Source organism: Brevibacillus sp. AG162, from assembly GCF_006715575.1.
Classification (GTDB): domain Bacteria; phylum Bacillota; class Bacilli; order Brevibacillales; family Brevibacillaceae; genus Brevibacillus; species Brevibacillus brevis.
Genome location: NZ_VFNO01000001.1, coordinates 55609 through 170951, shown reverse-complemented (window position 1 = coordinate 170951; position 115343 = coordinate 55609). Strand labels below are relative to the sequence as shown.

Sequence of the window (115343 nt, the reverse complement as noted above, 5' to 3'; positions counted from 1 at the left end):
AGGCATTTCTTCTCTTCCGATTTGAAGGGTGTAGGCTGTATTCGCTACATCGATATGCCGGTTCTTATGCAAATAACCAATCCAGCGATGAATGTACGCTTGCAATCTCTCTTTCGTTTTGGCCGAAAAAACAAACAGCTGAGGTTCTGAATCATTTACACTGCTTGGTGAAATTCGGTTGTATTCCTCAACGATAAGATGGGCATTCACTCCACCACCGCCAAAGCTGGTAATGCCTGCTCGTCGGGGGACTGTCTGCCCATCTACTGTGACCTGCTTCCATTCCGATACCTCTCGCTGCAATTGAAACGGGAGTTGATCAAAATGAATATTCGGATTCCATTCGTCAGGAATCAGGGTTGGAACCAGCGTCTGATGCTGTAAGGACAATATCACTTTCATCAGCTGCGACACGCCGGAAGCCGATTCACAATGCCCAATATTCGGTTTGACCGAACCGAGTCGATAATCCCCATCTGCTCCTTGACGGTTGTGGAAAGCTTTCGTGACCGCTGTCATTTCCACGGCATCGACTATATCTGACCCATAGGCAGAAGCTTCCAGATAACTAATGGTTCGAGGGTCCAGTCCGCTTTCTTCCAACGCCTCTCCAATCACATCTGCAATGGGGTTGGGGCTTGGTGTCATGTAGCTATTGGCTTTGCCCTTATGATTGACAGCAGTTCCACGTATCACGGCATAGATATAGTCTCCATCCCGCTCTGCCTGATCGTAATCCTTGAGAACAACAGCACCCACACCCTCTCCAGGCACAAAACCTATTCCGCCCTTCCCAAAGGCAGCACTGTCAGATGTATGGGAGATGAGCTGTCCCACAGTCAGACCAAAGTAGGTAAGCGGATGGGTGTACAGATTCACTCCACCAGCAATCGCCATGCTTCCCTTCCCGTTTCGGATGTATTCACATGCTTCATGTATCGCTACTAATGCTGAGGAACACATCGTATCGATCGGGATACTCGGACCCTGCAAGTTTAGATAGTACGAAGCCCGATTTACCATCGATGAATACGAGGTTGTCGGAAAGTGATGAGTGGTTTCCGTGCTGTACAAATGAAATCCTTGTTTCGTAATGCCACCAAATACCCCTGTTCGCTTGCGCAGCTCCGTAGACATCTTCGATGAGGCATAGCCTGCATCTTCTAACGCCTTCCAACACTCTTCTAAATACAGCCGCTCTTGGGGGTCTATGTTTTCCGCTTCTCGCGGAGTCATCTGAAAAAATAACGGATCAAACTGATCAAATTCCTCTAAGAAAGCACCCCATTTACTATAGCTTTTTCCTTGGGAAATGGCTTCCTCCCGATTTGGATGATAATACTCTGTCCAATCCCAACGCTCGGCTGGAATTTCTGAAATAGACTTTTTACCCTGTACTAAATTCTCCCAAAACTCGTCCAAGGTGTTCGCTTGAGCAAAGCGCCCACTCATGCCAATAATCGCTATTTTACCGGAGGACGCGGGCTTGGACGCCGTCATTTGCGAATGAGCAGATGACGCAAATGCTCTTGTTTTTCTTGGATTTTGTTTCCCTTCGGTTTTCGGCAATGGGGCAACCTCAACATGATCTTCCGTTCGATTTGGCTCCTGCTTGTGATTATCCAATCCTGTGAGCGAAATCAGCGCTTCTCTTTGTGTCTCTAGTAAATGCTCGACTAAATCCTCTACCGTCTGATATTCAAAAAACAAAGTACCGCTGATGGTTTCGCCGAAAATTTTCCGAAATTGATTGATCAGTTGTACAGATAAAATGGAATCCATACCATATGCCTCTAAAGGTTCGGAGGCATCCAATCGATTACTCGGCATTTTTAGCGTTTCAGCGATCAGCTGTTTGATGTATTTCGTACTTTTTTCGCGCAGTACATCCTGAATTGCCCTTCCTTCAGGAGCGGAAGGTATTTCCACTCTCTTTGCTTTTGATTGTTCAGCATGTACGCTCGGCTTAGGTTTAGGCTGTTTTATTTGCTGTTGGCGAATCACGCCGTCGCTTTCGGTAACAATAATCTGCTGTCCCATCGCGTGCGCCTCTTCTGTCGGGAAAAAGACCGACTGAAACCCTTCTTCCTCCAATACTCTCTGCCACGTTGACGAAGATAACCCAGGGCAGCCTGAAAGGCGCAGCTCTGGGTCTTCGTATAACCACCATCCCTCCAGCAAACCAAAGGTAAGATGGAGGAAGAGGGTGTTTTTACTCATTTCATTTAGTAAAAGCAAGCCGTTCTTCTTTAGAACGGCTTTCGCATTACGTACGGTTTGGCGAATATTTTTGGTGGCGTGCAGGACATTTGCTGCAATGACAATATCATAGCCGCCCAGATCAATTCCTTGTCCCGTCAACGGCTCTTCTACGTTAAAAATCTGATAGGTCAAATAAGGATTGCTTGGACTATACTCTTTTTCTGCATGCATGAAAAAGGCTTTGGAGAGGTCAGTGTAGCAATATTCCTGGATCTGCTCTTGATACGCCTTTAGTTTTTGGAAAACGACGGCACTCGTTCCTCCCGTACCTGCACCAATCTCGAGAATGCGAATTCGGGCCGCAGAATCTTGGTTCAGCCGTTCCTCAACAAAAGCAACCACTGTATCAGCAAGCACTTCATTGAAGTAGTCGGAAACCGAGTTATTTTTGTAGACCTTCTCGACTAATGCCATCGACGAATTGGGAAAGATGACCTCCGTGGCCCGCACTTTTCCAGTAAGAATTTGTGGTAAAGCACGCAGGGTTGCCTCGACTAGCTTGACTTGCGCATTCGTATCCGCATTTTTTAGCCAGACTTCTTTTTCTAGCTCCCATTCCTGCCAGACAGCAGCACTAGAAACGGAAGCAGTATCGATCACGGTAGATGTTGCGCTATCGTAAACGAGATAATCATTCCGGGCCAAAACAGAAGCCGTTTCTTCGAGCCACATGTCATATAAGTCAAGCAGACCGCCTTGTCTTTTGAGATCGCTGAGCGCTTGATTCTTTTCCGTAAAGCAGCCAAGCGACTGCATTTGACCCCACAGTAACTTTAAGAGAAGCTCGTCCATTTTGTTCATTCTAGGCACTCCTTCGGCTTACACGTATAGAACCGGTTTGTCCTGTTCTCTTGCTGATTGAGATTTCAGGGTGGTATTGACTAGAAATTCAGTGATGTGCTTAAGCGTTGGATAGTCCATCATCACAGCAGGTGTCAGTTCAAGCTGGTACTTCTGATTAATTTTGGTAGAAAACTCGGTGAGCTTGACTGGGTCGAATCCGTACTCCTTTAGTTCAATATCCGTATCGATTTCTTCGCTTTCTACCTTCAGGATTAGAGAGGCGAGTTGAATGATCGTTGCTTGTACGTCATCAAACAAGCTGTCCGTATCCATTTCTGATGCAAAATAGGCTGCTTTGGGCAAATCCTTTACTTTTAATTTGTTTTTAATGCTTGCCATGCTGGAGGAAATTTTGTTTGAAACGACTGCAACAGATTCACTTGTATTGATTCCGTCCATCTCGAGTGGCTTGGTCGTTTTCATCAGCGCCACTTGATTCATCGGACCAGATAACAAGGCTTCCAATGCCTCCATCCCTTCTGAAGGTTCAATCGAGCCAATGCCGATCTGTTCCATTCGTTCCTGATAGCCTTTGGACGCAACGATTCCAACACTGCCCCAATATCCCCAGTTCATTACTTTCACCGCACACGTCCATTCCTTGGCAAGCTGATGGGCGAAAGCATCTTTAAAGGCGCAGCCTGAAGCATAATTGCTTTGTCCAGGCGATTTCGTAAACGAGTTAATCGAGGAGAAAAACAGGACGAAATCCAATGGCTCCTCACCAAACACTTGGCTCATCCGAACACTTATTTCTACTTTTGGTACAAGTCCAGCTCGGAAGGTCGTCTCGTCCATATTCGCCAGACTTCTATCAAGGAGAACAATGGCGGAATGAATCACCCCGTTAATCTTGCCAAATCGCTTCTTGCTCTCTTCGTAAGCAGATTGCAGCGACTCGCGATCCGTAGCATCGGCTTTGATGTAGAGCGGTGCAGGTCCTAGGGCAGCAAGTTGATTTATTTTGTTCTGAATCGACTCATCTTTGTTGCGGCGACCGATCCAAATGATTTGTGCTTGATAGGTGCGGATCATGTATTCGCTCCACGCTTGTCCAATACCGCCCGCGCCTCCAATCACAACATAGACTCCATGTTGCTTATAAACCGTTTGACTGATAGAAGGACTCTGCACGGGCATCAGCTGTTGGCGATACCACGCGTGTCCACGATATGCCCAAGCGTTTCCATGAGCGTCGGCAGGCAAAGCAACAATATCACGAAGCGGCCACTCGGCATGCGCCTCCAAATCGACGAGTCGTACCTTCCAGTTCGGATATTCCTTCGCCATCGATCCGATCAATCCGTGGATGCTGGCATGCGTTGGACGGACCGTATCTTTTTTGGAGATAGCCTGCGCCTGAACAGTAATGATCGTCCAGCCCAAGTCTCTCGTCTGATACCCCAACGCAAGCAAAGCCTTGATCAAGCGGAAAACTTGAATAACGCCCCGTTCCTGCTCGATCATCAAGGACTCCTCTTTTACGGATTCCACAGAGCTGTCAGGAGCCACCCACATAATATGATCGATCACACCCTGCTCTTCCAGCTTTCTTGTGATTACCTCGATAGAATCCTTTGACTGAAGCGGCAAAACAGCAGCTTGAGGGTAATGACGTTGAAGGAGACTTCTGTCCCCTTCTTCGGCGCAAACGATGACTACCTTATCACTTGTTGCTGGAATGACTTCCCCTTTTTCTACAGACACGGCGTTCCATACTGGAGTGAGCATCGTGGTTCCCATCAGTGAGGGAGTAGAAGTCACTGTTTCCTGGGTCTCTCTCACCGTTACACCCAGTTTTTCACTTCCAACTGCAAAACCTTTCATCCTCACGCCTATTCTGCCTGTCTCATCACATAAATCGATATCTACTTTAGCTGTCTCCGCCTCCGCTTTATCACTGGATCGAATGAGAGCATACATCACAGCAGGATGATTCTCGAAGATCTCCAGCTCTTCAAGCGTAAAACTACCATCTGGTTGGATGGAGCTGATGCTGTCAGATGATGTAGCCTCCGTGATGAGATAACGAGATGACTGCATCAGAGACTCCAGCAGGCTTGGATGGAGAACGAATTGTTCTGCTGTCTCCATGGCAATCGAAGGCAAGGAGAGTTTTACCAGAACTTGTCCCCGCGCCCTGTATACTTGGTCAATCCCTTGAAAATTCGGATGATCATCCATTCCACGTTCTTTTAACAGCTCGTAGCATTGTCGGGCAGTAAGCATCTCGCTGCTCTCGGCTTGCAAGGCAGGCAGATCCAAAATTGGTGCTTCAACAAGCGAAGTGAATTCGACCATACCTTGGCTATGTACAGACTTGGTATCATCTTCATTCGATTCGCTGTAGATTTCATAAGCAAGCACGCCAGTGTCCTTTGGATAGATACCTAGATGTACGTGAACCAGATCATCGCCCACAAATAGTGGATGATCTGTCGCAACATGGGTCATTCGAATTCCAGATAAACTCCTCTCTCTATCTCCTGCTGCCTGTTTCACTGCCGCCCGTGCCATTTCCAGATAAGCAGTGAGTGGAAAGAAGCGCTGCCCGTTTCCAAGAGGGTCAGCCAAGAACGGCTCTTGCCCTGTGAAACTTGAACTGTATCTCAGTTCATAGAGGTCAGAGGTGTTCTTGTGAAGCAATGGATGGAGGATATCCCCTCTAATCGAAGATGCTTCGGGCATACCTGTTGCCATTGGCTTTTGAACGTCTATCCAGTAACGCTCCTTGGCAAAAGGATAGGTAGGCAAACTGATGCGACGCGGCTTTTCGTTACTATATAACTTATTCCAATCAAAAGAGACGCCTTTGACCCAAAGGTTCATCAGTTTTGCATATTTCCCCTTGGCAATCCATGTCTCCACGGTTTTCTTCATATCTTCATCAGCAAAAAGAGCTACCGTGTCATGGTTGCGTTTCACTCGCCCACGATACAGCTCGGCAATGTTCTCTGCGCCTTCTGCAAAATGCGTTAGCTTTTCCGCGAGCTCACCCACTGATCTGACGATAACAGCCAAGCGTTCTTCCAGCGCTTCCCGCCCTACTTGAAGCGTAAAGGCGATATCACCCAAATGGGCATCGGAGAATGCTTCTTCTGTGATCGCCTTCAATAATCGATTCACTTGAGCGAACAGCCTCTCTTCGTTCTTCGCTGAGAGCACGATGATTTTAGGCTGCTGTGGCTGAATGCTGCTCTCGGGCTGTCTATCCTTTTCGTGATACTCTTCGATGACGATATGGACATTAGCTCCACCCGCCCCGAATGACGATAGCCCCGCGATTCTCGGATACTCCTTGGTTACTCCGTTGCTTTCAATGATGGGTCGTTTCCATTCTGCCAGCTTTTGTTGAACTTCAAAGGGGGTATCACTGAAATCAATGTTTGGATTCATTACCTCAGCGTGCAAGGATGGTGCGATTTGACCATATTTCATCTGAAGCAGTATTTTGGTCAAGCCTGCAATTCCTGCCGCGCTCTCCGTATGTCCAATGTTCGACTTGGCCGAGCCGATGGCGCAGAATTGTTTGTCTTTCGTATATTGTCCAAATGCGCGAGTCAGTCCCGCAATTTCGATTGGATCGCCCAAAGCGGTACCTGTACCGTGCGCTTCGATATAACTGACGGCACGAGCATCCACTCCCGCCCGCTGCAATGCCTCGTGGATTACCTGCGACTGCGCGATGGGGTTTGGTACGGTATATCCATTTGTTTTGCCGCCTGCATTGAGCATGCTTCCCTTGATCACGCCGTATATGTGGTCTCCGTCGGCAATCGCCTTTTGCAGAGGCTTCAATACGATAGCTCCCACACCTTCTCCATCTACAAAGCCATCCGCTTGATCGCCAAACGACTTGCAGCGGTCACCAGCAGATAGCATAGTCGCTCCCGACAGTCGAATATAGTGAAACGGATCGACAATGAAATTGACCCCGCCAGCAATGGCACATTCACTTGTACCGCTGTACAGGCTTTCCAAGGCTAAATGAATCGCCGTCAAAGAAGAGGAGCACGCCGTATCCACTGCCAGACTTGGTCCTTGGAAATTGAACAAGTAGGAAAGACGATTCGCAATCGACCAGTAGCTCGTTCCTGCTGGATAATTTCCGTTCATGACACCAACAAACACACCAATTTTTCTGCTTTCTCCTAAAGTGGCAGGAGTGTAGCCCGCATCTTCCATACTGGCGTATGCCGTTTGTAAAAATAAGCGCTCCTGAGGGTCCATCTGCTCCGCTTCGTTAGGCGAAATTTGGAAAAATAGCGGGTCGAATTTATCCATATCCTCGATAAAACCGCCCCATTTGGTGTACATGTATCCTCTTTTTCCTTTTTCTTCGCTGAAATATTCTTGCCAATTCCAACGATCCTTCGGCACTTCCGTGATGCAATTCTTCCCTTCTTTCAGGCGAGACCAAAACTCCCAGACATCCTCCGCTTGCGGATAACGACCTGCAAGACCAATGATCGCGACATCCTGTCTGGACGGCGCTGTTTGTTTTTCCGCTTCCGTATCAAGAACTTGCAGGAAACGGCGGGACTTTGCCTTTCGAAATGTCGACCCGGCTTGCTCTCTGGTTGGCTTTGCAGAAGCTGCTGCGTTGGTTATTTGCTTTTGAACAGGCTGCTGTTCATCTATTCCTACTAATGCAAACAATTCATCCGCTTGTGTTGTCATGAAATGCTCGACCAGCGCATCGATCGTTTGATATTCAAAAAAGAGCGTCGTGCTGATCTGATGCAATTTTTTTCGTAAGACATTCGTCATTTGCACAATCATAATCGAATCAATGCCATACTCCTCGAGGGCGGCAGAAGAATCGATCTGGTCGAATGGAATTTTCAGTGTTTCTCCGACCAATTGCTTGAAATAGGCTATGCTTTTCTCCCGAAGCATATCCTCTGTGCTTGTTCCTCTGTCTGCATTTGAAGGAATAGGTAGAGGAGAAGCTGAGGTCCCCATTGATTTCTGCTGTTGTTTGGACTTGCGGACAACACCGTCACTTTCAGCAATCATCAACTGTGGATAGGAGACAACTCGGTAGCCCTCATCTCTCAATACTTTCTGCCAAGCTTCCAGAGGTAGTGAAAGACCTGCTGCGAGGTCTTTCCCTACGTTTTGATCGGTCATCTCTTTTACTAGAAGCAGGCCATTCCTTTTTAAGAGATTCTTGCAGTTACGCAGGGTTTGGCGAATTTGCTGAGCGGTGTGCAGTTTATCAGCTGTGAGAATCAGGTCGTAATCACCAGCATTCATTCCTTGTTCACCTAACGCTGCTTCTGGATCAAAAACTTGGAAGCTCACAAAAGATTGATAGGCATGTAATTTTTGTAAAATCAAGGAACTGGCAGATTCTGTACCTGCTCCGATTTCGAGAATCCGGATTCGCGCTGATGGATCCTGCTTCAATCTCTCCTTGATAAAGGCAGCCACCACATCAGGAAGCCCTTCATTTTCATGGGCGGACAACTGTAGCAAGGAAGGATAACGTTCAGAGTGAATATCCACCCATTCCTCTACCTTCATCCCTTCAATGACAATAGGCTTTGTGATCTTCATGAAAGCAACTTGATCCATGGCTCCTGCGAGAAGTGTCTCTATCGCTTGCATTGCTTCTGGAGGCTGAATAAGGCCAATGCCGATTTGCTCCAAACGACGATACGTTTCTACCATCTCTTGATGAGACTCTTCCACTTGCCCACTGCTCCAATATCCCCAATTGATCAGTTTCACCGCACATGGCCATGCTTGGGTCAATTGATAAGCATAGGCATCCTTAAAGGTACATCCAGCCGCGTAGTTGCTTTGCTTCGGAGCTTTTGTAACTGCCATGAGCGATGAGAAGAATAAGACAAAATCCAAAGGCTCCTTCTCAAGCACCAAAGCGATGTTCACACTCACATCAACCTTAGACGAAAGCACTGCTCGGAAACCTTCCTCTTGCATCGTTTCCAAGCTTTCCTCAACCAAGACCATGGCAGAATGTACAACTCCGTCAATCCGTGTATACGTTTGCTTTATCTGTTCATAAGCTTGTTGCAAAGCGTTCTGCTGCGTTGCATCCGCTGCTATATAGTCTGGTGCTGGTCCAAAAGCGGCAAGCCTGTTAATCTTCGCTTGAATCTCTTCATTTTTTTGACGACGACCCATCCATATGATCTGGGATTGATAGGTACGAATCATATATTCGCTCCATGCTTCACCGATGCCACCAGCACCGCCGATCACCAAATAAATGCCACCCTGCTTCATACGTGTCTGATTGATCGGAGGATGGTCGACGGTAAGCAACTGCTGGCGATACCATTCACCCTGGCGATAAACCCACGGACGCCCCTGACGATCTCTTGGCATCCTCAACATATCATCCAATGGCCATTCAGATTCGTCCTCTACATCCATGAGTCGAATCTTCCAGTTTGGATATTCCTTTGCCATCGAACCTATTAACCCATGAATACTCGCGTGGCAAGGATTCACAACATCTGTCTTACGAATGGGCTGGGATTGAACCGTGATGACACTCCACCCCAACTCCTTACTTCCGTATCCCAAGCGAAGCAAGGCTTTAATCGTTCGGAAGCATAGAATCACTCCCTGATCTTGCCCTGCGATTAATCGATGCTCCGCCAAGGAATCTATCGCATCAAAAGGAGCGATCCACACCATATGATCAATGGAATCAAGCTCTTCCAGTCGCTGTACGATTTCCTCAATCGTATTCTCAGCCTGAATGGACAACACTTTTGCTCGTGGATAGTGTTGCTGAATGGCGCTCGCATTCTCTGCATTTCCGCCCACAATGACAACCTGCTCATCAGCAGCAGGGAAAAGCTCCCCCTTCTCAAGTGGAGTCACATCCCACACAGCGGACAGCATGAGATTCCCCACCGAAGGCTCCAGTAAGGTTGCGGAGGCATCGCTGCTTGAAGAAACGTGGCTCGCTGGCTTCCCGTCCTCCAGCACTCGCATGGAATATCCCTTTATTCGTACACAAACAGTTCCTTTTTCATCGCACAAATCAATATCCAGCTTCTGCACCTTGTCAGCTGCGCTGCTGTTGGCACTGTAGCGAACGTACGCCCACATCGAGGAGGTGCACTTGTCGTGAATTTCGACTTCCTCCATGGCAAAAGGCAAGGAGGGCTTGCGGCTGGAATGATCATCCGCTGATGGTGTATCTTCCCCGACCATCATGAGCCCGATAGATGCCTGCAATGCAGAATCCATTAGGCTTGGATGCAGGACAAAAGAGTTCTCCATTTCGGAGACGGAGGCTGGCATGGACAGCTTGGCTAATACTTTGCCCTTCCCTACATACAAGGTGTCAATTCCTTGATGTGCCGAACCATAATCCATTCCTATTGAATGAAAAATGCTGTAGCATTGTTCGGATGAAAACTCACGTTGACTGCACTCTGCTTGTAAGGACGGCAGATTCAACACATGTTTCTCAGCAACAGAATGAAGCATGACGCTGCCCTGACTGTGTACGACAGGTTCTGCATCCATAGCCTCCCACTCGCTATAGATTTCAAAAGTAATCTCACCATTCTCTTCAGGAACAAGACCGATATGTATCTGTGCAGGTTGGTCACCTACAACCACTGGCCGTGTCCAAACCACGTTTTTGAGTTGAATCTTGGCTGGTTCTTCTGTCAAGGCAGCCGTTGCTTGCTCTGCTGCTGCTCTCGCCATCTCCAGATAGGCAACTCCCGGCAAGATTCTCTGATTCTTCACAACATGATCTGATAGGAAAAACTCCTGACCTGTAAATGTCGAACTGAACCTCTGTTCAGAAAAGTCAGAAGTATTCCGCTGCAATAGTGGATGAATCGCAGTTTCGCTCGTGAATGGAGTGTCTGTCTTGCCGCTTACAGATTTATTTTTGCTCTCTGGAATCCAATAACGCTTCTTCGCAAATGGGTACGTCGGCAGGGAAACACGTCTAGGTTTGTGATTCAGGTAAAGCTGCTCCCAATCCATTTCATAGCCTGTCACCCATAATTCAGCCATTTTTCTGATGTTGCCTTCTGCAATCCAGCTTTGGATAAGCTGTTGAGAGTCGTTGTTCGGCTTCAAGCTTCCTTCCCAACAATGATCGATCGTATTCTCGCCTTTCGAATAAGCTTCCAATTTTCCGATCAGCTCTGGTATATTCTCGACGACAAAGGCTACTCGTTCTTTCATCCCTTCTCGTCCAACTTGCAGGGTATACGCCACATTTTCCAGATCGAGTTGCGTTTCTGGATCAGCAAAAGACAAAACTTCTACCTCTATATCATCTCGATGGTTATCCATGAGAGAAGCGATAACAGAAGCAATGGAGCTGCTTTGATCGAACTCCTTGATATCTAACTGAATTTGCAGCTCCTCTTGCATTTTTTGCTTGAGCTGTGTGAGTTGAACGAGGTCTACTCCGTATTCATGCCACTCTTGTTCGATCTCAATGCTGCTTTCTGCCACATGAATAATACTGGATAAAATATTGCGAAGCTTCTTCTCCAGCATTTCTTGAAGCTGATTTCGCTTCTCTTCCGCGCTTGGTTGAGGGGGATTGTCAGTTGATGCCCCTTTTAGAAACTCCGCTACTTTTCGCGCATAAACTTGTAATCGTTCCTTATTTTTGGCAGATAGCGGAATCATCACTGGGTTATTTCTATCACCAATGGCTTGCGCTTTCGGCTTTGTTTCATCTGGGATGTATTCTTCCAAAATAATATGGGCATTGGACCCCGAAGCTCCAAACGAGCTTACCCCTGCTCGTCTCGGAACGGTGACTTCTTGGCCGTTTTCTATGATCACCGATTTCCATTCTTCTGTTTGTTGCTGTACATAAAAGGGTGATTGCGCAAAGTCAATAAACGGATTTAGTTCCTTGGCATGTAAGGAAGCAACGAGCGTTTTATGGTGAAGCTGAAGAACAGCTTTTTGCAGACCGCTGATACCCGCGGCAGATTCTGCATGCCCGATATTTGATTTCACCGAGCCAATTGCGCAAAACTGCTGATCCTCTGTATATTGACGAAACGCTTTCACCAATCCTTGAATTTCTATCGGATCGCCTAAAGAAGTTCCAGTCCCGTGCGCCTCTACATAACGAATCGTTCGCGCGTCCACACCGCTCTTTTCCAGGCATGCTGTAATCACTTCTGCCTGAGCAACAGGGCTTGGTACGGATGGCCCGCTCACCGATCCGACGTGGTTCACACTGCTTCCTTTTACCACGGCATAAATATGATCTCCATCCTCAATCGCTTTGCGCAATGGCTTCAACACGACCGTACCGACGCCTTCTCCAGAAACATACCCATCGCCATCCTTGCCAAAGGTATGACAATAGCCATCACTCGAGTGCATATCCATCATGCCGTATGACAAATATTTGCCAGGATGCAAGGATAAATTGACGCCCCCCGCCAATGCTACCTCACATTCACCGCGCTTGATGCTCTCCAGCGCCAAATGAACAGCCGTCAGCGAGGATGAGCATACCGTGTCAATCGCCATGCTCGGACCATGAAAATTGCAGAAATACGAAACGCGATTAGCAATCGGTGCATAGTTCAAGGATAGCGGGAACATTTCTCCCCGAGACATCGCTTCCGCTCCGATGAGGGAATAATCCTTGTGCATCACGCCAACAAAGACACCAACCTGCCGCCTGTTACTGCTCCCCCGCGGCGGAACAATCGTCTTCGGCGTATAACCCGCATCTTCCATCGCTTCCCAGCATGTTTCCAAAAACAAACGCTCCTGGGGGTCCATCGTTTCTGCTTCCCGCGGCGATATTCTGAAAAAGGGAGAATCAAAGCAATCAGGGTCTTCAATAAACCCTCCCCATCTCGACATCTGCTTCCCAGATGGGGATTTGAGTTCTCCAAACTGCTGCCAATCCCAGCGAGATTTCGGGACTTCTTTGATGCAGTCTTTGCCCTCTTTTAAATTCATCCAGAATTCATGGAGATTTCTTGCCTCTGGATAACGCCCTGCCATCCCAATGATCGCAATTTCTTCATCGGCATTCGCTGCATGACTCTCAGAGGTTGCTGATGAATCTACGACCCTGGCAGGTTGCGGCAGCTCTTGTCTGCCTTCCTGTTTCATCGAATCAAGCCCACTGAATATGGAAGCATGATTCTCAGCAAGATAGGCGGCCAACTCAGCGATATTCGTATATTCAAACAATAAAGTAGGAGCCAGCGGCGTTCCTACTTTCTCTTCGACAGCCTTCACAACTTCCAACAAGCCCGGTGAATTAAGCCCCATTTCATAGTAACCAATCTGCGTATCAATCAACGCGGCGGGAACTTGTAATCGAGCTGCCAGCAGTTGTTGTAAAAACGTTTGTGCTTTACTCACTAAGGCAGATTGCGATTCATTCGCCTCTTGAACAGCTCCTTTTGACAGAGATACCGTTTGCTTCGATAGTTGGATCTCCGCTCGAAGCTGAGGTACTTCTTTTTTATTGGGATTGATCAGACCAGGATCACGAACTAACTTGCCCGCAAAATTTTGCAAATGTGCTATTTTTCTACCTGATCGATCAAAGAACTCCATCGTCATATACATCAGTTCATTTTTTCGTTGAATGGATGAAGTTTGTACTCTCGCAAAGCAATGCTGCTGTAATAGAGCTGTGGCACGAAAAGATTCATAAAAAAGCGGCAAAAATAGCCGTTGTTCTTCTTGGACTACCGAGGTGAACAATACCATCGAGCCGATCGCAGACCCATCGACCAGTGTCGGGTGAAACATGAACCCTTCCGCACTGGGAAGGGCATGTTTACCGAGTGAAATCTCCATTACCGCCGCTGAATCTGTTTCGTAAATCGTACCTTCTGCCTTCATAAAACCTGTGTGCACCAGTTCCTGACGGCGGCATTGCTCATACACGTCATGCAGATTGACCTTTTTGTTTGCCTCCTGCTCTAGCATGGGAAGATCCAACGTTTCATCGAACTGCTCAGAAGTATGGTGATGCATTTCAGCAGTGACATACAGCTTTTTCTCCGAGTCTACAATGCCGTTGCGCTGTGTCTGACCCTCCATCCGAATCTGCCACTGTCCTGCTTTGCTTTGCGTGCACCAAATGCTCAGCATGACATCATAATCTTGTCCCACCATGATCGGATGATAGATCGTTAGATTACGAAGCTCAAGCTCGCTGTAATCATGACCATTTTCTCGAAACATTTGATACAACAGATCAATATGGGCTAATCCGGGCAACAGCTCCTGACCGTGCGCTTTATGATTTTTGAGGATTGGATGGTTGATCGTTATGAGAAACTGATCATGCACTTTTATCCCTCCACTATTTGTCGCTTCCAAATACTGGTCGTACGATTTGGTTTCTGGCTCAGAAATGTCATTGTTTTTGTTGAACGACCTGCCTCTTCACGGTAGACGTCAAATCGGTTTAACGTCGGAGGTGCAATCGAATGTCGTTTGTTCGGACGTGAGACTGCCTCCTCCCAGGATTGTAAAACGACGTTGGCGTTGGTTCCCCCATCTGCAAAACAATTAATCGCTGCTATTCTGGGCAAATCGTTCCATTCAGAAAGCTGTCGCTGAAAATAAAAAGGCGTTGACTCCATATGGAAATGGGTCATCGGCTCTTGCCCAGACAGGAACGGAACCAATTGTTGGTGTTTTTGCATCAGCACGACTTTTATCAAACTGGCAATCCCTTCTGCACATAATGGATGACCAATATTGGGTTTGATCGATCCCAATCCGCAAGCGGCCGTATGAGATGAGCGATAGACAGACTGAATGGCTTTTAGCTCAAGCAAATCTGTAACCTCTGAACCCGAGCCATTCGCTTCGATATAGCTGATTTGTTCCGGCTTCACGCCAGCTTTAGCCAGTGCTGACTGCATAACCTCTTTTTGGGCTTGCAAATTCGGAGTGGCAGGACCTGCCGTTCGTCCGTCATTGTTGACCGCTACTCCCTTGATGACGGCATGTATTTCATCACCATCAGCCAGTGCTTGCGCCACGGTCTTCAATAGAACCATTCCTACGCCTTCTCCCAATACGAGTCCGCCCGCACGCTTGTCAAAAATATGGAAGGCTGGCTCTTCGCTTAAAATTCCTCTTTGATGGAACATCCGATGCGCTTCATCACCACTTAACACATTAACCCCGCCTACGATAGCAGCCTCAATCTCTCCACTGCGAAGGGAATGAATCGCCATATTCATCCCGACCAGCGCCGAAGAGCATGCGGTATCGATGACCATACTAGGACCTCTAAGATCGAAGTACTGGGAAATATTTGTGGCCAAATAGTTTTGTCCCACGGTCATAATCGGGTTTTGTGTTTGATGAAGACGATCTTCGCTTGGGCGGTGATTACTTCTTGCCCCGATGTAGACGCCTACCGCTTTTCCCTTGATTTCCTTCGGTGTGTATCCTGCCTGATGCCATAGATGAAGACTTTCCTCCAATACCAATAAGGCTTGCGGGTCCATGGCCTTGGCATCTTCTTTTGCTATCAGGAAGTAAGAAGGATCAAAAGCAGTAATGTTGTCCAGAAGTCCTGCATGATAGGAATTTTCATAACCCCAGCGTTCCTTGGGTACAGCACCAATGGCTGAACGGCCCTCCGCTAACAACTTCCAATATTCTTCGACGTTACGCGCACCCGGAAAACGGCAAGAGAGCCCCACTACTGCAATGTCAGATGGATTTACCTCCCGATATTGGGTAGCCTGATTGCTCACCAACTGGCTTTTTACAGTTTCACGACTGATAGGCTGACTCTTCGGATGGTCGTTCATTTTAGGAAAAGTCAGCACGAGATCGTCAGCGATGGAATCGCCGTGATTGCTGGTCAGCCATTCTGCAAGTGTTTCGATGGTGGGATATTCATATAAAATCGTCGGGTCCAAGTCCTTGCCCAGCCATTTACTGATCTCATTCATGACTTGAGCCAGTAGCACCGAATCGATCCCATAGTCTGGAAACTCTTTGTCTATCTCCAATCTGGCAGGATCTATTTTCAACTCCTTCGCAAACAGCTCAATCAATCTTGTTTGCGCTGTCTTCACAAGATCCACCAAGTTTTGCGTCGGCTTGTCTGCTGTTGGACGATGAGACGACAGGTTCGCAGCAGAAACTTCTTGCTTTTTGTGTCGCATCAGCTGATGGGGTTCCCACAGCTCTTCGTTAATGGCTGCCGGGAAAACAACCGGACCAATCTTTTTCAAAAGAATGTGATCCAGTAATCGCAGTCCTTGCTCGTCAGTGATGTGTACGAGTCCTGTTTGTTGATAGGCTTTGGTCGTGACTGCACCGATTCCCGTTTCCTTCCAGCTCGGCCATTGAATGCTAATGATCGGGCAAGAATCAGCATGTGCTTCTGCAAAATAATCCATATAGGCATTGGCTAACGCATAATCACTCTGACCCGCAGCCAAGGATGGAATGATTGCCGAAACAGATGAAAAGAGAACGAAAAATTGTAAAGGCTCGTCCTTGCAGATTTGGTATAGCGTATGCAGCCCAGCCACTTTCGGTTGTACGACCTGCTGAATGCCATCCGTCGATTTCCGAATAAACGCAGGATTTTGATCATCGCTAAAACCAGCGCAATGAATCACCCCGCCAATCGGACCCATCGTCTGTTTCAATTCGTCCAAATGCCGTTGCCAAGCCTCTTCATCGGTTAAGGATACAGCTAAGACTCGAACCTGTACGCCTTGCGCTTCCAAAGCTTGTATCGCCTGAATTTTCTTTGCTACGGGAGTACCTTGCTGCTGATAGGCTTCCCATTGCTCGCGCGGCGGCAGACTTTCTCGCCCTGTGAGCACCAGTTTTTTGACACCATAGCGCTCTACAAAATGCTTGGCACATAAATACCCAAGCCCTCGTGTACCGCCAGTGATCAATAGAACATCGTTCTCAGGGAAAACAAGCGCTGGCTCCTGACTGTCTGTTACCAGCTCTTCCTGAAGATAAGCACTATAACGCCCACCTGATCGATAGCAAACCTCTGTTTCCTGATCATCAATGAGAAACTCTGCTGCAATCTGTTGCGCAAGTTGTTCTTCATCAGCCAATGGATCTAGATCCACATGGCGTGATTGCAGATGCTTATATTCACTTTGCAGCATACGGTACAAACCAACACGTGAGGCGCCCGCCAAATTGACAGAGTCATTCTCGAAAGACTCCAAGCCTCTTGTCACACCCAATAGCTTCAAGCCTTCCTTATGACCATTCTCAATAAGTTGTTGCAGCCATGGAATCCAAGCCAGCAAATCGGTCTGCTGATATCCACAACCGACCAAATCTACGATGCCATCATAGTTTTTCCACTCCGTCTCATCCTGATGGAATCGTGATTCGAGCTCGTTCAGCTCTAGGATTTCACTCTGAGCGAAATGGTTGGACAGTTGAATCGCCAATTGCTTCGTTTCATCCGTTGTGAAAATACCAATCGTTCGATGAGCTACCTTGGTTGGCATCGCTGGGCAAGCCTTCCATTGCTTTTTCACGATGCGCATGTCTGGCTGAGCAGGGATCTCCTCATAGGTGGATAGGGATGTTGCACCTGTAAATGACGTATAACCACCTGGCACCCAATACACTTCTCTGCTAAATGGATAGGTTGGAAGACTAATCCGTCGGGGCTTCCTCTCCCCATACAAGCTGTTCCAATCAATGTTCAGCCCTTTCACCCAAACGTCCAGCAATTTGCCGTATTTTCCTTTGTTCATCCAGGAATCAATCATTTGCGGCATATCATCATCTGCTGCAAAGATGGCCAAGGTCTCTTTATGACGTTTTACCTGTCCGTGATATAGGTCCTCAATGTCCTTCTGTCTTCCTATGAATTGCTTCAATTTCTCTTCAAGTTCAGTCATCGAGCCCGCGATCACAGCCAAACGTTCTTCCATCGCTTCTCGTCCCACTTGAAGGGTATACGCCATTTCAGCTAAATCCGCATCGGACAATCCCTGTTCTTCAATGGCTCTGAGCAGTCGTTGTACCCGTTCATGAAGCTGTTCTTCATTCTTAGCCGATAAGAGGATCAATGCAGGATTTTTCGGACTTGCCATTACCGTAGGCTGCTCTTGCCTTTTGGGAATATATTCTTCAATCACTACATGGGCATTCGATCCACCCGCTCCAAAACTGCTCACACCTGCACGTCGTGGAACTTCCCGTCCGTCAATGACAGGGCGTTTCCACTCCGCCAGCTCTTGCTGAACAACAAACGGCGTCACGCTGAAATCTATATTCGGATTGAGCACTTCAGCATGCAGGGATGGTGCTAATTGTCCATGCTTGAGCTGCAATAAGACCTTTGTCACCCCAGCAATGCCCGCTGCACTCTCACAATGCCCGATATTCGACTTCGCCGATCCAATGGCACAAAACTGTTTGTCATTTGTATACGCTTGGAAAGCCTTCGTTAAGCCCGTCATTTCAATGGGATCGCCTAAAGAGGTCCCCGTACCGTGTGCTTCCAGATAGCTGATCGTCCGCGGATCGATTCCGGCTTTTTGGAAAGCACGTCCAATAACCCGAGCTTGGGCATTCGGGCTAGGTACATTGTATCCATTCGTTTTTCCTCCATGGTTAACGGCGGTTCCTTTTATCACACCATAAATTTGATCTCCATCGGCAATCGCTTTCGCCAGAGGCTTGAGCAGGACTGCCCCAACCCCCTCGCCAGGTACATACCCGTCACCGCCGATGCCAAAGCTCTCGCAACGTCCCTTGCTGGATGCGAATTTGCCTTGTCCAAGCATCAAGTATTTATTAGGGTGAATCGATACATTAACACCACCTGCAATCGCAGCCTCACATTCCCCTTGCTGTAGACTTTGGCAAGCCAAATGAATGGTTGTCAGGGAAGAAGAACACATGGTATCTACCGCCATGCTAGGTCCATGGAAGTTGCAGAAATAAGAAACCCGATTCGCAATGGAGGCTGGACTTCCTGCCAGCGCCATCGGTCTGCCAAGCATCGTTTCTTGGGCTCCGTAGAGCTGGTATTCTTCGTACATGACTCCGACATAAACCCCGACATTACCGCCCAGGCCCATGCCAGGTGTCGAGCCGAGAGATTCACGAGTATACCCGGCATCCTCTAACGTTTCATAGACGCATTCCAAGAACAAGCGCTCTTGCGGGTCCATGATTTCAGCCTCTCTTGGTGTGATATTGAAAAATAACGGGTCAAATTGATCAACACCGTCCAGGAATCCTCCCCACTTGCTGTAGGTTTTTCCTTGCTTTTTCTTATCTGCATCAAAAAACAGGCTGTGATCCCAACGCTCTTCGGGAATTTCTGTGACACAATCCTTGCCATCACGCAGGTTACGCCAGAACTCATTCATATTTCTAGCTTTCGGATAACGACCGGAAACCCCAATAATCGCAATGTCTAAGGCGTCGTTTGCTGGTTTGGTTTCTCTCGTCGTTTCTATCAATGCGTTGCCTCTGCTCCTGCGGTTGTTGATGATCGGTTTTGGTGTTGCTGCAACCATCGTTTGTGCAACGCTCGCCTTTTTAACAGGGGATGCCGCTGGTGCTTCTTTCTCATCCAAACCAAAGATACTCATCATTTGATCCGGGTGCGATGCTAGGAAGTATTTTGCAATTTCTTCGATGGTTTGATATTCGAAAAATAATGTTTTCGACAACGAACCAAACGTTTTTTCTAATTCATTCGTTAATTGCATGACCATAATCGAGTCAATTCCGTACTTTTCCAACAAGGCGTCTGCTTCGATCCGGTCTATTGGCAGCTTGATGACGGAAGAGACAAGCTTTTTGAAATAATAAATCGCTTTTTCCTTTGGCAAATGATGACTTGATGGTTGTATGACGGTAGAAGCTTTGACGTCTTGTTCTGTTGTCTTCGGTCTACCCACCACGGCTGCGCGGAGGCGTTGTAAATCTCCTTCCATTACCATCACCTGATCTTTTCGAGAAGCTACGGCTTCGTAAAAAGCGCGAATACCCGTCGCGGTCTGCAAAGCGATCATTCCTACACTTTGTTTCACCATCTCCTCAACCGCTTCATCTACTTGCATCCCGCCCTCTTTCCAGAGCGGCCAGTTGATGGAGACTGTTTGACCCTGACGTTGCTTTGCCTGCACCCGTTCATTTCGATCTTTCGCATAGCCATCCATAAAGGCATTCGCGCAAGCATAGTCTGCCTGACCAACATTTCCTATACTTCCTGCTATCGAAGAAAAAAGGACGAAGAAATCGAGAGGCTGATCTTTACTTGCCTCATCCAAATTCGTGAGACCGGCAACTTTTGGCGCTACCACTTGGTTCCATTCTTCTGTCGTTTTCTTGAGGATGAAGTTATCTCGCACGATACCCGCGCTATGGATGATGCCGTGAAGACCTCCGAATTCCTGTTGAATACTTTGGAAGAGCTGGAGTACTTCCTGCTTGTCCGTCACATCAACTTGACGGTAGACAACCCTTGCCCCTGACTTTTGCAAATCATGAAGCATCGCTTGTTTATCTTCTGGCAAAGGAGAACGTCCTGTGAGAATTAAGGTTGCCTGTTTCGCTTGACTCACGATTTCCCTTGCGAAAATCAACCCTAAACCGCCTGCTCCACCCGTAATCAGATAGGTTCCTTGATCTTTCCACGGAATGGTCACCTCATCATGCAATGGCTTGGTTTCGCACCAGCCCAGTACATAACGTTTGCCCGCTTGATAGCGAATTCGGTCATCCATAGGATGGCAGGCATTCTCTTGCAGCTTGTTTACGATTTCAGCTGCTTGTTCACCTGGGTTTATTTCAATGAATTGGCCGATTAGATTTGGATTCTCCTGCTGAGCTGTTTTCAGCAAGCCAGAAAGTCCGCTTAGGTATGCCTGCTCCGCTTTGTCGGGAACGACGACCTGCAACAGCACCTTGCCATGTATCTTTTGTTGGACAATGCTTTGGATTTCCAAAAATAATTGGGAAGCATAGGTCTCGAACCTCTCCGCAATGCCATCCTGTTGGGATTGCAAAGGAATCAAGCGCACTTCGTTCATCTGTGCTGATATGCTTGCAAGCGACGATTCAAAGCCTTCCGCAATCATCACGATATGCTGTGCATAGGCAGGAGTCTCTGTCTCCTGAGTACCTGTTTGTTCCTTCCAGCATGGATGAACCATCAGTATTCCTTGTCTCTCTGTAGCTTCGAAGTCTACCGCTTTACCGTCCAGCTTACGAGACGAAAATCGCTTCATTCTGACACAAACATTTCCGTGCTCGTCACATAAGTCAATATCCAGCTTCTGCACATGATCAGATGCGTTGCTGCCATCACTGTAGCGAATATACGCCCACATCTGCGGCGTGCATGGATTGAAGATTTCCAGCTCATCCAGCGCAAAAGGCAAGATTGGCTTTAGTGAATCAAGATGATCGGAGAGACTCCAGTCATCTGCCCCCATAAATAAACCAATCGCAGCCTGCAAAGCAGAATCCATCATACTTGGATGCAGTACAAACTGTTCTTCTGTCCCCAAAACAGCGAAAGGTATGGACAGCTTTGCCAACACCTGCTCCGTACCCTTATGCACTTGCTCAATTCCTTGCAGCGCTGGACCATACTGGATTCCCATTGCTTTATAAATCTCATAGCATTGGCTGCCACTCAAAATACGATGGCTGCACGCGGCTTGCAACATAGCAAGATCAAGCGTTGGAGTCTCGGCAACCGTATGGAAAACGGCACTTCCCTGACTATGCACAATCTCTTCTGCTTCATTTCCTGTAGGCTCACTGTAGATTCGATAGCCAATCTCCCCACTGTCTTCCAGCTGAAGACCAATGTGAACATCGACTGGCTGATCATCGACAGCAATCGGCTTGGCCCACACAATATTTTTGAGCGTCATGCCATTCTGTCCCGCTTTCAAGGCTCCCGCTGACTGATCGATTGCCTCGCGTGCCATTTCGAGATAGGCAACACCCGGTAAGAGCTGCTGTCCATTCACAACATGATCTGCCAAGAAAAATTCCTGTCCACGGAAGGTAGAACTATACCGCTGTTCCAACAATTCAGACGTGTTTTTCTGGAGCAATGGGTGAAGGAAGAGCGTCCCTTCTGATGCGGCTGCCACTTCGCGTGCAAATTGCGTATCCATCTGAGGAATCCAATAACGTTCTCTTGCAAACGGATACGTAGGCAAGCTCATGCGACGAGGCTTCTTCTCACCGTAGAGCTTGTGCCAATCAACCACGCCTCCACTTACCCACAGATTAAGCAGCTTGGCGTATTTTCTTTTGCTTATCCAAGCATCGATTGCCTTTTGCAAATCTTCATCCGCTTCAAACACGGCGATTGTCTTTTTATTGCTCTTCACCTGTCCTCGGAATCCATCTGTGATGCTTTCCTGTCCATCTACAAATTGCGTCAGCTTTTCCTGAAGCTCTTCCATGGAGCTGGCCATCACAGCTAGGCGCTCTTCCATGGCTTCCCGCCCAATTTGAAGCGTGTAAGCAATATCTGCTAAGTCCAGGTCAGAAATGGACTGATCCCTAATCGCAGTTAACAAACGCTGTGCCTGTTCGTGGAGCTGGCTTTCGTTCTTCGCTGACAGGAGAATGATCGCTGGATTCGCGTGACTTACTTGGATAGCTGGACGTTTCCCATATTCTGGAATGTATTCTTCAATAACGACATGAGCATTCGAGCCACCCGCACCAAAGCTGCTCACACCGGAGCGTCTTGGCATTTCCTGACCGTCAATGACAGGACGTTTCCACTCCGCCAGCTCTTGCTGTACAACAAACGGAGTCGTGCTGAAATCAATGTTCGGGTTTAGCACCTCCGCATGCAGTGATGGTGCTAGTTGTCCGTGTTTGAGCTGCAACAGGATCTTCGTTATCCCGGCAATTCCCGCTGCACTCTCACAATGTCCGATATTGGACTTCGCTGATCCGATGGAGCAGAACTGCTTGTCTGATGTGTACGCTTGGAAGGCTTTTGCCAATCCCGCGATCTCTATGGGATCTCCTAAAGAAGTGCCTGTACCGTGCGCTTCCAAATAACTAATCGTCCGTGGATCAATTCCTGCCTCCTTCAAGGCACGCCCAATCACGCTCGCTTGTGCATTCGGGTTAGGTACGGTATAGCCATTTGTTTTGCCGCCATGGTTAATGGCGCTTCCTTTAATCACACCGTAAATTTGATCTCCATCGGCAATTGCTTTCGCCAGAGGTTTAAGCAGTACTGCTCCGACACCCTCGCCAGGCACATAGCCGTCACCGCCAAGCCCAAAGCTTTCGCATCGCCCTTTGCTGGAAGCAAATTTTCCCTGTCCGAGCATCAAATATTTATTCGGGTGAATGGAAACATTGACACCACCCGCAATCGCAACCTCGCATTCACCGCGCTGCAAGCTTTGGCAGGCAAAATGGATGCCTGTTAAAGAGGAGGAACACATGGTATCAACGGCTACGCTAGGACCATGGAAATTAAAGAAATAAGAAACCCGGTTCGCTACAGATGAGAAGCTTCCGCCAAGGGCCATTGGTCTGCCCATCAAGGTTTCTTGTGCGCCATACAGTTGATACTCTTCATACATGATGCCCACATAAACACCGATATTACCGCCCAGTCCGAAGCCTTGAGACGATCCGAGAGATTCACGGGTATAGCCTGCATCCTCTAAGGTTTCATACACACACTCCAGGAATAAACGTTCCTGCGGGTCCATGATTTCTGCTTCCAGAGGCGAAATGTTGAAAAACAGCGGATCGAATTGATCAACACCGTCTATGAATCCGCCCCATTTGCTGTAGGTTTTCCCCTGTTTGTTCTTATCCTCATCAAAATACAGACTGTGGTTCCAGCGCTCTTTGGGGATTTCCGTAATGCAATCCTTGCCATCACGCAGATTGTTCCAGAACTCTTGCGTATTCCGCGCTTTCGGATAACGTCCAGAAACCCCAATGATCGCAATGTCCAAAGCTCCCTTGACTGGTTGGGTTTCCTTCTGTGTCGAAATGAACCGCGAGCCTTTGCGACTTCTTCCGCGATGGCTGTTCCTTTGCCTTTTCGACGTGTCTTCTTCTTTTGTCACGGATGCTGTATCTTGGATAACAACTACTTCCTGCTGTTCCTTTAGCCCCAAGATTTCAATCAATTTTTCGCGATAGGAATCCAAGAAATATCCAATCAATTCTTGAATCGTTTGGTACTCAAAAAATAACGTTTTCGGCAGCGAGCCAAAGCTTTTCTCTAATTGGTTGGTTAATTTCATGGATAGAATCGAATCAATTCCGTATGTCTCCATCGAGGCATCTTCTTCGATTCGATTCACGGGCAGTTGCAGAACCTCGGCAAATTCCTTTTTCACAAAATGAGCCGCTTTCTCGTGGAGGACATTTTGTTCCACACTCGTGATCGCTTGTTTTTCATTTTGCTCTACCTTGGTTGGTGTAATCGATACCACTGGCTGCATCTGTTTAACCAGCATGTCTTCAAATTCTTCGAGTAAATAGGAAGCAAGCTGTTGAAGCGTCGGACACTCCACGAATATCGTCGGAATCAGCCCAATGTGATATTGCTGACTAAGCTTGTTGGCGAATTCAGTCAGGAGTACCTGATTAAATCCGAGTTCAGGCAACTCCACTTTGACATCAATATCCATGGTAGGAACCTGAAGCAGCTCCGACACGGTTTGCATCAAAGCCAGTTCCACTTTATGCAACAGGCTGCTGGTATCCACCGTTACCGAAGCTTCTGATCGGACAGGAGCATGCTTCGATTGAGAACTGTTGACTGGTGTTTGCAAAAGCAGTGTTTGTTTGAGCTTAGCCAGATCGCCTTCCATCACCATGACCTGAGCTTTTCCGGAGGCTAACCCCTGGTACATAGCTGCAATCCCCGTCGAAGTCTGCATAGCGACTACTCCCCTGCTATGCTCCAACATGCCGCCAGCCTCTGCGTCCGCCTGCATTCCGCCCTCTTTCCACAACGGCCAATTCATGGACAAGGTCTGTCCGTGACGTTGCTGTAACGCAACCAATCCATTGCGATAGTGGGCAAATCCGTCCATAAAGGCGTTGGCGCAAGCATAGTCAGCTTGTCCGATATTCCCCAAGCTGCCTGCCACCGAGGAAAACAGCACCAGGAAATCCAGTTCTACACCTTTGCTGGCTTCATCCAGATTGATGAGACCCGTAACCTTCGGATCGAGAACCGCTTGGACTTCCTCCCTGTTCTTCTTGAGGATATAGCTGTCACGGAGCACGCCAGCACTGTGAATAATGCCATGAAGACGCCCAAATTCCTGTTGAATCGTCTGGATCAAATCTGCCATTTCCTGTTTCTGCGTCACATCAACTTGGCGGTATTCAACTCTTGCTCCCGAGTTTTTCAATTCTTGGAGTTTACCTTGCTTCTCTTCATCCAATGGGGAACGTCCAGTCAGAATCAGGTTGGCATGTTGAACCTTCTGTACAATTTCGTTGGCAAAAATATAACCGAGTCCGCCTGCTCCGCCAGTGATGAGATAAACCCCACCGTCTTTCCATGGAATGCTCGCCTCTTGTGGAGCATCCAGTTCTACCCAGTCAGATACATATCTCTTTCCAGCTTGATATCGTATCTGAACATCCAATGGGCAGCGTACATTCTCCTTTATTTTTTCAGCAATCTCGAATTCGTCGTTGCCCGATTCTACCTCCATTACCTGTCCAATCAGGTTTGGATTCTCCAATTTCGCCGTTTTTAGCAATCCAGAGAAAGCGGTGAAAAACGGCTGTTCTGTTCGCAAGGGAACGACAAGCTGAATCAATACCTTGCCGCGTACTTTTTGCTTGAAAATCTCTTGAATTTCCTCAACTACCTGCTTCGTATAATCAATGAAACGCGCGGCAATGCCTTCTTGTGCGGATCGCAAAGGAATGCAACGGACTCCATTCAAATAGGTTTGGAAATTATTCCAAGAAACGCGATCCGGTTCAACCATCATCACGACTCGCTGTGTATAGTCAGGGGCTTCGGCGTTGCTCACAACCGCTTGTTCCTTCCACGCAGGATGAAGCAGCAGTGTTCCGAGTTTCCCTTTGGAATCCACCGTCTCTACTTCGTCTTCCAGCACTCGTGCCGAGAAGCCCTGCATACGTACGCAAACCGTTCCTTGGTCGTCACACAAATCAATATTTACTTTCTGTACCTTGTTTCCCGTATTACTGCCGTCAGCCTGTCGAATCCATACCCACATCTGGGATGTAGTCTGGCTAAAAATGCTCAGCTTCTCCAGTGCAAAAGGCAGGATTGGCTTCAGAATCGCTGTATCGCCTGTGCCAAGCAATAATCCGATCGAGGATTGTAAGGCCGAATCCAGCATGCTCGGATGCAAGACGAATTCTCCTTGCGTCTTGGCAACTTTGGAAGGCATGGCTACCTTGGCCAATACTTGTCCCTCTCCCACGTACACTTGCTCAATTCCTTGCTGGGCTGGACCATAGACAAGTCCCATTGTTTGAAAGGCTTCATAACACTCACTTGCATGAAGCGTCCGATTGCTGCATTGTGCTTTGATCGCATCGAGATTATGTGTGGGTGCAGCAGAAATCGCAGCAAACACTATACTTCCTTGACTGTGTACTACCGATTCAGCCTGTTCTGCTTGCGGTTCGCTGTATATTTCATAACGAAGGTCGCCGTTATCCTCAGGATAAATGCCGATGTGTACCTGAACAGGCTTGTCTTCCACCACAATCGGTTGCGCCCAACCTACATTTTTCAGCTCCATCGTGAATTGCCCTTCTTCCAACGCTCCCGCTGCTAGATCGGCAGCAGCTCGAGCCATCTCAAGATAAGCAACCCCAGGCAGGATTCTCTTTCCTTTTACAACATGATCCGATAAAAAGAATTCCTGACCATCAAAAGTAGAGCTGAATCTTTGCTCACTGAGATCCGAAGTATTTTGGTGCAGCAAAGGATGAAGGGAAGCAGTCAGACCAAGCGTACCTTGTGTGTTAGTTGACGGCTGTGTCTTCGGTTTGGGCAGCCAGTAATGCTCTCTGGCAAAAGGATACGCCGGCAAGCTAATCCGACGAGGCTTTTTGTCGTCATAAAGCTTATTCCAGTCAAAATTCAAGCCCTTCACCCAGAAATCGAGAAGCTTGGAGAATTTTTTGCGTTGTATCCATTTTTCAATCGCTTCTTGCAATTCTTCATCGCCTGCGAAGATGTCTGCTGTTTCTCTGCCGCGTTTTACCTGACCGCGATAGAGGTCGGCAATGCTGTCATCACCTGCAAGAAAGCTACGCAACTTCTCTACAAGTTCTGCAAGCGAGCTCGTCATCAGGGCCAGGCGTTCTTCCATTGCCTCGCGTCCCACTTGGAGCGTATAAGCAATATCAGCCAGGTCCGCATCTGTAAATGATTGCTCCTCAATCGACGCTAACAGTCTTTGCACTTGTTCGACGAGACGCTCCTTATTCTTCGCCGACAGAACGATGATCGCCGGATTTTGCGGACTGACCGTGATCAACGGGCGTTCCTTGACCTCAGGAATATATTCCTCAATCACAACGTGTGCATTGGACCCTCCTGCACCAAAAGAAGAAATTCCGGCAATTCTCGGGAATTCTCTCCTTTCTCCATTCACTTCTATTAGCGGTCGTTTCCACTCAGCCAAGTCTTGCTGAACGACAAAAGGCGTTTTCGAAAACGGAATATTCGGATTCAACTCTTTCGCATGCAGACTTGGTACCAGCTGCTGATGCTTCATTTGCAGCAATATTTTTGCCACTCCTGCTATCCCAGCCGCCGCTTCCAAGTGACCAATATTGGATTTTACGGAGCCAATTGCACAAAATCCCGTATCCTGCGTATCCTTGCGGAAGGCTTGGATAAGACCCGTAATTTCAATCGGATCGCCAAGCTCTGTGCCTGTTCCGTGCGCTTCTATATAGCTTACGGTTTTGGCATGAACGCCTGCCTTATCCAGTGCCTGGCGAATCAGCTCTCCTTGCGCAGTGGGATTCGGTACGGTATAGCCATTGGTTTTTCCACCGTGATTCACGCTGGTTCCTCGAATCACCCCATAGATATGGTCGTCATCTGCAATGGCTTTTGACAGTGGTTTGAGCAGCACTGTACCTACGCCTTCTCCCGGTACAAAACCATTTCCGCCTTGCCCAAAGCTTTTGCATTGTCCATCCACGGAAAGCATATGCAGCGCTGACAAAAAGACATAGCTGGAAGGATGCAGATACAGGTTGACTCCGCCGGCAATCGCCAGTTCACAATCCCCGTTATACAGATGCTCGCACGCTTCATGTATCGCTGTGAGCGAAGCGGAGCACATCGTATCAATCGGCATACTCGGACCTTGGAGATTGAGGAAATAGGAAACACGATTCGTCAGCGAGCTAAACGACGTGTGCGGGTAAATCCATTCACCCTGCTTCCATAAATCAGGTCCATACAAGCTGAACCCTGTTTTTGTAATCCCTCCAAACACTCCGACTCGTCGATTGTACTTTTCTGCAAGCAGTTGTCTCGTATAACCAGCATCCTCCAGCACTTCCCAGCAAGACTCCATAAACAACCGTTCCTGCGGATCGAAATGCATCGCTTCCCACGGTGACATATTGAAAAAGAGGGGGTCAAAGTCAGCGAATCCGTCTACAAAACCGCCCCATTTGCCATAGCTTTTTCCTTCTGCCACAGCTTTGTCTGGATCAGGCTCGAAAAAGCCATCCAATGACCAGCGTTCTTCCGGAATTTCTGTAATGCAATCCTTTCCAGACTTCAGATTCTCCCAATACTCGCTCAACGATCGCGCTTTTGGATAACGTCCGCTCATGCCGATAATGGCAATCGGCTCCCGCGCTATCTGATTTCCTGATTGCACCTCTACACTGCGAGTCGGTCCATGGGTGGCTGTATCACGTTCGTTACCCGCCAGTGGTGTTATAGCTCCGAGATTGACCGCCCCCTGACGATCCAGCCCCGTCCATTTCATGCATTCCTGCAGATGATCCGCGACGAGATAATCGGCAAGGGTGTCAAGAGTCTGATATTCATACAGGATGGTCTTGGACAATTCGCTAAAGACATCCCCTAGCCTTTTATTCAGCTGGATTACCATAATCGAATCGATTCCGTACGTTTCGAACGGTTCATCGACAGCGATTTTACCTGCTCCAATCCTTGTCTCTTGACCGAACATTACTTTTAGCTGATAGAGCGTTTTCTCTTTTAACACGTCTGCATCGACCGACAGCTTCACATCCTGTATCGGTGTGGCATCGAACTGCGACACGGCAGGAGTACCTAGCAACTGTTCCTTGAGTGTTGGCAGATTGCCTTCGATAACCAGCATCTGTACAGAGCCAGAAGCCACCCCTTGATACAGCGCCTGAATGCCGCTTGCAGTCGGCATCGCGATCATGCCTCTGGCCTCCATGATCCTCTCTGTCGCATCATCAACACGCATGCCGCCATCTTTCCACAGCGGCCAATTGATGGAGAGTGTTTGGCCCTGTCGTTCGCCTGCTTTCACCAAACCATTGCGATACTTGGCGTATTGATCCATAAAGGCATTGGCAGCAGCATAATCGGCTTGCCCTGCATTCCCGAAGCACCCCACCCCAGAGGAGAAGAGAATAAAGAAATCAAGCGCCATATCCTTGCTTGCCTCATCGAGATGCACCAGTCCCGAAACTTTTGGCGCTAGCACTTGCTCCAGTTCGTCCACCGTTTTTCTAATGATAAAACTGTCGCGAATGACACCCGCACCATGAATAATGCCCGTGAGGCTTCCAAACTCTTGCTTGATGGCTTGGAATAAGTCCTCTACCGCCTGCTTTTGTGTGATGTCAGCTTGACGATATTGAATATTGGCTCCCCGTGCTTTTAATTCGCTGCATTTGGCTGTCTTTTCTTCATCCAAGGGAGAACGACCCGTGATAATCACAGTCGCTCCCACAGTTCTCTGTGCGATTTCCTTGGCAAAAATCAAGCCTAATCCGCCAGCACCGCCAGTAATCAGATAAATGCCTTCATCTTTCCATACATGCTCCACTGGCTGAGAGGATTCCATCCCTTTCCAGCCGCTCACCCATCGCTTGCCATCCCGATAACGAATATGCTTATTTTTCTCATCGGTGCTGTTTTGCTGCAGCTTATGAACCAATTCCGCTGGATTGTCCTCTGCTTGGACTTCAATAAGCTGTCCAATCAGCTTGGGATTCTCCAATTGCGCCGTTTTCAGCAAACCTGAGAGAGCGGAGAAGCATCGCTGTTCCTCTTTGTCTGGCACAACAATCTGAAGCAGAACTTTTCCTTTTGGTTTATTGGCAAGGATTCGCTGGATTTCCGTGAATACCTGGACCGTGTAGGCTTGGAACCGTTCTGCCATATTTTCCTGCTGTGACTGTGGTTGTAAGACCAGGCAGCGCACTCCGTTCATTTCGGATTTGATACGCTCTCTGAATTCCTCTGCCCATTCACAAAGGATCACGAGATGCTCTGCAAAAGCAGGTGAACCAGCTTTTTGACTGATCTCCTGTTCGTTCCAGCACGGTTGGAGAAGAAGCGTTTCTGGCGTTGGAGTTGTTGAAGAGATTGGCGAAATCTGTACAGAAGCCGCTCCCGACTCCGTGTATACATTCATGTTCATTTTCGTATGCATCTCAGGAACCCCATAGGACTCCTCCGCAAAAGGATAGGTAGGCAGGCTGATACGACGCGGTTTAGCATCGTTGTACAGGACCTCCCACTCGATATCCAGACCCTTGCTCCACAACTCGGCTGCTTTTTCTCCTTTGCCTTCTGCAAACAGCTTGGTAAATAGCTCACGATTCGTCCCATTCTTTTTCAATTGGGAGACTTCATGGTTTGCTTGTTTTACGTTTCCTCTAAAGCTACCTGCTGTTTGTTCCTCTCCGCTCAAAAAGTCACTCAGCTTTTGAATGAGTTCCGCTGTATCTTTGACAATAAAAATAGCCCTGCTCTCCATCGGTTCTCTTCCCACTTGGAGAGTATAGGCCAAATCTGCTATATGGACTCGTTCATGATAATCTCTAAGGAAATCAACGAGTTGCTGGGCATACGCCAGGACTCGATCATCGTTTTTAGCTGATAACGGCACGAAATAAACGCGATGGTTGTTATCATCGCTCACGCTGACACGCTTAGCTTCTGCCCCAACCTTCCATTGTTCAAAAATGGCATGGGCATTCGTCCCGCCAAGACCAAACGAACTTAACGCCGCTCTGTGGGGAACAGGTGCATCCTCCCATTTTTTGAGCGTATCAACCACATAAAACGGCGACTGATCCAAATTGATATTCGGATTCGGCTTTTCATAGTTTAACGATGGAGGAATTTCATTATGGTATAAGCTTAATGCTACTTTAATGCAACCTGCTAACCCTGCAGCTGTATCGAGATGTCCAATATTGGTTTTCACCGATCCAAGTCCGCAGTACTGTTTATTGGAGGTGTATCTTGTATACACTTCATTGAGCGCCGCAAATTCTATCGGATCTCCTAAATAAGTACCCGTTCCATGTGCTTCGATATAGCTGATCGTTTCAGGATGAACCTTGGTGTCATCTAATACTTGCTGAATCACCTCAGCCTGACCTTTTATACTTGGCGCATAAAATCCGACTTTATCTGCCCCATCATTATTGATGCGAATTCCTCTCATGAGGGCATAAATATGATCCCCGTCCTTGATCGCATCGGAAGCTTTTTTGAGAACAACCACGCCGACTCCTTCTCCACCGATCATGCCGTCTGCTGACGCATCAAACGTCTTGCAGTGACCATCACTGGAAAAGTTCAATCCGGCTTGATAGATATACCCTGTATAAGTCGTAGGGAAAATAGTTGCGCCCCCTACTAAAGCCACCTTCGATTCTCCCGATTGCAGGCTGCGATAAGCCAGATGCAACCCGACCAGCGAGGAAGAACAATTGGAATGGACGGCAAAGCTCGGTCCCTTCAGCCCCATTTTATGAGAAATCATCGTGGGAATGGTTCCACCTTGTGCCAAAACCCATGAGACATATTCATTGGGGTCTTTCATAACATTCGGTGATTCCTTGGTGAAATGCGGCAAGAGCGCTTGATAATAACTATTGCTCGCCGACATAAAAACACCCGTCTGCGGAACCTGTTTCGGTGTATACCCTGCATCCTCCAATGCTTTCCATGAATGGGTCAATAACAGTCGAAACTGCGGGTCCATAAATTCTGCGTCTCTGGCTGAAAGGTGAAAAAATCCTGGATCGAAGTGATCCTTTCCTTCTATAGTGGACTGCACCGGAATAAAGTTCGGATTCTGCAAGTATTCATCAGGCAGGTGTAATTGATCGATTTCCTCATCAGAAAAAAAACGTACACTTTCTACGCCGTTTCGTAAATTCTCCCAAAACTCTCTATGATTTTTCGCTCCCGGGAAGTGGCAGGAGATTCCAATAATCGCGATGCTATCCTCATAGTATTCAGGATAAGTCTCCTCCACTTGTCCTTCACTATACGCCGTTGCCTGGCTCGGATTGGCAAAATCCGCTTGCTCATCCGATTCATTCTCTTTCCGTGCTGCGATATATTCGCTAATCTCTCGAATATTGACGTACTTAAATAGAATGGTTACATTTAGATCGCACTGAAACTCTTCCGTCATTTTGGCGACAACCATAGTAGCGAGAATCGAGTCTCCGCCCACATCGAAAAAGCCATCTTCTGTACTGATCCCCTCTACATTCAGGACATCCTGCCAAATTTTCAAGGTCCTTTGCTCAATATCAGATTGCGGGAGGCTCTGTTTCTTCGGCTGTGTTACCACAAGCTTTTGATTCAGCAGCTCTGTACGATCCACTTTTCCATTAGCGGTTAACGGGATTTTATCCATGGCAACAAAAAATGCCGGGAGCATATACTCTGGCAAATTCTTCCTCAAATAATCCCGTAATTTTGAGGGCTCAAGCCGTTCGTGGTTCGCACCTGCTTTCGGAACATAATACGCAACCAACCGTTTATGATCTCCCTCTTCTTTCACCAACACGACAACGCTTTGGATTTGTGGATGAGCCATTAGCTGGCTCTCGATCTCACCCAATTCAATTCGAAACCCTCGAATTTTTACTTGATGATCGATTCGGCCTAAATACTCAATCGTTCCATCAGGGAGCCAACGGGTTACATCACCTGTTTTATACAGCTTGGTTCCCGGTGTAAACGGGTTATCCACAAACTTCTCTGCGGTAAGCTCTGGGCGATTCAAGTACCCGCGAGCCAAGCCTTTTCCCGCAATGCAAAGCTCTCCTGGAACCCCAACTGGCACGGGATTCATATGGCGATCAATGATGTAGAGTTGCGTATTTGCGACAGGTCTACCAATCGGTGTATTGCTGCTGACCAGTTCATTTTCAGAGCAGGAGAACCATGCTGCATAAATGGAAGCTTCTGTTGGCCCGTAAATATTTTCAATCTTCGCCTTTGGAAAAGCAGCAACCGTCTTTTTCACCAACTCTTTTGGAAAGGCTTCACCCGCAACCATCACATATTTTAGCGGACAATGCTGCAAGAATGGCTGATTCGCTTCAACGCCGTTGACGAAGACATTCAGCATCGCTGGAACAAAATTGACATGAGTCACGCGATGCTTCACGATATATTCGGCTAACATTCCTGGTGACTTCTCCCCATGTGGCGGAAGAATGACCAGATGTCCTCTACCAATGAACCAACCAAACAGCTCGGACAAAGAAACATCAAACACATAGTTGGTTTTCAGCAGATAAACATCGTTCTCCATAACGGGATAACGGGATTCAAGGAAAAAGAGGGTGTTGATGATACTTTCATGACTAACCATGACCCCTTTGGGTTTCCCTGTGCTTCCGGATGTATAAATCACATAAGCTAGATGGGTTGAATTTACGATCCGGCTGAGCGTTTTTTGTCGCTGGGCTGTCTGTTCAACTTCTTCCCAATCCCTGTCTAGCACGATGCATTTCGTATTTTCTCCTGCGGCTGAAGATAACTTGTCCAAAAGGCGAGCTTGCGTAAGCACCAAAGTGCTCTTGCTGTCTTCCACCATGTATGCCAATCGCTCTGTGGAATAGGTTGGGTCCAATGGAACATAAGCTGCGCCAGCTTTCAGAATGCCTAAAATGCCGATGACCATTTCCAAGGAGCGTTCGACACAAATCCCTACTGTAGCTTCAGGAACTGCTCCCTTGGCCTGCAAATAGATCGCCAGCTTGGTAATCCGTTCATCCAGTTCACGGTAGGTCAACGACTGCTTTTCATAAACAACAGCCACAGCATCTGGTGTTTGTTGGACTCGCTTCTCGAACAAATCATGGATGCATAAAGCCTGTGGGAATGCCGCATCAGTCGCATTCCACTCAACGAGCAGCATGTTTCCTTCTTCAGCAGAAATAAGTGGTATCTCATCCAAAGCGATGTCAGGATTTTTGATGACTTCGTTTGCGATATTTTGATAATGCTCTGCCATCCGTTGTATCGTCGCTTGATCAAATACGTGCGGATTGTATTTCAGATTCAATACAAACTCGGCTTCCTGCTCAAACACCTCTAACTCAAATTCATACTCACCCTCTTGATGAACACCCTCAATTAATTCGATGGCAAGCTTGTTTTGACATTCATCATAAAACCGCTGCAAATTTTGCGATTGCAGAAAATTTTGGTACGTAAAGATGATATCGAATACAGGTGAATTTCCATGAAGTCGAGGAATGTTTGCCTCGCGAACCATCGCTGGAAAAGGATAGACAGCGTGATCCATCCCGTCAATCAGTGTAAGCTGCAATTCTCGAATGAACTGGGAGAAAGACTTTTCCCCTGTTACCTGACTGCGAATGGGAATCATATTGACAAAATAACCGATCAAAGAATCGAATCTCTCTTCTGGACGTCCCATTGTTGGCATGCCGACAATCACATCTGTTTGGCCTGTATAGCGATACAATAAGGCTTTACATATCCCTAACAAGAGAACAGATGGGTTCATGCGGTAATGCTTGGAGAGCTTCTTCACCTGTTGACTCAATTCTCGTGAAAATACGTGCGTAAAAACCTGCCCCTCAAAGCTTGGTGCAGAAGAACGCGGGCGATCAGCAGGAAGCTCCAGTTGCGGTAGCGTCCCTGACAATTGCTCCAGCCAGTAAGAACGATGTTCCCCACCTTCCGCGCTCGCCATCATGTCCTGCTCCCACTTTACGAAGTCAGCGTAAACGGTTGAATCCGGTGTTGCTTTTGGCTGCTTTCCTTCAACCAGCTCGATATATGTATGGACCAATGCTTGTAGTAATAGCAAGGAAGAATGTCCGTCAAATATCATATGATGGATCGTAATCAGGACAAAATGCTCTTCTTCCGAACGTGACAATAGATGAATGCGAAGCAAAGAACCCTTTTCCAATGAAAAGGGTTCTTTTACTTTCTGCCTGAGATATGGCAAAACATCCTGGGACGTTAGGTTTGAGATGTCCTCCTGCTCAATGGCAAGCGATTGCTCCAGGCGTTGAAGCAGATGCGGAACACCATGCTTTTCCATAATCGAACTCTGTAAAATCGGATGCTGTTTAAGCACAAGGTGGCAAGCCTGTTTAAATAAGACCACGTCCCATTTCTGGCGGATGCAAAAGCATAACGGAACATTATAAGCACTCATCGTAGGAAACATTTTTTGCAACATCCACAATCCCTGCTGCCCGATGGACAGAGGATTTGTAAACGATGGGTTTTCCAGCTCCAGAAGCTTCTCTTGGACTTCCACAGCAGACAGCTTACCTTCTTTGTAAGCCATGAGAATTTCCCGTCGCATCATATCATCCCTCCTTTGTCGATTAACTGTTCGATCTCTTCTAAACTTAGCAGGCCTTCTTTGAATTTTTGCAACATATCGACTGCGAGATTTTCTGTCCGTTCACCGCTATCCGGAGACATTGTTTCGAAATCTGTAGTGGAAGCGATCTCTTTATGACTCCACTCTTTTATTTTTATCGCCAGTAGATGAGCCAACGACTTCATCGTCGGATTCTCCAGCACTTCCCGCCCTCTGATTTTGATGTTCCAGCGCTGCTCTAAATGACGAATGAGCTTGGTAACCATGATCGAATCCATGCCATAGTCCAAGAAATATTTGTTTATCTTGATTTGCCCCTCAGAAAGGTGTAATTCCCGTGAGATAAATTGTGCCATATCACGCAGAATGTTTTCCTCTGTTGGGCTGTCCGGGTCGATATCAATCGCTAACGTCGCTTTTTCCACAGGTTGACGGATCGCTTCAGATCCAAGCTGCGCCTGCTCACCCTCGGAAGTGGAGAGCCAATAGCGTTCTCTGGCAAAAGGGTAGGTAGGCAGAGATAGCGTGCGTCGCTCTTGTGGATGCAAGGCTTCCCAAGGAATTTTGCCTCCCTGCGTCCAATGAAGGGCAAGCTTTTCCAGATTATTTTCTGCGAAAAGAACCTGCAAGACGGTATCTCCTACTTTGCCTGAAAGAAGATTTCTCACTCCTGCATGGTCTTCTTCGAGATCTCCTGTATAGATAGGAATCGATGCAGTTGGCTCGCTGCCTTGTTCGACCGCTTCCAAATACGCCTGTAATCCATGAATCAGTTCATCTCGATCTTGAACCACCATAGCCAGCCTGCATTCCATAGCTTCTCGTTTCATTTGAAGCGTATAGGCAAAATCCGCCAAGGAAAACGATTGCTGCTTGGCAAATGCTAGCATCTGCTGGACAACGGCACGCAATCGCTCAGTATTTTTTGCTGAGAAAACCACGATCTGAGGTGAAGCGGCAGAAGAAATGGATTTCATCTCTGTCTGCGGCGGAATGTACTCTTCGAGAATCAAATGAACATTTGACCCGCCTGCTCCAAACGAACTGATCGTCGCCCGGCGTGGAACCTCTCGTTCTTCTCCATTGATTCTCACCACAGGTCGATCCCACTTTTGTCGATCTTTTTGCAGATAGAATGGCGTTTCTGCAAAATTGAGATGCGGGTTCAACGGCTCCGCTTTTATAGAGGGAACCAACTCCTGATGCTGTAGCTGCAAGATCACCTTTGTCAGCTGAGAAATACCAGAAGCTGCTTCGGCGTGACCGATATTCGATTTCACCGACCCAATCGCACAAAACTGAACATCGTCCGTCTGCTTCGAAAAAGCATTCGTTAACGCCTTCAACTCAATCGGATCTCCCAGCAGCGAACCATTAGCAGCGGCTTCCACATAACTGATCGTCCGTGGATCAATGCCCGCTCTAGCAAAATTTTCTTCTATCAATTGCGCTTGTGCGTTGGGATTAGGCACGGAAAATCCATTGGTCCGTCCGCCATGATTGGTCGCAGCTGATTTAATAACAGCTAAGATGGAATCTCCATCTTCCATCGCTTTGGCCAAAGGCTTCAATAGTACAGCGCCTACGCCTTCTGCTGGTAAATATCCGTCTCCATCTCCAAAGCTTCTGCTGTCCGCATGGCTTCCAATCATTTGGGCCTGACTTAAGCCCAGGTATTTCTTCGGATGAATCGAAACATTCACGCCACCCGCGATAGCAAGCGAGCTTTCTCCCTTAATCAAGCTTTCGCAGGCATGATAAATGGCAATGGCAGATGAAGAACACGCTGTATCAATCGCCATGCTTGGACCTTGCAGATTAAAGAAGTAAGAGACTCGGTTGGCAATCGAATGGTAGGAAGACAGGGAAATGATAGCGCCCTTTTCCATATCCGCATCAAAGGCGTGATACGGCTGATACATCGCCCCTACATAGACGCCGACTCGATTATCATATTGACGTTGTAATACCTCTCGCGTGTGTCCTGCCTCTTCGAGCAAATTCCATACGGTTTCCAGGAAAAGGCGTTCTTGAGGGTCCATCATTTCCGCTTCCCGAGGAGAAATGTGGAAGAACAGTGGATCAAATTGATCGACACCGTCTATGAATCCCCCCCATTTGCTGTAGGCTTTTCCTTGGCTGTTCCGAGCCTCGTCAAAATACAAGCTGTGATCCCAGCGCTCTTGCGGAATTTCTGTAATGCAATCCTTGCCTTCCCGCAAATTGTTCCAGAACTCTTGTATATGGGAAGCCTGCGGATAGCGACCCGAAACACCAATAATGGCAATGTCTAGCTCAGATGTTGTTTGTTTCTTTGCCTGTTCACGCGTAACAACCTCCGAGAAACGACGGCGATGGTCTGTGATGGAGGCAGAAGTAGGCAGTTCATTAGCAACATTCACTGCTGTACTTGTCTCTGCGGTTTTCCCAGCCCCCATGATTTCGATAATTTTGTCTCGATGATGTGCAAAAAGATAGTCTGTCAAATCCTCGATGTTTTGGTATTCATAGAGTAATGTTTTCGACAGTGAACCGAATGCTTTTTCCAATTGATTGGTCAATTGCATCGCCATGACCGAATCGATCCCGTATTTGTCCAACGGAGCATCCTCATCGATTTTATAAGCTGGGAGCTTGAGAACAGCAGAAATTTCCTTTTTCAGATACTCCCTTACTTTTGCCCGAAGCACATCTGGTTGCCCAACGGAAACAGGCTGTTCTTTCTCCATTTTTGCAGGGGTACTTGGGCTCTCTGCTGGTTGGAACTGTTGTATGAATCGATCCCGGTATGCATCCATCAAGTGTTGCGAGACAGCAAAAAGCGTCGGGTACTCTACCAGTACAGCTGGAGTAAGTTCAAGCTCATAGGCTTGATTCAGCTTGTTTGTAAATTCGGTCAGCTTAATCTGGTCGAAGCCGTACTCATGGAGCTCAGCGTGGATGTCCATATCATCACTATCAACCTTGAGCAATTCAGCGACCATTTTCAGCAAAGACGCCTGAACTTCGCTTTGCAAGCTGCTCGAATGAGCTGTTGAGGTCAAGGAGGTTGCCGTTGCCCCCATCAGCCTTTGCTTCATTCGTACAAGATCACCTTCCATGACCATCAACTGATCTTGTCCCGAAGCTAACCCCCGATACAAGCAGTTGATACCCGAAGCCGTCTGCATAGCCACCATGCCAAGGTCGTCCCACAATCTCTTTTCTGTCTCTTCGTCTACCTGCATTCCGCCCTCTTTCCACAGCGGCCAATTGATGGAGATGGTCTGACCCTGCCGTTCGCCTAGTGCGATTTGTTCGTTGCGATAAGCGGAGTAGTTATCCATAAAGGCGTTGGCAGTCGCATAATCTGCTTGGCCCATATTGCCCAAGCTACCAGCCGCTGAAGAAAAGAGCACAAAGAAATCCAGATTCAGTCCCTTAGTCGCTTCGTCTAAATGAATCAGTCCCGCAACTTTTGGCGCGAGAACTGCTTGTACCTCTTCTTTGGTTTTCTTCAGGATAAAGTTGTCGCGAGTCACGCCCGCACTGTGAATGATCCCGTGAAGATCGCCAAACTCGGATTGAATACTTTGGATCAAATCCTCCACGGCCTGTTTCTGCGTGACATCCACTTGGCGATATTCGACTCTGGTCCCGTTGTCCGCAAGCTTGCGAAGCTTTGCTTGCTTCTCCTCAGTCAGCTCAGAGCGTCCCGTCAGAATCAAGGTGATGCCACGGGCTTTCTCCGCCATTTCTTCGGCAAAAATAAGTCCCAAGCCACCTGCTCCGCCCGTGATCAGGTAAATCCCGTTGTCTTTCCACGGCATGCTTGCTTCATCCTGTGGAACTGCAACTTCACTCCATCCCGCCATATATCTTTTCCCGAACTCATAGCGAATCTGGCTGTCGGTTGGGCAAAGGCTGTTTGCTTTCAGCTTCTCCGCCAATCCCGCTGAATCTCCGGTTGAATCGATTTGGATTAACTGTCCGATTACTTTCGGGTTTTCGATCTGTGCCGTTTTCAACAGACCCGCTATTCCAGCGAACAGCCGTTGTTCCGATTGGAGAGGAGTAACGATCTGAATCAGTACCTTCCCCTTTGGCTTTGCTTGAAGAAGGGCTTTTATTTCTTCAAACGCCTGAACAGCATACGCTTGAAATCGTTCCGCTATGCCTTGCTGATCGGATTGCAACGCTAGGAATTTCGCACCGTTTATCTGAGATGAAATGCTTTCCCCTGAAATATGACCGAGTTCGCAGAGCATCACTACATGCTGTTCATATTCAGGAGCTTCGGTTTCCTTAGGAATGGCTTGTTCGATCCAAGCAGGCTGCAGCATCAACGTACTAGTAATTTTGCTTGATTCCCCTGTACTTTTGCTGCCTTTTGCAGCTCCAGCAGCTTTTTCACCTTCGAGCACCCTTGTTGTGAATCCCTTCATACTTACACAAACCTTGCCTTGCTCATCACACAAATCAATGTCGAGCTTCTGCACTTTTTGTGTAGCGGCATTGCCGTCACTGTAGCGAACCAAAGCCCATACAGCCGTTGTAGAAGCACTGTAAATGTTCAATTGCTCCAAGGCAAAAGGCAGGGACGGCTGAAGGTCGGCAGTGCCCATCATGAAACCGAGCGATGCCTGTAATGCGGCGTCCATGATACTCGGATGGAGGACAAATTTTCCTGCTGTATCCGTAACGGAAGAAGGCAAGATCAGCTTTGCCAGCACTTGGTCTGGCCCGACAAACAGCTTCTCAATTCCTTGGTGTGATGGACCGTATGCCAGTCCTATCCCACGAAGCGTTTCGTAGCATTGGCTATTGCTATAACTATTCGCTGTGCACTGTGCTTGAATGGCAGAAAGGTCGAGCGTTGGCGCTTTCATAGCTGATCGTAGTACTGCTCTTCCCTGGCTATGTACTACTAGATTCTCCTCGGCTTCTCTTGGCTGGCTGTAGATTTCAAAAGCGATTTCACCATTTTCTTCCGGATATAGTCCCGTGTGTACTTGGATGGGTGCATCTTCCACAATAACTGGTTTCGCCCACACGATATTTTTCAATTGAATCGCCGACTGGTTATCAGGTCGGACACCTGCTGCCAAATCCACAGCCACTCGTGCCATCTCCAGATAAGCTACCCCAGGCAAAACCTTTTGCCCCTTCACGACATGATCTCTTAGGAAAAACTCCTGCCCTGTAAACGTCGAACTGTGCCGTTGTTCCGAAAGGGTAGACGTATTTTGATGCAGCATGGGATGCAGGGTAGCCAGTGCTCCTGCTGCGATAAAACCAGTAGCTTGTGAATCCTTTGGCAGCCAATAGCGCTCTCTTGCAAAAGGATAAGCAGGTAAGCTGATTCGACGAGGCTTCGTATCCCCGTAGAGCTTGTTCCAGTCAAAAATCAGTCCCTGTACCCACATCTGCAAAATCTTTGCGTATTTCCCTTTGGTGATCCATGTATCGATTGCCTGTTGCAAATCCTCATCTGCTGCGAAAACATCCATCGTTTCTTTATTCCGCTTTACCTGACCCGTAAACAGGTCTTGTCTATCATCCTCATCTTCCAGATAACCCGTTAGCTTTGCTTCCAACTCGGAGATCGACTTGACGATCACAGCGAGCCGCTCTTCCATCGCCTCACGTCCTACTTGGAGCGTGTAGGCAATCTCTGCTAGATCGTTGTCCGTCAGCACTTGCTCCCGAATAGCAGACAACAACTGCTGCACCTGCTCCCGAAGACGGTCTTTATTCTTCGCTGACAATACGATGACAGCTGGATGTTTTGCCGAGATGCTGATTGGTGGGCGATGTTCCTCTTCGAAGTATTCTTCAATCACGAGATGAGCATTTGCTCCTCCCGCTCCAAAGGAGGATATTCCCGCAATCCTTGGATATTCTCTCGTTACCCCATTGATTTCAATCACCGGTCGCTTCCATTCCGCCAGCTCTTGCTGTACCACAAATGGAGTCTTGCTGAAATCAATGTTTGGATTCAGTGTGCGGGAATGCAGGGACGGAACTAGCCTCTTGTATTTCATTTGCAGCAATATCTTGGTCAACCCTGCAATCCCTGCCGCACTCTCCCCATGCCCGATATTTGACTTGGCCGAGCCAATCGCGCAGAACTGATTCTCCTTCGTGTATTCCTGAAAAGTCTTCGTCAATCCGGCAATTTCAATAGGGTCCCCCAAGGAAGTTCCTGTACCGTGTGCCTCTATATAGCTGACCGTTCTCGGATGAATTCCTGCTTCTTCAAAAGCTCGCCGAATCACCCTTGATTGAGCATGAGGATTGGGAACCGTATAGCCGTTCGTTTTTCCACCATGATTAATGGCGCTTCCTTTGATCACGCCATAGATGTGGTCTCCATCAGCGATTGCTCTTGCCAGAGGTTTGAGCAATACCGCTCCAACCCCTTCGCCAGGTACATATCCGTCGCCGCCTTCCCCAAAGCTTTCGCATCGTCCTTTGCTGGAGGCGAACTTGCCCTGCGACAAATACAGATATTTGTTTGGATGTATAGAAACATTCACACCACCTGCGATCGCAACCTCACATTCTCCGCGCTGCAAGCTGTGACACGCCAAATGAATCCCCGTCAACGAAGAAGAGCACATCGTATCGACCGCCATGCTCGGACCATGGAAATTGCAAAAATAGGAGACGCGGTTAGCGATGGAAGCTGGACTTCCCGCAATCGTAAGCGCTCTGCCCAACGCCTGTTCAGCGGACGCATAGAGCTGGTATTCCTCGTACATAACGCCTACGTAAACACCGACATTGCCTCCCAAGCCTTCGTGCTTGCCAAGAGCATCGCGCGTATACCCTGCATCCTCTATCGTTTCATAGACGCACTGCAAAAATAACCGCTCCTGCGGGTCCATCAGCTCTGCTTCCCGTGGGGAGATATAGAAGAACAACGGATCAAATTGATCGACACCGTCTATGAAGCCACCCCATTTGGAATACGACTTACCGATCTTGTCCTTCGCTTCATCAAAGTACAGACTGTGATCCCAACGGTCTTTTGGGATTTCGGTAATACAATCCTTGCCGTCGCGCAGATTTTTCCAAAAGTCTTGTATATTCCGTGCTTGCGGATAGCGTCCAGAAACACCAATAATGGCAATGTCCAACGCTCCATTTTGTCGTGGGGTTTCCATGCGCAGGGATGCGAATCGTTTAGACTTGTGTTTTTTGCTCCTGCGCTCTGTCTGTGCTGTCCACTCGTCCACATTCGTTGCTTCTGGTTCTTGCGTGAGGGGGGCTTCCGCATTTTCCCCCACCCCCAGGATGTGCATCAGGCTTTCACGGTAGTTTTCAAGGAAATACCCTGTTAATTCTTTTATCGTTTGGTATTCAAAAAATAGCGTTTTTGGTAACGAGCCAAATCGCTTTTCCAACTCCTTGGTCATCTGCATCGCCACAATGGAATCGACACCGTATTTTTCCAACGAGGCTTCTGCTTCCATTTTATTGGCTGGCAATTTGATGACGGAGGAAAGCAGTTTTTTAAAATAATGGGTTGCCTGTTCCATCAGTGAGGAGGAATCCAAGGCCTTCTCCTCTTCGAAAGTAACGGAAGCTTTTGGCGCTTCTGCTCCTGATCCAACAGATTCATTTGCGATCTTGCGCGTAGAAAAGCCCTTCATCCGTACCTGGACATTTCCGTTCTCGTCACACAAGTCGATATCAAACTTCTCCACTTTATCTCCAGCTTTATGGCCCTCACTGTAACGAATGAGGGCCCACATAGAAGCGGAGCAAGCACCTACGATCTCCAATTCCTCAATAGCAAAGGGAAGGATCAGCGCAAAATCACTGGTTGCCATCATCAAGCCCAGCGACGACTGTAGGGCTGCGTCGAGCAGACTCGGATGCAGACCAAATTGTCCTTGGGTCTTCGCCACGGAAGAAGGCAGAGACAGCTTCGCCAGCACCTGCCCCTGACCGATCAAAATTTGCTCGATCCCACGATGTGCAGGCCCATAGTCGACTCCCATCTTTTTGAAAGTCTCATAGCATTGTTCAGCGCTGAGTGTGCTTTGGTTGCACTGTTCCTGCAATGCGGTGAGATCGAGAGGTGAAATATTTGGAATGGAACACAACACGGCACTTCCCTGACTGTGTACAATCTCCGCCCTTTGCTCCTGGTCTTGCATGCTATCGCTATAAATTTCAAAAACAATCTCACCATTCGCCTCAGGATAGAGTTCGATATGTGCCTGAACGGGCTCTGACCCAACAGCCAACGGTTGAGTCCAGACCATATTTTTGAAACGAAGTCCTTCCTGTTCTTGCTCCGAACCAAGCCCTCCCGTCGCCAGCTCTATCGCTGCCCGTGCCATCTCCAGATAAGCCGCACTTGGCAAGACACGTTTTCCTTTGATGACATGGTCACTCAGGAAAAACTCCTGTCCCGTAAACGTGGAGCTAAACCGTTGCTCCAAGAAATCGGATGTATTTTGGTGCAAGAAAGGATGAATCGAACCCACTCCTGCGCTGCTGCCAACAGACTTGGCTTCGATCCAGTAAGATTCCTTGGCAAAAGGATACGTCGGCAAACTGATACGATTCGGTTGCTCTTCCTGATAAAGCTTGTTCCAATCGATAGGTAAGCCCTTCACCCACAGATCGAGAAGCTTGCTGTATTTACCGCGTTCCATCCATCTCGCAATCGTTTCTTCTAATTCATCATCGGACGTCAGAATATCCAGCATTTCCTGATTTCGGTTTACCTGACCACGATACAAATCAGCAATATGCTCTTGCCCTTCTACATAAGCGGTTAGTTTTTGTTGCAACTCCTCCATAGAGCCAGCAAGGACAGCAAGACGCTCTTCCATGGCTACACGTCCTACCTGAAGCGTGTACGCCATGTCGGCTAAGTTCGCATCGGATAAGGAGTGTTCTTGGATAAAGGCTACCAACTGCTCTGCTTTCTCATACAACCTCTCCGCATTCTTTGCTGACAAAACAAGAATAGCCGGATTCTGAGGTGTAATCTTCCTACTGGATTGCTGTTGCTCTTCCGGAATATATTCTTCAATAATCACGTGGGCATTGCTTCCCCCTGCACCAAACGAGGAAATCCCTGCAATGCGTGGATATTCATTGGTTGTGCCATTGAGCTCAACGATCGGTCGTTTCCATTCCGCCAACTCTTGCTGAACCACAAACGGAGTCTTGGTGAAATCAATATTGGGATTGAGCGTGCTGGAATGTAAGGATGGCACTAATTGCGCGTGCTTCAGCTGCAATAATATTTTCGTTACGCCAGCAATCCCTGCCGCACTCTCACAATGTCCAATATTCGACTTCGCTGATCCCAATGCACAGAACTGTTTGTCCTGTGTGTCTTTTTCAAAGGCGCGAGTAAGTCCAGTAACCTCGATCGGGTCTCCCAGCTCCGTTCCTGTTCCGTGTGCTTCCAGATAACTGACCGTTCTTGCATGTACGTTGGCACGTTGCAAGGCATCTGCCACTAGCTGCGCCTGCGCCTGCGGATTCGGGACGGTATAGCCATTCGTTTTCCCACCGGCATTCATCATGCTTCCTTTGATGACTCCATAAATATGGTCGCCATCAGCAATCGCCTTATCCAAAGGCTTTAAGACGATTGCGCCCACACCCTCTCCATCCACAAAGCCATCCGCTTGATCGCCGAAGGACTTGCATTGATTCGTAGGAGAGAGCATCGTCAAAGCTGACAATTTCATATAGTGCACGGGATCGACAATGAGATTGACTCCCCCTGCGATTGCACACTCGCTTGTACCGCTGTACAAGCTCTCCAAGGCTAAATGAATCGCTGTAAGAGAAGCGGAGCAAGCCGTATCCACCGACACACTCGGACCTTGGAAGTTTAATAGATAAGAGAGTCGATTCGCGATCGACCAATAAGTGGCTCCCGTCGGATAATTGCCATTCATCACGCCGACAAAAACGCCTACTTTTCTGCTTTCACACAGAGTTGTAGGCGTATATCCAGCGTCCTCGATACTCGCATAGGCTTCTTGTAAAAATAACCGTTCCTGCGGGTCCATCTCCTCGGCTTCTTTTGGAGAGATTTGAAAAAATAAGGGATCGAATTTATCCATATCATCGATAAATCCGCCCCATTTTGTATACATTGCTTCCTTTTTGCCTTTTTCCTCGTCAAAATAGTTCTTCCAATCCCAGCGATCCTTAGGGATTTCTGAAATGCAGTTTTTCCCCTCTTTTAAACGCTTCCAGAATTCATCCACATTTTTCGCCTGCGGATAGCGCCCGGAAAGACCGATGATCGCCACATCCCGCACCACAGATGAAGGCGAATCGGCTTCCTTGCTCTCTTGTTCCCGAACGGATAAAAAGCGTCTCGTTTTTCTCACAGGAAGATCGGTGTACGCTGATGAAGCAGAGGCGGTCATTTCCACATTCTCTATCTCGTTCTGGGATGTTTCGTCAACTGCTTCTTGTGTTTCTAATCCTATTACCTTAATCAATGCTTCCTTTTGCGTCTCTATGAGATGCTCTATCAAGGCATCAATCGTTTGATACTCGAAAAATATCGTACTGCTCATATTTGCAAAATCTTTGCGAAGCGAATTGGTCAATTGCACAACCAGAATCGAATCAATCCCATATTGCTCTAATGGCGCAGATGATTTAATCTGATGGGTCGGTATTCTAAGTGTTTCACCAATTAGTCTTTTGATATAAGCCGTGCTTTTCTCGCGAAGCAATTCCTCGGTGACTCTGCCTGACTTTTTCGCTGGTGTTGTGCGTACAGGCACTTGTTTTTTGACTGGCATCGCCTTCAACTTTTCGGTTTGCTTTTTTACAGGCGAATACGCAACTGTAACCGAAGACTGCCTCGGCTTACTGCTGCGGCGAATAACCCCATCGCTTTCCGCCACAATAATCTGTTGGCATAAATCCAGATGCTCTTCTGCTGGCAAGAAAACAGATCGGTATCCTGCCTTCTTCAACACCTTTTGCCATGTTTCAACCGTTAACAAAGGGCAGCCAGGAATACGCCATTCTGGATCATCATAGCGCCACCAACCATCCAGCAAGCCAAACGTCAAGTGAGCAAACAAGGTATTGCTTGTTAACTCATTCAGAATCAGCAAGCCATTTTTCTGCAAAGCAGTTTTGGCGTGGAGCAAGGTTTGGCTAATATTTTTTGTCGCATGCAATACGTTTGTGGCAATCACCAGATCATAGGTGTCCGCAGCGATCCCCTGTTCCTCAACAGGTTTTTCCACGTTAAAAATCCGATACGTGAGATATGGATTTTCGGCTCCGTATTCCTTTTCGGCGTGAAGTAAAAAGGCTTGCGAAAGATCGGTATAACAATATTCCTCGATATGCTTCTGAAAGGGTTTTAACCTTGGCAGTACAATCGCACTCGTTCCACCTGTACCCGCCCCGATTTCCAAAATTCGAATCCGTGCAGTAGCATCTTGCTCCGTACGCTGCTTCACGTAGGTAACAATCGTATTGGCGAGCACTTCGTTAAAGTAGTCCGCAACCTCGTTGTGTTTATAAATCCCTTCCACCAATTCCATCGAGGAATTAGGGAACATGATCTCTGTAGCTGGAATCTTTCCTAGCAAAATCTCTGGCAGTACACGCATGGTTGCCTCTACCAGAATCACCTGAGCTTTACTATTCGGGTCGTTGAGCCATGCTGTTTTTTCTTCGTCCCATTTTTTCCATGCTGTATCGAGATCGATAGGAGTGGCATCGTTTGCGATGAGTGACTCTCCATCATACGCAAGATATTGGTTTTGCACGAGAACGGCTATACTTTCTTTCAGCCATTTTCCATACCTGTCATGCAATTTGGCTTTGAGTTCTGCTATTGTCTGTTTTTTTACCGTGAACAGCCCGATTGACTGTAGTTGACCATAGAGTAGTTCACTGAGAAGCTTATCCATTGTATTCATTTATAAGCCTCCATTTCAGATTGTCTGCGTTGAGACGAAAACTCTAGTTTGGGCATATCATTCTTTACACTTTCGATATGTGATACCAGTTTTTCTGGATAGATGTGAATCGATTTATCCGGATTTATCGTAAGCATGGCCTGTGATTTCGTTGTTTTCACCAACGCGACTTGATTCATCGCTCCAGCAAGCAGGCTTTCCAAGGCCGCCATCGCTTCGCGAGGTTCTATAGAGCCTAGTCCTGCCTGCGCCATCCTCTCCTGATAATCCTTGGTAGCAACAATGCCTACGTTCGCCCAGTATCCCCAATTCATCACCTTCACTGCACTAAGGCTATGCAACGAAAGCTGGTGCGCGAATATATCTTTAAACGTACAACCTGACGCATAATTGCTTTGTCCAGGCGACTTGGTAAATGAATTGATCGACGAGAAGAACATGACAAAATCCAACGGCTCCCGATCAAATACTTGCGCAATCCGCACGCTTACATCTACCTTTGCCGAAAGTCCGGCACGGAAGCGCTCTTCATCCATATTCGCGAGGCTTTTGTCTAGCAGGACAATCGCGGAATGAATGACTCCGTTCACTTGTTTGTATCGCTTTTTGATCTCTTCATAGGCAAAATACAAGGACTTGCGATTCGTTGCATCCGCTGCAATATAGACAGGAGCAGGTCCAAGCTTAGCAAGCCGATCCACTTTGGATTGAATCTCTGCATTCTTTTCTCGGCGTCCAATCCAGATGATTTGCGCTTGATACGTGCTGATCATGTATTCGCTCCAGACTTCGCCAATACCGCCAGCACCTCCAATCACAACATAGACTCCCCCCTGCCTGTAGGAAGCCTGTTCCCATTGCGGTTGACGCAATGGAATCAATTCCTGGCGATACCATTTCCCTCCGCGATAAACGGATGCATTCCCCTCAGCATCTGGCGGAAGTGTGAAAACCTCCTCCATTGGCCAAGCACCACCAGCTTCCAGATCAACAAGCCGAATACGCCAGTTCGTATATTCTTTTGCCATCGAACCGACTAAACCGTAAAGACTGGCATGAATAGGGTTGACCACATCATTTGGATGAATCGGTTGGGTCTGGAAGGTTACGAGACTCCATCCTAGCTCCCTGGTATCGTAGCCCAGCTTTAGCAGAGCTTTTAGCAAGCGAAACACATGAAATACACCGCGCTCCTGCTCGATGATGAGTGCCTCTTCTGCCAGGTATTCCAAATCAATCCACGGCGCGATCCAGATGATATGATCAATCGAACCAACCTGCGCAAGCTTCACCGCTATTTCATCTATACTTTCTGCGGGCGTAATCTCCATAACAGATGCCTGAGGATAGCGTTGTTGAACAAGGCTTCGGTTCTCGTCATCTGCACAAACAATCAGAATACGATCGCTTCCAAGTGGGCTTTCCGAACGACGGTCCATTGCAGCCTCTTCCCATACAGGGCTCAGCAGCATGGTTCCAATCAGCGATTCGCTTGCGGTGTCAACTGGCGCTTTTATTGCTGTACGATCGGTTTGAATCTCTCTTTCCAGTACCCGAGATGTGAATCCCTTCATTCGTACACAAATCGTTCCTGTGTCGTCACAGAGATCCATATCGTATTTTTCTACCTTATCCCCTGCTTGGCTGCCGTCGCTGTAGCGCACGTATGCCCACATCTCAGAGGTGCACGGTCTGATGATTTCAATCTCCTCCAGAGCAAAAGGCATCACTGGCTTGCGTTTTCCCATACTATCCGACGACATCACGTGGCGGGAAGAGAGTGTCAACTCCACAGATGCCTGCAAAGCTGAATCCATCAAGCTTGGATGCAAGACAAACTGCTCCTCTGAGCCGGTGACCGATAACGGTAGAACCAGCTTTGCCAAGACTTGTCCTGGCCCCACATATACCTTGTCTATTCCTTTATGTCCGAATCCATAATCAATCTGAATCGCTTTGAAGAACTCATAAAATTCCCCGGATGAAATCACATGCTCGCTGCACTGCTCTTGCAAAACGGGCAAATCAAGCATTTGCAACTCCGAAAGAGGAGAAAGCACAGCATTTCCTTGACTGTGTACCACGATCTCGGAATCACTGCCCTCTATCTCACTATAGATTTGGTAAGATACCTCACCATCTTCTTCAAGAACGAGACCCGTATGTACCTGAACAGGCTGATCGCCTACAACAATCGGACGAGCCCATACGACATTCTGTAGTTTAATCGCAGTGTCTCCATTCACGTTCTCTCCTACAGCGTGCTCCATCGCAGTTCTGGCCATCTCAAGATAGGCAACTCCCGGTAACACCCGCTGCCCTTTGACTACGTGATCCGCCAAGAAAAACTCTTCTCCCGTAAAAGTGGAGCTAAACCGTTGCTCGGAAAAAGTAGAAGTGTTCTGATGCAGCATGGGATGGATCACGGACGTTGTGGTGGTATTGGCCGTTCCCCTTGTATTTGCTTTTGTTTCACTATCAAGTACCCAATGGCGTTCCTTGGCAAAAGGATACGTAGGAAGTGGAATACGACCATACAGATCGTTCGCAAACAGCTTGTCATAATGTAATCCATATCCCTGCACAAACAATTCCGCGATCACAGACAGCTGTTCCAAATATTCGTTCGCCTGACTCGTTGCATGCAGATTCTCGATGCTTTGATTTCCGTAACGTTTCAATGCGGTTTGTTCACGATGATCTTTTTCATGTAACTCGGAAACAAAAGCCTGAGATGCTTTTCCTGTTTCCAGCCACTTTTTCAAAAGCTGGACAAGCTCGGCTGTATTTTGAACAATACAAGAGAAGCGGTGATGGAAATGCTTTCTGCCTACTAACAGCGTATAGCTGATATTTCCACAATCCGTCTCCGGTGTTTTTTCACAAAACGACAGCAATTGGGCAACCTGTTGACGCAACTGTTCAAAAGTACGCGCCGACAGCACAAGCAAATAGCCCGGCTTTTTCGCATGACTCCGCTCAACCTGAGGCGCCTCTTCGATTACCATATGCGCATTTGTACCGCTGGCTCCAAAGGAACTGATCGCAGCGCAACGTTTGGCTTGCGGCTCCACTGACCATTCCTTCAGGCTAGTATTGACATAAAAGGGGCTGCCTTCAAACGTAATGTTGGCGTTCCCTTCTTCAAAATGCAGGGATGGCGCTATTTGTTTGTGTTTCAATGACAAAAGGATTTTGATGACCCCTGCAACGCCTGCTGCGATCTGGGTATGACCAATATTCGTCTTGATCGACCCAATCGCACAAAATTCTTTTTTATCCGTATAGGCTCGAAAAGCGCGGGTCAGCGCTTGATACTCAATCGGATCTCCCAGCTTGGTCCCTGTTCCATGAGCCTCGACCATCGTAATTTGCTCAGGATTGATGTCGAATGTATCGTAGACATGGCGTTCCAAACGCTCCTGAGATTTCGCACTCGGCGCAGTAATCCCATTCGTCGTCCCATCCTGATTGATTCCCGAGCCTCGAATGACACCATAAATATGGTCTCCGCAAGCGATCGCTTCCGAGAGACGTTTCAATACAACGACACCAGCGCCTTCCCCCGTCGCAAAGCCATCTGCACGCTCATCAAACGTATGGCAGCGTCCTGTCGGTGACAGCATACCTGCTCGCTTGGCATGCAAATAGAATCCCGGCGTAGATTGAATGAAGACCCCACCTGCCAATGCCATATCGACCTCGCCTGTCCGCAAGGCTTGGCACGCCATATGAATCGCCACCAAGGAACTGGAGCAAGCAGTATCAATCGTGACGGCAGGCCCCTGCAAGTCCAGATGATAAGCAACCCGAGCAGGAACAATGGACTCCATATTTCCCCAGAAGGCTTGGGCAGGAGGATTCTCTCCCACGAGACGATCGTAATCACCTTTGGCGCATCCTGCGTAGACGCCGCATTGGATTCCTTGCACGCCTTGACCCGCATAGCCAGCATCCTCCAACGCCTTCCAGGATTCCTCCAAAAAGAAGCGTTGCTGCGGGTCCATATAGTCAGCTTCCAGACCGGAGATGTTGAAAAAAAGCGGATCAAACAAGTCAATATTTTCTACAAGCCCGCCGTATTGATAGCCCTCTGCATCGTCCAGGCCGTACGCTGATAAATCCCAGCGAGTCACTTTCGTAAGCAAATCCGAACCGTTCACCAAGTGATCCCATAAATCGTCAGCGTTGTCAGATGAGGCAAACGTACCGCTCATTCCAATAATCGCAATGGGTTCAGTGAAGAACGAAGCTTTTTCTGACACGCTTACTTTTTCCTCTGAAAGCACAGGAGCTGCTTGAATGAATGGCTCGCTCTGAATCGCAGAGACGGAATCATCACGCTGCTCGGATAGACTGCTCTCCTGCCCTAGCGCTTGAACAATGACTTCTTTGTACTCAGACAAAATATAGCTTGTAAGTTGATTTACCGTACTATAATCAAAAAGAATCGTCGTCTCTATTTCAATCATCAACGCTTGATTGATCTCTTGTACCAATCTAACGCCAAGAATGGAATCCAATCCATAATCTCTGAAAGGTTCGTCCACATCGATCGAATCGACATCGACTTCCAATGCGGTGACCAGCTTTTCAATAATCATATCCTTCACATAATCCGTCACCTTCTGCTCGGTCACCACAGATTGGCTTGGAATGTTTAGGGGTGCTGGCTGCGATGAGACTTTCCCTTCTGCTTTTCCCTGCTGTACAGTCTCGCGCGCGATAGGCGATACAGTCGTACCGACACGCACATCAGAGTGAAGGACGCCATCGCTTTTTCCAATGACAATCTGTTGTCCCAAATCATGAGCTTCCCGAGCTGGAAAAGAGATCGTGTGAAATCCTTCATTCTCCAGCACCGTTTGCCAGCTTGTCGGAGTTAAGGCAGGAGAACCAGGAATACGTACGTCCGTATCTTCAGACAGCCACCAGCCCTCCAACAGACCAAAGGTCAGATGTAGGAACAAGGAATTACTGCTAATCTCATTTAAAAGAACCAAACCGTTTTCTCGCAAAACAGCTTTGGTATGGCGCAAAGTTTTGCGAATATCCTTGGTGGCATGCAACACGTTAGCCGCAATCACCAAATCGTAATAGCCCGCTCGAACTCCTTGCTCAGCAAAAGGCGCTTCCACATTAAAAATCTGATAGGTCAGATACGGAACGTGCGGTCCATATTCTTTTTGTGCGAACATCAAAAATGCTTTGGAGATGTCGGTATAGCAATATTCTTCAATAAGCTCCTGATAAGGCTTCAGCTTTTCAAAGACAAACGTGCTCGTTCCGCCCGTCCCCGCACCAATCTCTATGATGCGAATTTTTGCAGAAGGATCTTTTTTCAAGCGTTCTTCCACATAGGTTGCGACTGTTTCCGCTAGCACTTCATTGTAATGGTCTGCCACCGGGTTATTTTTATAAATATGTTGCACCAATTCCATTGAAGAGCCTGGAAACATGACATCCGTAGCAAGTCGCTTGCCTGTTACAATGTGAGGCAGAGATTTCATCGTAGCTTCCAGCAATCTGATCCGCACTTCCAAATTGGCATCTTCACGCCATGCCACCTTACGTCGATCCCATTCTTCCCATACAGCTTCTACCTCGATCAAAGTCGGATCGACCACCAGGCATTGCTCTCCATCATAGCCAACGAGATAACCATGACGAGTGAACATCGCCATGGTTTCTTCCATCCATTTTTCATAGCGGTGATGGAAGCCTGTTTTTGCCTTGAGGTCGGCGACATTCACACTCTTGTCCGTAAACCAACCGATGGACTGCATTTGCCCCCATAACAGCTTGCAAAGAAGCTCGTCCATCTCCTTCCACAATTCGGGGTGAGTATTGGGCAAACGATCCTGTCTCTTGGTTTTGGGCAGCCAATAGCGTTCCCCTCCAAATGGATAGGCTGGCAAAGGCACCCGGGTGTATCTGCCGTTTTTATAGAAGGAACGCCAATCCAGCTTGTATCCTTTTACAAATAAATCGGCAAGCGTGGACAGCTTCTCTTTACTCACTTGAGTGGGTAGCGAACGGTTCTCTGCTACCTCTGCCATTAATTTTTCTCCGAACTCTTTCAAGCTCTTGTCTAGTCTTACGGAATCCGTTTCATACTGGACAAAATAATCAGCAGCTGTTCCCGTTTCTTTTACTTCCGCGATTTTTTGCCGTAATTCATCTGCGTCCTTGGCAATAAACATGCAACGGTGCGAGAAATGACTTCTCCCTGTGAACAAGGTATAGGAAATATCTTGTTCGTGAAAACGTCCCGCTTCTTTTTCTAACCATTGAGACATTTCAACCATTTTTTGCGTGAGAGCTGACTCGCTCTTGGCTGAAAACGGGAACAAGTAGTAAGCTCCTGCTTGCTGATTGCTTCGTATCGGTTGTACCATCGGCGCTTCTTCCATAATCAAATGACAATTGGTTCCGTTCGATCCTAAAGCGCTCACACCCGCTCTTCGCGGAGTGGCATCACTGGTATTCCATTCGATGAGCTCGGTATTGATGAAAAAGGGACTTCCGTTCAATTTGATATGCTTATTGACTTCCTTGACGCTGATCGTCGGAGCGATCTTCTTATATTTCATCGCCATGACAACTTTAAACAGACTCGCCAGTCCCGATGTCATCGTGGTATGACCGATATTGGGCTTATGTGTGCCAATCGCGCAAAATTGTGTTTTATCCGTAAACGAACGAAATGCTTCCATCAATGCCTTCACTTCAATAGGGTCACCCAGCTGTGTTCCTGTCCCGTGCGTTTCGATATAGCTGATCGTCTCCGGATCAACCCCTGCATTTTGATAAGCATCGATAATCAATTCTTTTTGGGCAAGCATGCTCGGTGCGGTAATCCCGTTTGATTTTCCCGTCTGATTCATGGTCGAGCCCTTGATGATCGCATAAATATGGTCGCCATCTTCCATCGCTTGCACAACTGGCTTCAGTACGACAGCTCCAACGCCTTCTCCAAACACCATGCCATTTGCATCATTGTCAAAGGCGTTGCATGTTCCATCGGGTGAGACCACGCCCATTTTCGAGGACATCACAAAAAATTCGGGAGAGCTGTGAATCGCCACTCCGCCTGCAAGAGCCATTTCGGTTTCTCCCCTGCGAAGACTGTCGCAGGCTAAATGAATGGCTACCAAAGCAGAAGAACAAGCTGTATCTACAGCAAGACTGGATCCCTTGAGATTTAAAAAATAGGAGAGCCTTGCCCCTAACATCGACATTTCATTGCCTAGCATCGTTTGTGAAGAGATACCTTCGGCCAACACGGATTTCTCTTTGTAGTCTGATTGGCGTCCCCCGACAAACACACCTACTTTTCTCCCCGATAACTGTTCAACAGAGTATCCGCTATCTTCAAAAGCTTTATAGGATTCTTGCAGGAATAACCTTTGTTGAGGGTCCATATTTTTTGCTTCATCAGGCGAAATATTGAAAAAGGATGCATCAAATTGATCAATGTCCTTGAGAAGACCGCCGTAATATTGTTTCGCTTCCCAACCACTGCGCGTTATTGCCTCGATACAACTGTCGCCAGACGCAAGATGCTCCCAAAACTCTTCCACCGAATCCGAGCCAGCAAATCTGCTTGCTATTCCAATGATCGCGATATCCGAGTGGCGAATAACAGCAGGCGGGATTTGGCTATCATCTGCTGCCATCTCTGTTGCAAATTGCAGAGAGATATATTCAGCCAGCTCACCCACCTCTGGATAATCAAAAATAACTTCTACGCCAAGATTAATCTCCAAGTCAGCATTGACCGCTTCTATTAATTCGACCGCCAACACAGAATTAATGCCCAGCTCTATGAAACTTTTATCGAAACTCAAGGTTTCCACAGGTCTATCCAATAGCTGAGCAATGATTGTACCTATCTTGCTCGCAATCGCTGGTGAACCGTTCTCAGCCTGGGTACGATCTGTTGTTGGAGCGATTTCCTGTAGCGTTTCATTCCCACTTGCTGGCTGATATTTTTCGAAAATGTGCGTGGCTAGTTGCTTGGTATTCTCATGATCAAAAACGACCTCAATCCCTAAGTCAATGCCTAGCTTCCCGTTAATCATCTCTACCATTTCGACTGACAATACCGAACTGATACCTAATTCCACAAAGCTTTTATCGAAATCCAAGGGATTCGTCGTATCTTTTAATAAGTCGGTCATTACTTCTTTCACTACGGTTTCTATATCATGAAATGAATGAAAAAGTACCTTCATACTCGACTCCCCCCTTTCTTCTACACCAATTTCTCACCAACAGCCATGTATAGCTGTCTGAGAATAGAATGACCTTCCGTATTCAGCATGTTTCGCCATGCAACTGATAGCTTGCCCAACGCCTTGCTGGATAAATAACCGTCACGCACCAACTGCACTGGTATGCCTACACCCTCCGACTTTAGAAACATTTCGTACCCGAGAAGCTCGCTATGAGCGCAAATGACTTCGAAATCTATTTTTCCAAGTCCACCTTGCTTGAGGACCGTTGGCAGTTCACGACCGATTTTCGGGTTGCCGCCTTCCGCATAGCGTGCCGCACAGTAGGCATCATACAGCTCTCGCAATTCTGGTACATGTGGGGTGGTCATGATGTGCATCTCGAAATCATTGTCGATAAATACCGCTTTGCCACCTGGTTTTAACAACCTCGCTACTTCACGAACTGCACCGACTGGGTCGGGTAAATGCTCCAATACGAGACGAGTAATGGCAAAATCATAGGAATCGCTAGGTAAGCCGGTTTCCATAATCGATCCCTCGACGATCTCAAATCGATCAGATTGCTTTTGTGTCAAATAGTTTTTGGAATAATCCACGAGAAGAGGGTCAATCTCCAATCCCGTCACTCTGCCATTTGGAAACTCCTGCATGACCTTTTCCATCACGAAGCCTGGCCCCGAGCCTAGCTCTATGACCGACATCCCATCTGTCAGACCAAACTCGATATAATGCTTAAGCTCTTTCCCCCAAAACAACTCCACCTGAGATTTCAAACGTTCTATTTCTACCTCAACATTCGTTGCAATGTTTGCGATTTGATAAGAACCTTCCATGTTATTCCCTACCTCCGCCATTCGTTATCGATTCGTTTAAAAAAGCCAAGATGTGACCAGCAACGGCTTCCCATTCAGGATCAAGCATCATATCATGACTGATATTTGGGAACAAAACAGGTTCGATTCCGTATGTTTTGCCAATTCGGCGCGTTGTTTTCTCAGAAATCATCCGATCTTGTTTGGAGCCAAGAACCAGCATCGGAGCTTTTGCACTGATGGTTTTGGGAACAATTTTTCCATTCATCTCGGTTCTTGCTTTCAGTGACTCAGGCTGCAAGAGCTTCACCCACTCGTCCTTTTTTTCAATCGGCAGCTCCTTGGAAAAAAAGACATTGGCAAGCAGTGAAGCATCTCTTTTTTGGTTATATGTAAACAATTGCATAGCTTCTTTAAAATTTCTGAACATCAATCGAAGCAAGTCTCGCATCCCCCCATGCGGAGGAATCGAGGCAACGAGAACGATACCCGAGATTATATCTGGATGCTGGTGCAAGATCTTCTGCACAATGCCTCCGCCCATGGAGTGTCCGATCAGCACTGGCTTGTTTCTTAGACGCCCAATCACTTCAAGAACATCATCCATGTAATCCTGTAGTGTGTAGGAATGAAGATTTTCAAAGCCGTCACTTTCACCGTGACCACGAAGACTCAGCGCATAGGAAGAAAAACCTTTATCCGCAAAATAAGGAAGGAAGTTTTTTTCCCAACACCATGCTCCATGACATGCTCCATGCACAAAAAGAAGAGGCGCTTCGCTAGAAACGCCTTCAGGATGGTATTCTACTAGTTCCAAATTCATTTTCGCAGTTCCTTTCTTATTTGAGAGTCATTCCTTTTTACTTGCTTGAACCTGTTAAGGCGTGGATACGCTGATTCAAAAGGTTGGCCGTCTCCTTGACCAGCATTTCACCGATTTGATCAACATGGCGGTCTCTCCAATTTTCAACAGCCGTTCCCTTCACCCATTGATTAAAAGAACCTAACGCAGGACCGCAGTAAATCTGATAATCCACTTTATAGCTTTCGGCTCCATCTAAAGCCCAGTCAAAACAACGGTTAAAATACCATTTGAAAAGCAATGCCATCTTGTATTTGGGCGTTCGTTCCGCTCTTTTCAGTTCCTGAGGCGGGCAAGTGGCTTTCATCTGTTCATATACCTCTTCAAAGCTGCGTTTAAAATACTTTTCCTGAAGCTGCTGCTTGGTTTTCTCATCGATTTCATCAAGCGAATTGTATTGACGATAGAGGTCGTGCAATTTGTTCGCTCTCGCTGGAAAGAATAACCCTTTTTTCAACACCTGAATTTTGGCTCCCATTTCAAACATTTCACCCGCTGGGGCATACTCGGTGTCTTGAACATTGGCCAACTGCAACGAATCCTTCACCGACTCGCTGGTCGCCGCCTCCACTGTACACTGGTTAATCGAACCTGTGACAATATAATCCGCCCCGAGCATGAAAGCGACCGCAGCAGCCTCAGGAGTACCAATGCCACCCGCTGCCCCGATTCTAATCGGCTTACGGTATCCATACTTTTGCATCATGCTATCTCGTAGCCTGATCATCGCTGGCATCAAAGCAGAGGCTACACCGTGATCGGTATTTCCTCCAGAATCGGACTCCACCGTTAACTCATCCGCCATCGGAACTTCTCGTAACAGACTCGCTTCTTCCCTCGTAAGCTTATGTTCTTGCACCAATTTTTCTATCAGGTACTCAGGTGCGGGACTTAAAAAAGCTTCCGCTACCTCAGGCTGTGATACCTTGGCAAAAATTTTATTGGCCGCCTCTACATGCCCGTTCATCCCTCGTTTCAACCCCTTGGCCCGATAGATGATCAACGCGGGGGTAATCGCCATAAACGCAGACGCTTCCATCACCCTCACTTGATAGGCAAGATACAGATCAACGATTCTTTCTTCCATGGATGGGTCACTTGGATGATGCAACAAATTCATCCCATACGGCTCGCCTTGCTGTAATTCATGTTGAATCTGTTGGATCGCACGCTCGATTCTATCTAGCTGTAAGCCACCGCTTCCGAAAAAGCCCATCATCCCAGCTTTCCCCATTTTAATGACCAGCTTTTCCGATGAAATTCCCTTGTACATCGCTCCTGCCAGGTAGGGATATTTTAATTTGTAGTCCTGTTTAAATTGCTGATTTCCCAGTGAAAAAGCGGTAATCCCTTTTGGCTGCTCCATGCTGTTCGATAGCTCTTGCTCCAGGTTATCTTTCTCTTCTTCCTCTTCTATGACCAGCGGCTCTGCTTCATTTCGGATTGTAGTAACTAATTTGGTCAGCACAGTACCAGGGCCTACTTCTTCTATTTCGTTTTCCCCCAAGGCCAGGAGATATCGAATACTGTCATTCCATTTTACTGGGTGAGTAATTTGCTCAACCAAATTTCGTTTCACATCGCTCTGTTTATAGGGTCTTGCGTGAACATTTGATATCACAGGGATGTTCATACTGGAAAACGCAAACTGATTCAAATAGTCCTCAAAGCGTTGCTTCGCATCGCTCATGTAACGGGAATGGAATGCTCCGCTCACCTTTAGCGGTATGTATACTTTTACCCCCGCTTCCTGAAAAACAGGGTTGGCACGGTCAATATCTTCTTTCCGACCAGCAATCACAAATTGGGAGGGAGAATTGTGATTGGCAATATCGATGCCAGTTAGATTATTTTCATGTAATACGCGTTCCACTTGCTCCAAAGTAAACCCGATCACTGCCGCCATCCCCCCGCCGACGGCCTGACTCATCAACTCTCCTCGTTTTTTCACCAAATGCAGCCCTGTCTCAAAATCAAACACCCCTGATGCAAAAAGTGCGTTGTACTCACCCAAGCTGTGCCCCGCCACATAGTCAGGTTTTTTCCCGGTTTCCTTCACTTTTTTCAGATAGCTAAGCGCATTTACCACGTACAAAGCCGGCTGGGTAAACTGGGTTTTACTTAACTGTTTGTCTGGATCATGCAGACATAGTTCTTTGATGGAATAACCTAATATCTGATCAGCCTTGGCCGTTATTTCTGGAAACTCATCAAAAAGAGAGCCCCCCATTCCTTTTATTTGGGAGCCCTGTCCTGGGAAAACATATGTGGTCATTTTTCTGCCTTCCTTTCTACTTGTTTTATTTGAAAATAGCTGCTTGATGCGCTCTACATTTTCGCCATCCTTTTTAAAAGGAGTGATGATTGAGTGGCATTCTGACTGTGAATCTTGCCGCAGATTTCGCTTTGTAAAATTACTCAAATTTCCTGCTGGTCCCAAATCCAAATAGATGTAGCTTTGGTGTTTCTCCAGCTCTTGGACAGCTTTTGGAAGCTGCATCGGTTTTCTTACTACTTGCCAAAAGTAGTCAGCTGGCAGTTCCTTCATGAGTTCACCATGAACCCCCGATACAAAGGGAATCTGGGGAATTCCAAATGATTTATGCTTCAATACCTCTCGATAATGTGGTTCAGCCGGATCGATGTAAGCGGAGTGAAAAGCATACGATACGGGTAGTCGTTGACAAATAATCCCCTTGCCTTTCACATAATCCTCTATACGTTGTAGCTGATGACTGCTCCCGGCAATGACAAAATGCGAATGAAAATTCACCGCTACCAACTCACTATTTCGATGCAATAGCGGGTCTTGATCATACAAATCGGGATTGTGGAGAATCGCAAGCATACTTCCCTTCTGACAATACGTTTCGTAAAGGGTGGCTTGTTCAACTACGAGTTGCAGCAATTCTTCCACTGGCATGACCCCAGACACAGCCGCCGCCGCAAACTCCCCCAAACTACTCCCTAGACAATAGTCGGGCTTTATTCCGCTTTCCATGAGAACCTGGGCCAGAGCATATTCCACCATAAAAATGGCAGGATGCGTATAAAGGGTGCGATCAAATATGTCGTCTCGACGCTTCGTGTCATCATATAACTGGGCAAGGACAGACTCCCCGATCAGGGAATGTACCTTTTCATCTAACCTAAGCATCCATTTGCGAAATACCGGATTCTGATCAAAAAGGTCTTTCCCCATCTGATAGTACTGAGACCCTTGTCCAGAAAACATAAACACAACAGGCTTTTCCATGTATGATGCACCCCTTGTTTTTATAAAAGGTTTTTATAAAGAAAACTCCCCACAGCCTGGTCAATTGACCACTTGTGGGGAATTCATAAGCGATTTATCATGGAGTATTCTATTTCCTGAAGTACATCCTTTACTACAGCAACACTCCACTCTGTCTTTTTCGGGTAGGTGATTGAACACACAAAGTCACCTAGGATAAAGGATGCCGTCCGGTATTGAGGAAAGTTTTCAAAAAGGCTATAAACAATCCCGTCCCTTGCCTCCACTTGGCTTATTTCATAGATATGAAAAGAAGTTGTTAAGCCTGTCTTCAAAATTTTGGATAACGCTTCCTTGACTGTCCAGAAAAGAGTGAGGGTCGTTTCATAGGAATATGGCAAGTACGAAAATAAGTTGCTCTCTTTCACAGTCATTTGCGTCTCCAGAACTTTATTCCTATCAACGCTAATTCTCTCTATATCAATCCCCATCGGCAGCTCCTCCGAAAAAGCAATGGCAGCTGCAAGATCATCACAGTGGGTGATACTCACTTGGAGATGGGTTGAATTCGGTAGGTTCACGACAGGGTGATGAAGAATGCCCTGTTCAATACATATTCGGTCTAAGCTGCCTTCTCCAGTCAGAAACGAAACGGCTCTTTTGGCGACATATCTCCCAGTCAGGTAGCTCTTTACTCTCCGCTCAAACTCCAGATGAAAATAGTACTCAAATTCTTTCGGGTGCAGGAATTTTACTATTTTTAAAAAATCTGCGGGAACTGAAAAGTAGCCCATGCACAAACTGGCACGAAACTCTCTATCCTTACCTTTTATGACGAATTCTTTCGTAGAGATCTGTGGAAACACATGCAATCCAATCTCCGCCTTCCGTTCTCCTACTATGCCAAAGGGCAGAGCTTCCCCAGTTCGTGGGTAAATAAACATTACACACTACTGTTTCTCCGTATGTCCTCCCTACGTTCCTTTAACGTGCCGAAACATCGATTAAATTCCCTAAGGGATTTTCCTTTTGATAAGAAACTTTCTTAGATTAATATCCATATTTTTACCATTAATACCATAATATCACATTTATTGCACAATACGAAAAAATTGGATATATTTAGTATACTACCACAGTTTTTTAAAAAGATATCTACTACATCATTCCTATTTTTTGGGGAAACTTAGAGCGGTTTAGATACTTGCGAATACACTTCATAATGAAAGGATTACCCACCTTGAAATGGTATGCTATCTTCGTAGAATCCGGAAAAGAAGAAGTCGTTCAAAAATACCTCAGACTCTATTTTAATGAGCAATCATTATTGTCCGTTGTACCGAAGAGATTGGTTCCTGAGAAAAAGTCAGGCATTGTGTATAATGTCATGAAGAATATTTTTCCTGGATATGTACTGATTAAGACTGAAATGACTAACGAAATGTTCCATAAAATCAAAAAAATCCCTAGAAGTTTGCGTTTGGTCAATAACGGTAGTTACTATTCGCAAGATGAGGGCACTTATTATTCGAGCATTGACGAAAAAGAAATCACCCCGATACTCCAACTCATGGGAAACGGTGAGGTTGTCGATTATTCAAAAGTTTATCTAGAAAATTCAAAGGTGATCGTCGAATCTGGTCCCCTAAAAGGACTGGAAGGCATCATCAAAAAAGTGGATAAGCACAAAAATAGGGCAAAAATATTTTTAACCTTTATGGGAGTAGAGAAAACAATTGATGTGGGAATTGAAATCCTTTCAAAGCCTTTGTAAAAGGGGAGCGTGCGTACGCGCCCTCTTTCCTTTTTCTTCCACACCTCTATATAGTTCGTCATTGAAACCTTCCATCCTGTCCGATATGTAGTCATCCAAAGGTTTTCGACTACGATATACCATTCCGGCTTTTGCAGATGCAGAGAATCACATGTCTTTATCAATCAACACTGGAACGTTTCATCAGAAAAATAAATCAGTTTTCAGCATCAGAAAAGCTGTTTATTACTGGACACAACTACGGTGGCCCTCTGGCTGTGCTGGCAGCCTTAAATATTGCGCTTAAACACGAAGTTTAGGCACCAATTGTTTATACCTATGGCAGTCCGCGTATTGGTGAACCCCACTGCGCTTTACGCTTCAATAAAGTCGTTGCAAATAGTCTACGCATTGTAAATGTTCACGACTTTTTTCCTACATTCCCCGATCAAAAGTATCCGCCTCCGTTTACGTAGAAAGGATTGTACTACCATGTGTATCGGGAGTATTTGTTGGGTTTTCAGTTGAATAGTTTAGCTGTAAGGAATCATGAAATTGTTTGTTATTTTAAGTTTCTGGCGCAGGAGGACCCTGGGTTTACAGAGAGGTTGTGCGCTGAGAATGAGGAGTTTTGTCCGGGGATGTTGATTCAATTGGATCACTCTCTTTTTTTATGCCCTGTTTATCACGCCGTGAGAGGCAAAAAAATATTTATTGATAATCATTTTCAACGAGATTATAATGGTTACAATTTCCAAATATTTACTTTCATTATGGATGAATAAAAAAGGAGGCATTACGATGATGAAAAAAGCCATTTTAGCAGGGGCATTAGGAATTGCAGTACTTTCGGGGGCAAATTTGCCAGGATTGGAAGTCTCAAAAGCTAGCGCAGCAACTACGACTTTAGACCTTCAAGAAGTTACGAAATACTATTCTCTGAGTTCATACGAAGTGACGCAAAAAGAATCCTTTCCGCTTAAAAAGGGAGAAGAGCTTACGATTTTTGTAAACAATTCAGGATTCCCGATTTCTTATACAGTCTTTAATGCGGATAATCAAGTAATTGGTACATACCAAGCTAATTCACCTTACGGACGCGTATTCAAAGCAGAAAAAGACGGAAATATTTCTGTACAATTTCAAGCAGGTGCGAATTCTTCCTATATGAAAAAAATGAATTTTACAGCTAAATTCGCTCTTTCCAAGTTTCATTAATCGTTAAGCGTTGTAAACACTATATGGGGCTGTCTCAAAATTCGATTTTCCGACTAAGAGACAGCCCACTTGGATTCATTCACGATTCAAAAAACAGCGTTGTTTACGCCAAAGAACCAGGCGCAATAAAATAAGAAACCCCTTGTCTACCAAGGGGTTGAGATAATGAGAACGATCTGAAAGAAGCCGTCGATAAGTACAATACAATCATACACGAGATGATCTGTTTATAAAATGAGGATTTACAAAAGCGCAATGGGGCAACCAGTTTTCCCCGTTTGACGTGAGAAATTGTCTGTGTCGTTCATGGCTCCTTATTTCTTTAATTCTTCTGGAATTTCAGGTTTCCCCACGAAACCAAAGGATGCTGTAGATACCGCCAGAACCGCAACAAATGAAGCAATTGCAGAAACATATTTCGCTACGAACATCATCGCTTTATTTTTCATCTTTTCCACCTCCTTTCAGTGGAATTAGCGTCAGTGCTTGCACAAAGAAAGTCTTAACCAGTGTCTCGCTGTCTATGAAAAATAATGTACTGACGATGATAATGGAGATGGTCTTGAGGAGCAAAGTCTGATTCTGTTTGAATAGTCGTGATTGCATTTCCATTTCTTGCGGTGCAAAAAGTGCTACTAGGACTAATGTGATAATAATAATTGGGGTGACAAAATCATTAGGTAGGGTAATGAGAGGGATGAATACAGCTCCTGAAATACTTGTCATGGTGCAGTAGACAGACGATGAATAGTGAAATCCTCCTGAAAATTGGCGTAGTACTAAAAATCCAGCCAATGTGATCAATGTTCCTTGAAATGTCCCTATCATGAGTGAAAGGGTAAGGCTAATCGTAATGATGAGAAGCATGTTGATGATAAGGATTAACCCAAATTTCATGGTAGGGACTGACTTCGTTTCATGTGGGTTGATCGACTTTAGTTGTATGGCTATTCTTTCAGCAAGAGTTTCAATCATATTCCCCATCCCTTTTTATAGCCAGCCATGCCAGTATCGTGATTCCGATTGCCATTCCAAAGAAAATCCACACTAAGGAAGCAATTCCATATGTACTTGCTAATTTAAACAAGACTGTTATCAATACACCTGTTACAATGATCAGTGACAAAATCACCATGTTGATTCTATGATAAAGAGAGAAAGGCGCTCCGTCTCTGACAAATGTAAATTGCAGTCTACATTTCCTAAGTCCATAGCATAATGCAAAGGTAAGTAATGCGGAGATTGTTTGGAATATGAACCCTGTGCTGATGCTTCGATCCTCTAACGATTCAATTGTCTCTAGGGTCCCTATGACGGTCAGGAAAAACACTTCCATCATCTGAATCCCCAAGTAGATTCCTGCTGTTATCATGGTCATTAAGGCAGCATGTCCCCAATTCACGTTCCATACCAGGATTAATGCCCCAAAGATGATGACGACTTGGGCTATGGTTGCATAGTCTCCATACGGCGTAAATTGTCGCAGACCAAACGAGAAAAGCATTAATACCAGACTCACAAAGAGAATCCGGTTGATATGCACCAAAAAACCAAACCTAAATAGCGTAGTCATTAGAGCAAATATTGCGAGGTATTCCAATGTTGAAAACAGGACGAACAGCATTTAACTTTTTCACCTCAATTACTTATTGAGTGTTATATTCTACTAAAAACGGCATGTTCCTGCTTTAATTTACCATTTTTTACATTTTGAGCGTTCAAGCGCCACTGGGCGCAGAAGTATGATTTTTTGAGAAAAAATTACTTTAATCCTACCCACTTACCACCCCACGATGAGTATTTCTCAAGGGTTTCTTATTTTTATTCTGGTAGGTTCGAACTAGCGCCCCCCCCCCTGTCAAAGAGGAATCACTTGGTGGTCTCCGATAATCCAATGTGCTCAAAACCATTGATACGAAAGCATTTCACCAAAATTCGCTCCAATTGCCCCAAATAAAAAAGCACAGGGTTGCTTTAACCCGTGTGCCTCTCCTTGTCTTCTAATCTCTCAGTAAATTCCTTTCCCTCATACCGTTCTAAAAATACTCGGCGTGATACTTTCATTTTTGTTCCTGCTACTCATCTTGTTCTCCCCTTTCCTTATACTTTAAAACGTCAATATTTCAACTGAGCGCTACTAGTGCTTAGCTGTTGAACCTACCAGCGGTTGTATGAGATGGCAATGCAAAAAAAGCTTAGCTTTCAGAAAGCAAGGCATACAGCGTGCTCTGCTAAACTTGAGGAGATCGATTCGTTGATCCATTCTCTTTCGTCCCAAGCACCAGCCTCGTAACCACCATGAGGATCGGCTTCTACTTTCAAATAAATATCTTGCTTCTGTCCAACTGCTTCAATTAGTAAGCCCATGCCTGCCGACCTGCTTGAAAAATACGGCAACATTAGAATCTCACCCATCAACAACGATGTAGTAATCTGGAGGAAATTTACCGCCTTCGTAGCCCAACGCCTCCAAACCTATTATTGTTTCCTCCATTTATCAAATCCTATGTTGTGTTGCCTCCTAAGATAGAATAAAATCAAACACATAAAATTACATCAATTCTGAAGTGAGGGAATTTAGTCTTTGAATGATTATGAGATTCATGGCGATCAATTTTTTTCTAATATCGTCACTAAGCTTCAGGAAGCTGGTTGTGTTTTCGCTGAAGATGAGGCCAGGTTACTCATCGCCTCGGCAGGGACTACGACTGAACTTTCGGACATGGTAGAACTGCGAACAACTGGCATGCCTCTCGAACACATTATCGGCTGGGCTGAGTTCTGTGGACTGCGGATTATTGTGGAAAAGGGAGTTTTCGTTCCCAGACAACGTACAGCATTTCTCGTTAGACAGGCTGCCGCCCTCCTCCGTCAAAAGTCGATAGTGCTTGACCTATGTTGCGGTTCAGGGGCAGTGGGTGCGGCTCTTGCTTACTTGGAACAGATTGAATTGTATTCTACTGACATCGATCCAGCCTCGGTGCAATGCACCCGTCGCAATGTTACTACCGCAGGCGGTCGCGTTTACGAAGGAGACTTATTTGAGCCTCTTCCTATAATACTTAGGGGACACGTTAACGTCATCGTTGCCAATGCTCCCTACGTCCCCACCAAAGCCATCGAATATCTTCCACCTGAAGCTCGCATCCATGAGGCGAGAATAGCACTCGACGGGGGAACGGATGGGCTTGACGTTCAGAGACGAGTAGTGGCTACAGCTCCACTCTGGCTGGCTCCTGGTGGACACTTACTAGTTGAGACAAGCGAGCGTCAGACACCTCAGACAGTCGATATATTCACTCGTTGCGGGTTCATTACACGGGTGACAAGGTCCGATGAGTTGGATGCTACCGTCGTAATCGGAACCAAGCCGATTCCCTAAAACGGTTTAGGAGTCTAAACCTGCCCACATAGGCTAGGCCACTTGGTCCAATATTCTTACTCATAACCTTCTTCTTTTGGCGTGCTCTTCGCCATTCTTTCTACATCTTCATTAACGACCGCTTTTTTGATTACGGCATAGCCTTCAAACAATAAAGGTTGTCAAAATGTTGTCAAGCGACAACGTAGAGGGATTATGTTGTCTGATGGACGAGGACATAAGAAAAACCCTTGATTTCTGAAAATATCCCCTCATGGTTGACTGTGTTTAAAACCCCACTGTTACAATTGGGTAAGACACAATTGACCAGAGGGGATTTTTTATGGCTAAAAAAGGACAAACATTTAGAGTTTATACGGAAGAGGAAAAATTGGAAGCCGTACGTCTTTACGAGTCCGGAGTATCTTCTAGAGAAGTCGCCAGAAGATTAGGCATTTCAGAAAAAAGACAGGTGTTGGACTGGGTTAATAAGGTTCGTAATGGGGAGGCACTAACAGCTTCTCGATCAAATCAGGCATGGCGAAAAGGGCGTCCACTTCGAAGAAATCAAGGTTCTCAATTATTGAACAAATGCAAACCAAATATCGATTATCATGGCTGCTCAGTTTTGCAAAAGTATCCTGTGCGGGATATTACAAATGGAGAAAGTCCAGAGAGGCAGCTGTTCGACGTAGCGAAAAGGAAGTCAATCTAAAAGAACATATCTTAAGTATCCATCGTTTGCATCCTTATTATGGTTACTTACGAATGACAGTTGCCCTTCGCAAAGAAGGATTACAAATCAATCATAAACGTGTCTATCGATTGATGAAGGAATTAGGTATTCTCTCAGTAATTCGTAAAAAAAAGGCGATTCTTCGGTAGACAGGCATCAGTTGTAAACCCGGATCGTCTGGAAAGACTGTTTAAAGCAGAAGCACCTCTAAAGAAGCTGGTAACCGACATCACCTATCTACGAGTCGGAGAACGATTTTTTTATCTATCTGCTGTGCAGGATCTGTATAATAACGAAATCGTTGCTTGGCATGTCTCTTCCCAAAACGATTTGTCACTCGTGATGAGCACCGTAGATAGTCTTTGGAAGGGAAGAGAGATGAACGGTTCCGTTCTACATTCGGACCAAGGTTTTCAATACACTTCCAGACACTACAATAAACGTTTGGATGAGTATGAGTACGGAGTACTAGGAAGTCATTCGAGACGGGGAAATTGCCTGGATAATGCCTGTATCGAGTCATTCTTTTCTCATCTGAAGACAGAAATGATGTATCGATGCTCGGCAAAATCATTTGAGGAATTAAATCAATCTGTTGAAATATACATTGCATTTTATAATCAGAGTCGTTTTCAGAAAAAACTAGGCAACCGTTCCCCGATTGAGTATCGGAAAGCGATCGCCTCGTAACTATGGGTTTTTAGGCAGTCTACTTGACAGGGTTACGACCATGGGTGCTTTTTCTATTAATTAATTGTAAGTTTATACGGACTTGCTATACCAAAATCAGATGGGCTATGTCCATAAACCTTGATATATACCTGATCACCAAGACCTAACTGGAGGCCCAGAACATCTGCACCACCTTGTCCAGAATCGGTTGGTGAATACGTATTTTTCACTCTTCCATTAGCCGAGATATAGATCACATCAAAATCATAGTTTTTATTCATTGGAGATTCTAATAGGATGGAGATACCCTCTCCAGTTCGATTATCATATTTGTACCAATCTACATCATTACTATCGAAAATTGTCTGGGAGGCGCTTCCGTATTTTTTGATAAGAACTGCCTCATTCTGGGTATCGCCATAACCATCACTAGCAAAGGCAGATTGAGCACTCATAGTCAACGCAGCCAACACCATGCTAGAAGACAATAGTTTTCTTAAAGTATTCTTCATTTTTTTCTCTCCCTTTTATCCAATTGATTACAATTTTAGTATATTTTACTAGTGGTAAATTTTCAACATTATTACTCTTTTATTAATTGCATTGAAAGCAAAAACTTTATCATGCCTCGCTTACTAAGTTATGATCTTTCGGAAGCTTTCTACAGAATGATTTTCAGCGAATGTAAAAGCCACCCGATGATCCGGATGGCTCCCACTTTTCGCTGTTCATGATTTTTTGGTTCGGTACCTCACACTATTGCTTTACTTTACTTGCGTCATAGCCTCTCTGAGCTGCTGTACCCCGCTCCTGGTTGTAAAGCTGCCCTTGGTACTTATGGTCCTCACAGCATTTGTCAGATTTCAGCTTTGGACATCCTTGCTTAATGCAGAATTTTTTCAGCGCTATGTCTTTCACCTACCATTTCAACGAAAGAGCCGCCCGGTTATTTACCCGAGCGGCTTATTCATCGTGCGTACATTTAGTATAGAGCGTTTATCGATTGACTTTCAAAAACCGTCAATAACGTCAGATGTGTCAAATATGTCAACCTTTCAGGTGCATATATACGTATACTTTTTTCAGACTTTCTATACGAACATCTTCATTCGTGAAAACTGTCATACAGGTAGAGCAAAGGTTTTGTTAGTAAGAATGAGAAGAAGATGTTCATTGGACTCTAAGTAACCCACAAAAAAACCTTGAAAAGCAAAAGCTATTCAAGGTAGTAATAATTACCTGATTTTATTAACCGAAGAACCAAGCTTCGCCATTTTTATCGTCTACCATTACAAACATTGGTCCTTCTAATAGACTACCTGTTTTTGTTCTTACTTCAAAAGCTACAGCCCAATTATTCGGGTTTGCTCGAGACTTATTAATACTAACGAAATTTAGCGTGTAATGTTCTGATGGATGTTTATCTACTAACTCAAACGCTATTCGTTTTGCTTCATTCTCTGTCATCGAATCCCTCCATAATCCAAAATGTAATCAATCGCATGTTGTTTTTCTCTTTCATTTAACATATTCCATCGCTTACTTGAATTAGACAGCAATATCGAACACAAATTGTTCAGGTGCATTAAATTGTGTCAAATCATTGTAAGGAACTCTTCCTTGAGTACGTGGTAATTTCAAATATGCCTCCTTTCCAATATTTCTATATTGAATATAATGCGAGAGTTCATGCCATACTTCATATTGGGTTGGATTACTTCTTAGATATAGTTCACCGTCGTTAGCGTTGAACGCTCCTCCCTTATTAGGTGGTAAAAATTCGTCCCCAACCTTTAATGTTACTCCTCTTTTTTCAAGATATTTGCCTAAAAGCTTCAAATCTTTTTCACTGTAGAGTTTTCCACCAAAGCGAGTTGTCTCTTCTACATAATCAATTTTACCGGTTGCCTTCTTTCCTTTCCTTGCCGCATCCACTAAATCCTTAATGTTTTTACTTCTCCCCAGCGTAAGTGCACTCAAGGCAAGTCCACCGATTGCAATTCCATCCGCGAGATCAACTTTATCATCCCTCAATGTATCCAAGTCTTCTTGCATTGGCTCGATAAATCCTTCCCTTACGAACGCTCCAACACCCTTGGGCAAATCCTCTGCCGCCTTCTGCAACTCTCTTGGCAAATCATTAGCAGCTTTCTCCAAAGCCCCTGGCAGCTCACTTGCCGCTTTTTGCATCGCAGCAGGAACGTCTCCCAGTATTGAGATTCCTTTTACGAAATTATCCCACATACTAGGCTTTTCCTGCGGATTTTCGCAAGCTGGTCCTTGCCCAAAGCCAGCAGCAGACGGTCCGCTATTTGTTGAAGACTGATTTCCTATCGTCACACCACCTAAATCCTGCCCGTCATCTTCAATCTTGATCTGCCCACAATAGAAACACATATTCGTTGATTTATTAAGCAATGCCGGATGGCCACCGACCATTTTGTCCGCTTTCCCATCTATCCATGGCATTGTGGTCAGAGGTGTGCACGGCATTGGTGTAAGTACACCATTGTTGGCTGCTGTGGCAGAAGCGACTGTGGGATTTTGTAGGCTGCTGCACTTTCCGAATGGCATGATATTTACGTTAGGAACAAAATCCATGATGTTCATTTGCGGCTTTCCTTTTACAAAAACACCATGGCTGAACGGCATTTTCAGCCGACTCTGTTTACTTCCGCTGCTGCATGATAAAATGGCTCCCACAACCACGTAGCTCTTGCGTTCAGCACTTGACTGCTGGATATTGATTCCTTCAATATTGGGCAAACAGTCTCCTCCTCTCTGTAAAGGTTTCTATACAGATGGGAGATTCTCATGTTGATCGATACATCCGATATCCAATCTATATATAAAAAGGAAATAATACCCACGTAATGAAGTATCGGATGTGGAACGCACACTAAACAATAGATACAAAATAACAAACGCACCATTATAACCATAGGTTTTTAGAACCACAAAAAGCCACTCGGATCATTCCCGAGGGCTTCTTCATCATGGATTGCCTGAGTATTTATGCATCTGCTCTTCTTTAAAAAAGTCATTCCGCCAACCTTTCAGGAACCTAACAATTCCTCACTGTACAGCTCCTTTGCTAATCGGTTAACGATACCCCGCTTAATCTCATTTAATCGTTGTCGGGAAACTCCTACATGTCGGGCAATGCTGTTCATACGTATCCCGTCCACCATACATTCAAGGACTGTTCTGTACTTATTATCCTCAAGATTATTTGCAAAATCATTTATTTGCCGCACCTTCTCTTCAAGGCTTTTCATTCGCTCGATGCGCTTTTCATACCGTTCTTCCGGAATGGTCAAGGTGGAGAGGCGTAAGCCTTTCCCGCTCGGCATACCTGCAGCATCGCCATAGGTAGCGACCAATTTCTCTTGTATCGACGGATTCGAAGATATCGCCTTGTCGATTTCCTTCCTTAGACGCTCAACCTCTTTCACCATCCAATGGTAATCTTTGATTTCTTCCTCTACCTTTTGCACGACTTCAAGAGCTGGCTCAAGATTGATATAGGCGAGCTGCCCGCTCCGATCAAGAAACCCTTGATTCTCAATGATGTATTTGTCCCACTCCGGGCAGGTTTCGATCTTACCAACGTGGAGGTTGTGGACACCACAGATCGATTTCTTGCCCCATTGAGTAGCGGGGCATTTTTCGCATACTTTTTCGATCAGCTTATCATTCACCTACACCACCTACCCTTTTCTTAATTCTCCTTTAACAAATCGTGTGTTGTGTAAATTTGTTCTACAGCATTATTTTTGGTACAATTTGGATTATTCTTCTTTTTGAAAGGATGCTTTTGATGATTTACTACGTTTGTTTAATCGTCGCTTTGTTTTTCCTAAGCTTTTTTTTATACTCTCCGGCAAATAATCCATAATCAAAATAAATATCTTGGTTCTGCAATCACTACAGCATTTTTAGGAGCATACGTGTTTCTTTTGATTGTTGATGTTGTTCCATATATTTAATTACCGTCGTGTTAACTCCCCTAGAGTCATTGTACTTTTACATTTCTAATAACCCCCCATTCTTCCTAAACTGGTAAAAAGAAATTTGATATACTAATAATTGTTTTACACTCTCTTTTTATTGAAAGGACTGAATTATGCCCAGGTAAAAATTACGATTCCATTCAGATCAATAATTTGGGAGGTAATTTTATGGAAATGAAACATTTAGAAACCCAAAGACTACGACTAAAACCTATAGAAATCAATGATGCCCCTTCTTTATTTACCTTTTGGTCAGATCCTATTGTCTCAAAACATATGAACATTGAAACATTTACGGAGGTTACGCAGGCTGAACAAATGATTTTACTTCTCCAAAATCTTAGCCTTGAACAAAAAGCATGCCGTTGGACAATTGTTTTAAATCAAACAAGTCAGGTTATAGGCTCGTGCGGATTCAATTACTTTGATTTCGAAAATGAAAGAGCCGAAATTGGTTACGACCTTGGTTACCCCTTTTGGGGAAATGGTTTTGTCCCTGAAGCCTTACAATCATTAATTTCTTTTGGCTTTAATGACCTAGGTTTAAATAGAATCGAAGCAAAAGTTGAGCCAGAAAACATAAACTCAGTTAAGGTCTTAAAAAAATTACATTTTGTCGAAGAAGGTATATTACGACAATATGAAAAATCAAAGGGGCAATTAGTTGACTTGACCATGTATTCTGTATTACGCGAAGATTGGAATGAACACACCATTTAAATCAACAGCTTAAATATCCTTACTTTATCGGGTGGCCATCAAGTATTCTGGCCACCTATATTTGGGGGTTCTGGTATCCTATTCAAATTAACTATTGTGTTAATCTACCTACTTAATTCCATTTGTTGTAAGATGGTAAAAAAGAATTGTCCTAATCCTTAGATGGAGTTGTATTAATTGACTATACGTTTAGAAGCAGCAGTTCAGATTAGTGGCTCTACATTTTCCCCTCTACTCGTTGAAGAAAAAACGGGCTTGCTCTTGTCAAGAAAATTAGAAGTAGGTGGATTGACCACAACTGGACCATTCAAAGGGACACCATCAAGTTTCGGTAGTGCCTCTTTATACCCTCCCCCAAACCTTTCTACAAGCAATGATGTCTACGCCGAACTTGACTGGATTGTTAACGAATTATCACTGCACATTGCCTCGATCAAAAGTTCTGGTGCGGATGACATTTACATAGATGTTGCGGTTTACTACAAAGACCAATGTAATTTTGCTTTAGAACCTGAGCTATTAAGAAAAATAGCTGGCCTGAAAATTGCGTTCTGGGTAAGCTGTTATGAAGAAATCGTTGATTAACTAATTACACAATTTGTTAAATATCTATTATTTGTTTAAAATTTACTCAGAGGTGATTATTCTGTCAGAAAATATCAGAACTGTTTACACATACGATTGCTATGTTTGTAAAGTTAAAACCGACATAATTGATCCCCCTGGTCTCACAAAAAGGTTGGAAATCACTGATAAAATACCCGATATAAGCGAAATTAACATCGACTGGTCTGCATTTAACTGTCCGAAATGTGGAGCTAGTGAGGTGAACGTATCTTTTTGCTTGCAAGCTGAAACATGAATTAACAACTTGAGCATTGTGTTAATTACTGTTTGCCCCGACCGATCTAGTTGTCTGCTACGATGACGGCCGACCACAAGACCCTCGCAACCTCTTAAGACACTACAAACGAATCAAGAAGAAAAGCGGACTCCCAGCAATTCGTTTTCATGATCTCCACACTCACGCCACTATGTTATTACAGATGGGCGAGCATCCTAAAGTTGTATCTGAACGTCTTGGGCATAGCCGGGTTGGAATTACAATGGATGTATACAGCCATGTCATGCCGGACATGCAAAAAGATGCTGCTGACAACTTCGAGAAAATGATGAAACAGAAATACCTCAAAATGACTTTAGTTGAATAAAGGTTGTCAAAATGTTGTCAAGCGACAACGTAGAGGGATTATGTTGTCAGATGGACCAGGACATAAGAAAAACCCTTGATTTCTGGTAATATCCCCTCATGGTTGACTGTGTTTAAAACCCCACTGTTACAATTGGGTAAGACACAATTGACCAGAGGGGATTTTTTATGGCTAAAAAAGGACAAACATTTAGAGTTTATACGGAAGAGGAAAAATTGGAAGCCGTACGTATTTACGAGTCCGGAGTATCTTCTAGAGAAGTCGCCAGAAGATTAGGCATTCCAGAAAAAAGACAGGTGTTCAAGGTTCTCAATTATTAACAAATGCAAACCAAATATCGATTATCATGGCTGCTCAGTTTTGCAAAAGTATCCCGTGCGGGATATTACAAATGGAGAAAGTCCAGAGAGGCAGCTGTTCGACGTAGCGAAAAGGAAGTCAATCTAAAAGAACATATCTTAAGTATCCATCGCTTGCATCCTTATTATGGCTACTTACGAATGACAGTTGCCCTTCGCAAAGAAGGATTACAAATCAATAACAAACGTGTCTATCGATTGATGAAGGAATTAGGTATTCGCTCAGTAATTCGTAAAAAAAGGCGATTCTTCGGCAGACAGGCATCAGTTGTAAACCCTGATCGTCTGGAAAGACAGTTTAAAGCAGAAGCACCTCTAAAGAAGTTGGTAACCGACATCACCTATCTACGAGTCGGAGAACGATTTTTTTATCTATCTGCTGTGCAGGATCTGTTTAATAACGAAATCGTTGCTTGGCATGTCTCTTCCCAAAACGATTTGTCACTCGTGATGAGCACCGTAGATAGTCTTTGGAAGGGAAGAGAGATGAACGGTTCCGTCCTACATTCGGACCAAGGTTTTCAATACACTTCCAGACACTACAATAAACGTTTGGATGAGTATGAGTACGGAGTACTAGGAAGTCATTCGAGACGGGGAAATTGCCTGGATAATGCCTGTATCGAGTCATTCTTTTCTCATCTGAAGACAGAAATGATGTATCGATGCTCGGCAAAATCATTTGAGGAATTAAATCAATCTGTTGAAACATACATTGCATTTTATAATCAGAGTCGTTTTCAGAAAAAACTAGGCGACCGTTCCCCGATTGAGTATCGGAAAGCGATCGCCGCGTAACTATGGGTTTTTAGGCAGTCTACTTGACAGGGTTATGACCAGTACCCTATTGGATTATCTAGTGGATACCCTATATTAGGCTCCACACAGCGCGGATCATTTTTACCCATTTTGAATCCGAGAATACCTCTTTCAGTAGCTGGAAAGTGCACGTATCTCACTTCAATTCTTTGCAAACCCACAGCCCTCCTTCTTGATTAAAACGATATTTTCATCCATTGTTTTGACATTATTCAATTGGAAATAGTTCTTTCAACTCATTTATAATCGTTTCTGTGTGTTCAGCTTTGACACGATTTGCTTCATATGCAGTACTAGTAGCGTTACTAAGATAGGTATAATTGGTTGCATCGTTTTCAAGTTTTTGGATATATCTATGCACTTGACCAACCCTAATCTGTTTTGTTCCTCTTGTTTTCTTTGTATTCTCCATTTTAAGCTCCCTCACTCAAAGCTGTTTGCATAGAATCGCTGTTTTATCTACTTTTCTTTCCTTTTAACAAGATAACTCATAATATAAATATGATAATAAAGCAATGAAGCTATTGCCCCAAGCTGGAATAATCCTCTAGCATCTGTTATATCTAAAAGTATCTTTCCACCTGACAACAAAATTAAGGTAAGAAAAATAGCCAAGATACCAGAAATCAAGTAAGCAACAACCTCAAAAAAATACTTGAATAATGAATTTGAAATCTTTATTTTCCTCCTGATAATATCAATTAGTAATGAACAAGGAACGCCCAACAATATATAGACTGGAGTGGCATAAATCAGATAAATCATTACCAGACTGATAAAAGATAGGTAGTGTACGTTAGGTTCACGATCAATTTCTGGAGTATAGTTTAAAAACGCTAATGACAGGCAAAGAATTGCTGATGATACTAACGCAATTAATATTTTTCTAATCACTTTTGCCTCCCAATCAAGTTACCTTTTTATCTGCTTTTGAGTTTGATAACGATTTCGATTTCTTCACCTTCTGAACATCCTTGATGTACCACTTTCCACCATCTTTAACTACAGTTCCTTTTACACTGTATTCCCTCATTACTTCAGCTCCCAATCAAATCTTGTTTTTATTGGAAAGAAAAAAGACACTTCATAAAGAAGTGCCTAATGTAGTTACTTTGTTGAATCAATAGCATCAAGCAGTTCTGCTTCATTTATTGAAGGAAGAGATTCTTCGTCAGTAATGTTTTCAAATTCTACATTATCAGAATTCTTAGCACCAAAACTGCTAGAAGCGTCCGCTTTAAAAAGTTGATTAGGAGTGTTGGGAATTAGAATGAGTTTATTTAGAGTGTCATCGTATTTGCCATTTAGAAATAATAAGTATTCGCCTTGTTGAAGGGATTGAAACTCGGGGGCAACTATGTTTACCATATCCTTACCCTTATTTGTATCCACACCAATTAGACGGTACATCTCAATAGTATCACCTTCAGTAATTTCTTGATCTGTTTGATTACTGTATAATTTATCGACTTGAACATCATAAACATGGAATACAATCTCACCAACGACTTCTTTTCTAAAATTATCAGAAACCTTACCTTTGATGATTACTTTGGAATCTTTCACAATATCATTCGTAGATTTAAATGTTTTAGCTAAGACATTACTGTGACTATGTGTGCTACCCCATTCTTTATATGCCAAAGCTGAACCAACTCCAACTGCCAGTGCTAGAACAGTAACAAAGGTTATCATTTTTTTCAATGTTAACACATCCTTTCTTAATATTATTTGCCGTATAGTTCTATAATGTTGTTTTTGTCGTGCCTTGTTGGGCCATCTACATCCCAATCAAAAACATCACTATAATCCATAATTGAATCAATTCTGCTATCATCGATGTGAGCAAGACCAAGAGTGTGTCCAAATTCATGCGCCATCATGTTGATTGTGTCATCTTCATCAAGATCATCACAAAGATAACGCACAATTACAATTTCAGCAGAAGCATACGGGGAGCGATTTTCTCTGCCACGATCATCATAAGGAATACCATATCCGTATGTACCACTCCAGCCTAAATAATTGTCAGCATCTCTGGAGAGGTGTTCAAGAGAAATAGCTCCAGTTTCATCAGAATCGGCTGGAATAAGATCAATGCTGCTGAAACCATTCCATTTATCGGCAGTAGTCCAAAGTACGTCAGAGTACTTAGATTCTAGATTAAGGTCTTCATATGTAATGGTTGAGATGTCCCATTCACCACCCAGAAAATTTGCAAATGCACTTGTTGTAAAGAAAGAAAGTGAAGCGACGACAGTAAATAAACCAGCAGCAACTTTTGTCCTTTTGCGCGACATAAAATATCCTCCTGATCAAAATTATTTTTAACAGTAATACCAGAATATAACATCATCCGACAATTGTAAAGATTTGGTTAATTTTGTTTGTTAATTCAGATTAAAAAACTACTTTCATTTGAAAAGAGGTGCGGCTGAATTTCGCACAAGATTACCAAATGTCTGGTTTGATACCGAATACAATACATATCCCAAATCAACTGTAAATGTCTCCATTCAAGATGGAGACATTGTTCACCCAACAGAAAAGAATGTTGAACTGATTGACTGGTTGTTGCAGATTAGTAGCAACGAAATGATATTGTTTTAGATCCCTTCATGGGTTCAGGGACAACTGCTGTTTCATGCACAAAGAACAATCGTAAGTTTTTTGGATTTAAAATTGAAACTAGATATGTTGAGTTATCTAATAAGCGTATCGAGAGTACATACATTAAGCAGGGGGATCAAAAAATATTAGAAGAATTTTAATCTGAATAAAAAGTTGATTTAATCGAAAAGAGGTGAAATTACGAGGAAGAGTAATGAGGCTGCTATATTACCCGAAAGAGAGCCGCAATGTAGGCATAATTACTGAATTGATGGGGATGAAAACTTGTTCTGCATCAATTGTGGACATGTAATTGTGGTTCCAAAAACTGAATAAAATAACCGTTTTATTCACTTCTTTACTGCCCCTCTTAGTCACCTTTGAAGATAAACCAACTTTCAAACCTTTTCACCACATCATTGGCTAACTCAAGGTCAAACTCTAAAAATCTATTGAAGAGAGACACTCTTGCAAATTCCATTAAGTCTGATTCAACCATTTCTAGCTTTGCAATAAACCCCACATAATCAAAATCAATATAGTACAGTTCATTCTTGTCTACATCTTCTTCATTAGAATCATCCGACCAAACACGCACTATATTATCAGCGAATTCCATTCTTGGTGTTGGATTATGACCCATCCAAGGGCTTTTCCTGTCAATAACACTATCTAGCACATCTCTCCAAGCTTCTAGACCAGAACAACAACTCGGAGGAATTATCCTATCATTGCTTTCGAAATAGATTCCTCCTCCAATTACTACATCCGATTCATCAAATAATCGCTTTAACACTTCATGAGGTGTACCCTTAATGTCTATATTGTTGTATCCCAAAAGCATCGCAATAAACAAATCAACTTCATCACTAGTAGTTTGACCTGTTAACTTGACATATTCAGTATAAGCCACATCTGTATTCAACCAATCAGGTATCTGATAATAAGGCTCTTTTATAACTGCAACAACTAACGGGTAATGCATGCAACACTCTCCCTAATTAAATTCTCATTTTATTGTAGTAGGTGATTGTCAATTTTCTTTAATACTTCTTTAACATAATCCTCAACATCCATGAAAGTAATGCCAATTTTCCCATTAAGGTTATACCTAACTCTATTCTCTTTGTCACCTACAAATAGATCAATTGTTATATAGTTATCTGTTACAGATGCGGCAACGTTTGAATGACTTATCATTTCAGTATTTCTTGTTTCATTAAAAAACACCGATGGAACACCTTCGTGGATCGCTTCATTCCTTATAGAGTTTATTTCTTTATGTGATTTACAATTGACTCTTGAATGCTTTATTGGTGTAGAAGCGAGTGCCGCTTCAGGATTTTTTTCAATATATTTATTAATCTTGAACAAAATCTTATCAACGATATCCAAAACACTGTCTGCACTTAGAAAGAATCGTCGTATATCTCTTTGAATTTCGTAAATGTCAATCGTCTTTTTATCATTAACAATACTCACGTATTGACTTAAAATATTATAATCTTCTACTAAAACTCTATATGAAAATAGTGCATTAACTAAACCAACTTCTAGGATTTTTACTAGTGGATCTTTATCTTTCTTATTCATAACTTTCTCTAGAAGGGTAAGTGCTTCTGGTAATACAGAGTGCCAGATATCGCTCTCATCTAAAAGCATTTCGGCAGCAGAGGTTTCGGTTATCATAATTTATGTTCTCTCCTTTTCAAAGGAATATTAATTTCATTTAAACATCTGACCTGTTAAAAAACCTAACCCCATTTGTGCAATTCCCCCAGCGATCCAACTGTTTTCTCTATTTTTTCTGAGTACTGAGCAAGGCTGCCTTTCTTTACTTTCTCGCTGTCTTCGAGCAGTTCTTTAATTTCCTCAATCATTTGACGCAGCTCTTCTTTATCAGACCCTCCTTTTTCCTCTATTAACTGATCAACCGCAGCGAAATTAAATGTGTTGTTAATTGTGGCATTACCATGAGTAGCAATATTAGACCTATATATAGTTCCAATATTAAAATTTTGCACAGGTGCAACTCCTCTCTCCAATTCAATAGAAGATAACTTCTTGACCTTCACTTGATAATGAGCTGGTTCACTAGCGAATGATTCAAAATAACCTCGATCCAGCACTAAATACTTCTCTTCTAGTCCACTAGGCAACGTGCAAATCAAATAGTCTCCTTCTTCAACAGGTAACTTAGAGTCTTCGATGAATATCAAGTTTCGCTGGACATCTGCCTCCACATTTTCGATGACAGTGCAATTTTGTTATTCCAACTTTATTATTTCATTACAAAATCCAGCAAACATCTGACTCACTCTCCCAATAATATTAGACATTTATTTCTACACTTTCATTTCCAGTTCAATTCTATTATGACCCTTCTTTACATTTGACAATCTTTTAATTGTATATTGAACATTTATAATTGCCACTAGCACCATCACAATTTTATTCTGAGCAAAAAATATTCATAATCCACCTTCTTAATAAAATCTAGTTTATATTCACATGCCAATTATACCAAATATTACACATAGCATGGGCGTTCCTATACTTGAATGAACAAGGATGGGTGGAAAGACAGTCAGAATTAGCAATATCGAATAGGAATCAATTGATTTAATGCTATAATTCCCTATGTAAGACCCCGAAACTTACTAACTTTAAAGGAGTGATATTATTGGCGACTGGTTTTGTTAAAAAGGACAAACAAAGGGATTCTTCGTACTACGAAGCAACACTAGGAGTAGATGAGAACGGAAAGAGGATTCGAAAAAAAAGCGCTTTGAAACCAAGAAAGAGGCTCAACAATCATTAGCAGATTTATTAAGCGCTGCGAATAAAGGTGATTACGTTGAACCATCTATAGTACTGAAGGGATTCTTTATGTGAAGCAAACATTATCTCACGATGGGCAGAAATTCTCCCCATTACCTAAAACGGCATCAGGCAGAAGATCTATTACAATTCCATCTGAAGTAATTCACGATCTCAAAAAACACAAATCGATGGTCAGGCACGCCACAATTACCCAGAAATTTGAATAGAACCTATCAGCGCCTACTTAAAACAGTAGATGTTCCCAAAATTCGATTTCACGACTTACGTCATACCCATGCAACACTTCTACTGGTGCAAGGTGTTAATCCCAAATTAGTAAAAGAACGGCTGGGTCATGCCACCATTAAAATTACACTTGATACTTATACACATGTTTTACCGAGTTTGCAAAAAGATGTTGCTGAAAAGTTTGGAAGGAGTTTTTTCAAGTCAACAGTTAACGAATAGTATTTGCCAGCCAGGTACGAATCCCGACCATTTGCCAAATCGTAGAATATGGAGGTTAGTGACTGTGGCTAATCAAAGCATAAAATAAAAAACCCTTGATTCCTCAAGGGTTCTAACGTTCATACTATGGTGATCCGGACTGGGTTCGAACCAGCGACCCCCACCCTGTCAAGATGGTGCTCTCCCAACTGAGCTACCGGATCATGGGATATGTGTGTGATCGTTTAATGGTGGGCCCTGTAGGACTCGAACCTACGACCAATCGGTTATGAGCCGACCGCTCTGACCAACTGAGCTAAGGGCCCGAATCGTATCGGACGTCGATCACATTTATTACTATACAGCATCGTAAAATGGATTTCAAGAGTAAATGAATAATTTCTTGTAAAAATTTTCACTCGTACCAAAAGAACACTAAGAAACCCAGTGAAATCAGGCTTGTTTTTCCCTTGTAAAAAGCCATTCCCCACCGCTGCTGCCCACATCCCCCCTACGAAACATGGGGATTCCCTACATGATGGCATCACATCATACATGACTGCATCAAGCATATGAGCTACACCGGTGAAGAATTGGCTCCTGACAAACTAAAGGCGATCCAATAAAGGTACAACAAGAAACAAGATAATTAGGTAACGATCGAAACAAACTCCCTCATCCTAAACCAAACCTACCTACCCCGCCTGCTCCGTCCCTTTCCCCTTCTCCTCGACACGCAGCTCCGCTTCCTGTTGCTTCAACGCCTCACTCCGTGCCAACTCCGCCTCCTGCTCATCTCTCATCCGATGTGCCATGCGGCTAGAGGCATTGGCTGCTACACTCGCCACGAGGTCGTCCAAAAACGTGTGTACACGTCCCTCTGCCGACTTGGTATCCAGCCTTTTAATCACCCCGACCTTGTGCTTATCCAAATGTCCAAAGGTGGTCACCGCGATACTTCCATATCCAAATACGGAGCCTAGCGCCAATGTTTCGTCGCATCCGAACAGTCCTTCATCTGACGCGATGATCGATTGGAGCGGCTCGGACAAGAGGCCCTTCTCTGCTAACGTATCCAACTCAACGCCAACCAAGATGGCGTGCTGCATTTCCCTTTTTTCCAAGACTGCTTTCACGCTCTCGATGCACTGCGCCATTGTGAGATCTGGATGGTAAGGCGACTGCATGAGATAGACGATCTCCGCGATATCGTCCACCGTCACTCCGCGTTCTGCCAAACGTGCGAGAGCAGCGTTTCTGACTTCGATGCTGTGTACTTGCTTCTTCATATAAGAGACAACCCCTTCCACAAATCGAGTGAAGTCGTTTCCTACCATAGTATCACACGCTGACCAAATTGCGACAATCTTTCGGCCACAGCCTGATCGTGCACCCAAACTCTTGGGCATGCCCGCTCGCTCCTGTATAATAATGAACAGGAATATCCCAATAAGGAGGACACCGCAGTGGCCCTTGAGGAAATTATCTTGGAAAGCCGGTTTTTGGGGACACCGGAAAAGCTGATTGTCTACACACCCCAACGCTACTCGCCACTCTACTCGTATCCAGTCCTCTACGTACAAGATGGAGAAGATTACTTGGCAATGGGCCGGATGGCTTCTTTGCTGGATCAATTGAATCGGGACAAAGAATTGCCTGATATCATCGCTGTCTTTCTCCCTGTCGAGAAAAGTAAACGGCACGACCGTTATCATCCGGATGGCAAGGAGCATATGGCCTACCGTCGCTTCCTCGCCGATGAAGTCGTGAGCTATGTCGATACGCATTTCTCCACACATCCTTTGGGGAACGCACGAACACTTCTTGGCGAATCTTTGGGCGGTGTCGTCTCACTGTTCACTGCTCTCAACTATCCACATACGTTTGGACAAGTTGCCTGCCAATCGATTGCCATGGACGCAAAGTTAAATCGTCTGGTAGCTGACGCTGACTTTTTCGTACCGCAAACCTTTTATTTGGAAATCGGGACGGAGGAAACAGCAGTAAGCACGGGGCGCGGCACATTGAATCTTCTAGCGGCCAATGAAGAACTGCGCGAGATTTTGGGCATGAAAAAAGCCACCCTCGTTTATGAAACGTTTGAGGGTGACCATACGTGGGGCCACTGGCAGCGCAATCTACCGCGTATGCTAATGACGCTTTACGGGTAAACTTACCGTGGCTGTTCTTCTTGTGGACCTTCATCCTTGATAGTCGATACGAGTGCCTCTTCGAATTCTCCTTTTCGTATCACAGTCAAGATCGTGAAGGTCAGCACAGACAGTAGAAGCAGAACGAGAAAAATGAATGTGATCATCATAGCCGTATACATGCAGTGCGGCACCTCCTTGCACTACACAGTCTTTCCTTTGGCGCAAGGAATATACGGACCCGCGCTTAACATTACACAAATGAAGAATTTTCTGTTAAAATAAGATCTTGTAGAGCATGATAGATAGTAAGGAGGAGTGGTTCTGATGATGTACAGTATCGTAATATTCCCATCTAGCAAGGTGCAAGAAGTAGCCAACTCTTACCGGAAACGTTATGACCCGGGCTATGCTTTGGTTCCTCCGTATATCCGTTTGAAGGAAGCCTTTGAGCTGGACGAAGCCAAGCTGCCTGAGCTGGTGAGCCATCTGGAGCAGGTTGCCTCCTCTACCGACAGCTTTTCGGCTCATTTCCATCGGGTATCTTCTTTCCACCCTACCAACAACGTGATCTATTTGGCTGTGCAAAACAAAGAACCATTTAACGAGCTGCATCAAAAGATTGCCAATCAGTGTGTGAATGAAAAAGAAACCTACGCATACGTACCGCATCTGACCATCGGGCGCGACCTGTCCGACGATGAGCTGCGGGATGTAACCGGCCAACTGAGCATGGCAAAAATTGACCTGACCAGCGAGATTGATCGCTTCCACTTGATTTATCAGCTAGAGGATGGCATCTGGAGTGTTTACCAGACTTTCCTTCTCAAAAAATAAACACCTTTCCTCAAATACCACCCCTCCCTGCGTATCCATCGTAGGGAGGGATATTTTCTAACAAAGGACGAATACCAATGAACCTGCAAACCTACCAGATCCAAAGAGTCACCACTGAGCAAGAATTGGCGGATGCCCTGTCTGTACGCCGAGTTGTTTTCATCGAGGAACAGGAAGTACCGGAAGACTTGGAAATAGATGAGCATGATACATTGGATAGCGGAACAATTCATTTTGTGGCCTACCGCGATGGAAAGCCAGTGGGTGCAAGCCGTCTCCGTACCTACGCACCTGGGGTGGGAAAAATTGAACGGGTGGCGGTTGCTAAAACAGAACGGGGTACCGGGCTGGGCCGCCAAATCATGCTCGTGATGGAAGAGATGGCCAAACAACATGGGTATGACAGCCTGAAGCTGAACGCACAGACGCAAGCCCAACGGTTTTATGAAAAGCTCGGCTATGAACCTTTTGGCGACTTATTTGACGATGCCGGTATCGAGCATATTGCGATGGTCAAATCCATTCGCGAATAACAAAAGCTGCGGACAGCTCCATTCCCTCAGTCGGAAAAACAACCTCGTTTTCGCAATGATCATCATGCGAAGCGAGGTTGTTTTTCATTGGCACCAGAGAAAAGAATTATTTCACCAGCGGTTTCCGGATTGCCTCAATCACGCGATCAAAAGAGTCAGCACCGTAGCCCTCTGCTACTTTCTGTGTGGCCAATGCTAGCAATGGCGTCAACCAATCAACGGGGACTCCCTGTTCCTTGCTGGCATGAATGATGTGTTCAAGTCCTAGTTTATTCGTATTTAAATTGGACACATCGGTCGTGAAGTTTCCTTCATCACGGGCACGTGCGGCAACCGGATCTGTTAACAGCGGAGCAATCAAGTGATTTACCCAGTTGGTTGCGTATGGAAGAAACTCTGTTCCTGTTATGTTTGCCGTACTTAATAGGGCATGGGCATGCATGGAGCCATACCAAGCCCCATACATCATGGTGAGCAGAGATAAATCGTAGATCAACGGAACACCATGGTCTTCACTTAGATAGGCAGCGTTGCCTCCCAGCAGTTTCAATGTCGGTTCATATGCTTCAAACAGAGCCTTCGACCCACCGTAGAAAATGAGTGTTTCGGGCAGTCCAATCATTTGAGGAACAGCCATGATCGCTCCATCGAGATATTGCCCACCGCGCTCGCTTACCCATTTGGCTGTCTTGCGTGCATCCTCCGGGGTTCCGGTGGTGAGGTTGACAATGACACGCCCTGATAATTCTTTTTCCAAGGGTCCTAGCAGCTCTTGCATAACTTTGTAGGTCGATAAGCAGACAACGACCAAGCTGCTTGCCGCGATTGCCTCTGCTACACTCTCCGCCAGCACTGCTCCCTTCTCGACTAGACCTTTGGCTCTATCTGCTGAACGGTTCCAGACTGTCGTTGGATGACCGCCTTTTAGAAAAGCATCCGCGAGTGCTACTCCCATATTGCCTAGGCCAATAACTGTTACAGACACAGGAATTGATGTTAATTTCATAGGTCGACTCTCCATTCATTTTATTTTTTGCAAGCGAGATGATCTGGAGCTACACGCAAGGTCTATCGCTCTTGATTGCGATTCTAAAGCTTTACACTAGTGTGAATGTCAATACAAAAATCAATGCTTCTTGACACATCACACTCGGTGGAATAACATGGAACCAAAAACATACGATACCGTATCTTTTGAGGTGAACGATGCAATACGTACGTGAAGATTGGATTCGGGCAGGGCTCGATATGTTGGCTGAAGCAGGCATTGACGCTGTTCGTGTGGAACCTCTCGCCAGAAAACTGAAGATCAGCAAGGGGAGCTTTTATCATCACTTTCCAGATCGTCAAGCGCTACTGGACTCCATGATCGATTATTGGGAGGAGCATGCGACCGAGCGGATCATTCGAGCGCCACACTCGGACAACATGTCGTTGGAACAGCTGTTGTCGAGCGTTTTTAGCAGCGAGCGAAAAATCGAATCCGCTATCTACAACTGGGCGAAGCAACATCCTGCCCTTTCCAAACGTCTCGTGGAAATCGAGCATCGCAGGATCGGATTCGTAGCCTCTTTGTATGAGAAAAAAGGGCTGGCTCCCGCTGATGCAAAGGCACGCGCTCAGCTCGCGTACCTCCTCTATATTGGTTGGCTCGTGCGCAGAGAGCTGGAAGCGCCTTTTGATATGTCCGCACCCTTGGATCATTTTATGTCTTGGATTTGATTCCCCCTGCCTGCCTGACAGATTGTCTTGCACAGGGATTTTTTCATCCAAAAACATACGGATACGTATCTTCTGCAAAAACCTTATGAATCAATAGGAGGCTTTCCCATGACGCATGTTTTCCCTATTTCATCGGCTATCTTTTTATTCATCGTGTCCTTGCTGCATTTTTATTGGGCCTTCGGAGGAAAATGGGGGACCGATTCCGTCATTCCCACAACAGCCGATCATTCACGCCGAACTTTTTCCCCTCGGAAAGGCGGAACGATCGTTGTTGCCTGCTTGTTGACTTCTGCCGCTTACCTTTTGCTCGCCCAGGGCAGTTATCTCCCGCCCTTAATAGCCCCTTCTTTGATTCAATGGGGATGCATTGTCTGTGCAGCTGTATTTATCCTCCGCGCAGTGGGAGACTTCAACTACATTGGCTTTTTTAAAAAAGTAAAAAATACAAAGTTTGCCCGTCAAGATACGGCATTGTTCACCCCTCTATGCTTGTGGTTAGGGATGTCATTTCTGCTTGCATTGTTTTAAGTTCACAACCCCCAAGAACGACAGTTCATGGTATTATTTCTTGATGGAACGTACAACTCTCGCAGTGTGGTTGACTACGATGAAAATAGCTCTTGTTTTCAAGGAGGGAAAACATGGATTACATTTCACCGAAAGACGCGATGTTAAAGGTGAAACGGTGGTCTAAAGATACCATAGCGGCGGGTGACTGGCACACCATCGGTCTTAAATTGGACGGCACGGCGACGGCTGTGGGTTGGAATGAGTATGGCCAATGTAATATAAGTGATTGGCGCGATATTGTGGCGATTGCGGCGGGTTGTGCCCATACCGTAGGGCTTAAATCGGACGGCACGGTGGTCGCTGTAGGTGATAATGAATATGGACAATGCGATGTAAGCAGCTGGCGCGGCATCCAACTGCCCGAAAATTAGTTTTCAATAAAACCACGAAGCCGCCGCAGATCGATCGGTGGCTTCGTGGTGCTAACGGAGAACGTTAGCGCAAAATAAGCAGCCGCAGTCTAGACTTTATTTTTTAAGTCATAGTCAGCGGCTTTTTAAAATTACGCCTTTCGCTTCGCCGCAATCGCACGTAGCTGTTCAACAGCATCCATCGCGGCGGTATGAGAGCCGAGCATCGCATGAAACGGCTCCTCTCCTCGCCAGCCATGGAAATCAGAACCGCCGGTTACAACAAGTCCGTATTGTGCTGCCCACTTGCTGTAGCGCATTTTTTGTACTTCATCGTTGTCCGGGTGATTGACTTCAATCCCGTCCAATCCGAATACAATCAACTCCTGGACCAGCTCATCATCGTCATACAGACCCGGATGAGCCAGCACCGCCACTCCGCCAGCCTCTTTGATCAGCGTGATCGCTTCCTGCGGGGTAATGCGTGGAGGATTGACATAAGCCGCTCCTCCTTTGCCCAAGTACTTATCGAAGGCCTCCGCGATCGTAGAAATGACCCCCAGCTCCATCAGTTCTTCTGCAATATGCGGTCGCCCGATGTTTTTGTCCGTGCCCTGCTTGCGGCGGTATACCTTTTCCAATGAAATGTCGATTCCGAGCTCCTGCAGCCGTGCGATCAGCAGTTGGTTACGCTCATGCCTTGTCTCTCGCAAACGGAAGAGACGCTCTTCAAAAGCCGGGTCTTCATACGGGACAAAATAACCGAGAACGTGAATATCCTGCCCCTTCCCAACGGAGCTCACCTCGACTCCCGGAATAATTTCCACGCCGAGTGCGCGGGCAGCCTCCATTGCTTCTGGAATCCCTGCTACCGTGTCGTGATCCGTGATCGCCAGTGCAGCAAGTCCTGCCTCCTTCGCCAAACGTACATTTTCCGCAGGCTCGCAGGTTCCGTCTGACGCTTTTGTATGTGTATGCAAATCTGCCATACGTTCCATCCTCGTCCACTCCTTCTTTTCTGTTTCCACAAGTCTGAATTGGTATTGCCGTACATAGTATGAGAGTAAGCTCGATTTCTCAATGGTTGAACCGAGGAGGATGTCCATGCGGTTAAAAAACAAGACCCTTACCGGTGTCGTTCAGCCTCTCTCTTATGTTGACAAAATGCTGCGGCAACAAGGCTTTCATCGATCAGGCGGGGACAGTATGCCCACGTACGATGTCGTCATGTACGATTCCGCCAGCAGCAGCGCGTATTTTTTGCGCATCCCTACGAACTACACCAGCACAACGACCGGAAAAGGGGAACTGAATGTCAAACTGGGTCATCCGTATTTGGAAGCAAAGTTCTATATGAACACCTCATCAGAAGAAGTTTTTTTCATTCCCAAGGCCGTCCGCGAAGCTGCAGAGCATAAGCTAGCAGAAATCGCCGATTACCTTTCTGCTCCCTCGGCTCCATCCTGAACATTTCTCCACAACCACCGATTTTGTTCAAACCGGTATGTCACCCTCTTTGTTTTCTGAAGCCCGACCAGGTACCCCATAAACGCCGTCCGAAACAGGACGTAACTCGAAGCATTTTCTATGGAAATGTGTAAACGCTCACACAGGAGAGTTAACGCTTCTTCTGGTGTTCTCTCCTCTACTAAAATGTCGCAGATCACCGAGAAAATCCGCTCATGCCAAGCAATATTTTTGTTCAGGGCATCATGAGAGGTGGTGGTATATGCCCCGTGCCCAGGCAAGTATCCCTTGTAGTTGGTTGCAAGCAGTTTATGAAGACTGAGTAGGGTCTCATGCGCATCCACAAGAAACGGCAGCTTGTGCTTTTCCAGAACCTCTTCGCCTAAATAACTGTCGGCAGCGAAGCAAATCTCGTCACAGACGACGCCAACCTGTTGCCAGCTATGCCCCGGCAGAGAAAGGATAAAGAAAGGTACGCCATCTATCTCGATCCCTTCATCCAGTGGAAGGAGGTGGTCCACCCGAGAAGGCTGCGCAAGCAAAAACTTGTTTTTGAGATCCTCAAGTGGTGCTGCACCCATGTTCAAGTAAATGGGCTCAAGTATGGGATTCCGAATGATCGCCTCATCCAGCGGTGGCGCATAGACTCTTGCTTCGGGCCAGCATCCGAGCAAGTAGGCGTTGCCACCGAAATGGTCGGCATGAGAGTGTGTCTGAATGATTGCAGACAAGGGCTGGGCGATAGCGTCCAGTCCTTTCTTGATTTTTTTGGCGTTTTGGGTATCCAGACCAGAATCAATCAGGATTGCTCCACGCTCACCTATGACAAGTCCTATGTTAACATGACCGGGAAAATAGCCGACACGCTCCGTTATCATTTGAAATGCTTGTCCAGACAAAACAGTCCCTCATTTCTTCCTTTTCCTATTTATTTTCTCCAAAATATCGCCTTCCCCTTCCCTGTTCCTATATCTGGTGTTCGTGATTGCATAGTGCCGCGACGAGCGATCGTCCATTTTACTCGAAATAAGCGGACCAATGATCGTATACGGTGGCAAAGGTCGTCCGAGTCCACTGAACATATGCGTAGTCGCAGCAACTGCGACGATTGTCAGCAAAGAGAAAATCATTCTCTCCATCCCGATCGTCCGAATCGAGCAAAGTACGATCAGCCCATCGATTAGAAAAATCAGCAAGGCAACGCGCAGCTTGTATCGTCTGGCAAGAAATTGCGCAAGCAGGTCTGTCCCGCCCGTATTCGTCTCGTAGGCAAGCATCAAGCCGACACCCATTCCGATTAATGCGCCGCCAGTAACTGCGGAAAAAGAAGTTGACCATAGATTCCAGCCACGCATATCCGAGAGAATATCTATAAAGAAAGCAGAAATCAGCATGCCGTGAAAGCTGTGAAAAAACAATCTGCGATCATAAAAAAAGACGATGACATACACAGGGATACTAACCAAAATCATCACGAGACCCGGCGGCATTTGCATGTAATACGTCGCCAACAAACCGATCCCGATCATGCCCCCTTCCATTAGGCGATGCGGAACCAAAAACAGATTGACTCCAATGCCTAGGAGCACGCTTCCTGTAAGAATCGCTACACTTTTTTGCAGCCAGTACATGTCGCTCTCCTCCTTGGACCGTGCTCGTTTATTTTTATGATCGGAAAGAAGCTGGTATGTCCAAGCATTGCCTAAATGCGCTCGTTCAAATCGGAACGTTTTGACTGTTCGGTTGACCTATTGGTATACTTACGAGTAACAGGAAAACCTGTAGCATGGCTCATGAAAGGCATATCCATTACAGGTTTTAGATCGAATATTTATCCGTTTTTGGTCGTACATGTAAAATACCATAATCGTATCGGAGGTGAATTCTCCTCCTTTCGCAATGCGGGAGGCGGAGGTGTGCTTGGAGAGTCCGATAGGGGAGATTACGCTGAATCTGCTGCTTGTGGTGTTTTTGGTTCTTCTGAACGGCTTTTTCGTCGCAGCAGAATTCTCGTTGGTAAAAGTTCGCCAAACTCGTCTGACCCAGCTCGTCAGTGAAGGCAATAACAAAAGTGCCCGCTACGCGCAAAAAGTCACACGTGAGCTCGACGCCTATCTTTCCGCCTGCCAGCTTGGAATTACACTGGCTTCGCTGGGGTTAGGCTGGGTCGGTGAACCTGCCGTCGCCCATTACGTGGCGCCCGTCATGGCATTTTTTCATTTCCCGTCTTATTTGGTCGGTCCGACCTCACTTGCGATCGCTTTTGCTATCATCACATTTTTACATATCGTTTTCGGAGAGCTTGCGCCTAAATCTTTGGCGATCCAAAAAGCAGAGGCCACTTCCTTATGGACTGCCGCTCCACTCATGTTTTTTTACAAGCTGAGCTATCCGCTCATCTGGTTTTTAAACGGAGCAGCCAATTTGCTGATCAGACGCCTTGGAATCGAGCCTGCCACCGAAAACGAGTCCGCTCATACGGAAGAAGAAATCCGCCTTCTCATGAACCAGAGCCATAAAAGTGGTCACATTGACCAGACCGAGATGGCTCTCGTCGACAATGTCTTCGTGTTTTCCGAACGTCTTGCCCGGGAAATCATGATCCCACGGATTGATATGATTTGCCTCTACGATGACAACACGTTTGACGAAAACCTCGAAATCATGAGAGAATCTCGCCATTCACGCTTTCCCGTAGCCCATGAGGATAAGGACAGGCTGATTGGCTTTGTACACACTTCAGATTTTTACCTCTCTGCGTTGACGGCAGGGAAAGCTGAGTTATCTGATTTTCTCCGCCCATTATTGACGGTGCCGGAGTCCATGGAAATTAGCCACGTCTTGCGCTTAATGCAAAAACGCCGTTCCCAGCTCGCCATCGTAATTGACGAATACGGAGGTACAGCAGGGTTGTTAACGATGGAGGACATTTTGGAGGAAATCGTCGGTGATATTCAGGATGAGTTCGATGAAAATGAGCGCCCTGAAATTGAAGAAAGCTCCAGCAATACGCTCTCGGTTTCCGGCAAAACTCTCTTGACAGAACTGAATGATTACATATCGATTGAAGTCGTTTCCGACGAAGTCGACACCATTGCCGGATGGCTCTACAGCCAGTTAAATGATGAGGTCGCAAAGGGCAAAACCGTCACGTTCCAAGGCTATCTTTTTGCGATCAGTGAACTGCAAAACCATCGCATAACACGGGTAAGCATCTCGTATTTGGGAGCAGAAGATTCGACCGCTCTTCCTGAGGACATCGTGTCGCTGCACTCCTAATTGAAACCAACAACCATAATGGCAAGTGTCCCCTGCCGACAGGGGGCACTTCTTATTTCCGAGGTGTCATGATGAACTACGCTTTACTAGACAACAAACCCATCCTGTTGCTTCCAGAGAACTATAACCGCATACCGTTTTGGCGCATGGCTGCCCGGCAGGACAAGGTACGCTGTCCAGCCTGTGCATCGGCGCTTCGTCTTCATGCTGGCATCAGCTTTGAGCCGCATTTCTTCCATCCTGAAGGAGCTGAATGCCCGCTTCTGACGGAAAATGGTCCTGCTCCTCTCGATTCGCTGCAAGCGATAAATGAGACGGCTGCTACTGCCTTTCAAGCTGTCTTGGCTGCTACGGCCGAAAAGGATCACAGCGAGGATCACACGAAAGAACCACTCGCTTTCTCAACCAAAGAGCACAGCGAGACATCCATAGACGAAGAAAATACAACGACCATCGGCTCCTTTCGCCTTCCGAAAAAGAGAACGATTGGCACGAGCACGACGCCTCACCCGCCAGCTCCGAAGCCACCTGTTTTCCGCAAACGCTTGATGCCGAAGAAGACCATCTCTCACATGGCTGAGCAAATGCGAGATCAACCGCTTCACCCGGGACAACAGCAAGCGGTGCACGCAACCGAGGGGCCTTTTCTCATCCTCGCCGGGGCCGGAAGTGGCAAGACGCGCGTCATGACGGCACGCACGACTCACTTGATCTCAGAGTTGGGTGTAAAACCGAATCAAATCATGGTCGTGACCTTTACGACCAAAGCCGCCGATGAAATCCGTCAGCGCATTGCCCGGCAACTACCTGCTGGACAAGCACGTGAGCTGATTGCCGGCACGTTCCACAGCATCTTTTACCGAATGCTCTTGCATCACCAGCCAGAACGCTGGGATCAACAGCGCCTCTTGAAAAAGGATTGGCAAAAATGGCGGTTGATGCGCGAGACCGGCGCGTTGCTTGGTCATGACGAGCTTGCCGCGTTAAAGGAAACAGAAATCACCGAAGCACTCGGCATCATCAGCCGTTGGAAAAACGAATACATCCTCCCCCAGGAGGTCGCGTATCGGGAAGCAACGAACGATGCAGAAAAACGGGCGATCCAGCTTTACCCTCTATACGAGGCTACAAAGAAAAAGCATCATTGGTTTGACTTTGACGACATGCTCATTGGCTGCTACGAAATGCTGCGCGATGATCCAGGACTCCTGCGCCGTTATCAGGAACGCATTACCTATGTGATGGTCGATGAGTTTCAGGATATCAATCGCATTCAGTATGAGACGGTCAAGCTATTAGCCGCTCCACAAAACAATTTGTGTGTCATCGGGGATGACGACCAGTCCATTTACGGCTTTCGCGGCAGTGATCCGCAGTACATCTTGGGCTTCACCAAAGACTTTCCGCAGGCGTCGACATTTACACTCGAGGTTAACTACCGTTCCCATTCCTCGATTGTCAGTCTTGGCTACTCGCTGATCGGTCACAACCGGGAGCGTTGGGCAAAGGAATGTCAGTCCTTTCATCACGAGGAAGGCGACGCGTATTTATTCGAGCCGGAAGACGAAGAAGAACAAGCTTCCCGGATCGTCGATGAAATTATCCATCGTCGCGAGCAAGGGGCCATTTTGGGTGAATGCGCCATCTTGTACCGCACCAATGAATCTGCACGCCCCATTTTGGAGCGCCTGAGCGAAGCAGGGATTCCTTTTCATTACACGCAAGAGGAGGATTCCTTTTACCAACGCCAGACGGTTCGCTGGACGCTGAATTATTTGCGGCTCGCGTTAAACCCGGATGACACCGATGCGCTCAAAGAAATATTGTCGACCCTCTATATCTCAGCCGAAATGTGGAATGCCTTGCGCAGTCAAGCAATTATTGAAGACAAGCCGATTTTGCACGTTCTTCCGCATCTGACACAGCTCAAACCCTATCAGCGCAAGCACATGCAGCAAATCAATGAGATTCTCACCGCGTGCAAGGATGTTCCACCTGCCCAGGCGCTCGAGCTCATCTATGAGGATGGGAAACTGCGCGACTATCTAAAAAAACGCGCGAAAGACCGGGAAGATGGCCGGGAACGTTGGAGCGACGAGCTGCAGCAAATACTGGCAGCTTCCAAGCGCCATGCGACGATCAGCGATTTTTTGGCTTATATCGATCAAATGACGCGACAAGAAAAAGAGTGGCGCACGATGCGACCACTCCCGGACGAAGCTGTTCATGTTTTAAGCATCCATCGGGCAAAAGGTCTCGAGTACGACCACGTCTTCTTGCCTGATCTGGTAGAAGGTGCCCTTCCTCATGAGTACACATTGGACGAGCTGCGAAAAGGCGGCTCCGGTGCGCTTGAAGAAGAACGTCGTCTCTTATACGTCGCGATTACCCGGGCCCGTCACAGCTTGTGTATTGGTATCCCCCGGGAGCGATTCGGACGAAAGACCCGCACCTCCCGCTTCATCGCCGAGATGGGCAGGTAAGTACTGAAAACCACCGCCCATATAAATCAAAAACTCTTCCATGTTCGTAATCAATGGAAACATAAAAAACGGGCCCCCTTTCACGCATTTTGGGTATAGTATGCGAGAAACCGGGGCCTGTTATTCTTTTTCGGAAAATTTGCTTCTCGTTACCCGCCCATAATGCTGTAGCCAGCATCGACGTGCAAAATTTCACCCGTGATTCCTCGGGAGAGATTGCTGAACAAGAAGAGAGCGGTGTCGCCTACTTCCGATTGGTCAATCGTGCGGCGCAATGGCGCTTTTTCCTCAATTTCCTTCAACACGGAGTTGAAATTGCGGATTCCTTTTGCAGCAAGTGTACGGATTGGACCAGCGGAGATCGCATTGATACGAATGTTCTCTTTGCCCAGGTCGTTTGCCAAATAACGAACAGATGCATCAAGCGCAGCTTTGGCTACACCCATGACGTTGTAGTTTTGAATCACGCGCTCACCGCCAAGGTAAGTCAAAGTCACGATGCTTCCGCCCTCCGTCATCAACGGACGAGCAGCACGAGCAACTGCAACCAGGGAGAATGCGCTAATGTCTTGTGCCAGCGCGTATCCTTCGCGGGATGTGTTGACATACTCGCCTTCGAGCTCTTCCGTTTTCGCAAACGCGATGCAATGCGCTAGGCCATGAATAACGCCCACTTTTTCTTTGATCACAGCAAATGCCGCTTCGACATCCTCATCCTTCGTCACATCGCAATTTACCAACAGCGACTCTACTCCCAATTTTTCCGTGAGTGCCGCCACGTTTTCACGCAGACGCTCCCCTTGGTACGTAAAAATCAGATTCGCTCCAGCATTATGTAAGGATTGTGCAATTCCCCAGGCAATGCTGCGGTGGTTTGCTACGCCCATGATGACGATGTTCTTTCCTTGCAACAATGTGTTCATTATGTATCTGCCCCTTTCCCAACTTATTCCCCTGCATTATAACCGATCTTGTCCATGGATACGAGGGGATAAACGAGAGGGGCAGTGTAAAAACATTTAATCGGTACTTCCGGCCTGATCGGTTAGCGCAGATAGAGCTTCAGAGGAAGCCCACGATTCCTGCAATGGATTCAACGATGTCCCCATGACCGGGAATTCAGTCAGTGACTGCAAGAGATCGTCCGTTTGCATTTGCTCTTGATGGTTCATACTGTCAGTCCACACTCCCTTCCTCCAGACTAGACTGGCTAGGAATGGGACCTTTTATGCATGCAAGTGGTTCGCGTGTAAAAAGGCAGACAAAATCAGGTACGCGGCCATCGCGCCAACAAAATAAACCCCATACTGCGCCTTTTTAGTTTGTCCGATATAAGGGACGAGATGGCTGGCGGATACATACAAAAAAATACCCGTCGTCATGGCCAGCATAATGCCAGACCAATTCGGTGGAAACATTCGCTCAGCAAATCCAAAGCCAAGAGCTCCCGCAATCGTCGCGATCCCAAGCGATGTCGCCCCCCAAAATGCTTTCTTTCTCGAGTTGGTCGCTGCCAGCAAAAGAGAGGCAATGGTTACACCATCCGGAATTTTGTGCAGCAGCATAGCCACCAACACGGATACCCCAACTTCTGAATCCATCCGCAAGCTTGCGACTAATGAGACACCTTCGACAAATGCATGCAATAAAAAACCCGTCATGACCCCAATGATTCCCGTGGAGCCAAACTCTCCGCTCGACTTGCTGATTAATTCCAAAGCAAAAAGCGTCACAAAGCCAACGAGCACAAATGGCATCAACCACAAGCTCTTGTCAGAAAAGACATGTGGCATCAAATCTAGCAGCGTAATCGCCAGTAGTAGCCCAGCCCCTGCACTGATCATCGCAAACAATGCCTCGGATGACCATGCACGCAGACATAACAGCAGTCCCCCGATACTGCTCGCCAAGGCAGCAGTCAATAGGACAATCCAGAAAACAGATTGCATCATCCGGTCCTCTCCTCACCCAACGAGCAATAACATGCTTACTCCTTCCATATGTACGCGCCTGTCCCGGTCATTATGAGCAGACAACCAAATTTGACAAAATACGACGATCTGTCCGAATCGGACGAAAGATCACTAGTTTTTAGAACCTTTGTCGATTCTCTCTTACCCGGAAAATTTTGGTGCTATAATGAGTCCACCGGGAATACCGAGAGGAAAAAAAGGAGTGATTCGGGATGGATGTACAAGTTTGGATGGCTTCAAAAGAGGTAGCTGATCGCCTTGATGTGCATGTTCGTACACTGCGTAACTGGCTGGACTTGTTCGTACCTGCACAGGAACGTCTAAAAAATCCGCAGGGTCACTATTTGATCAGCGAAGCAGGCTTTGAACTGCTCAAGGAAGTGAAGGAAAGAAAAGACAGCGGCAACAGCTCGTTAAAAGATATTCAGCGCCAACTGATAGAAGAAGGACGCCTGTCCGAGGAAATGCTCCTGGAGGAAGAACTCGCAGGTGCGGAAGAAACCGCCGTTACGCTCAGCGCCACAAACAAGCTGGGAACGGGCATGCGAGAAGTGGAAATGACCGTCCACGAGACACTCGTCCAATTTCAGCAGGAGCTCACACAACTCTCTTCTATGAATCATATGCAATCAACCATTCTGCAAAAGATTGCGGACATTGAAGAAATGCAAGAGTCCCTCCGCTTGGAAATGCGCCGTGTTACTTTTGAATTAGATCTTATGCAGCAACGCTTGACTCGTCGCAAAGAGCGCTATGCCCGCTACGAGCCTCGCTGGTCACTCAACCCTTTCCGCTGGTTTACACGTTCAGATCGCGCAGCCGAGCAGTAAATGCATGTTAGCAAGGAAAAAAATTACAAATAAAAGAAATCCTTCAACAGCGGTAGTCTCCCCCTGTTCTACTGTGATAAAATGGAACTACACAAACTGACAGGAAATCAGGACTATTTACATTCTATCAAAAAAGGACTGGGGCTTTCGTTGTGAGAAAATTGCATATTACTTCGGTAAAGCCGGGCGATGTCATCGCAAAGAGCGTATTTCAGGAAAATGGAAACGTTCTGTTGGGAATCGGGGTACAACTAACCCCCCGTTACATCGAACGGCTTGTTCAATTGGGAATTGATACCCTTTACATTCAAGACAAGCACACTGAAGATATCATGCCGGAAGATGTAATCCGCGATGAGACGCGTAAAGAAGCCGTGGATGCTGTGTACAAAACGATGACCACCCTCATGGATCAGCCGCAGATCAAGCGCCGTACGTCCGCCCCTGATTTCGGGAGCAGTTTTCAAAAGGTTTTTCGGGAAATCTTTCAAGACTTGAGCAGTCGCAAAGACATCTTGGTCAACCTATCCAGTCTTCACGTGTTGGATGGTTACCTTTTTCACCACGCTGTCAATGTCGCCGTTCTGTCTGGTGTGGTAGGGATGGCCAAAGGCTACAACCAGCAACAGATGATGGAATTGGGCATAGGTGCACTTTTGTTCGACATCGGCATGACACAGGTTCCTAAGGAGATCTGGACCATGCGTACCGAGTTAAGCCCAGAAGAACGCCTACGTGTCCAATACCATACCGAAGAAGGCTTCAATATATTGCGGAATCAACATAATATCTCGGTCGTCTCCGCACACTGTGCGCTGCAGCACCACGAGAGATACAACGGAACAGGATATCCCCGTCAGCTCTGCGAGAAAAACATTCACGAGTATGCACGCATCGTCGCAATCGCCGATGTTTACGATGCCTTAGTTTCCCCGCGTCCATTTCGGAAAAGCTACTCGCCGAGTGATGCTACCGAGTACTTGTTTGCTACGGGAAACACCTATTTCGACCTCGACCTGCTCAAGCTATTCTTTCAGCACGTCGCTATTTATCCAATTGCTTCAACTGTATTGCTGAGTACAGGGCATACTGGGGTCGTTTCCAAAGTGAATCCATTGGCTGTGAATCGACCTACAATCCGTATTCTTACCAATGAAGACGGCTCTGAAGTAGCCTCCACCTATGAAATCGATCTCTACGATAAAGAATGGATGAGCGTGACGATCGTCAAAACCTTATAGGCCCGCGACAAAGCTGAGATTCATTACTCATCTCAGTTTTTTCATGCGTGGGTACGTGTTGTTTTCGTACGTTGCAAATATCCCGCAACTAACACGAGAGCGACCAACCCCATTTTGATTGCATATTCGAGCCAAATCCTCCCGGCGATCCACTCACGCATCGTATCTTCCATGAGAATCATATTCGCCGCTGTCACAGCCAGAACCCCTGAACCAACATAAACAAGCCATACCAAGCGCTCCATTGCTTTTAGAATGAGCTGGCTGCCAAAAATCATGAGAGGCACACTGATCAAAAGGCCCAACACGATGAGGACGATATCTCCTTTTGCTGCCCCTGCAATAGCGAGTACATTATCCAATCCCATCATCACATCTGCCACGACAATTGTCTTGACCGCTTGAACCAAGTCTTCACTCGAGCTGATGGCTTCCTTTTGCTCGTCCTCGCGCAACAGGTTGTAGCTGATCCATAGCAGAATAATTCCGCCAACCATGTACAAATACGGGATTTTCAGCAAATAAACAGCAAGAATCGTAGCGATCACGCGTACGATGATAGCAAGAAACGTCCCCCACAAAATGGCTCGTTTTCGTTGTTCGATAGGAAGCTTCCGACAAGCGATGGCAATGACCACGGCATTATCTCCACTTAAAACGAGGTTGATGGTAATGATGAGTAGCAGCGACGAAAAAAAGGCAGATTCAAACAAAGGTTATACCCTCCCTGAACTTTTTGAGCCCTACTCGCCACCCTTGTACGGTGCCCCCGATTTTTTGTATGATGGTAACGAGGAGGGTTGTCGAAATGTCGAAACAATTCGTTATAGAAGCGATCATGTTGGCTATCTACGGGGAGTTGATGGTCCCATCGCAACCAGTAGAATATCTGATACCCGCGTCGACAATCTATGAATTGGACGAATTTATCCAGAGTCCTGAACCTATCATGCCCTACTCTGCTGATGATCAGTATGTCCGGCGGATTATGAAAGAAATGAGCCAATTTTTTGCCGATCCATTCAACCGCAAGCGAATGGAAAAAGGACTGATAGCCCCATGGTCCAAGGTTCCCTTTTCTTTTCCGAACGGCGTGACCCTGACAGTCGTAAAAGTGGAGGACAACGCCATGTGGGGGGAGATATTTGATCCCGTAGAGACACAGCTATTGTTGACGGCCATGAAATTTGAGGCCCCACTTCTCACAGACCAGCCTGATTATCAGGATCGGATATTGGAATATATCGTGCCTGTTCAATTTTACGATGTGGATGATTTTGATTTCGCGCTCGAGCAAGGAATCTCATTGAACGACCTTCGTGAACCATAATCAAGAAAACAGACCGACGAGCCTGACGCTTGTCGGTCTGTTCTTTTTCGTCCAACATCGAGCGCTTGTGTTTTTGCCTGTGACAAAAAAACGTCCTGAGTAGGTTTGTCCATGGTACAATATGGGTAAAGACATGGAAAGCGGTTCGGGGAGGAATAGTACACATGGAATTGACGAAAAGAAGCAACGGTTCGGATTGGGAGGCAGAAGCAGCTGTTGACCAACAGATTTTGTTTAAAATGGGGAACGAATATTACGGACTCTCGATTTCGCTCGTACGTGAGATCATCAAGCCGCTGCCCATTACACGTTTTCCAAAATCTCCACCTTATGTCGAAGGAGTCATTGATCTGCGTGGGCGGATCTTACCGATAATCAACTTGCGGAAAATGTTTGATTTGGAACCTTTGGAAGAAACGGAAGACACTCGCTTTGTCGATTTGCAAATGGATGGGCTGAACATCGGGATTATCGTGGATGCGGTCTCTGAGGTCATGGATATTCCACAGAGCTTGATCGAGCCTGCGCCACCCATTATCGCTGGTGTAGAGGGCAAGTATTTGCACGGCATTGCCCGTTTGAACGACAAGCTGATCATGCTGCTCGATGTGGATGAAATTTTTGGCCAGTGGAAAAAGAAGTAAGTGGCAGTGTAAAGCCCAGTGCGATGATGCACTGGGCTACTCTCTTCCTCCGCTTGCTAAATACGCAAAGTTTACCCACACCATCTCTTCGATTCCCAAAATTTCTTTGAACAGATCAACCGAGTCGTACAACAGTGAAGCGCCTGTGTCGTCATCGACGTTCGTCAACAATTGCAAATCAAAAAGGGAACGTAACTGCTGAATTTGCTTCGGACCCACGATCCGACTAAACGACTGCGGCTTGATACGTGTGATCCCTTTACCTACCTCGCGCCGATACAACTCCGAACGCACTACCCTCTCCAGTATGTCTTCATACTTTTCCCGAACGTCCTCGCTGTCTACGATTCCTTCCTGCAGGTCAATCTCTGGATAAAGCCTGCCAAACTCGGCTTCCGCCATTTCTACATCGAGCGAGTAGCTGATTGTCGCTGACGCAACCTCGAAGCCTGCATCGAACAAGCGAAAGCCCCAGCCGTTGTCCTCAGCGTCATGAAACCAGAGGAGGGGTACGAATTGCTTGGACAGTCTCAGCAAAAAATCAAGCGTCGTGGAGGTTTCCAGCCACTCATCCTGTAGGAAAAATGCATTCCAGTCGCTGTTAACGTTTCTGTGAAAATGTGGCTGCTCTGTCTTGGATAAGGCAATCAGTACTTTCGGTTCGTATTTGCGTGGATAAAGAATGCCGGTCGTGAACTCACCCATCCGTTTTCCACCGCTTTCTGGAAGGCTTCCCTGATCCTTTCTTCTTAGTCTATTCAGGCAACGCTTGTTTTTTGCTGTGATCTTTATCAAACGTGCTCGTGTGGATAATCGTATGTACCGCGCCCTCCGGCAACAGCTCGGAACGGTACAAATGAAAATGCCGAGCCTTCCATTGTGGCGGCTCCTGCGCTAAATAACGTTCATTCCAATCCAGGAGGGCAAGCTCATCCCCACTGCGATGCGGCCCGCGCGCCAGCGTAATATGCGGCCGATACCGTTTCCGATCGTAGGACAAGCCTTCGCGTAATTCGAACCGTCTGCCCAACAATAAATGCAGCTGCTCAAGAGGAGAAAGCTGGCCGCGCAGTCCCAGCCAGAGCACACGTGGATGCAGGGCATTCGGAAAAACCCCAAAGTTGCCAACACGTAGGGTAAATGGCTGGATGATCGCGCTAACAATATCCATGTCCTCGCAAATGGCGGGAACGAGAGATTCTTGGACCTCTCCAAGAAAATGCAGAGTCAAATGCAAATTAGCGAGAGACTGCCACCTGTCCGCAGTCACATCTTGCTTCAACCGTTTTTGAACATCGGCAATATAAGCAGCAGCCTCAACTGGAATATCCAGTGCTATGAATAAGCGCATTTCTGTCCTCCTTCGAAAAAAATAGCCCTCCTGTGACGGAGAGCCATTCATCTTTCATGCCGCGTTAGGCAGCCATCATCTTTCCGGTTACGATTCCCAAAACACTCCTGACATATTCCGCAAGGCGATTCGAGCCAGGCCGATAAGTAAAGCGCAGGGTCAGCTCACTATGACCGACATGACCAGCGGGAGGGATATTCCAGAAGTACTCTGCTTCCCCGTATAAAAACTCTTCAATGCGCTGCTTCTTTCCTTCCATATCGATACTCGGATCATGCGTCAAGGAAAACTTCATCATGACAGAAAATGAATCTGTCCAAACGTGATCGCGCTTATGTAATTTCCCATGGATAACGACTAAACCGGCTTCTCCCCACAGATTGTACTCGAGCAAAGCCTGAAACTGCGGATGCACCTGCAGCTCCAAGGCAGGAAGCCCCCCTTCGATCGTAAGTGCATGACGTTGTGCCAGTTGCTCAATCTCCTCTTGAAAACGGTGGGCGCATTCAGAAACAGCCTGGAACAAATTGGGTTCAACAGCGTACATCGTCGTCACCTCTCCCAATGGATTGTCTATCTTACCTAATTCGGATTCCCGCTTGTCGTATCCTTTGTTGAAAAATGACTTATTTACCCTTATTTCATCGAAGACTAAAAAATTCCGGGGAGAGTCTTTTTTCACAACCTCTCAACAATTACAGGTAAGGAATAGGCATTCCTGGAAACGCTTTCGCAAACGCCTGCGCAAGATGCTTCTGTACATCTTCATCCAGCTCCAAATGATAGAGGCGACCGCACTCATAACGCAATAGTGGATAGGCGCCTACCTGCAAGGGAGAAGCGTCCTGCGTCTGCACGTACTCCGGCAAGGTCATCAAAAAGCGGGAGAACGGATTCGCTTCATCCTCTGACATATGAACGACCTCGAACAAATGCGAGAGACTTGGCGTCAGTATGATCATCGCGTAATCGCCCGCTTCCGCAGCCCATACGGTAAAGGACGTATCCCGGACCTCGCTGCGAGCGTGCCTGCGCATGACCCATACTGCTTGCTGTACAGTACTCATCAATAAATGCTGCGCTCCTTCTTCACCATGGACATCTCTCATGTGCTTGTAACGCAATACGAAGGCCATTCCCGATTCTGTAAAAACAGAGGCAGGCAAGCTCATCGCGGATATGCTCTCGGTCTCTTCCTCACGCACCTGCACCTCTTCTGGAAGAGTATCGGGTGTTCCCTCATAAAGCGCCTGAATCATTTCATGCGTACGAGCCACTTCCGCTGGGGAAAAAGAAATCGACTCGGAATAGATGTGGGTAAGCTCTCGATCTGCGTAAGCCAAGTAGTGCAAAGAAACATACGGCTGCTCGATCAATCTCAAGGCCATGCTTCGCTCATCAGCACGCGCTATATCGAACGTCAAGGGAAATCCAAGTGGATTCAGCGGGTCCGACAGTGTCCAAATGACCGCGAGCAGTTTATTTTGATACGTCTTGAATTCGAGCGAAACAGCGTCTTTCGTCTGCTCGCTGAAAGCATCCACCGATTCGAACACCAAATACAGCTCCACTTCGCCAGTGCCACTAAGACGGACAAAGTAAGGAAGCCCCTCTTCTTCTGCCAGCTTGTACAAATCGTAATAAACTACGGGATCGAGTACCTCTCCCTGCGTTGACTCTTCTGGAGAACGCAGGGTGTCATCGGGGGTTAGCGGAGGGTAAAATTCGGCATTCATGCGTTACTCCTCCTGTTTTCCCCAAGCTTTTAGCAATGCCCAATTGTCCATTTGTTTTAAGAGAGTCCGATCTGTTGCGTCAATGTGGACAGGGGTAATCGGAATATAGCCATGCTTGAGCAAATCATAATCCAGCGGCTCCGCCAGTGGCATGACTTGCGGGTACTCGCGTGCCAAGTAATAGCCTTCCGCTTCTTCGCTGTATTTGTCTTCATAGTGGTTCATGGACAAAATGGCCGGAACCATTCCTTTCACCTCAGCTAGCGGTACATGCGGGATATTAATATTCCAGAATACCTCTGACGCCAGTTCTCCTTTGACCGCACGATCACTGAATTCTCTTACGATCGGACGAATCATCTCCACTACCTCGCCGTAGTTGTCTTGATCGAACCAGTTATCATAGGAAAGGGCAACACCGGGAACACCCAAGATTACCGCCTCTCTGGCACCGCTGCACGTACCGGAGTAATAAATATCACGTCCCAGATTCGTCCCGACGTTAATCCCCGAGAATACGATATCCGGCTTTTTCCCCTGTTCAAACAAGAGATGGTAAGCAGCTTTTACACAGTCCGCAGGGTTGCCATTAACCGCCCACGCTTTCACCGGCATTCCGTAAAAATCACGCTGTTCAGGCGCAAGTGCACTGCGATAAGTGATTCCGTGTCCGACTCCGCTTTTCTCTTCAGCCGGTGCCACTATATAAACTTCTGCTCCTTCCAAAGTGAGCAAAGCTTCTACCAACCGCTTGATACCAAGAGCATCGATGCCATCATCATTCGTAACCAAGATCCGCAAAATAGGGTCTCCTCCTTCATCAATAGCGTTGCCACTCTCTGAGACGTTATTTTTCTTATTGTACTGTAGAAAACGAGGCTGCGCCAACTTCTACCTAAAACGAAAGGACCCCAATCAAATTGGGGCCCCAGCTATTCTCCTACAATATCTTTCCAGCGTTCGCGCCAAACAATCCCTTCGCGAATCCACTCTTCTACTTGACGCTGCTTTTCCTCTGAGATTCCAATCAGGCAAGCGATGCGGGCAATCTCTTTTGTCTCCGACGGTGATAACTTCCGATCGATCAATGCCATGTGGTAGAGCTTACGCATCATTACGAGCTTTTCAGCCTGCGTCATGGCTACCAGGTCTTCCACAATGACCTCCGGACGCTTCGGATAGTCCATATCATCCATTAAAATTTGTCGTTCTTTCAATGTAAAATGCTCCGAATTCACGATTTCATGAATACGATCCATTTCTTTATTTCCTATATAACCGTCGGCGTGTCCGACGCAGATCATCAAGCGAATGGACGCAAACAAAATGTGTTTGTCCTTTTCGATTTTGGTATACACCGGCATAGTTCCTCCTCAAAGAACTTTATGAGCATAATAAATATCTACATATGATAATACGATGAAAAACGAAAGCGGTTTCACATGATTATGTGACAAATTTATGCTATTCCCGAACAAAAATTCCCCTGAAATCAATCCAGCCATAGGCATCCAGACTTACACCAGATAACCGCGGATGTGCAAGCATTTCTACCCGATTCGAATACAGCGGGACAAACGTACTGCAAGCCGCTAGTGTATGCATGATGTTGTCCACGCAAGCTTGTCGGTCTTGTGCTGTTTGGACGCACGACATGTGGTTCATCCAATACGCGATCTCTTCCTTTCCATGCGGATCTAAATGATGAGAAATACTCAACGCACCAGCGTGTAGAAATTCTCGTAAAGACAGCTCCGCCCTTTCATCTACATTCGCACTATCCACAACCAGATCTGCCTCTTGTAATAAGGAAGGCATGGCAAGCTCCTCCGGGGATGCATACCTGATCTCTATGGCAATTCCGTATTCCTTGCACGTTTTCTGAATCCACTGGGCATCTTCTATATGATCGGGATCTGGATACGTATAGAGCGACAGTGCCTCTCCCTGATACCCGCTCTCTTTGAAAATACGAACCAACTCCTGTGCATCCGGCACCTCTCTTTTTTCTTGGAACGAATTAGTTTTCCCCCAGATGACTGCACGCTCCCTCGTTCCCTGTAGCTCTTGTCTCAAAGCTTGTCCACTTATGATAGCCACCATGAGACACCGAAACTCGCGATGTGACAGCGGGCCATTTTTTGCTCCATTCAAGCTGACGTACTGAAAACAATCTTCCAATCTGCCAACGTCACTCCATGCTGGAACGCTCGTATCCCGATGATCATCCAAAGCCGTTATGGATAACAAGCTTTCATCTGCCTGTGCTTCTGCTGCCATTCCAGGTACGCACCAGATTTCGATTCGGTCCAAGAACGGCCGTCCCCCAAAATAAGGCGTGAACGCTTCCAGCACGAGCATGGAATCGTCGTTGCGGACTACTCGAAACGGCCCCGTTCCTACTGGCATTTGCGCAAATTGCTCCCCTATCTCCAGAACGTAATCACAGGGGACGATCGCCATATATTCCTTGCTCAATGCCTGTAAAAACAATTCATCCGGCCTATGCAAAGAAATCGTCAATACGTAGTCATCTTTGACGGTAATCGATTCGATTGAAGCGGCTAGCCAGCGATGTTTATAGGAATGCTCCATCAAACGAAGCAAGGAAAAGCGAACATCATCGGCAACAAGTGGACGGCCATGATGGAATAAGATACCTTTCCGCAAGTAAAAAGTCCACTGCTTTCCTTCTTCATTAGCCTCCCAATAAAAAGCGATAGCGGGTTCAATCCGTCTCGCTACTGGATCAAACTGGACCAGAGAATCAAATAGCTGCTTGACCATATGTGACTCGGAGCGCAGGAGAATATGAATCGGATCAAGCCCTGCGAATGGTCGACTGTAAAACAAACGCAAGGTATCGACTCTCCCCTTCCTTCCCTTTTCCCGCTGCACACGATGTCCAAACTGACTATTCATCCATCGTGAAAATTTTTCATTTAAAACATGCAAATTTACCCCATATTCGTCGATCATATCCCGCGCAGCACGAATCTCCCCTTTTTGCACGAGTTCCTTTGCTACGCTCAGGATCAGGTCTTCGGGCGCAAGCAAGCATGTCAATACTGATCGATTTCCTCGCCCTCTCCCCGGCTGCCAGACTACCCATCCCTGGCTTTGCATTTTTTTTAAGGTCAAGGTCGCATTCCGCAATGTACAAAACAAAATCGAAGCAACCTCAGCTAACGATATATCAAGCGGATGCCCAATCGCTTCATTAGGTCGGCCCGCACATAAACGCATGTATTGTTCAACGAGTTGCATCTTGCCACCACCCATTCGCTCATAAAACATGAAAAAGCTATTCGCCTAATCGTACGCTTTTTCTCCGGTCTTTGCCACCTTACAATTCTAAAGACACCAACTAACCGGAAAAAGCCGAAAGAAAGGATTTTCTTATGTCACACATTCCTCATGCACTCAGTCGATTCTTTGCTGCCTATCCAACACTCCTCTGGGTCCGTTTGTTCGGCGAAACTCTCACCTCTTTATCCAGCGCCATGATCGCCCCGTTTCTCGTATTGTACTTAAGTGAGAACATCGGAGGCTCAGTCACCATGACTATGCTCGTCATTGGCTTGCAGCCCTTCTCAGAGATTTTGTTGACGTTATTTGCTGGTGGCATCACAGACCGGTATCGCCGAAAAACGATCATGCTACTCGCCCTGTTCCTGCAAGGCTTCGCCATGTTGGGAATGGCTTGGGCAGACTCCATGCTGGGCTTTGCGATCCTGTACATCATCAACGGTGCCGGCCGCTCCCTGTTTATCCCTGTCAGCCGCGCGCATCTCGCTGATACGATTTCCTCTGCACAAATGGCCGGTGCCTTTGCCCTTCTCAATACTTCTAGCAGTATCGGAGCCGCATTGGGACCTTTAGTCGGAGTCATCATATACAAGTACGATCCTGCTATGGCTTTTCTGTTTACGGCAATCTCGCTTTTGATCTATGCTCTTGCCGTCTGGTGGAAAATCCCGCAAACTCCGCTGCCAGAAGCTCCCGTCGAAGAAGCAGCAGCCGTACGTTCACGCGCCTCTTGGCATGCTTATCGACCAGCCCTTGCCATTATGATGCTGTCTTTGCCGATCAGTCTGTTTTACGCGCAAACCGAGACGAATCTCCAGCTTCATCTGAAATACACGCTGCCAGACTATTTGCAAACACTCGCCTTGCTCATTGCGGTAAAAGGGGGCCTGCTGCTCCTGTTCGAGTATTTGCTCGTCAAATGGACCCAGCACTTGTCGGCTCGCCTGTTGATTAGCGGCTCGTACATTTGCTTTCTCATCGTATCGTTGGGTTATGCCTTCATCGACAACGTACCTGTCCTTCTCGCTTTGCAAGTGTTGCTCGTCATCGGAGAAAGTATTGGTCTGACTCAGTTGATGGCCTTCGTCACCCGCATATCACCTGTCACAATGCGCGGGCGGTACTTCGCGATAACAGGAACACACTGGGATATTTCCCGCTCGTGCGGACCGTACTTGGGCAGCCTTGTCTTGCTACACTATGGCGGAACGACGCTTTTCACGATCGTCGCAGGCATCCTCTTGATCGGTGCCGGATTCATGTATGTGTATCTTTCCAACAACGAAAAAGCCTCCCCGCTTGAACAGGAAGGCTGATTCGATCCGATTAGGTTAACAAGAAGCGATCTTCACTGAAGCTTTCTCCACCGCGGGCTGTTTCGAATGCTCGAAGCAGATCCTGCGGTTTCATTGTCCGTTTTTTCTCATTCGGAATGTCGAGGATGATTCCCCCATCGTGGAGCATCAACAGACGATTGCCCATGTTCAGCGCTTGTTCCATGTTATGCGTGACCATGATCGTCGTCAGTTTATAGCGCTCCACGATTTTTTCCGTTAAATCTACAATCAGCTGCGCCCGTTTCGGGTCAAGCGCTGCTGTATGCTCATCGAGGAGCAATATCTTTGGCTCTGTGAAGGTAGCCATCAACAGGCTAAGCGCTTGACGCTGCCCGCCTGAAAGGAAGCCTACCTTGGTCTTCAACCGATTCTCCAGCCCTTGATCCAGCTGCTTGAGCTGCTCGCGGAACAACTCTCGCTTGTGATTATTTACCCCAAAGCCAAGTGTACGGCGTTTCCCTCGCCCTAAAGCGATTGCCAGATTTTCTTCAATTGTCATGTTCGGCGCTGTACCTGCCATTGGGTCCTGAAACACACGGCCGATCAGACCTGCGCGTTGGTGCTCCGCCAAGCGCGTCACATCTTTGCCGTCAATCGTAATGCTTCCGTTATCTGGCGTCAGACCGCCGGAGATCATGTTCATCATCGTCGATTTACCGGCACCATTACTGCCGATAACGGTGATGAACTCTCCTTTCTTAACGTGCAGATTGACGTTTCGAAGCGCGATCTTTTCATTCACAGTTCCTGCGTTGAATACTTTGTTGACGTTTGTAATTTTAAGCATCGCTGCTTCCTCCCCTTGCCGTGCGTACCGCTTGCTTTTTCCAGATGCCTTTTGCCACAGTTGGGACAGTCAGGGCAACGATAACGATCAGCGCAGTGATCAGCTTCATGTCAGAAGGATTCAATCCTTGGTCCAACGCTATGGCGATGACCAAGCGGTACACAATCGAGCCGAGAATGACAGCAAGCGTCACTCGGAAAATCGAAGAGCTGCCAAACAGAACTTCCCCGACAATAACGGAAGCGAGACCGATGACGATCATCCCGATCCCCATTCCAACATCCGCAAAGCCTTGGTATTGGGCTACCCACGCACCAGCTAAAGCTACCAAGCCATTGGAGAGAGCCAAACCGATGATCGTTGTCGAATCCGTGTTTACCCCAAAGCTGCGGATCATCTTCGAGTTGTCACCTGTCGCGCGCAAATCCAGACCCATATCCGTATGCAGGAACCAGTCAATGATGAGCTTCAACACCAGAACACCTACGATAAAGACGATTGCGACACCAGACAGCAAGGTAACTCCACCTACAGCCAGGTTTGGAATGCCCATATCCTTCACATAAGTGAACAGGGTATCTTCCCGCAAAAGAGGCAGATTCGCTTTCCCCATGACACGCAAATTGATTGAGTACAAGGCGATCATCGTCAAGATCCCCGCCAAAAGTGCGTTAATCTTTCCTTTGGTATGCAAGACGCCCGTAAAAGCTCCTGCCAAACCACCTACGATAAAAGCCAACAGGGTGGCCAAAAACGGATTGGTTCCATCGATAATGAATTTGGCTGCGATTGCGCCTCCCAAGGCAAAACTACCATCGACGGTCAAGTCAGGAACGTTTAGGACTCGGAAGGTCAGATATACACCGAGAGCCAAAATACCAAATAGTAAGCCTTGCTCAATGGCTCCCATTATTGCCAGTTGATTCATAGAAGAAATCCTCCAATTACTGCATTTATTACTCGATCACTTGTCCAGCACGGTCGAGCATGGCTTGCGGAATCGTCACACCCATTTTTTCCGCTGCTTTTTTGTTCAATACGAGCTTCATGTCTGCTTGCACTTCAACAGCCATATCTGCTGGCTTCGCTTCACCCTTCAGGATTTTTGCTGCCATGTCAGCTGTTTGCTCGCCCAGCTTCGTGTAGTCGATCCCGTAAGTGGCAATCGCTCCGCTCTTTACAGAGTTTTCTTCACCTGCGATGACCGGGATTTTTTGTGATTCAGCTACACCGATAACAGCTGCAATCGAAGATACGACCATATTGTCAGTCGGTACGTAGAAAGCATCTACTTTGCCCACCATGGACTCAGCTGCTTGCTTCACTTCCGTTGCGCTCGTAATTGCTGCTTCTTTAATTTCCAAACCAAGCTTGCCGGCTACAGCTTTTGCTGCATCTACCTGTACTTTGGAGTTGACTTCGCCAGAACTATAAATGATTCCAACAGATTTCGCATCAGCTTTCAACTCTTTGATCAGCTTCAATTGCTCTTCGACAGGGTTCATATCCGATGTACCTGTTACGTTTGCGCCAGGTTTGTCCATCGTAGCTACCAGACCAGCTTCTACCGGGTCCGTTACCGCAGTAAACAGGATCGGAATTTCTTTACTGGTTTGCGCGGCAGCCTGTGCCGTTGGAGTGGCAATCGCCAAGACCAAATCTACTTTGTCAGCCTCGAATTTTTGGGCAATCTGGATAGCTGTATCCATGCTCGCCTGAGCGGATTGCACATCGATTTTTACTTGCTTGTCCTTTTCGTAGCCGTTTTTAGCCAGCTGGCTGATAAAGCCCTCTCTTGCTGCATCCAAAGCAGGGTGTTCAACGAATTGGGAAATTCCAATTGTCAGCTGCTTGGCTTCAGTAGACGGAGCTGGAGCCGTCGACGTTGAAGGGGCTGGTGTAGAATTGTTTGCAGGGGTAGTGCTTTGCTGTCCACAAGCGGTAACAGACAAAAGCAATAAAGGAAATAAAAAACTCTGAAAAATTTTAATACTCTTCTTTTGTTTGAACATTTGATAAATTCCCCCTTTTGAATTTTTCTACAATTTTAACACGGATAAAACACTTTTAAAAGAATAAAAAGAGAGCCTGACGCTCTCTTTTTACTTGATGATTTCTTTCGCCTGTTGTTTGAGTGCCTCAGAAATGGTGAGCCCAAACTTAGCAGCCGCTGTTTCATTAATATACAAATCAGCTTGTTTCGAAATCTCTACTGGAGTATCAGCAACGCTTTGCCCTTTTAGAATACGGGCAGCCATATCGCCTGTTTGTTTACCGATTTGGTAGTAATCAATCCCGTACGTAGCAACTGCTCCACGTTTTACTGTATCGGTGTCAGAAGCAAAGACAGGGATTTTGTTTTCCTCTGCTGCTCCGAGTACCGCTTCAAACGAAGATACGACCGTGTTGTCAATCGGGATCATAATGGCATCTGCTTTGCTAGCAAGCCCTTGAGCTGCCAGCTGCACTTCGGATAGCTGCGAAATGCCTGCCTTGATGATTTCTACGCCTTCTTTTTTCGCTGCGTCTTCCAATTCCTTGACCTGTACCTCTGAGTTAATTTCGGAGGTCGTATAGATCACGCCCAGCTTTTTCAGCTCAGGCAGGAAGGTTTTCACCAGCTTCAATTGTTGTTCCATCGATACTTTATCGGACGTCCCGGTCACATTTTTGTCTGGCTTCTCCAGACTGCCAACCAGTTGAGCCGAGAGTGGGTCTGTTACGGAACTGAAAATAACAGGTTTGTCAGCAATCGCCTTGGCTGCAGCCTGAGCGGATGGCGTCGCAATCGCTACGACAATATCCTTTTTATCTCCGGCATACTTCTGTGCGATCGAGACTGTATTGTTCATGTCACCATGGGCGTTCTGGGAGTCTACCTCCAAGTTCTTGCCCTCTTCGTAGCCAGCATCCTTCAGACCATCCAAAATTCCTTTATGAATCGCATCCAGCGCAGGGTGCTCCACGAATTGCGTCAGCCCCAGCTTCACTGTTTGCCCTTGGCCTGTCGTTGCTGCTGCCTCTGTTTTTCCACCTGTTTCGTTGCCACATGCTGCCAAAGAAAACGCCAGCAATGCGGTCAGTACCATACTGACTGCTCGTCTCATCTGTACTTCCTCCTCTAGTCTCTACTCTCAGCTGCTCTAATCACCCTAAGCAATTAGGCTCATTGCCATCTATGCAACTTGTGTCCCATTATAGCAATTATATTACGCATTGAGAAGCCCCCTTTCCTCCCTTACGTAGAACTGATTTCTTCCTCTGCTTTGCCGACTTTCTTTACATAGACCCTGGTGATTCTGTAATGGTCGACCTCTCCTACGACAAATTCGTACTTTCCCTCTTTTACCCGATCTCCCACGCGCGGCGGATGGTCAATCTGCATGTAAATCCAGCCTGCTAGCGTATCTACATCGCTTGACTCCAATTCAATCTCCAGATAATCGCCCACTTCTTCCAATAACATACGCCCGTCTAATGACAGCATACCGTCACTGCGCTCCACCTCTGGGCGCTCGTCGTCGAACTCGTCTTGAATGTCTCCGACAATTTCTTCCATTATATCTTCAAGAGTCACCAGTCCGGCAGTGCCCCCATACTCGTCAATGATAATCGCCATTTGTCCTCGTTGTTTTTGCAGCATGGTCAACAACCGGCTGATCGAGATCGTCTCCGGTACAGTCAAAATAGGACGCATGAAAGTCTGAAGGTCATTGCTCTCTCCTTCCAAAAGCCCTGTCAGCATATCCTTGATGTGCAAGCTGCCTACTACATGGTCCTTGTCACCATCCACTACTGGATAGCGGGTAAACCGTCCGTTTTGGACATGCTTGACGTTTTCGTCAAAGGGGTCACGCAGGTTCAAGACAACCATATCCGTACGCGGAACCATGATTTCTCTTGCCATCGTCTCCGAGAAATCAAAAATATTATCGACCAGCATCAGTTCGGTTTGATCAATCAAGCCGCTTTTGTGACTTTCATTGACAAGAATGCGAATCTCTTCTTCTGTATGTGCTTCCTGATGCGGCTCCAAGGATATATGAAAAAGCGCAAGAAAACGACTCGCGGCCCAGTTCAGCATTTGAATAAAGGGATACATGATTTTGTAAAAGAGTTGGATCGGTTTGGCTACCGCGAGTACAACCTTTTCGGAGTATTGAATAGCCAGTGTCTTGGGAGCCAGCTCCCCCAGCACGATATGCAAAAACGTAATCACCGAAAAAGCGATAATAAAGGAAATACTGGTAACAACCGTTTCATTTAAATGGAAATAACGAAAAACCGGATGCAAGAGATGCGCGATGGCAGGCTCGCCCAGCCAACCGAGTCCTAATGAAGCCAGCGTAATCCCGAGTTGGCACGCGGAGAGGTAGGCATCCAAATTGCGCAGGACCCTCTCGACGTCAACAGCACGCTTGTTTCCTTCCGCCGCGAGCTGGGCAATTCTTGATTCCCTTACTTTTACAATCGCGAATTCAGTCGCAACAAAGAACCCGTTCAGGAGTACGAGGATCATGACCAAGATCAAATTAAACAAGCTTCCCCAAATTGCCATGCTCCCCGCCGTCCTTTCCGTCCATGCTTTGGGATATTGTTTCCCATCCGTGCCAAAATGTTACCTGTTCGTTTTTCTTTCTTTTAGAGATTGTGATACCATAGTGCTGATTCCTATGCCTTTTGTAACGAGGTGAGCCTATTGTCGTACCGTCCAGACCTGCCCTTGATCGTTCAAAGCGATCGGACGATATTGTTGGAAACACAGCACCCTTTATTTCTCGAGGCCAGACAAGCTATCAGCGGTTTTACGGAGCTAATCAAAAACCCAGAATACATCCATACCTATCGGATCACCCCTTTATCGCTTTGGAATGCGGCTGCATCTGGTCTTACATCACAAGAGGTAACAGACGTGCTTGGCAGCTACAGCAAGTACGGTGTCCCCCCTACCATCGTCAAAGAAATAGAAGATACGATGCGAAAATACGGCTTGTTTCGTTTGGAACGCATTGGCGATCAACTCGTATTAATGAGTGAAGACCCGCTTCTTTTAGCAGAGGTGACCAGTTATAAATCAATCGCTGCTCTTTTTGAGAGTGAATTTGTCATCAAAAGCTATGCGCGCGGACTGATCAAACAAGAGCTGATCAAGCTCGGCTTTCCTGTTCAAGATTTGGCGGGCTATACAGAAGGCGAATCCTGTGCAGTCAGCTTGCGGGAAACGACATCCCAAGGCAGAGCATTCTCTTTGCGTTCTTATCAAAAAGAAGCTGTCGATGCCTTCTATTCTGGTGGAGCTGTAACGGGGGGAAGCGGCGTTCTCGTCCTGCCCTGTGGTGCTGGAAAAACAGTCATTGGACTTGGGGCCATTTGCCAATTGCAAACAGCCACCCTTATTTTGACCACGAATACGACATCGGTTCGCCAGTGGATCGCAGAGCTCTTGGACAAAACAGGTCTTGATCCAAATATGGTCGGGGAATACACTGGTGACAACAAAGAAGTCAAGCCAATAACTGTGGCGACTTATCAAATTCTTACATACCGCCCCACCGCCGAAGATGATTTTCCTCATCTGAAACTCTTTTCAGAGCGCGATTGGGGGCTTATTATTTACGATGAGGTGCATTTGTTGCCCGCACCTA

Annotated in this window: 67 protein-coding genes, 2 tRNA genes and 7 pseudogenes (2 of these 76 only partly in view); 27 read left to right on the top strand and 49 right to left on the bottom strand. The window is 46.3% G+C overall.

Annotated elements, in window-relative coordinates:
• The 9 genes from FB479_RS00720 to FB479_RS30805 form a co-directional block, all read right to left on the bottom strand.
• Window positions 1-3063 carry the beginning of a beta-ketoacyl synthase N-terminal-like domain-containing protein gene (locus tag FB479_RS00720; protein WP_142061547.1) on the bottom strand. Its footprint begins 4302 nt before the window's first position, so 3063 of the gene's 7365 nt are visible here — the first part of the coding sequence; the start codon lies at window positions 3061-3063; its stop codon lies beyond the left edge, outside the window.
• 18 nt (window positions 3064-3081) lie between these two features.
• Window positions 3082-14412, bottom strand: coding sequence for an SDR family NAD(P)-dependent oxidoreductase (locus FB479_RS00715; protein ID WP_142061545.1), 11331 nt, complete (start codon window positions 14410-14412; stop codon window positions 3082-3084).
• A gap of 2 nt (window positions 14413-14414) precedes the next feature.
• On the bottom strand, window positions 14415-35936 hold the full coding sequence (locus FB479_RS00710) for a non-ribosomal peptide synthetase (RefSeq protein WP_142061542.1): 21522 nt from the start codon (window positions 35934-35936) through the stop codon (window positions 14415-14417).
• Window positions 35933-47875 (bottom strand): SDR family NAD(P)-dependent oxidoreductase, encoded by an 11943-nt coding sequence (locus tag FB479_RS00705; RefSeq protein ID WP_142061540.1) that lies wholly within the window; start codon window positions 47873-47875, stop codon window positions 35933-35935. The genes FB479_RS00710 and FB479_RS00705 overlap by 4 nt, the downstream gene beginning before the upstream one ends.
• Window positions 47872-56112, bottom strand: coding sequence for an SDR family NAD(P)-dependent oxidoreductase (locus FB479_RS00700; RefSeq protein ID WP_142061538.1), 8241 nt, complete (start codon window positions 56110-56112; stop codon window positions 47872-47874). Before FB479_RS00700 ends, FB479_RS00705 begins: the two co-directional genes overlap by 4 nt.
• 20 nt (window positions 56113-56132) lie before the next feature.
• Window positions 56133-56948: a methyltransferase domain-containing protein gene (locus FB479_RS00695; RefSeq protein WP_106653686.1), complete on the bottom strand. Its 816-nt coding sequence runs from the start codon at window positions 56946-56948 to the stop codon at window positions 56133-56135.
• Window position 56949: 1 nt separating this feature from the next.
• Entirely contained in the window at window positions 56950-57750 is an 801-nt protein-coding gene (locus tag FB479_RS00690) for an alpha/beta hydrolase (protein WP_142061536.1), read from the bottom strand.
• A 37-nt stretch (window positions 57751-57787) separates the two neighbouring features.
• Complete coding sequence (gene fabD / locus FB479_RS00685) at window positions 57788-61045, bottom strand: ACP S-malonyltransferase (protein WP_142061534.1); 3258 nt, start codon at window positions 61043-61045, stop codon at window positions 57788-57790.
• Between the two features lie 83 nt (window positions 61046-61128).
• Window positions 61129-61515: a 4'-phosphopantetheinyl transferase family protein gene (locus tag FB479_RS30805; protein ID WP_255438237.1), complete on the bottom strand. Its 387-nt coding sequence runs from the start codon at window positions 61513-61515 to the stop codon at window positions 61129-61131.
• Window positions 61516-62264: 749 nt separating this feature from the next.
• Here FB479_RS30805 and loaP point away from each other — a divergent pair.
• The 3 genes and pseudogenes from loaP to FB479_RS00665 all read left to right on the top strand — a co-directional run bounded on the left by loaP (window position 62265) and on the right by FB479_RS00665 (window position 63995).
• Window positions 62265-62798 carry an antiterminator LoaP gene (gene loaP, locus FB479_RS00675; protein WP_106653690.1) on the top strand — a complete coding sequence of 178 codons (534 nt, stop codon included), beginning with the start codon at window positions 62265-62267 and terminating at the stop codon, window positions 62796-62798.
• Between the two features lie 137 nt (window positions 62799-62935).
• Window positions 62936-63253, top strand: a pseudogene (locus FB479_RS30800) (lipase family protein).
• Window positions 63254-63581: 328 nt separating this feature from the next.
• Entirely contained in the window at window positions 63582-63995 is a 414-nt protein-coding gene (locus FB479_RS00665; protein WP_142062888.1) for a hypothetical protein, read from the top strand.
• A gap of 314 nt (window positions 63996-64309) precedes the next feature.
• Here FB479_RS00665 and FB479_RS00660 read toward each other — a convergent pair whose 3' ends face one another.
• The 4 genes from FB479_RS00660 to FB479_RS30270 form a co-directional block, all read right to left on the bottom strand.
• Window positions 64310-64444, bottom strand: coding sequence for a cyclic lactone autoinducer peptide (locus FB479_RS00660; protein WP_106653691.1), 135 nt, complete (start codon window positions 64442-64444; stop codon window positions 64310-64312).
• Window positions 64434-64970: an accessory gene regulator ArgB-like protein gene (locus FB479_RS00655; protein ID WP_142061529.1), complete on the bottom strand. Its 537-nt coding sequence runs from the start codon at window positions 64968-64970 to the stop codon at window positions 64434-64436. Before FB479_RS00655 ends, FB479_RS00660 begins: the two co-directional genes overlap by 11 nt.
• Window positions 64963-65514, bottom strand: coding sequence for a hypothetical protein (locus FB479_RS00650; RefSeq protein WP_255438236.1), 552 nt, complete (start codon window positions 65512-65514; stop codon window positions 64963-64965). The genes FB479_RS00655 and FB479_RS00650 overlap by 8 nt, the downstream gene beginning before the upstream one ends.
• A gap of 683 nt (window positions 65515-66197) precedes the next feature.
• A complete protein-coding gene (locus tag FB479_RS30270; RefSeq protein ID WP_185746309.1) occupies window positions 66198-66362 on the bottom strand; it encodes a hypothetical protein in 165 nt (54 codons plus the stop codon).
• A gap of 217 nt (window positions 66363-66579) precedes the next feature.
• Here FB479_RS30270 and FB479_RS00645 point away from each other — a divergent pair, with 217 nt between their 5' ends.
• Both FB479_RS00645 and FB479_RS00640 read left to right on the top strand, forming a co-directional pair.
• On the top strand, window positions 66580-67377 hold the full coding sequence (locus FB479_RS00645; RefSeq protein WP_142061524.1) for a putative protein N(5)-glutamine methyltransferase: 798 nt from the start codon (window positions 66580-66582) through the stop codon (window positions 67375-67377).
• A 322-nt stretch (window positions 67378-67699) separates the two neighbouring features.
• Window positions 67700-68782, top strand: a pseudogene (locus tag FB479_RS00640) (IS3 family transposase).
• A 56-nt stretch (window positions 68783-68838) separates the two neighbouring features.
• Here the strand turns inward: FB479_RS00640 and FB479_RS00635 are convergent.
• The 5 genes and pseudogenes from FB479_RS00635 to FB479_RS00615 all read right to left on the bottom strand — a co-directional run bounded on the left by FB479_RS00635 (window position 68839) and on the right by FB479_RS00615 (window position 72465).
• Complete coding sequence (locus FB479_RS00635; protein ID WP_106653696.1) at window positions 68839-69276, bottom strand: hypothetical protein; 438 nt, start codon at window positions 69274-69276, stop codon at window positions 68839-68841.
• A 736-nt stretch (window positions 69277-70012) separates the two neighbouring features.
• Window positions 70013-70231, bottom strand: coding sequence for a hypothetical protein (locus tag FB479_RS00625; protein WP_142061522.1), 219 nt, complete (start codon window positions 70229-70231; stop codon window positions 70013-70015).
• Between the two features lie 81 nt (window positions 70232-70312).
• Window positions 70313-70819: a zincin-like metallopeptidase toxin domain-containing protein gene (locus FB479_RS30795; RefSeq protein ID WP_255438276.1), complete on the bottom strand. Its 507-nt coding sequence runs from the start codon at window positions 70817-70819 to the stop codon at window positions 70313-70315.
• Between the two features lie 294 nt (window positions 70820-71113).
• Window positions 71114-71530, bottom strand: a pseudogene (locus FB479_RS30790) (DUF4280 domain-containing protein); the annotation flags it as partial.
• A 290-nt stretch (window positions 71531-71820) separates the two neighbouring features.
• Entirely contained in the window at window positions 71821-72465 is a 645-nt protein-coding gene (locus FB479_RS00615; RefSeq protein ID WP_142061518.1) for a hypothetical protein, read from the bottom strand.
• Window positions 72466-72951: 486 nt separating this feature from the next.
• On the opposite strand from FB479_RS00615, the gene FB479_RS00610 reads away from it, so the two are divergent.
• The 4 genes and pseudogenes from FB479_RS00610 (at window position 72952) to FB479_RS00595 (ending at window position 75865) form a co-directional block, all read left to right on the top strand.
• Window positions 72952-73497: a GNAT family N-acetyltransferase gene (locus FB479_RS00610; RefSeq protein ID WP_142062885.1), complete on the top strand. Its 546-nt coding sequence runs from the start codon at window positions 72952-72954 to the stop codon at window positions 73495-73497.
• 177 nt (window positions 73498-73674) lie between these two features.
• Window positions 73675-74082, top strand: coding sequence for a hypothetical protein (locus tag FB479_RS00605; RefSeq protein ID WP_142061516.1), 408 nt, complete (start codon window positions 73675-73677; stop codon window positions 74080-74082).
• A gap of 320 nt (window positions 74083-74402) precedes the next feature.
• Window positions 74403-74708: pseudogene (locus FB479_RS00600) on the top strand (tyrosine-type recombinase/integrase); the annotation flags it as partial.
• Between the two features lie 167 nt (window positions 74709-74875).
• Window positions 74876-75865: pseudogene (locus FB479_RS00595) on the top strand (IS3 family transposase).
• A gap of 229 nt (window positions 75866-76094) precedes the next feature.
• Here the strand turns inward: FB479_RS00595 and FB479_RS00590 are convergent.
• From FB479_RS00590 to FB479_RS00575, 4 genes are all read right to left on the bottom strand, one after another.
• A complete protein-coding gene (locus tag FB479_RS00590; protein ID WP_142061514.1) occupies window positions 76095-76298 on the bottom strand; it encodes a hypothetical protein in 204 nt (67 codons plus the stop codon).
• Window positions 76299-76345: 47 nt separating this feature from the next.
• Complete coding sequence (locus tag FB479_RS00585) at window positions 76346-76780, bottom strand: hypothetical protein (RefSeq protein WP_142061512.1); 435 nt, start codon at window positions 76778-76780, stop codon at window positions 76346-76348.
• A gap of 213 nt (window positions 76781-76993) precedes the next feature.
• Window positions 76994-77581, bottom strand: a complete 588-nt coding sequence (locus tag FB479_RS00580; protein WP_255438275.1) for a hypothetical protein — start codon at window positions 77579-77581, stop codon at window positions 76994-76996.
• 32 nt (window positions 77582-77613) lie between these two features.
• A complete protein-coding gene (locus FB479_RS00575; protein ID WP_142061508.1) occupies window positions 77614-78186 on the bottom strand; it encodes a zinc metalloprotease in 573 nt (190 codons plus the stop codon).
• Between the two features lie 300 nt (window positions 78187-78486).
• Between FB479_RS00575 and FB479_RS31190 the strand changes: the two genes are divergently transcribed.
• Window positions 78487-78657, top strand: a complete 171-nt coding sequence (locus tag FB479_RS31190; RefSeq protein ID WP_370511672.1) for a DNA methyltransferase — start codon at window positions 78487-78489, stop codon at window positions 78655-78657.
• 209 nt (window positions 78658-78866) lie between these two features.
• On the opposite strand, the gene FB479_RS00565 is transcribed toward FB479_RS31190, so the two are convergent.
• The 3 genes from FB479_RS00565 to FB479_RS00555 form a co-directional block, all read right to left on the bottom strand.
• Window positions 78867-79481, bottom strand: a complete 615-nt coding sequence (locus FB479_RS00565) for a hypothetical protein (protein ID WP_142061503.1) — start codon at window positions 79479-79481, stop codon at window positions 78867-78869.
• A 29-nt stretch (window positions 79482-79510) separates the two neighbouring features.
• Entirely contained in the window at window positions 79511-80185 is a 675-nt protein-coding gene (locus tag FB479_RS00560; protein WP_142061501.1) for a hypothetical protein, read from the bottom strand.
• Window positions 80186-80250: 65 nt separating this feature from the next.
• Entirely contained in the window at window positions 80251-80715 is a 465-nt protein-coding gene (locus tag FB479_RS00555; protein ID WP_142061498.1) for a hypothetical protein, read from the bottom strand.
• A gap of 565 nt (window positions 80716-81280) precedes the next feature.
• On the opposite strand from FB479_RS00555, the pseudogene FB479_RS31185 reads away from it, so the two are divergent.
• Window positions 81281-81391: pseudogene (locus tag FB479_RS31185) on the top strand (hypothetical protein); the annotation flags it as partial.
• A 147-nt stretch (window positions 81392-81538) separates the two neighbouring features.
• Window positions 81539-81787, top strand: a complete 249-nt coding sequence (locus tag FB479_RS30785) for a tyrosine-type recombinase/integrase (protein ID WP_255438234.1) — start codon at window positions 81539-81541, stop codon at window positions 81785-81787.
• Window positions 81788-81914: 127 nt separating this feature from the next.
• On the opposite strand, the gene FB479_RS00540 is transcribed toward FB479_RS30785, so the two are convergent.
• The 3 genes from FB479_RS00540 to FB479_RS00530 all read right to left on the bottom strand — a co-directional run bounded on the left by FB479_RS00540 (window position 81915) and on the right by FB479_RS00530 (window position 83055).
• Window positions 81915-81990: transfer RNA gene (locus FB479_RS00540), tRNA-Val, on the bottom strand.
• A 25-nt stretch (window positions 81991-82015) separates the two neighbouring features.
• Window positions 82016-82092, bottom strand: a tRNA-Ile gene (locus tag FB479_RS00535).
• Between the two features lie 369 nt (window positions 82093-82461).
• On the bottom strand, window positions 82462-83055 hold the full coding sequence (locus tag FB479_RS00530; RefSeq protein ID WP_106653698.1) for a phosphatidylglycerophosphatase A family protein: 594 nt from the start codon (window positions 83053-83055) through the stop codon (window positions 82462-82464).
• A 177-nt stretch (window positions 83056-83232) separates the two neighbouring features.
• Between FB479_RS00530 and FB479_RS00525 the strand changes: the two genes are divergently transcribed.
• Window positions 83233-83937: an alpha/beta hydrolase gene (locus FB479_RS00525; RefSeq protein WP_142061495.1), complete on the top strand. Its 705-nt coding sequence runs from the start codon at window positions 83233-83235 to the stop codon at window positions 83935-83937.
• Between the two features lie 2 nt (window positions 83938-83939).
• On the opposite strand, the gene FB479_RS30265 is transcribed toward FB479_RS00525, so the two are convergent.
• Window positions 83940-84098 carry a hypothetical protein gene (locus FB479_RS30265; RefSeq protein WP_164724454.1) on the bottom strand — a complete coding sequence of 53 codons (159 nt, stop codon included), beginning with the start codon at window positions 84096-84098 and terminating at the stop codon, window positions 83940-83942.
• A 145-nt stretch (window positions 84099-84243) separates the two neighbouring features.
• On the opposite strand from FB479_RS30265, the gene FB479_RS00520 reads away from it, so the two are divergent.
• Entirely contained in the window at window positions 84244-84753 is a 510-nt protein-coding gene (locus FB479_RS00520; protein WP_106653700.1) for a YjcG family protein, read from the top strand.
• 77 nt (window positions 84754-84830) lie between these two features.
• On the top strand, window positions 84831-85286 hold the full coding sequence (locus FB479_RS00515) for a GNAT family N-acetyltransferase (RefSeq protein ID WP_106653701.1): 456 nt from the start codon (window positions 84831-84833) through the stop codon (window positions 85284-85286).
• 106 nt (window positions 85287-85392) lie between these two features.
• Here FB479_RS00515 and FB479_RS00510 read toward each other — a convergent pair whose 3' ends face one another.
• A complete protein-coding gene (locus FB479_RS00510; protein ID WP_142061492.1) occupies window positions 85393-86292 on the bottom strand; it encodes an NAD(P)-dependent oxidoreductase in 900 nt (299 codons plus the stop codon).
• Window positions 86293-86492: 200 nt separating this feature from the next.
• Between FB479_RS00510 and FB479_RS00505 the strand changes: the two genes are divergently transcribed.
• From FB479_RS00505 to FB479_RS00495, 3 genes and pseudogenes are all read left to right on the top strand, one after another.
• Entirely contained in the window at window positions 86493-87008 is a 516-nt protein-coding gene (locus FB479_RS00505) for a TetR/AcrR family transcriptional regulator (protein ID WP_142061489.1), read from the top strand.
• A 108-nt stretch (window positions 87009-87116) separates the two neighbouring features.
• Window positions 87117-87539, top strand: a complete 423-nt coding sequence (locus tag FB479_RS00500) for a DUF3995 domain-containing protein (RefSeq protein WP_142061486.1) — start codon at window positions 87117-87119, stop codon at window positions 87537-87539.
• A 173-nt stretch (window positions 87540-87712) separates the two neighbouring features.
• Window positions 87713-87952 (top strand): annotated as a pseudogene (locus FB479_RS00495) (chromosome condensation regulator); the annotation flags it as partial.
• A 131-nt stretch (window positions 87953-88083) separates the two neighbouring features.
• Here the strand turns inward: FB479_RS00495 and FB479_RS00490 are convergent.
• The gene (locus tag FB479_RS00490; protein ID WP_142061481.1) at window positions 88084-88929 is read right to left on the bottom strand and encodes a PHP domain-containing protein; all 846 of its coding nucleotides are present in this window, start codon (window positions 88927-88929) and stop codon (window positions 88084-88086) included.
• Between the two features lie 106 nt (window positions 88930-89035).
• Here FB479_RS00490 and FB479_RS00485 point away from each other — a divergent pair, with 106 nt between their 5' ends.
• Window positions 89036-89398, top strand: coding sequence for a hypothetical protein (locus FB479_RS00485; RefSeq protein ID WP_047068510.1), 363 nt, complete (start codon window positions 89036-89038; stop codon window positions 89396-89398).
• Here the strand turns inward: FB479_RS00485 and FB479_RS00480 are convergent.
• Together FB479_RS00480 and FB479_RS00475 are read right to left on the bottom strand one after the other, a co-directional pair.
• Entirely contained in the window at window positions 89368-90297 is a 930-nt protein-coding gene (locus tag FB479_RS00480; RefSeq protein ID WP_142061478.1) for an MBL fold metallo-hydrolase, read from the bottom strand. The genes FB479_RS00485 and FB479_RS00480 overlap by 31 nt on opposite strands.
• A gap of 9 nt (window positions 90298-90306) precedes the next feature.
• Window positions 90307-91029, bottom strand: coding sequence for a YitT family protein (locus tag FB479_RS00475; protein ID WP_142061475.1), 723 nt, complete (start codon window positions 91027-91029; stop codon window positions 90307-90309).
• A gap of 283 nt (window positions 91030-91312) precedes the next feature.
• On the opposite strand from FB479_RS00475, the gene FB479_RS00470 reads away from it, so the two are divergent.
• Both FB479_RS00470 and FB479_RS00465 read left to right on the top strand, forming a co-directional pair.
• Complete coding sequence (locus FB479_RS00470) at window positions 91313-92677, top strand: hemolysin family protein (RefSeq protein ID WP_142061472.1); 1365 nt, start codon at window positions 91313-91315, stop codon at window positions 92675-92677.
• A 71-nt stretch (window positions 92678-92748) separates the two neighbouring features.
• Window positions 92749-95160 carry a UvrD-helicase domain-containing protein gene (locus FB479_RS00465; RefSeq protein WP_142062879.1) on the top strand — a complete coding sequence of 804 codons (2412 nt, stop codon included), beginning with the start codon at window positions 92749-92751 and terminating at the stop codon, window positions 95158-95160.
• 149 nt (window positions 95161-95309) lie between these two features.
• Here the strand turns inward: FB479_RS00465 and fabI are convergent, their stop codons facing one another.
• The 3 genes from fabI to FB479_RS00455 form a co-directional block, all read right to left on the bottom strand.
• Complete coding sequence (gene fabI, locus FB479_RS00460; protein WP_016742464.1) at window positions 95310-96083, bottom strand: enoyl-ACP reductase FabI; 774 nt, start codon at window positions 96081-96083, stop codon at window positions 95310-95312.
• Between the two features lie 96 nt (window positions 96084-96179).
• Window positions 96180-96347 carry a hypothetical protein gene (locus tag FB479_RS30260; RefSeq protein ID WP_185746333.1) on the bottom strand — a complete coding sequence of 56 codons (168 nt, stop codon included), beginning with the start codon at window positions 96345-96347 and terminating at the stop codon, window positions 96180-96182.
• Between the two features lie 39 nt (window positions 96348-96386).
• Window positions 96387-97112, bottom strand: a complete 726-nt coding sequence (locus tag FB479_RS00455; RefSeq protein WP_142061469.1) for a ZIP family metal transporter — start codon at window positions 97110-97112, stop codon at window positions 96387-96389.
• A 233-nt stretch (window positions 97113-97345) separates the two neighbouring features.
• On the opposite strand from FB479_RS00455, the gene FB479_RS00450 reads away from it, so the two are divergent.
• Both FB479_RS00450 and FB479_RS00445 read left to right on the top strand, forming a co-directional pair.
• On the top strand, window positions 97346-97963 hold the full coding sequence (locus tag FB479_RS00450) for a MerR family transcriptional regulator (protein ID WP_106653712.1): 618 nt from the start codon (window positions 97346-97348) through the stop codon (window positions 97961-97963).
• Between the two features lie 152 nt (window positions 97964-98115).
• Window positions 98116-99204, top strand: a complete 1089-nt coding sequence (locus FB479_RS00445; protein WP_142061466.1) for an HD-GYP domain-containing protein — start codon at window positions 98116-98118, stop codon at window positions 99202-99204.
• A gap of 41 nt (window positions 99205-99245) precedes the next feature.
• Here the strand turns inward: FB479_RS00445 and FB479_RS00440 are convergent, their stop codons facing one another.
• Window positions 99246-99917 (bottom strand): TerC family protein, encoded by a 672-nt coding sequence (locus tag FB479_RS00440; protein ID WP_142061463.1) that lies wholly within the window; start codon window positions 99915-99917, stop codon window positions 99246-99248.
• Between the two features lie 95 nt (window positions 99918-100012).
• Here FB479_RS00440 and FB479_RS00435 point away from each other — a divergent pair, with 95 nt between their 5' ends.
• Window positions 100013-100534, top strand: a complete 522-nt coding sequence (locus tag FB479_RS00435; RefSeq protein ID WP_015892281.1) for a hypothetical protein — start codon at window positions 100013-100015, stop codon at window positions 100532-100534.
• 164 nt (window positions 100535-100698) lie between these two features.
• Window positions 100699-101178, top strand: a complete 480-nt coding sequence (locus tag FB479_RS00430; RefSeq protein ID WP_106653715.1) for a chemotaxis protein CheW — start codon at window positions 100699-100701, stop codon at window positions 101176-101178.
• 36 nt (window positions 101179-101214) lie between these two features.
• Here the strand turns inward: FB479_RS00430 and FB479_RS00425 are convergent, their stop codons facing one another.
• From FB479_RS00425 to FB479_RS00395, 7 genes are all read right to left on the bottom strand, one after another.
• On the bottom strand, window positions 101215-101883 hold the full coding sequence (locus FB479_RS00425; RefSeq protein WP_142061460.1) for a hypothetical protein: 669 nt from the start codon (window positions 101881-101883) through the stop codon (window positions 101215-101217).
• Between the two features lie 49 nt (window positions 101884-101932).
• Window positions 101933-102529 (bottom strand): RNA 2',3'-cyclic phosphodiesterase, encoded by a 597-nt coding sequence (gene thpR / locus FB479_RS00420; protein WP_142061457.1) that lies wholly within the window; start codon window positions 102527-102529, stop codon window positions 101933-101935.
• A gap of 64 nt (window positions 102530-102593) precedes the next feature.
• A complete protein-coding gene (locus FB479_RS00415; RefSeq protein ID WP_106653718.1) occupies window positions 102594-103076 on the bottom strand; it encodes a hypothetical protein in 483 nt (160 codons plus the stop codon).
• A gap of 148 nt (window positions 103077-103224) precedes the next feature.
• On the bottom strand, window positions 103225-104265 hold the full coding sequence (locus tag FB479_RS00410; protein WP_142061454.1) for a hypothetical protein: 1041 nt from the start codon (window positions 104263-104265) through the stop codon (window positions 103225-103227).
• Window positions 104266-104268: 3 nt separating this feature from the next.
• Complete coding sequence (gene surE, locus FB479_RS00405) at window positions 104269-105066, bottom strand: 5'/3'-nucleotidase SurE (protein WP_142061451.1); 798 nt, start codon at window positions 105064-105066, stop codon at window positions 104269-104271.
• Between the two features lie 131 nt (window positions 105067-105197).
• The gene (locus FB479_RS00400; protein ID WP_048033900.1) at window positions 105198-105629 is read right to left on the bottom strand and encodes a tellurite resistance TerB family protein; all 432 of its coding nucleotides are present in this window, start codon (window positions 105627-105629) and stop codon (window positions 105198-105200) included.
• A gap of 100 nt (window positions 105630-105729) precedes the next feature.
• On the bottom strand, window positions 105730-107532 hold the full coding sequence (locus tag FB479_RS00395; protein WP_142061448.1) for an SgrR family transcriptional regulator: 1803 nt from the start codon (window positions 107530-107532) through the stop codon (window positions 105730-105732).
• 134 nt (window positions 107533-107666) lie between these two features.
• On the opposite strand from FB479_RS00395, the gene FB479_RS00390 reads away from it, so the two are divergent.
• Window positions 107667-108890, top strand: a complete 1224-nt coding sequence (locus tag FB479_RS00390) for an MDR family MFS transporter (RefSeq protein WP_142061445.1) — start codon at window positions 107667-107669, stop codon at window positions 108888-108890.
• Between the two features lie 10 nt (window positions 108891-108900).
• Here the strand turns inward: FB479_RS00390 and FB479_RS00385 are convergent, their stop codons facing one another.
• The 5 genes from FB479_RS00385 to FB479_RS00365 form a co-directional block, all read right to left on the bottom strand.
• Window positions 108901-109698, bottom strand: a complete 798-nt coding sequence (locus tag FB479_RS00385; RefSeq protein ID WP_142061442.1) for an ABC transporter ATP-binding protein — start codon at window positions 109696-109698, stop codon at window positions 108901-108903.
• Entirely contained in the window at window positions 109691-110626 is a 936-nt protein-coding gene (locus FB479_RS00380) for an ABC transporter permease (protein ID WP_106653724.1), read from the bottom strand. Before FB479_RS00380 ends, FB479_RS00385 begins: the two co-directional genes overlap by 8 nt.
• A gap of 28 nt (window positions 110627-110654) precedes the next feature.
• A complete protein-coding gene (locus tag FB479_RS00375; protein ID WP_142061439.1) occupies window positions 110655-111710 on the bottom strand; it encodes an ABC transporter substrate-binding protein in 1056 nt (351 codons plus the stop codon).
• A 90-nt stretch (window positions 111711-111800) separates the two neighbouring features.
• Window positions 111801-112805, bottom strand: a complete 1005-nt coding sequence (locus tag FB479_RS00370) for an ABC transporter substrate-binding protein (RefSeq protein WP_106653726.1) — start codon at window positions 112803-112805, stop codon at window positions 111801-111803.
• 131 nt (window positions 112806-112936) lie between these two features.
• Window positions 112937-114256 carry a hemolysin family protein gene (locus tag FB479_RS00365; RefSeq protein ID WP_106653727.1) on the bottom strand — a complete coding sequence of 440 codons (1320 nt, stop codon included), beginning with the start codon at window positions 114254-114256 and terminating at the stop codon, window positions 112937-112939.
• 141 nt (window positions 114257-114397) lie between these two features.
• Here FB479_RS00365 and FB479_RS00360 point away from each other — a divergent pair, with 141 nt between their 5' ends.
• Window positions 114398-115343: the 5' portion of a DNA repair helicase XPB gene (locus tag FB479_RS00360; RefSeq protein WP_197724042.1), read on the top strand. Its footprint extends 719 nt past the window's final position; only the first 946 of its 1665 coding nucleotides appear in the window; its start codon is at window positions 114398-114400; its stop codon lies beyond the right edge, outside the window.

What these genes read in the sequence shown, in the direction of transcription:
- FB479_RS00385 (WP_142061442.1), bottom strand. Translation starts at nt 109,698, where the DNA reads ATGCTTAAAATTACAAACGTCAACAAAGTATTCAACGCAGGAACTGTG.
- fabI (WP_016742464.1), bottom strand. Translation starts at nt 96,083, where the DNA reads ATGAACACATTGTTGCAAGGAAAGAACATCGTCATCATGGGCGTAGCA.
- FB479_RS00560 (WP_142061501.1), bottom strand. Translation starts at nt 80,185, where the DNA reads ATGATAACCGAAACCTCTGCTGCCGAAATGCTTTTAGATGAGAGCGAT.
- thpR (WP_142061457.1), bottom strand. Translation starts at nt 102,529, where the DNA reads ATGCGCTTATTCATAGCACTGGATATTCCAGTTGAGGCTGCTGCTTAT.
- FB479_RS00655 (WP_142061529.1), bottom strand. Translation starts at nt 64,970, where the DNA reads ATGATTGAAACTCTTGCTGAAAGAATAGCCATACAACTAAAGTCGATC.
- FB479_RS00665 (WP_142062888.1), top strand. Translation starts at nt 63,582, where the DNA reads ATGAAAAAAGCCATTTTAGCAGGGGCATTAGGAATTGCAGTACTTTCG.
- FB479_RS00490 (WP_142061481.1), bottom strand. Translation starts at nt 88,929, where the DNA reads ATGGAACGTATGGCAGATTTGCATACACATACAAAAGCGTCAGACGGA.
- FB479_RS00375 (WP_142061439.1), bottom strand. Translation starts at nt 111,710, where the DNA reads ATGTTCAAACAAAAGAAGAGTATTAAAATTTTTCAGAGTTTTTTATTT.
- FB479_RS00590 (WP_142061514.1), bottom strand. Translation starts at nt 76,298, where the DNA reads ATGGAGAATACAAAGAAAACAAGAGGAACAAAACAGATTAGGGTTGGT.
- FB479_RS30795 (WP_255438276.1), bottom strand. Translation starts at nt 70,819, where the DNA reads ATGCAAGAAGACTTGGATACATTGAGGGATGATAAAGTTGATCTCGCG.
- FB479_RS00580 (WP_255438275.1), bottom strand. Translation starts at nt 77,581, where the DNA reads ATGATAACCTTTGTTACTGTTCTAGCACTGGCAGTTGGAGTTGGTTCA.
- FB479_RS00415 (WP_106653718.1), bottom strand. Translation starts at nt 103,076, where the DNA reads ATGTACGCTGTTGAACCCAATTTGTTCCAGGCTGTTTCTGAATGCGCC.
- FB479_RS00660 (WP_106653691.1), bottom strand. Translation starts at nt 64,444, where the DNA reads ATGAAAAATAAAGCGATGATGTTCGTAGCGAAATATGTTTCTGCAATT.
- FB479_RS00450 (WP_106653712.1), top strand. Translation starts at nt 97,346, where the DNA reads ATGGATGTACAAGTTTGGATGGCTTCAAAAGAGGTAGCTGATCGCCTT.
- FB479_RS00700 (WP_142061538.1), bottom strand. Translation starts at nt 56,112, where the DNA reads ATGAAGGTACTTTTTCATTCATTTCATGATATAGAAACCGTAGTGAAA.
- fabD (WP_142061534.1), bottom strand. Translation starts at nt 61,045, where the DNA reads ATGGAAAAGCCTGTTGTGTTTATGTTTTCTGGACAAGGGTCTCAGTAC.
- FB479_RS00565 (WP_142061503.1), bottom strand. Translation starts at nt 79,481, where the DNA reads ATGCATTACCCGTTAGTTGTTGCAGTTATAAAAGAGCCTTATTATCAG.
- FB479_RS00430 (WP_106653715.1), top strand. Translation starts at nt 100,699, where the DNA reads ATGGAATTGACGAAAAGAAGCAACGGTTCGGATTGGGAGGCAGAAGCA.
- FB479_RS00380 (WP_106653724.1), bottom strand. Translation starts at nt 110,626, where the DNA reads ATGAATCAACTGGCAATAATGGGAGCCATTGAGCAAGGCTTACTATTT.
- FB479_RS00465 (WP_142062879.1), top strand. Translation starts at nt 92,749, where the DNA reads ATGAACTACGCTTTACTAGACAACAAACCCATCCTGTTGCTTCCAGAG.
- FB479_RS00475 (WP_142061475.1), bottom strand. Translation starts at nt 91,029, where the DNA reads ATGTACTGGCTGCAAAAAAGTGTAGCGATTCTTACAGGAAGCGTGCTC.
- FB479_RS00500 (WP_142061486.1), top strand. Translation starts at nt 87,117, where the DNA reads ATGACGCATGTTTTCCCTATTTCATCGGCTATCTTTTTATTCATCGTG.
- FB479_RS00515 (WP_106653701.1), top strand. Translation starts at nt 84,831, where the DNA reads ATGAACCTGCAAACCTACCAGATCCAAAGAGTCACCACTGAGCAAGAA.
- FB479_RS00510 (WP_142061492.1), bottom strand. Translation starts at nt 86,292, where the DNA reads ATGAAATTAACATCAATTCCTGTGTCTGTAACAGTTATTGGCCTAGGC.
- FB479_RS00400 (WP_048033900.1), bottom strand. Translation starts at nt 105,629, where the DNA reads ATGCCGGTGTATACCAAAATCGAAAAGGACAAACACATTTTGTTTGCG.
- FB479_RS00485 (WP_047068510.1), top strand. Translation starts at nt 89,036, where the DNA reads ATGCGGTTAAAAAACAAGACCCTTACCGGTGTCGTTCAGCCTCTCTCT.
- FB479_RS00625 (WP_142061522.1), bottom strand. Translation starts at nt 70,231, where the DNA reads ATGACAGAGAATGAAGCAAAACGAATAGCGTTTGAGTTAGTAGATAAA.
- FB479_RS00455 (WP_142061469.1), bottom strand. Translation starts at nt 97,112, where the DNA reads ATGATGCAATCTGTTTTCTGGATTGTCCTATTGACTGCTGCCTTGGCG.
- FB479_RS00395 (WP_142061448.1), bottom strand. Translation starts at nt 107,532, where the DNA reads ATGCAACTCGTTGAACAATACATGCGTTTATGTGCGGGCCGACCTAAT.
- FB479_RS00425 (WP_142061460.1), bottom strand. Translation starts at nt 101,883, where the DNA reads ATGGGTGAGTTCACGACCGGCATTCTTTATCCACGCAAATACGAACCG.
- FB479_RS30805 (WP_255438237.1), bottom strand. Translation starts at nt 61,515, where the DNA reads ATGGGGATTGATATAGAGAGAATTAGCGTTGATAGGAATAAAGTTCTG.
- FB479_RS00365 (WP_106653727.1), bottom strand. Translation starts at nt 114,256, where the DNA reads ATGGCAATTTGGGGAAGCTTGTTTAATTTGATCTTGGTCATGATCCTC.
- FB479_RS00435 (WP_015892281.1), top strand. Translation starts at nt 100,013, where the DNA reads ATGTCGAAACAATTCGTTATAGAAGCGATCATGTTGGCTATCTACGGG.
- FB479_RS00635 (WP_106653696.1), bottom strand. Translation starts at nt 69,276, where the DNA reads ATGAAGAATACTTTAAGAAAACTATTGTCTTCTAGCATGGTGTTGGCT.
- FB479_RS00520 (WP_106653700.1), top strand. Translation starts at nt 84,244, where the DNA reads ATGATGTACAGTATCGTAATATTCCCATCTAGCAAGGTGCAAGAAGTA.
- FB479_RS30265 (WP_164724454.1), bottom strand. Translation starts at nt 84,098, where the DNA reads ATGTATACGGCTATGATGATCACATTCATTTTTCTCGTTCTGCTTCTA.
- FB479_RS00370 (WP_106653726.1), bottom strand. Translation starts at nt 112,805, where the DNA reads ATGAGACGAGCAGTCAGTATGGTACTGACCGCATTGCTGGCGTTTTCT.
- FB479_RS00410 (WP_142061454.1), bottom strand. Translation starts at nt 104,265, where the DNA reads ATGAATGCCGAATTTTACCCTCCGCTAACCCCCGATGACACCCTGCGT.
- FB479_RS00705 (WP_142061540.1), bottom strand. Translation starts at nt 47,875, where the DNA reads ATGAATACAATGGATAAGCTTCTCAGTGAACTACTCTATGGTCAACTA.
- FB479_RS00710 (WP_142061542.1), bottom strand. Translation starts at nt 35,936, where the DNA reads ATGATGCGACGGGAAATTCTCATGGCTTACAAAGAAGGTAAGCTGTCT.
- FB479_RS00610 (WP_142062885.1), top strand. Translation starts at nt 72,952, where the DNA reads ATGAAACATTTAGAAACCCAAAGACTACGACTAAAACCTATAGAAATC.
- FB479_RS00505 (WP_142061489.1), top strand. Translation starts at nt 86,493, where the DNA reads ATGCAATACGTACGTGAAGATTGGATTCGGGCAGGGCTCGATATGTTG.
- FB479_RS00390 (WP_142061445.1), top strand. Translation starts at nt 107,667, where the DNA reads ATGTCACACATTCCTCATGCACTCAGTCGATTCTTTGCTGCCTATCCA.
- FB479_RS00690 (WP_142061536.1), bottom strand. Translation starts at nt 57,750, where the DNA reads ATGAATTTGGAACTAGTAGAATACCATCCTGAAGGCGTTTCTAGCGAA.
- FB479_RS00575 (WP_142061508.1), bottom strand. Translation starts at nt 78,186, where the DNA reads ATGTCGCGCAAAAGGACAAAAGTTGCTGCTGGTTTATTTACTGTCGTC.
- FB479_RS30270 (WP_185746309.1), bottom strand. Translation starts at nt 66,362, where the DNA reads ATGGGCTTACTAATTGAAGCAGTTGGACAGAAGCAAGATATTTATTTG.
- FB479_RS00695 (WP_106653686.1), bottom strand. Translation starts at nt 56,948, where the DNA reads ATGGAAGGTTCTTATCAAATCGCAAACATTGCAACGAATGTTGAGGTA.
- FB479_RS00530 (WP_106653698.1), bottom strand. Translation starts at nt 83,055, where the DNA reads ATGAAGAAGCAAGTACACAGCATCGAAGTCAGAAACGCTGCTCTCGCA.